This is a genomic window from Streptococcus oralis (genome assembly GCF_001578705.1).
GTDB classification, from domain to species: domain Bacteria; phylum Bacillota; class Bacilli; order Lactobacillales; family Streptococcaceae; genus Streptococcus; species Streptococcus oralis_J.
Genome location: NZ_KQ969038.1, coordinates 361361 through 454074 on the forward strand (window position 1 = coordinate 361361; position 92714 = coordinate 454074).

The following is a 92714-nucleotide window of genomic DNA, read 5'->3' on the forward strand; positions in this document are numbered from 1 at the left end:
AGAAAAAGACTTTACTCGCGCAGAGTTAGAATACCTTATCGGTCTTTCAGCTCACTTGAAGGATTTGAAAAAACGCAATATCCAACACCACTACCTTGCTGGTAAAAATATCGCTCTCCTGTTTGAAAAAACTTCTACTCGTACACGTGCAGCCTTTACAACTGCAGCTATTGACCTTGGTGCTCATCCAGAATACCTCGGAGCAAATGACATTCAGTTAGGTAAAAAAGAATCTACTGAAGATACTGCAAAAGTTTTGGGTCGTATGTTTGACGGGATTGAATTCCGTGGTTTCAGCCAACGTATGGTTGAAGAATTGGCAGAATTCTCCGGTGTTCCAGTATGGAATGGTCTGACTGACGAATGGCACCCAACTCAAATGCTCGCTGACTATTTGACAGTTCAAGAAAACTTTGGTCGTTTGGAAGGCTTGACATTGGTTTACTGTGGTGATGGACGTAACAACGTTGCCAATAGCTTGCTGGTAACAGGTGCTATCCTTGGTGTTAACGTTCACATCTTCTCACCAAAAGAACTCTTCCCAGAAAAAGAAATCGTTGAATTGGCTGAAGGCTTTGCTAAAGAAAGTGGCGCACATGTTCTCATCACCGAAGATGCTGACGAAGCAGTTAAAGGCGCAGACGTTCTTTACACAGACGTTTGGGTATCTATGGGTGAAGAGGACAAATTCGCAGAACGCGTTGCACTTTTGAAACCTTACCAAGTCAATATGGACTTAGTGAAAAAAGCAAACAATGAAAACTTGATCTTCCTCCACTGTTTACCAGCATTCCACGACACTCACACTGTTTATGGTAAAGATGTTGCTGAAAAATTTGGCGTAGAAGAAATGGAAGTAACAGACGAAGTCTTCCGCAGCAAGTATGCTCGTCACTTTGACCAAGCAGAAAACCGTATGCACACTATCAAAGCTGTTATGGCTGCTACTCTTGGAAATCTCTACATTCCTAAAGTATAAAACTTACTCGTATACACAACACAGGGGTTGAGACGAAAGCTATGATAGCTTATCAGTTCTAGCGAAAGAAAGCAAGGATTCCGTTTGACAGATTTGCCACCTTACTCTTGTCATCTTCCTGCTTCCTAGTCTCATTCTGATAAACGTCGGCTGTGCGTTCAACCCCTTTTATTAGTAGTAATGACTAATTTGTCTTTTAAAAAGACGCTACCTCCACTTCATATTTTATCATCATACCTGCCTGTAGCTCTTGGAGTTCTGTCAGGTTTACCATATTAAAGGAAGGAGAGCTCATGTCTCATAGAAAAATCGTCGTTGCTTTAGGCGGAAATGCCATCCTCTCCACTGATCCATCTGCCCAAGCTCAACAAGCTGCTCTGGTAGAAACAGCTCGTCATCTGGTCAAGTTGATTCAAAACGGAGATGAACTGATCATCACTCACGGAAATGGTCCTCAGGTGGGTAATCTCTTGCTTCAACACTTGATGGCAGATTCGGAAAAAAACCCTGCCTTCCCCCTTGATTCTTTGGTTGCCATGACCGAGGGTAGTATTGGTTTTTGGCTACAATGTGCTCTTGATAACGCATTGCTTGATGTAGGACTTGATAAAAATGTCGCTTCTGTTGTTACCCAAGTTATAGTAGACAAAGCGGACCCTGCCTTTATCAATCCTACCAAACCAATCGGTCCATTCTACTCAGAAGAAGATGCCAAAGCTGAGAGCGAAAAAACAGGAGCAACCTTCAAAGAAGATGCCGGTCGTGGCTGGCGTAAAGTGGTGGCTTCACCAAAACCAATCGACATCAAAGAAATCAACAGCATCCGCACCTTGCTTGATAATGGTCAAGTTGTCATCGCAGCAGGTGGAGGAGGTATCCCTGTTGTCAAAAATGAAAACGGTTACTTAAGTGGAGTCGAAGCCGTTATTGATAAAGACTTTGCTTCTCAACGACTAGCAGAACTCGTCGAAGCTGATCTCTTCATCGTCCTTACTGGCGTAGACTATGTCTATGTAAACTACAATAAACCAGACCAAGAAAAACTTGAACACGTTACTGTCAGTCAACTAAAAGAATACATCAAGCAAGGACAATTCGCGCCAGGTAGCATGCTACCAAAAGTCGAAGCTGCTATCGATTTTGTAACCAACCGCCCAGAAGGCAAGGCTGTTATCACTTCCCTCAGCAATCTAGGCGCCTTGATCGAGTCCGAAAGCGGAACAATTATTGTTAAAGACTAGCCATTTTAACCCAAGTACAAGCTCTAATCAGGAATACTTAGGTAAACCAACATCATTCGTTTTTATACTTTGTGGCATAGTTTAGGAGGAAAAACAAATGAGTGAAAAAACAAAAAAAAGGTTCCAAATGCCCTCATCTTACACTGTTTTGATCATTATTATTGCCATCATGGCAATCTTGACTTGGATCATTCCAGCAGGTAAGTATGACACGAACGAAGCAGGTGGCCTCATTGCAGGCACCTATCAAACCGTTGAATCTAATCCCCAAGGGATTTACGATATTCTAATGGCTCCGATTCGGGCGATGCTCGGTCACGAACCAACTAAAGCCGCTATTGACGTAGCCTTCTTCATCCTCATGGTTGGGGGATTTCTAGGTGTCGTCAATGCGACAGGCACATTAGATGTTGGTATTGCCTCTATTGTTAAGAAATACAAAGGACGCGAAAAAATGCTGATCCTCATCCTCATGCCCCTCTTTGCACTTGGAGGAACAACTTATGGTATGGGTGAAGAAACCATGGCATTTTACCCACTCCTTGTCCCTGTTATGATGGCTGTTGGTTTTGATAGCATTACTGCCGTTGCCATCATCCTACTCGGTTCACAAGTCGGCTGTCTTGCCTCTACTCTCAATCCTTTTGCTACTGTTATCGCTTCTGATACCGCAGGTGTGTCATCTATGGACGGAGTTATCCTTCGTATCATCTTCTGGTTTGTTATGACAGGTATTAGTACTTACTTTGTCTACCGCTATGCAGAAAAGATTCAAAAGGATCCTACAAAATCACTTGTCTACTCTCAACGTGAAGAAGACCTTAAACACTTCAATGTCACTGATAACGAAAATGCTCCATCTGTCTTGAACAAGAAACAAAAACATGTTCTTGCCTTGTTCATCTTGACTTTCATCATCATGATTGCCAGCTTTATCCCTTGGGTAGACTTGCACATCACTCTATTTGAAGACTTCAAGAATTGGTTGATTGGTCTCCCTGTTATTGGTGGAGCTATCGGTTCATCTGCCTTACCTTTCGGTAGCTGGTACTTCCCAGAAGGTGCGATGCTCTTTGCTGTGATGGGTATTCTTATTGGTGTTGTTTACGGTCTTAAGGAAAGCAAGATTATCTCTACCTTTATGGCTGGTGCAGCAGATCTTCTCACCGTAGCCTTGATTTGTGCAGTAGCTCGTGGTATCCAAGTTATCATGAACGACGGTATGATTACTGCAACTATTCTACACTGGGGTGAAGTCGGACTTCAAGGTCTCTCTTCTCAGGTCTTCATCGTTTTGACCTACCTCTTCTACCTTCCTATGTCATTCCTTATCCCATCTTCATCTGGACTTGCTAGTGCTACAATGGGAATCATGGCACCACTTGGTGAGTTCGTTAATGTAAAACCTAGTCTCATCATCACTGCCTATCAATCTGCATCTGGTGTACTCAACCTTGTCGCTCCAACTTCTGGTATCGTTATGGGGGCTCTCGCGCTCGGCCGTATCAGTCTAGGAACTTGGTGGAAATTTGTTACTAAACTCATTGTCGTTATTGTCATTGTGAGCATACTTCTTCTTATCCTAGGTACCTTCCTGCCATTCCTTTAGAACAAAGTATGAGGTAAAACGGATGAATTCATATATCACCGACTCCATTAAACAGAGCTTTTTACAGAGTTTAAAGACTCTTATCTCCTACCCATCTGTTCTCAAAGAAGGAGAAAATGGCACACCTTTTGGACAAGCTATTCAAGACGTTCTAGAAAAGACGCTGGAAATCTGCCGTGAACTTGGTTTTAAAACTTATATTGATCCCAAGGGCTATTATGGTTATGCAGAGGTTGGTGAGGGAGAACTCCTTGCCATCCTCTGCCACTTGGATGTTGTGCCTGCAGGAGATTTGTCAGATTGGCAATCTCCTCCATTTGAAGCAACTATCAGAGAAGGCAAACTCTTTGGACGAGGGGCACAAGACGACAAAGGGCCTTCACTGGCAGCTCTCTACGCAGTGAAAAGCTTGCTGGACCAAGGCATCCAATTTAAGAAGCGCGTGCGTTTTATCTTTGGTACGGATGAAGAAACTCTTTGGAGATGTATGGCACGCTACAACGCCCTCGAAGAACAAGCCAGCATGGGATTTGCACCAGATTCGTCATTTCCTTTGACATACGCTGAAAAGGGGCTCCTTCAAGTCAAGCTTCATGGCCCCGGTTCTGATCATCTCAAGCTCGATGTCGGAGGTGCCTTTAATGTCGTACCAGATAAGGCAAGTTACCAAGGTCCTCTTTATGAAGCGGTTTGTAGGGGGTTGAAGGAAGCAAATTTTGATCACCAAACCACAGACCAAACCGTGACCGTACTCGGGGTACCTAAACACGCCAAAGATGCTAGTCAAGGTGTCAATGCAGTCATTCGACTTGCTAGTGTACTCGCACCTCTCCAACCCCACTCTGCCCTCCATTTTCTAACCGACAAAGCAGGGCAAGATGGTAGAGGGCTTGGAATCTTTGGAGAGGTTACTGATGAACCGTCTGGTTCCCTTTCCTTTAATGTTGCAGGGTTGACCATCAATCCCGATCGTTCCGAGATTCGGATCGATATACGCATACCTGTGCTAGCAGATAAGGAGAAACTGGTGGCACAGCTCACCCAGTGCGCCAAAGACTACCAACTTGACTACCAAGAATTTGACTATCTAGCACCCCTCTATGTCGCAAGAGATAGCCAACTTGTTACTGCCCTTATGCAAGTCTACCAAGAAAAAACCGGAGATAAAACTCCTCCTCTCTCATCAGGTGGTGCTACCTTTGCCCGCACCATGCCAAACTGTGTAGCCTTTGGCGCTCTTTTCCCAGGAGCACAACAAACTGAGCATCAGGCAAATGAAGCAGCTGTCCTAGACGATCTATATCGCGCTATGGACATCTACGCAGAGGCGGTTTACCGTCTCGCAACCTAACTGGATGATCGTTTCTACCAAAAAAATCCCGCAGATTTGCGGGATTTTCTCTTACATCAATGCGCCAACATTTCTTGGGCGATTTCTTGTCCAGATAGCTTATCTGGGTAGTAGGTTGGCCAGTTATCCATCTCTTCAAAGAGAGCTTCTTGGCTGGTGCCTCCAAAGAAGATATGGAAATGTTCTGCCTTGACTGGGGCGATATTGTGGTCACTAAACTGAACATACTTGAACTGTCCAGCGTCCGCATCTGTCGCTTCAAAGAGGAAGCGCACGCCACGATTGCCTTTCTTATAAGTCAAGATTTTCTTGCCGACATACTTATAGGTGAATTTCTTGCTTCGGCCACCTTGAACAAATTCCATAGTGTTGTCCGTGATGTTAATCTTGGTCACATCTGTCTGATAACCTTTTCTATAGTAGGCCTTGTACTCATCCTTGGTCATCTTACCAGTCAACTTAGCCTTGTAGTCAAAGACTTGATCAAAGGTCCCATCTTCAAGGAAAGGATAGACCGACTGCCAGTTACCAGCATAGTCACTCAAGGTGCGGTCCTTGACGTCTGCATCCTCAAAGTAACCATTTTGAACTGTCTTGGTATTTTCTTCCTTCTCTGGCTCGATTTCCGGTCCTTCTTGGTCCGTTGTCTGTTTCAAAGCCTTGAGGTTTTTCTCCATCACGGAGATATAGTCCTCACCAGCCTTGGTTGCTTCTTCTGTCAGACTTTCTAGCGGATTGAGCACGTCTAATTTGACACCTGTTTCTTTTGAGAGTGTATTGGCGAGGGCTTGTGAGGCATTTTCTTCAAAGTAGATATAGGAAATCTTGTTTTTCTTGATATACTCTGTCAATTCTGCCAAACGTGCTGCCGATGGCTCTGCATCTGGTGAGAGACCTGAGATGGATACTTGCTTGAGACCGTAGTCCAAGGCAAGATAGTTAAAGGCTGCGTGTTGCGTTACGAAGCTCTTTTGTTTAGCTTGAGACAAGCCTTCTGTGTAGGCCTTGTCCAAGGCCTGCAATTTTTCAATATAGGCAGCTGCATTCTTCTCAAAAGTCTCTTTTTTATCAGGATAATCTGCTGACAAGCTGTCACGGATATGCTCTACCAGTTTGATGGCGCGTGCTGGTGAAAGCCAAACGTGGGGATCGTAGTCGTGATGGTGACCCTCACCGCCATGATCATGCCCTTCCTCTTCTTCCTCACCACCTGGCAAGAGGAGCATATCACCTGTCGCCTTGATGGTTTTCACTTTTTTCTTATCTAAGGATTCTAGCAATTTAGGAACCCAAGTTTCCATATTTTCATTTTCATAGACAAAGGTATCTGCATCTTGGATTTTGGCAACTGCCTTGGCAGACGGTTCGTATTCGTGGGGTTCTGTACCAGCACCGATGAGGAGTTCTACATTAGCAGTATCTCCTGCGACTTGCTTGGTAAATTCGTAGACAGGGTAAAAGGTTGTCACGATATTTAGCTTCCCATCTGCCTGTTTTTGATTGGAACAAGCCACTAAAAACAAGGCACATAGACTAGCTAGCAGTAAGCTAATTTTTTTCATTTCATTCTCCTATTTGATAAAACGTTTCAGTAGACTGACTAACAAAAAGACGGCTACAAAGATAATGGTGATACTAGCGCTAGCAGGGGTTTCCGCATAGTAGGAAATATAGAGCCCTGCCACCATTCCTAAAAAGCCAATAGCGCTAGCTAGTAACATAACGGATTTAAAGTTTTTCCCCAGACGCAGGGCAATACTAGCTGGCAATACCATAATGGTTGACACCAGAAGAGCTCCTGCAGCTGGAATCATAAGAGCAATAGCCACCCCTGTCACCATGTTAAAAAGAATAGACATGGTACGAACTGGCAAGCCATCCACAAAGGCCGTATCCTCATCAAAAGTCAGGATATACATTGGGCGCAAGAACAAGAAAGTCAAGAGTAAAACGACCGCAGCAATGGCAAAGAGGAATATCACCTGCTCCTGGCTAATAGTCACAATCGAACCAAAGAGATATTGGTCCAAACTCATGGAGCTCGAACTTTTGCCCTTACTCATCACGATAAGAGACACTGCAAGTCCTGTTGACATGAGGATGGCAGTTCCAATTTCCATAAAGTTCTTATAGACTGTCCGGAGATATTCTAGAAAGACCGCAGCGATTAAGACAATAGCAATGGTTGAAATGGTTGGAGAAATTCCCAAAACCAGACCAAAGGCTACCCCTGATAGAGAAACGTGACTGAGGGTATCGCTCATCAAACTCTGACGACGTAAGATAAGGAAAGTCCCAAGAACCGGAGAAAAGAGACTCATGGCAATGACCGCCAAGAAGGCACGCTGCATGAAGTCATAAGATAACAAACTAAGCATGTTCCACCTCCTGGTCGCTTTCGTGAACGTTAAAACAACGCCATGGCGAGTCTTGATTGCGAACTAGATGGATATTGCGATCCGCATAGTCCTTGACCTCCTCAGGATCATGGGTAATCATCAAAACAGCCTTGCCATGATGGTGGGCACTATGGTGCATGAGTTCGTAAAATTCATTTTTGCTTCCAGCATCCATCCCTGTCGTCGGCTCATCCAAGACAAAAATATCTGGGTCAGAAGCAAACATCCGAGCAATAACTGCTCGTTGCTTTTGTCCTCCCGAGAGGGAACCAATTCGTTTGTCACGGTGTTCCCACATACCAACCGAGTCTAGACTGGCCTTGATATGTTCCTCATCATGAGCATTCAAGCGACGAAACCAGCCCTTTCGAGGATAGCGACCCGACTTGACAAATTCATAAACTGTACTTGGAAAACCAGCATTAAAACTGGCTATCTGCTGGGGAAGATAAGCTATCCTAAGCTTTTTCCCATGAGTATTTGTCTTTGAGATGGTTACCTTGCCAAATCTTGGCTGCAAGATGCCTAGACTCGCCTTGATGAGCGTTGTCTTGGCAGCCCCATTTTCACCAGTCAGGGTAACAAACTCCCCACTATCAACACTGTAGTTGATATGCTCGAGGACAGGTTCTTTGTCATAATAGAAAGATAAGTCCTCTACTGTAATATACCGCATTATTTGATTTCTCCTACTAAAGCAGTTAAAAACCGCTGGATAACCTCTTGTTCATTTGGAGTAAACTGACTTGCCACTTGTTCATAGGCTAAGAGCGTGTGTTCATGATGATGGTGGTGTTCCTCTGCCACCGGTCGAGCCAAATCAGTCAACTGATAAAAAATCACGCGCGCATCCTTTGGATCTCTGGATGTCTCTAACATACCCTCTTTGACCAAAGACTTGATAGCCTTGGTCACTGCCGCCTGACTGACATTGAGGCGACGGGCCAACTCCGAGTTGGTTAAGGATTCTTCTGACAAGAGCATGAGGATGTGTTCCTGAGTATTGGTCAAGGCAACGTCACTCGTGCAATGCCCAATCAGAATTTCATGCTGGTTCTCAGATCTCAAGATCACCTCGTTTAAAAAGTTATCGATTTCCTGTGCAAGCTGTCTCATGTGTTACTCCTTCCCTAGCTATCTTTTCGTAAAAAACATAGATAGCCACCGATTCTTTACTGGTTAATTATATCATAAACCAAAAAAGAGTCAAGGGAAAAAGGCGTAAAAACGTTTCCCTAGACTCTTCTAGATGTAAAATTTAACCTATTTTTGCTTTGGTTTTCGGCTCGATAAGATACCTGCCAGACCAGCTACCATTCCCATCAAGAGCAAGAAGATGGATTGTTCACTTCCTGTATTTGGGAGAGCTTTTTCTGAGACAACCGCCTTCTTGCTAAATTGACCTGCCACCTCATAAGTAAGTGGTACATTTGTAGTCGCATCGCTAGCAGCTGCATTCGTTTGAGGCGTTTCTACTGGTAGACTAAAGTTTTTAGAATCCACAGAAATCGTCCGTGAGTTCGGATTAATCTTTTCATACTGGGTCAAATCAGCGGTTTTCAGATACTCTTCAAAGGCTGCATCCATAGACGGACCTTCTTCACGCGCGCCACCTAACATAGTGTAGCCATCACCACCCGCAGCTAAGAAATCATTGGTTGCAAGATAGTAGGTTTTTGCGAGGTCTAGAAGATCATAACGACCAGTTGCACGGTTTTTAACCTGGATGGCCAAGACACGTTTGCCTGATGGTAGGTTGGTATCATAGTAGACCTTCACACCTGAAACTTGCAAGAAACCACCACTTGGCTCTAACAATGGTTGCCCGTTCTCATCCAATACCTTCTTGCCATCCTTATCAACCTGCAAGATAGATCCGAGTGACTTTTCAAACATATCCAAAACTTGTTGCCCAGTCACTTGGATTTGTGAGATGGTATTTCCAAACGGAAGAACGGCAATGACATTTCCTTTAGTGATTGGTTTGCCTTTTGCAATGGTTTCACGCAAGCCACCACCATTTGTCACAGCGATGTCTGTCGGATGACTAAATCCTGTTTGACCATACTGATAGAGGGAGTCCGCTACGACGTTTCCGAGGTTGGTTTCACGAACCCGAACATTTTCACGATCGCCGTTGAGTTCTACAGGGCTGTTTGAAACGACTTCAACCGCATTTTCAGCATCGTATTTTTGTTTAATGTCTTTGACTAGTTTTTCAACTGTTGGATTGGCTGGTAATTTTTTAGCATCCGCAGCCGGAATCTGAGTTGGATTGCCCAAAAGCTGACGTGATTTGTAGGTGATTTTCCCTACATTATGAAGGTAGCTTCCTGTCTGGTTATAGGTAACATTGTCTCCATAGGTTGTTGATTCTACTGTATGAGAGTGACCATCGATTACTGTTACGCGTTTCCCTTTCAAACGAGGATTTTTAGACAAGGCTTCTGCCAAGGTTGAACCACGCCACTCGACTGGAGTTGTGGTATCTACACCCAAGTGAGCGAGCACAACATAGTGTTTGTAGTCTTTACCCTCTGCACGCGCCTTGGCTTGAACTTCTTCGATGACCTTATTGACTTCAGAGATTGGATCTGTAAAAGTTACCCCTTTAATGTTTTTAGGGTGGGTTTTTGTAGCAGTTTCAGGTGTTGTCACACCGATTACAACAAATTCATCACCTTCCACAGTCTTATCTTTATCAACAATTGTAGAAGCTTCAAAGAGACGAGCTCCATTGACGTAGGTATTTGAGCTAAGTAATGGGAATTTCAAGATTTCCTTGTATTTTTTAGCTTCGTCTAAACCAAAGTCAAACTCATGGTTTCCTACTGCCATGGCATCATACTGCATCTGATTGAGAATTTCGGCGCGTGCTTCACCCTTTGTAGAGTTGGAAATCGGTAAACCTTGGAAGGCGTCTCCAGCATCTACGACGAGAGTCGTTTGATTTGATTTCGCGCGTTCCTGCTCGATGACAGTCGCTAGCTTAGCATCTCCAATAACTCCCTTTTCCTCTACGATACGACCATGGACATCATTGGTGTGTAAAATAACGGTATCCTTTTCTTCGTTTTTAGTAGATTCAACAGGAGCTACCGGAGCTTCTGCAGGCACAACTACTTCAGAAGTAGCCAAAGTTTCCGGTACCGCAGGGCTCTCCACAGGAGCTGGAGTCGCCGACGTAGCTGGATTTGCTACAACTGCTGGACTTTCTGCAGGGGCAGCTGCTTCTTCAGCATAGACCTGTCCAGCCAAAAAAGCTGGGGCCAGTAGGGCTGTCGACAAGACAGGTAATAAGAAACGTTTATTCATTTTGAAATCCTTTTCTTTTTCTTTTTTCCTTTATATTATACGCTATTTATGAAAAAAATGAAACTTTTGACTTTTTTCCATCTATAATATTCGCCATTTAACCAAAAAACCTGAACCAAAAAGTTCAAGTTTTTTTAATCAATTTATTGGAAATCTTTGATATTTCCATCATAGGTCGCCCAGTCCTTACTAAAGAAACGGTCATTCATCTTGTAGTCTGGGGCTGGTTTTGGATCCGTCAAGAAGGGATTCACAACCTTATCAAAAGCCAACCAGCCCAACCAACCTAAGTGGATAGTATCCTTGATAAAGTAAGGTTCTCCTCCGTTTTTTGAAAAGTCAGCAATATTGGTAAAGCCTTGACTTTCTAACTGGTAACGAATTTTCTCCACTGCGTGTTGATACATTTCTTCACTGAGCTCTGTGTATTCCATCCATTTCTTGTTGACGGGCTGGATAACAAAGAGCACATTGACTTTTGATTTGGCAAATTGATTGAGAACCAGCTGCAAATCATTGTATTCAGACGACTTTAGGAAATTATAATTTTTTTGATACCCTTCCCATTTTTTTAAGTCTTTTTTGACCTCATACGTGTAGAAATGATTCTCCATCCCCATATCGTTATTGGTCGTATTTGCCTCTGCATCCTTACGGGCAATTTCTTCTAAAGCGTCATAAGAAAACTGATCAGGAAGATCTTTTAAATAGTTTTCTACATGTTCTTTGTACTTGAGTTTCCCCCGAATGGAAAATTGACCAAAAAGAGAGGACTGCTTTTCATTGAATCGTGCAAAGAGGTTGATGATAAGTCGATCAGCATCTGACAAGTCCTCTCCTTTTGAAAGCTTTTGAAGGATGCCTTTCAATGCCACACTCGGATTCTGCTTTAACAAACGCGTCGCAGCATGCTTAGCCGAAATGTCCCCAGATTGATTTTCCAAAAAAGCTGTCAACTGGTCGCTATTAAAGAATCTCTGAAACGCCGCTGGCTCGTAATCCGTCTCTGTAAACCACTGAGGAGAGATGACAAACACCGCCTGCTTTTCCTCGATTTCTGGCAGAATCTGCTGCAAACCGAAATATTGATTAAGCGAGGCCGCTCCTGCCTGACCCATAAAGTAAGGGCGATAGGGACGATTGTATTTTTCTGCTAAAACAGCTGGGTGGACACTATCAAATCGAATCCATTCACTGGACCCTAGAAAAGGGACAAAACGCATATTGGGATCCGTTAGCGCCCTCACTTTTTGACTTCTCTCTTTAAAACTTTCTCTACTGATGGAAGCTGCAGAGTACTTCTCCTCCGTCAGATTATGGCTTGTTGTACTTGGATAAAAAAAGATGAGTAGAAGAACCAAAAATCCAGCGATGAAGATAGGCCCGAAGATCAGCCACAAGCGTTTAAGCATTCTTTAACTCCGCAATACCTTCTACAATTTTATTAGCTGTATTCCAGTCATCACGACCGAACTCTGTCACTGGAACACGAATATCAAAACGGTTTTCAATCTCAACAATCAATTCAACCGTTCCCATACTATCCAAGACACCGGCATCAAAAAGATCTTCATCCATCATGTCAGAAACATCTTCCATAAACAACTCATCAATAATTTCAATAACTTCTGATTTGATATCCATTTTTATATCCTTTTATTTTTTAAACCATAAATCATTCAAAAATCCAGAAAAGATTAAGAATGAAACCATCACGACATGGAAGGTGACAACCATGCCAAGCAACTGAATCCAGCGATTCTCAGGTAAGGAACCCTTCCCAGCTTTTTTTCGTTCTTTATTGAGTGCTTTTTTCTTACGAACCCAAGCGTCATTGATGACCAGCCCAATCCCATGAAAAAGTCCATAGGCGATGTAGTACCAGGTCACTCCATGCCAGAATCCCATAATCAGCATATTGAGAATATAGGCTACACTTGAGGTCACATTACGATTTTTAAAGACCTTCTTTCTGGTCAACACCATGACCATCCTCATAAAGACAAAGTCACGGAACCAGAAAGACAGACTCATGTGCCAGCGATTCCAAAACTCTTTTAAATCCCTTGATAAAAAGGGCTTATTAAAGTTGATAGGACTATGAATCCCCATCAAATTGGAGATGGCTAAGGCAAACATAGAGTAGCCCGCAAAGTCAAAGAACAATTCTAGACCAAAGGTATACATGACCGCCAGAGCATAATGATTAAAGAAACCGCCTGTCTGCAAGGCCAAATTTTTCAGCGGAGGCAATAATGTCTCTCCTAAAATATGCGCCAAGATAAACTTGTAGAGGAAGCCAAGCATGATATACTTGACAGCCTCTTCTAGCATATCCATCAGCTCATCCCGCTCAGGAATGGTCTCGTAATTTTCATTGAAGCGTTTAAAACGATCAATGGGACCACTCGAGAAAGTCGGCATAAAGAGAAGAAAACGTAAGAATTGCCAGACGGTTAAATCCTTGATGACACCGTCTCTCAACTCAACGATAACCCCAACTGCACGAAAGGTCAAGTAAGAAATCCCTAAAAAGCCAAACAAAGATTGAGGTCCATGAATAGCAGGAGATACTTTCACAAAGACGATAGGCAATAGGGATAAAAAGCTAACTAGATAAAATATCCATTTACTATCCCGTCGTTTCCTGTACCTTTTGTAGAAAAATACAAGCAGTACTTGCCAGATAACATAAAGGATAAGAGCGCTTATCTGATTCGTCTTTCCACCGACCAACATGGTGACAATAAAGAAGAGACTAACCAGCACCTCATACCAAGCAAAACGTTTCTTGAAAAAGAGCCCGATAAATATCGGTAGGGTCGCAGTAATCACATATAAAAAATAATAGAGATTGCCATAAGGTTCCAAATGAGGTAGCTGTTTGTAAAGCTCCATCATCTATTGTTTACCTCGTTGATCAAGCCCTTGATATCAATTTTACCATTAGGCGTTAGTGGCAAACTGTCTCGATAGAGAAATTTCGATGGCATCATATAAGACATCATGATATCTGCTAGGTCTTCCTTGATAGCCTTGGTAATATCGATATCACGTTCAAACTGCTCGCGGACACCGTCCTTTAGGATGACATAAGCCAGTAGATTTTGCACCTTGTGGTCCTTGTTATAACGTGGGACAGCAACAGCCGACTCGATATAGCGAGATTTGTTGAGGTTTTGAGAGACATCTTCAAGCTCAATGCGATAACCATTGAACTTAATCTGGAAATCCATACGTCCACCGTAGAGAAGCAAGCCCTCATCTGTCATAGTTCCTACATCCCCTGTGTGGTAGGCTGGAAGACCTTCGAACTCAAAGAAAGCTTCTGCCGTTTTTTCAGGATTATTCATATAGCCTTTTGAAACAGCTGGCCCAGAAACAATGATTTCTCCCTGTTCACCATTTGGAACTTTCTTACCTTCCTCATCAATGATAAAGGTCGGAGAATCCGCCTTAGTATAGCCGATTGGCAGGCGTTTGAGAGTCACCAACATCTCGTCTGTCACAGCAACTGCTGACAGAGCCACTGTTGCTTCTGTTGGACCGTAGGCATTGATAATACGGGCATTTGGGAATCGCTCACGCAGTTTTTGAGCTGTTTTGACCGTCAATTCTTCACCATCAAAGTAGAAATGCGTGATTCCAGGCATTTTCTCACTGTTAAAGTCTTCTGACAACATGGCCATATCCGCAAAGGAAGGCGTTGAGGTCCAGATAGCGATTGGCAATGAAAAGATGGTCGCAAATAGTTGCTTAAAGTCCTGAGTAATGGCAGATGGAAGAGCGAAAAGCGTACCACCCAGTGCTAAGGTTGGCGCCCAGTACATGACAGACAGGTCAAAAGAATAAGGGGGCTGAGCCAGCATTTGCGGACGACTTGGCGTCGCAAATTCCTCATCTGTAATCATCCAGTTGGTAAAACTGAGGAGATTGTCATGGGAAATCTGCACTCCCTTAGGCTTGCCAGTCGTACCAGAAGTAAAGATGATGTAGTAGTTGTCATCCCCCTTGACTGGATGGGTCATCTCGTAGCTAGAAGCTTGAGCAAAAGCTTCATGGACTTGCTCCAAATTCAGCATCGGTGTGCTAGTTTGCTCTAATGGAAAATCCGAGATGGCAATAATCAAACTTGGCTCTGCAACTTCTACGATAGCAGAAACTCGTTCCAAGGCCGAATGGCTGTCAATTGGAATATAGGCATGCCCCGACTTAGTCAGCGCCACAAAGGTAGCCAACATCTCATACTCCTGACCACCAAAAACGACGACTGGAGATTTCTCAGGCAAGCCAAGTCGATCAATAGCTGCTGCTAAACTATCTGAATCAGCCTTCAGATCACCATAAGTGTGCTCTTGGCCTAAAACATTGTAGACAGGATATGTTGGCTGTGTTTGAGCAAAGTGCTCAATCGTTTCAATCATATCTTTTATCGGTTTATTAGACACGGTTTTTCTTCTCCTTCAAACTAGAACTCATTATAAATAAAGGTTCCTTGACTCTGACCAAGGTAACTAAAAAAATAAAGCAAACCAAGTAAGATTACAAAATATAGGACGGTCTGTCCCAAAAACATATACAATTTTCTGTGTTTTCCCATAGTTAGTGTGTTCAATTTTCTATGATTTTTCAAAAAAGCTATGCAACTATGCATTTACTGTCTTATCTTCCTAACATTTTACCATTTTATCAACCTTTTTTTCAACTGTTTACCATAATTCAAAAGTTTGTTTTAGCTTATTTTAAGATAAGTTAAGATATCAATCTTTTTGTTATAAATAAAGACAAAAAAGAGCCTGAGATTTCCATCTCAAACTCTGTTGCCAATAACTCTTTTACCTTAGAAAAGTGAAAATACGAGAACTGCTAGGGACGCTCCGAGGATAGGCCCCACAACAGGAATCCAAGCATAAGACCAGTCCCCATCTCCCTTGTTTGGAATTGGCAAGATGCTGTGCATGATACGAGGGCCAAGATCACGAGCTGGGTTCAAGGCATAACCCGTTGTCCCGCCTAGTGAAAGCCCGATACCGACAATCAACGTTCCCACTGCAAAGGTCCCTAAACCGGCTTGAAGGTCATAGAGTCCCAAGGCAAAGATTGTCAAGAGCAAAACAAAGGTTCCAAGGATTTCGCTAACCAAATTCGATACTGTGTTCTTGATTGCTGGTCCAGTACTAAAAGTCGCTAGGATATTACCTGCATTTTCTTCCGCTTCATAGTGTGGTTTGAATTGCAACCAAACCAAAATCTGAGCCACCATCGCTCCTGCGAATTGGGCTAGGATATAAGGGAAAACAGAACCCCAAGAGAGCGTCCCTTTTAAGGCCATCGCAAACGTCACAGCTGGATTTAGGTGGGCTGGGCTAAGCGTGCCAGATACAAAGGCCGCAACGGCTACAGCAATTCCCCATCCCATAGTAATCACAATCCATCCTGAATTGTTGCTCTTGGTTTTGGGAAGAACCACACCTGCAACAACACCATTTCCTAGGAGGATGAGGATTAAGGTCCCCAAAAATTCTCCAAATAATTCTTTCATCATATCTTTGTCTCCATTTAAAAGAAGGAGAGAGAAGGCAAGGAAGGCTTGTCTCCCTCTCTTCTAGTTTTTCTTAATTTTTCAATGCCGCTAGATCGTTGTTAGCAAGGGCTGCTTCAACATCCGCACGGTAGGCTACTTTTTCTTCTTCGGTCCAATCATAAAATCGTCCCATTTCATCCAGAACTGGCTCAACGATGCTATCTAAACTATCACGCATAAAGAGCATGTGGTTAGTACGACGAAGGAGGAAGTCAACTGGGCTAAGAGCCAACTCATTGCGCATTGCATAGTGAAGGGACAAGGTATCTGCCAAGCTGAGTCCCGGAGCTTGTTCCAAGCTGTGAGCAAGGGCAAAGACCTTCGGTGCATTTGAACCGTAAAGATTTGCTAGATAGTGAGCTTCCTTGCTATCCAAGCCACGTGAAACTCCAAGTTGCGCAAAGGCTTCGATTTCTGAGTCCACATTTGCTGGGTTCAATTCTCCACCTGAAACAGGATAAGTCTTCGAGTTGATGAGTTTAAAACTACGGTCAAATTCTGCTTTGAGGATGTCAACCACGCGCTCCATAGCTCCTTCAGCCATCTTACGGTAGTCTGTGATTTTACCACCAGCAAGAGTCAAGAGGCCATTGTCATCACGATCCAAGCTCGAACCACGAGAAACTGCAGATGGATCCAAATGTTTCTCAGATGTGCTACTTTCAAGCTTGCTGACAGCAGATTCAACATCTTCACGCGTTTTTTCTTTCGATAGATAAGCTTCGACAGTCGCAATCAAGCTATTGAAGCTTTCATCGCTAATGGTTCCGTTATTTCCTCCATTGTAGTCAGAAGCACTATTGCCTGCAATCAATGGACGAAGACCAGCCCAGCTGCTTTCGATATCATCAATGGTGATGTTTGCTTCTGGAAAGCGGTTGTTGACAATACCAAGCAGATAATTTACATCTTCCTGCGTCACTTTTGGATGTTCCAAATCGCCTGTGTAGTCAGTATCCGTTGTACCAAAGTAAGTCTTGTTTTCACGTGGTAGAACAAAGACCATACGCCCATCTCCCAAACCTGTGTCAAAGTAAACTGGCTGTGAAACCTTGATCTTGCTTGAGTCCACTACCAAGTGCACTCCCTTAGTTGGACGCATTTGTGAGAATTGTGTTCCCTTATTAGACAAATTACGTACCTTGTCGCTCCAAGGACCTGTCGTATTGATAACCAGACGCGCCTTGATTTCAAAGACTTGGTCTGTCAACAAATCACGAGCTACAACACCTGTAATCTTGCCACTTTCATCAAAGAGGAAGCCTTCTGCCTTAACGTGGTTGGCAATAAGGGCACCGTCTTGGTTGGCACGTTTGATATTTTCAATCACGAGACGCGCATCGTTGTTACGGAAGTCAAGGTAAACCCCACCTCCTACCAAACCTTCTTTCTTCAAGTTTGGCTGGCGTTCCAAGACTTCTTCCTTGCTCAAGACCTTGTTAGCAGCTGGCGTATTGTTAACCCCTGCCAAAAGGTCGTACAAGTCCATGGCTACTTTGAGACGGAAGAGGCTAAAGGTCGCTCCATCTTCATCGTAAACTGGCAAGAGCATTGGATCTGGTTTTGGAATATGTGGAGCGATTTGTTGAACTACTGCACGTTCAGAAACTGTATCTGACACCACTTCCACGTCAAATTGTTTGAGGTAACGCAGACCTCCGTGAACCAATTTTGTTGAACGGCTAGATGTTCCTTCTGCGAAGTCTTGCATTTCAATCAGACCTGTGTCAAGACCACTAGCTGCCGCTTGCAAGGCTACACCAGCTCCTGTAATCCCCCCACCGATAATCAAAAGGTCCAGGGTGCGTTCCTGCATTTTTTTAATTGATAATTCACGTGTTTTCTTTGAAAATTCCATATTTACACACTTTCTAACTGAGTCGTTTCATTCTTAAGCTGATCATTGCATCAAGAAACAGTATTAGTCGTCGATTTCCGCAAAGACTTGCGTTGCTTTCACAGCCTTCTTCCAGCCCTTGTAGAGTTGTTCCTTGCGCGATTCGTTCATGGATGGCTCAAAGAGTTCTCCTGTCTCGTTCAAGAGCTTCAACTCGTCCAAATCCTTCCAGTAACCCACTGCCAAACCAGCTAGGAAGGCTGCACCTAGGGCAGTTGTTTCCAAGTTTTTAGCACGGGCAATATCGATTCCCAAAATGTCAGCCTGGAACTGCATGAGGAAGTTATTCATGGCTGCACCACCATCTACCTTCAAGACTTGGATAGCTGTCTGAGCATCCACTTGCATCGTGTCTATGATGTCACGTACTTGATAAGCGATAGATTGCAAAGTTGCCTTGATAAAGTCTTCTTTAGTTGTTCCACGAGTCAAACCAAAGACAGAGCCACGAGCGTTTTGGTTCCAGTATGGTGCCCCTAGACCTGTAAAGGCAGGTACGACATAGACTTCGTCATTGTTGTGAGAATTGAGAGCATATTTTTCAGACTCTGGTGAATTCTCAACCATGCGAAGTCCATCACGAAGCCACTGAATGGCACTTCCAGCAATAAAGATAGAACCTTCCAAAGCATAATAAACCTTGCCGTTGATTCCGTAACCAATCGTTGTCAAAAGGTTGTTTTCAGATAGCTGCATCTCTTCACCAGTGTTCATGATGATGAAAGAACCTGTTCCATAAGTATTCTTAACCATACCAGGTTCAAAGGCCAACTGTCCAAAGAGGGCTGCCTGTTGGTCCCCAGCCATACCTGAGATTGGCACTTCCCCACCGTAGAAATGGAATGGAGCAGTCTTACCATAGATTTCAGAGTTAGAACGAACTTCTGGAAGCATAGCCTTAGGAATGTTGAGGATTTCCAAAATCTCATCATCCCATTTGAGTTCTTTAATATTATAAAGCATGGTACGAGCCGCATTGGAGTAGTCCGTTACGTGAGCCGCACCGTCAGTCAATTTCCAAACTAACCAAGTATCGATAGTACCAAAGAGCAATTCTCCTTTTTCTGCTCGCTCTTGAGCGCCTTCTACATGGTCCAATATCCAACGAACCTTGGTAGCAGAGAAGTAAGCGTCAATGATCAAACCAGTCTTTTCGTGGAATTTTTCCACATAACCTTGGCTTTTTAGTTGTTCAGCCAGAGGAGCTGTCTGGCGTGATTGCCAAACGATAGCATTGTAGATAGGGAGACCTGTTTTCTTATCCCAGACGACAGTTGTTTCACGCTGGTTGGTAATCCCGATTGCCTCGATTTGACTTGGTTTTACACCACTTTCGATGAAAGCTCCAGCAATAACAGACTGGACGGAATTCCAAATTTCATTGGCATTGTGCTCAACCCAACCTGCTTGAGGGAAAATCTGAGTAAACTCTTTTTGACTAGAGCTGACCTTTTCTCCTTTTTTGTTAAAAATGATGGCACGAGAACTGGTCGTTCCTTGGTCAATAGCCATGATGTATTTTTCTTGTGACATGTGCTGTCCTCCTGATAAAATCTTGAGGGGGTTCCTCTTTACAGTAACTAGTATACAAAATAAAGCGCTTTCTTGTTCATCAATTTTTTTAAAATTTTAAAAAAATGTGAGGAGATTGTGCGAATTTCACAAAAAAGACCTGAAAATTCAGGCCTTTTAGGCAAAGAGCATCTGACGAATTGCTACCAAATCTTCCATATCCAAATCATTTTTCAAGTAGTAGATAGGTGTTTGTTCTTTCTTGGAAATTGGATTGTTTGTAATCAACAAATCATAATGACTAGAAGAGTCAAATGCTTCAATAGTAATGAAGCGATTGTACTCCAAATATCGTTTTAAAAGGGCCGACATTCTCGAAAAAACAAGGAAGCCTGCTGTTAGATCTAACCCTATTCTCAGATGTTGGCCACCATTTTCTGCCATATACTCGATCAACTGGAGCCATTCCCAGAGGATTTTTTTATCCAAATCGGTCCCCTGCTGAAAGGCTGGCAAGGATGTAAAAATCACCTGAGCAAGATCTCGAAAGTCATGCTCCATCAGCAAATAAGGGTGCCGATGCTCTATCTGATACTTGTATCGATCTTGCAAAATATAGCCCTTATATAGATAAACTTGACCACAAAGCTGACTAAGTTCATAGGTGACATGGTCCTCTGTGTAGTCCCCCAGCAGCTCCTCCTTCTTCATTTCCTGGATCATTTGTGTCAGTAAAGCCACAAGTTCTCCCCCAAATCCAAGAATGTACTCCATGGTATGAAGGGGCAAAATGCGATGAGACAAGAGGAAAGAGAAGAAAATCATCATCTCCCCATCCTCAGTTCCTAGAGGAATGTGCTGCCCACCAAAAAAAGAAGAAGCCTTGCCAAGTAGACGAAGGTAGAAAATATTGTCAAAATAGCCCCGCATTTTTTCTTCTATAACCTGAAATTGACAAGCGTTAGCTCGAAGGCGTTGTTGACTGATGTGAGTCCAGAGAACCAAGTCTAATTTCTGACCCGAAGACAACCTGGCACCGCAGATTTCTTCTAGGGTAGCAATATCCTGCTTTCTCTCAGCTTTCTGCATATGACTTTCCCACTTCTGACTGGACCAGACCTTGCGGAAAAGGCAGAAATAAAAGTAACGAATCTGATGCTCTGGACCTCGCCAACGACCATTTTGGATGGATAAGTCAAACTCTGACAAAATCTGATTTAGACTAGCTAAGTGACGACCAAGCGTGGCCTCGCTAATCATCAATTCTTGAGCCAACTGATGAGCTAGAAACTGTTGGTGATAAAGAAGGTAAACCAAAATTTGGTACTTAATGGCATTGTCTAGAAACAAGCTCCGAATCTCTCTCCCCTTGGTAGCTGTACCAATCGACAAACGCAGATTTTCATCTTCCAAGTGGATGGTCAGCTCCAACCCTCTTTCCAAGGCATTTTCGTTAATCAGAGAGATGTACTTGGTTAGAGTCGCCTTTGAAAAACCTGTTTCTTCCATGGTTTCCTTGACTGTTGTCTGCGAATCTTGTAATAGAAAGGAAAGGACTAAAAATTGACCAGATTCGGCTTTTTCCATCAAATCACCTAAATACATTTGTTACCCCTTTCATTTTCTCCTTCAAGCATAGCATAAATCTTAGAAATGCGGAAATAATCTGTTTCTCATTTTATTTTAAAGCCGATTTCCTCGTCATTATTCCACAGAAACAGCAAACACACGGCTCCCCCTTTGAGCATTTTTATGCTAAAATAGTAGCTATGGATAAAATTATTAAAACAATATCAGAAAGCGGAGCCTTTCGTGCTTTTGTCCTTGATAGCACTGAAACCGTCCGCACTGCTCAAGAAAAACATCAAACCCAAGCCAGTTCAACTGTTGCACTTGGCCGTACCCTTATCGCTAGCCAAATTCTCGCAGTCAATGAAAAAGGAAATACCAAGCTAACAGTTAAAGTTCTTGGAACGAGCTCTCTCGGTGCCATCATCACTGTCGCAGATACCAAGGGAAATGTCAAAGGCTACGTTCAAAACCCCGGTGTAGATATCAAAAAAACTGCAACGGGTGAAGTCCTAGTCGGACCTTTTGTTGGAAACGGTCAATTTCTCGTTATCACAGACTACGGTACTGGAAATCCTTACAACTCCATGACTCCTCTCATCTCTGGGGAGATCGGTGAAGACTTGGCCTATTACCTGACAGAAAGCCAACAAACTCCTTCAGCAGTCGGCCTCAATGTCCTTTTAGACAAAGACGACAAGGTCGAAGTTGCCGGTGGTTTTCTTCTCCAAGTTTTGCCAGGAGCCAAGGAAGAAGAGATTGCTCGCTTTGAGAAACGCATCCAAGAAATGCCAGCTATCTCAACACTTCTGGAAAGCGAAGACCATATCGAATCTCTCCTCAAGGCTATCTACGGTGACGAATCCTACAAACGCCTATCTGAAGAAGAAATTCGTTTCCAATGCGACTGCAGCAAAGACCGTTTTATGAACGCTCTTGCCAGCCTTCCAAGCTCAGACCTTGAGGAAATGAAAGAGGAAGACCACGGGGCAGAAATCACTTGTCAATTCTGCCAAACAACTTATAACTTTGATGAAAACGACCTGGAGGAACTCATTCGTGACAAATCTTAATACACCTTTTATGATTGGCAATGTTGAGATTCCCAATCGTACTGTTTTAGCGCCCATGGCTGGCGTGACCAACTCAGCCTTTCGTACCATCGCAAAAGAGCTCGGAGCTGGACTCGTTGTCATGGAAATGGTCTCTGACAAGGGAATCCAATACAACAATGAAAAAACCTTGCATATGCTTCACATCGATGAAGGCGAAAATCCCGTTTCTATCCAACTCTTTGGTAGCGATGAAGACAGCCTAGCACGCGCAGCAGAATTCATCCAAGAAAACACCAAGACCGATATCGTCGATATCAACATGGGCTGCCCAGTTAACAAAATCGTGAAGAACGAAGCTGGCGCTATGTGGCTCAAGGACCCAGACAAGATCTACTCTATTATCAACAAGGTCCAATCTGTCCTTGATATCCCCCTAACTGTCAAAATGCGCACAGGCTGGTCTGACCCTTCCCTAGCCGTGGAGAATGCTCTCGCCGCTGAGGCTGCTGGTGTCTCTGCCCTTGCTATGCACGGCCGTACCCGCGAACAAATGTACACAGGCCACGCAGACCTCGAGACCTTGCACGATGTAGCCCAAGCACTGACTAAGATTCCATTTATCGCCAACGGTGACATCCGTACGGTTCAAGACGCTAAACAGCGTATCGAAGAAGTTGGTGCTGACGCAGTTATGATTGGCCGAGCAGCCATGGGAAATCCCTACCTCTTCAACCAGATCAACCACTACTTTGAAACAGGAGAAATTCTCCCTGACTTGACTTTTGAAGACAAGATGAAAATCGCCTACGAACATTTGAAACGCTTGATTAACCTCAAAGGAGAAAACATAGCCGTTCGTGAATTCCGCGGCCTCGCTCCTCACTACCTCCGGGGAACATCTGGCGCTGCCAAACTTCGTGGAGCCATTTCACAAGCTAGCACCCTAGCAGAGATTGAAGCCCTCTTGCAATTAGGCAAAGCATAGTCTCACATCTACAACTCACAAAAACGGCAAAGCTCGAAAATGAGTCTTGCCGTTTTTATATATTTTCATCTTGTAAATCTAATTGCTTCACTCTAGCTATATAATAGGACATAATTAAAAACAAATTGAGACTGATAATCCAAACAGACCATTCATGAAGAAAATGCATCAATACAGCCAAGCTGATTGCCCCCACTATGAAACTTCCCACAACAATCCCATAATTTAAGGCTTGACGACGGTATTCTTGGATATTTCCTTCTCTTCTAGCAATGCGATACAAAGCGGTCAACATCTTTCGGTAATTTCCAGACGTCATAAAAATGACATAGGGATGATCTTCAATCAAGCTACCCGTAAATGTTAGCATCATCATTCCTGTTCCAAAAGCAATGAAAGGAACTTCTAATAGAGGAAATCGTGAAAAGAAAGGCAAGATAAGGGTCCCGATAAATAAGGGGAGCAACATCTTAACCCGCCAGTAGGCCGTTTTGCGGTATTCTTTCATGTGCAATGCAAACAGAAATCCTAGAGAAAAGAAAATAATTGAGCAGAATCGCAACATCGTATTGATGACATTTGAGTCGTGCCAATCAGATATAAGTAGGAGAATATTCCCTGTCTGTGTCGCTACCAAACTATGGTATTGAATATGGCAAAACACATCCAAAGAACCACCTACAAACCCAAGAAATACTCCCATCAATCGTGTGTTTTGAGGTAAGATTAATTTATCCGCCATGTACTATCACTCGTTTTCCTTTGGTTTTTTTATTATACCACTTTCTCTTGGAGAAACTAAGTGAAAAACAGTTGGCTCACTCTTTTACAGCACGATTTCTAGTAAGAGTCAAAACACAAAATTTTATTATTGAATCAAGGCAACGCTTGAAACTTTACCATCCGCACCTGTTGTAATTTGGATGATTTTTCCACCTCCGATTTTGGCATTATACTTGCCATCATCAAGAGTGTAAGAGTAGCCTCTGATAGAATAGTTTTCTTTCTTTCCATCTGCAGTTTCTACTGTGAATTGCCCCCCTGATGAAACCGTAATGGTTTCGCCATTCGCTCCCTTCCAGTTGCCTGCAGCTGCTGAGAAATCACCATCGACCATGGTTAAAACACCCTTGTAGCGTTTGTTGTGTTCTGCTTGCTTGTCTTGAAGTTTGCGATCAGTTGTTGGATCATAGCTTGACTGGTTAGACTGGGCTTGAGAACCTTGCTGAGTTGACGGAGCCTGAGAAGGGGCTGGTTGACTAGGAGCTGCTTGTTCTTGTCTTGATTCAGGTGCTGGTTTCGCTTGTGACTGATCTGCTGTTGTAGAAGACTGATCAGAAGATGCTTGAGCTTTTTCAGATGAAGCTGAGCTTGAAGATTTTTGAGTCTTGCTTTCTTTGTTAGAAGAAGCTGCTTTAGAACTTGATGATTGGCTTGTCTTTGCAGAACTGCTGGTTTGAGTGGTTTCGTTTTTATTTCCACAAGCTCCCAGTAGCAAGGTAGAAGCCAATACAGTCGCTGCCATCAATTTGATATAGGTTTTCTTTTTCATTTTCCTACTCCTTTGTAACGTTTTTGAAATGTTAAGAAATCTTTTTGTAATATAATTGTAACATTGGACTTTAAATCTGTCAACTATTTAGAGAAACTATTTTAAAAATTATTCCCTCCACTATTTCAATTCGTAATCGAAACGAAAAAATAGAAAAATTTCCTAGATTAGAGTCATTTTTTACCCCTACTTTTATAATCGCTTGCATTGTTCTAAAATAAAAACAGTCGCAACAGCAAAGTAACTTAATAAGGGCAAATAAAGAGGCCGGGACAAAGTTCCCGACCTCACTTTTTATTTCAATCGATAGGTTTTTCTTGGTTTCTTTTTGGGTACTCGTTTGAGTCCAACTTCTTCTACATATTCGCCGTATTTTACGAGAAAGTTATTGCTGACGATTGGGCGTCCTGGGTTGATGAGATTGACCAGTTCAGTTCCCTCGTAGACAGTAAACTCTTCCTCTAGCAGATAGAGGAAGGTTGGATTCCAGTCGAGACGGCCTTGGATTCGTTTGATGGATTCTTGGATAATGGCATAATGGTCAAAGGCGAAGGCTCTCTCGTCCAGCTCGACTCCCTCTAGGAAGCATTTGCCTGTCTGAAAGTCGACATCTACAAAAACGACATCCTTGGCATCGTCACCTGCCTGAACAAGGTCTAAGGCGCGACTAGGTAAGTACACTAAGTGGGCAATAGTCACTGTCCAGCCCCGTGGATCACGCCCGGGAGTCGATACGGTCATCAATTGCTCGATTTTTTCTAAAGGTAGATCGAGATTGACTTCTTCTCTCACCTCGCGTTGACAGGCATGTGCAGCATCTTCTCCTTTGTCCATAAATCCTCCAACCAAGGCCAAACAGTTTTGATAAGGGTGAGCCTTGCGACGAATCAGCAGGAGTTTGATTTTTCCTTCGACAAAGCAGTAGGCCACCATATCCACTGTCACACTTGGTTTTTCATATTGAGGGAGTTCCTGCTTGTAGTACCAGTCTAAAAACTCCTCCTGACTGGCATGAATTTCAAAATATTCTTTTTCCGTCATCCCTGCTGGAATCATCGTATCGGCCATCTTATGCCTCCTTTCGAACTGCCTTTGTCCATTGGTACCAACCCACTAGACTATTGAGTGTGTAAACCCAGTACATCCCTTGAATGTGGATATTTTCACCCCACCAGAGATAGATACTAAAGAGATTGGTTGCAATCCAGAAAATCCATTGCTCACGGTAGAGACGTGTCATCAAGAGCTGACCAACACCATTGGTCGCATCGGTAACACTATCACGGAAAGGGCGAGCGCTATTGATACTTTGGTAAGCCAAGCCCATACCAATCCAGATAATGGCAGTCAAGGCCAAGTACTTGAGCCAGTCAATAACAGATAATTTCTTAGCTTCAAAGTGGGATTCTTCTGGTTTTCCTTGGTCATTGATACGATTGGACAACCAAGCATAGAGACCAATCGGTTGCATGACAAAGAAGTAAACGGTCGTCAAAACTTCACCATAAAAAGTCGCATTCATGGCCAAAATCAAATAGATAGCCGAGTTAATAGCCCCAAAGAGATAATTGCTCGCACGCCCTTCTGCTACCAAGATAACACAGACAATCCCAGTCCAAGATGCAAACAAGCTCAGCCAGTCATGACTTTCCGTATTTTGAGTGAATTCCAAGATTAAAGGAACACTTGACAAGGCGATAAGATACAACCACTGGAAAAGGCTACGGCCGACAAAGAGATCTTTCCAGATCAGGCGCATGATCCCTGCAAAACCAATCTTACGGGCTTCGGCATGGACATTTTTAAAGTTTTCGATAAATTGTGTGATTTTTTCAGTTAGTTTTTTCATATTTTTCTCCTAATCTGCTTGGTAAATGGCATCAATAGCCACTTTTGCTGCTTCATAATTGCCTAGATAATCCTCTGCTAGATAAACTAAAGGAATGTTGGTTAAGTATTGCTCTCTCATCTGATCCAAATGCTGGGAAAAACTGTAGCGAATATGGTCTTCCGCCATGGTCATATCTCTAAATCCGTCATTGACATAGGAGCCGACAGGTTGCACAAAGAGAATCAAATCCCATTTTTCCTTGGCCAAGATAGAGGCAAAGAGATTGTCAAATGTTTCTCCTGATAAGTCCCCTTGGTCCTCAGTCTTCATGTAATAGTCATAGTAACCCTTGGTTACCAAGGAGTTGGTATCGGCTATCACTAGACCTCGATTGGCATTGCTATCGATTAGTTTTGAGGTCTGATCATACTGTCCCAACAGGAGATAGTAGTAATCCTTTGGAGTCAATTCATCGTCGCGGACATTGTTTTTGATCTGGTACTCACGCGCATACTCCAGACTGACGGGCGCATCGTAATACCTTGCCAAATCCTTGGCTAGAGTGGTCTTCCCATTGCTAGCACTTCCCATAATCAACACTTTTTTGGTAAACTGACGACGGAAGGGTTGAGCGATATATTTCCAATATTTGCTTGGATTTTCTCGAATCATAGTCGCTGAGATATCAAACTTTCTTTCTTGTAAGACGGTTCCAAATCCACGTTTAGATAGCTCTTGCTGGTATTCTTCTTCTCCCACAAAGAAAGTCAAATCTTGCTGGGTTTCATCATAGGAAATCTCCGCTAACATCTGGTTCAACCACTCCTGCCAGCCCATAGGGTAACGGGGAAGGTTGGTCTCATCCAGCTTGCAGACAGAGGTCAACTCGTCATCACGAAAAGCCTCTCGGATATAGCGAAATCGTTTTTGAAGACTTAAGCCTACCTGCTCCCCTCGGTCTCCCTCGTAGCCTGAAACGACTACCCAGACCTGGTCACACTGACGCTTCGCTCGCTGGATTAGATCGATATGCCCTTGATGGAGAGGGGCAAAGGTCCCAAATACCACTGCTGTTTTCTTTTTCATACTCGTTTGCCTTTTTATAATTTTTGATATTTTTATTTTCTATGTTTTTATTATATACTATATTTTTGTTTTGTCAATAGTTTTTTATCATTTTTTATAAAAAAGTAGCAAAAAAAGAATCAGGACTACTCCTGATTCTCCATTTTTAAGCAATATCAAATTTTAATTGACCAGCTTTGACACCAATCTTGAGGGTCTTGCCTGCTACCAGTTCTCCCTTAAGAAGGAATTCTGCCAACTTGTCTTCCACTTCTGTTTGCAGGGTTCTGCGAAGTGGGCGAGCTCCCATTTCTGGATTGTAACCGTGACTAGCTAGTAGCTTCAATGCCGAAGCTTGTAGTTTCAAGTCGATGCCCTTCTCTGCCAGGCTAGCAATCAATGGTTTAACCATGATCTTGACAATTTCCTGCATGTGGTCGCTATCCAAACTGTGGAAGACCACCTTTTCATCAATACGGTTGATAAACTCTGGTCGATAAGCTTTTTTCAACTCTTCAAAGATTCGTTTTTCCATATTTTCCTGGTCAAAACGAATGTCCTTGGCCCCAAAGCCGACTGTCTTGTCATCACGAAGAGCCGTCGCACCAAGGTTTGACGTCATGATAATGATGGTATTTGAAAAATCAACCTTGCGACCCTTGCTGTCTGTTAGAACCCCATCATCCAAGACTTGCAAGAGGACATTAAAGATATCTGGGTGGGCTTTTTCAACCTCGTCAAAGAGAAGCACTGAGTAAGGTTTATTGCGGACCTTCTCTGTCAATTCCCCACCTTCTTCGTAGCCCACATAGCCCGGAGGAGCTCCGTTGAGACGGCTGGCTGCGAATTTCTCCATATACTCACTCATATCAAAACGGATAAGGGCTGATTCGTCGTCAAAGAGGACTTCTGCCAGAGCCTTGGCCAATTCGGTCTTTCCGACACCCGTCGGCCCTAGGAACATAAAGGAACCAATCGGACGCTTGTGGCTGCGAATACCTGACTGATTGCGGCGAATGGCACGGCTAATACTTGAAACAGCTTGATCTTGTCCGATGACGCGTTTATGCAGTTCTGCTTCGAGGTTAAGGTACTTCTTAGCATCTGTTTGCGTCAGCTTTTGGACTGGAATACCTGACAAGCGGCTCAAGGTGGTTAAAATATCAGACTCTGTCACCAAGTCTTTATAGACAGGCACTTCCTGCTCTTTTGCGATTAGCTGGCCTGCTTGTTTCCACTTGCCATCCATCAAGGCCTTGTCAGCTGGACTCAAGTCGGATTCGTCCATTCTCACATGCTTGGATTTGTTTTGCACTGTTGCTGCCGCCTCATCCAAGAGGTCGATAGCAGAGTCTGGCAAGTGACGACTGGTCAAGTAGCGATGCGCCATCTTAACAGCTGTTTCGACAGCTTCATCTGTGATTTTCACACGGTGGTGTTTCTCATAGGTAGCCTTCAAACCTTGCAAAATGGTCATGCTGTCAGCTAAACTTGGTTCTTCAATCGTCACTTTGGCAAAACGACGAGAAAGAGCTGCATCTTTTTCGATGTGTTTTTGGTATTCTTCCTGAGTGGTTGCACCAACCGTTCTCAACGTTCCACGTGCCAAGGCTGGCTTCAAGATATTGGCCGCATCCAGAGTCGAGTCAATACCACTACCAGAACCCATGATGGTGTGGAGTTCATCGATAAAGAGGATTACTTTGCCATCTTCCTCGATATCCTTGATGATATTGTTCATGCGCTCTTCAAAATCTCCACGGAAACGTGTTCCTGCAACAACATTCATCAAATCAAGCTCCAAAACGCGCATCTTAGCCATTTCCGCAGGTACATCCCCACTAGCAATACGCTGGGCAAGTCCAAGGGCCAAAGCTGTTTTCCCGACACCAGCATCTCCAACCAAGACAGGATTGTTCTTGGTCTTCCGACTCAAAATCTGAATCATACGTGAGATTTCCTTGTCACGACCGATAACTGGCTCTAACTTGCCAGAGCGCGCTTGATCTGTCAGGTCATGCGTATAATCCTCTAGACCACCACTTGGATTCTGAGGCATGCCCATCATATTGGCCATGGAATTTTGCTTGTCTGCTACCGTGCGATGGCGCTGACGCAAAGCCTTAAGGTCTTCTCTTGTCCAACCAGCACGTTCCTCTAGATTGCGACGAAGAGCAGCAATTCTGACCTGATCTTTCTGGTCTTCATAAGAAAAGCCTGCTCTCTCCAAGATGCGAGTTGCCAAGGCATTGCCATCATGCAAAATCGCATAGAGGACATGCTCTGTCCCTAGCACCTTTGCGTGGACCACTGAAGCTACATACTCTGCTTCTGCAAAGAGAACCTCCAAACGATGGGAAAAGGGCAATTCCGTAAAGGTTTCATCTTGGCTATAGTCCGTTTCAGTCAGTTCCAACGCAACCTCTTCTAAACGATCCATTTCATAAGGATAATCATTTAGAGTCGCACCTGCCACACTGTAACTGTGATTGGACATGGCAATCAATAAATGCCAAGACTCTAGATATCGAGCTCCAAAATGGCCCGCAACCATGTAGGCACTTTCGATACATTCATTCAATGCTTTTGAATAGTTCATCTTACTTCTCTTTTCTATCTACCTCTTGTAATAGCTGTCGGAGCATATTGGCACGGACTACTAAGGATTCTTCCCCTAGGACACGATCTGTTGCTACTGAAGTCAGCAAGGTCATCTCCTGCTTGGTCATCAAGTCCTGCTCCACCAAAAGTTGCAGGATATCCTCATAGATTTCCTGACTAACTCGCTCACCAATCGAGTAAAGCAAATCGCGGAGCATCTCATGATGATTGGAAAACTCAATCCGTCCGATGCGAATGTAGCCTCCACCACCACGCTTGCTCTCAACCAAGTAACCTCTGCTTTCAGTAAAACGTGTCTTGATGACATAGTTGATCTGACTAGGCACAACCTGAAAGGTATCCGCCAACTGGCTCCGCTGCAATTCCACGATACCAGATTGGTCTAAAATTGCCTTGATATAGGCTTCGATATGATCTGATGTATTTTTAAATCTCATAGTAAATCAAACTCCTTCTTTGAACCTTGACTATCTTTGACTATACTATCATTTAACACTCTATAAGTCAAATTTTTAGAGCTCAGCCCTTGAAAATACTGACTTTCTTTAAAAACATTTAGGCATTAAATCGCCTTAGTTTTTCTTGAAAGTTCCTAAAAAAGTCCACAAAAAGAGCCCTAAAAAGGGCGTAATATTGACGAGTTCAGCAGGCAAGAACTAGCACGGTCAAACGTACTTTTTACTATGTCTCCATTTTCCTTAGTAAAGGAAACCTATTCCACCAACAACTCTAATTTTCTCTTAACTTTTAAAATTGTCTCCCAACTCATTCTGTTTTTCTTTTAGTATTTTCTGTTCCTCTTTAATTTCTTCTCGATATTTATCTACAGATTTTTCAAAAATTAAATAACCTATAAATAATAATGTCGGAGTTAAAACTGTTCCCACTACGTTTTCAAATCTTTTTTCATCTAATCCTAATGACTTTGCAATATCAGGACTAAAGTAAATTATAAATCCTGATACTATAGCAATTGCAATAAATGCAAAGGAGACAACTGATGTTCCATTTTCTCTCCGTAATTTCTTCAGTCTGCTTAACATGTCATACACTCTTTCTATTGCTTTACAAAAAGGACGCTGATAAAGAATAAACTTCACCAACTCTCTATTTTTCTAAGTATTTAATCCCAATTCCGCCAAGATTTGACGCTTATAGGCAATCTTTTGGACTTCCTTGTCCTCACCTTCAGACCAATCTAGTTTAATTTCTGAAACAATCTGCCCGGGGCGGTTTTTCAAGATATAGATGCGATCGCTGAGATTGAGGGCCTCCTCGATACTATGTGTGATAATCAAGGTCGTCAGCTGTAGCTGTTTGTGAATCTCCAGATACCAAGCGTGGAGTTCCATCTTGGTCATCTCATCCAAGGCACTAAAGGCCTCATCCAAGAGAAAGAGCTTGTGTCCAAAAAGATAGGTCCGGAGCAAGGCTACACGCTGGCGCATCCCACCACTGAGTTCATGGGGATACTTATCTCGTATAGCTGTCAGCTGGAAGGTCGCAAGGATTTCATCCGCTCGGGCAATAGCCTCTGACTTATCCACCTTTTGAATCAAGAGAGGCAGGATGATATTGCCAAGCACCGTCTTGTGCTCCAAGAGGAGATCCTTTTGCAACATATAACTCACGCGCCCCTTAGGATTTTCCTCGCCATCAAGGATAATTCGCCCAGACTGGACTTCTAAAATCCCAGCGATTAGGTTAAAGAGGGTGGTCTTTCCAACACCACTTGGACCTAGGATAGAAACCACTTCACCCGAAGTCACCTGCAGGTTGATATCTTCTAAAATCTTTTCATCGCCATAGGCATAGCTTACGTGTTCTAGTCTAATTTCTGTCATTATTTTACAAATTCGTTAGTGAAGCCCTTGTCAGTCAAATCTTCTTTAAGGATACCATGTTCTTTATCCCATTTGTAGAAGGCATTCCAGCGGTCAGCGTCAAATTGTCCCCATTTTTCCTTGTCGCTTGCATATTCTTTTGACAAGTATTTTTGAGATTCGATGACAAAGTCACGTTTTTCTTTGAGCTCAGGTGCATTCTTGATGAGAATATCGGCTGCTTCCTCTGGATGCTCCATAGCATATTGATAGCCTTTTTTGATGGCTTGGATGATTTTACGAGCTTCTTCTTTATTGTCTTTCAAATAGTCGTTGTTTGCGATGATAACGGGTGAGTAGTAGTCAAACTCCTTGACATAGTCTTTTAAGTACATGAAGTTAGCATCTACGCCTTGAGATTTGGCAAGGATACCATCCCAACCGTAGTAGATCCAAGCAGTGTCAAAGACGCCATTGGCAATCGGTGTGATGGAGTTTGAGTCGTTGTTTGGTACTTTTTCAACCTTTTCAAAATCTCCACCTTGTGATTCTACCAATGTTTTCAACATAGCAAGCTCAGTGGGGTCATTCCAAGTACCGTATTTCTTGCCAACCAAGTCTTTTGGACTGGTGACATTGTCAGATTTACGTGAGATGATCCCTGATGTATTGTGCTCTACGATAGCGGCAACGGCAGTGATTCCTGCCCCTTTTTCCAATTTCTTAGCCATGTAGTCTTGGAAATACACTGCAAATGGTGCCTTACCATTGATTACCAAGTCAGATGAGCTTTCTTCTGGTGGCAATTTCAAGTCAACATCCACTCCAGCTTCTTTGAAATAACCTTTTTCCTTGGCAACATACAGCCCTGTGTGGTTAGTATTTGGTGTCCAGTCTAGGATAAAGTCAATCTTCTTAACTTCTGCTTCTTTGTTGTCCTTAGAAGCAGTCCCTTGGCCACAAGCCACAAGTACGACAGCTACAAAAGCCGTTACAAGCGTTAAAAACACTTTCCATGTTTTTTTCATTTTGATTTCCTCTTTTCTTTTTCTCAAACGTTCTTGTCCTATGAACGTTTCCATTTAATCACATATTTTTCGCTGACATCGACCAACTTCATACCCAGAAGGCTAATAATCGACACCAGAATAATAATGGCAAACATAGTATCATACTGAAACAGTTTCTTGGACTGAATCATGTAGACACCTAGTCCTTCAAAGCCTCCCAACCACTCAGATACCACTGTTGTGATAAAGGCGTAGGAGACACTGACCCTCAGACCTGCATAAAAGTAGGGCAGACTAACCGGGATTTTAAAATGCCAAAGAATTTGCCAAGGATTTGCACGCATCAGACTAAACAGGGTCAGCATATCCTTGTCACAATGCCTAAATCCATCCAAAATACTAACGATGATAGGAAAGGTTGTTGTCAGGATTATCAAGACAATCTTGGGCAAAATTCCATAGCCTAGCCACAAGACCAAGATAGGAGCTATAGCAATGGTAGGAATGGTCTGAACAACCACCATCATAGGGTAAATCAAGTCATTGAGCCAAGCCAGACTGTCCATAAGCACCGCCATGAGACAGGCAATCAAGACTCCTAAGACTAGTCCCAGTAAAGCCACTCTCAAGGTCGCCCAGCTATGGTGCCAGAGAAATTCTCTGTCACGAACAAAGGCCTGGAGAATTTCAAAGGGAGTTGGTAGGATAAACTTGGGTAAAAGTTTGAATATTCCCGCTAACTGCCAGACCGACAAGACTCCTATAAAGCCCAAAAGACTAATGTGTCGTCTCATCATACTTTTCAAGTTTCTCATCGATGCTTAAAATCTCTCCTACATTTATTTTGACATTGGCAAAGACATTATCTGCCTCCTGCCCTGCCACTTCTAGCGCTTCTTTGAGAATGCGCATGAGCTCATCAAACTCTCCTTCCAAGACCGTTTCAAAGGGTGTCACCACCATGGTCACGGACTGAGCTTGCAGATAAGCAATAACCTGATCGATAATAGCAATCCGGTCAATCCCCTGTGATAGGGGCAAGACTTGCAAGGCAATGCTTGCTTTCATAAAAACCTCCTCTTCTCAGGCTTCCTTTTGACAAAAAGAAAACCCCTTCCATATACGGAAAAGGTGCAGAATTCGGCTAAGTATCCTTCCCTACGCTGGCATTACCCAGATCAGGTGCGGTCGAAGTTTAACACTTCCTCTCAGACTGTACACAGACTCCCGTATATTATATGGGTATATGATAGCCTAAAAAAAGAAAGAAGTCAAGGAAACTGCTTACAGAAAACCATGAAAAAGAGTTTGAAGGCAAATGCTTCAAACTCTTTCATAACTTTCTTATTTAGCCTCGTACCAGGTTGCTCCTTCATTCTCATCAGCAATGAGTGGGACACTGAGCTGGATAGCTTCTTCCATGGTTTGTTTCACCAACTTTTTCATCTCTGCCAGTTCAGATTTAGGAACTTCAAGGACGATTTCATCATGCACTTGCAAGAGCATCTTGGTCTGATAGCCACCTTCAACTAGAGCCTTGTCTAGCTGAATCATAGCAATCTTAAGAATATCTGCTGCCGATCCCTGGATAGGAGAGTTAATGGCTGTCCGCTCCGCAAAACCACGAATGTTAAAGTTGCGCGAATTGATATCTGGTAGCTCTCGACGACGCTTGAAAAGGGTCTCTACATAGCCCTTATCACGCGCCTCACGTACCACTTCTTCCATATAGTTTTTGATTCCAGGAAAACGTTCAAAATAGGTATCAATGTAGGCTTTGGCCTTCTTGCGACTAATACCAAGATTGTTTGCCAAGCCAAAATCTGAAATCCCGTAAACCACTCCAAAGTTGACAGCCTTGGCATTGCGACGGTCGTTTGGCGTCACATCCTCAGGTCGTTCAATTCCAAAGACACGCATGGCTGTCGAGGTATGGATATCAGCTCCCTCTTGGAAAGCCTTAATCAAGTGCTCATCTTTAGAGATATGCGCTAAGACACGCAACTCAATCTGTGAATAGTCCGAGCTAAGCAGGACACTATCCTCCCACTCTGGCACAAAAGCCTTACGAATGAGGCGGCCTTGTTCCAAACGCACAGGAATATTTTGGAGGTTTGGATCCACACTAGACAGACGACCTGTCTGGGTCAAATCCTGCACATAGCGCGTGTGAATCTTGCCATCATATAAAATCCAATCCTGCAAGCCAAGCACGTAAGTCGATTGAATCTTAGCAATCTGACGGTAGTCTAGAATTTTCTTAACGATTGGCGCAATAGGAGCCAGACGCTCTAGCACATCCACGGCTGTTGAGTAACCTGTCTTGGTTTTCTTGGTGTATTCTAGAGGAAGGCCGAGCTTTTCAAAGAGAAGCGCGCCCAACTGTTTAGGCGAGTTGATATTAAACTCCTCACCAGCCAGCTCATAAATCTCCTGAGTTAGCTTCTCAATGACAAGTTCATTTTCAGCCTGCATTTCAAGCAAGGTCTCTTTCTTAACCGTAATTCCAGCGATTTCCATCTTGGCAAGGACAAAGGCCAGAGGCTGCTCCATGTCATAGAGAAGATCTAACTGTCCATGTTCACTGAGTTTTTCAAGTAAAACAGGTTCGGTCTCAACCAATACAGCAACCTTGCGAGCCAAATGCTCCAAGAAATTCTCTCTCTCAGGGATGGCCTTCTTGACCCCCTTGCCGTAGAAGGTCTCATCATCGACCATGTAAGTTTGACCATAAAGATTCGCAATGGTTGAAATTTCATTGTTCTCGACAGTAGAGAGAAGGTATTTGGCCAAGCGACTGTCAAAAGCTGGAGCCTGTAAATTCAAACCAAAACGATTTAAGAGGACTTTGGCTTTCTTAAAATCATACACTTTCAGAGGCGTATTTTCTAGAAAATCCTTGAAAATCGGTTCCTGCAAGAGCGCAAGTTTATCTGTAGCATAAAGTTTATCACCACAAGACCATGCAAAACCAACCAAGTCATCTGTATGGTAGTTCTCCCCAAAGAGTTCAAAATGGAAGATGGAGTCGGAACTCAGCATATCTTCCTTCACTTGGTCAACGATAGCGAAGTCCAACCTCTCAGCCACATCCGTCGACGAAACATTTAAAGCTTGCTTGAGTTGTTTGAAGCCCATCTCATCGTAGAATTTTCCGAGATTTTCCACATCTGGGCCATTATAGACCAAATCATCTAGTCCAATCTCAATTGGTGCCTGAGTCTCAATGGTCGCCAAGGTTTTAGACAAAAAGGCTTGTTCCTTGTCATGGATGAGATTTTCCTTCATCTTAGAAGCCTTCATCCCATCGATATTTTCATAAATACCCTCTAACGAACCGTGTTCTAGCAAGAGCTTGATACCCGTCTTTTCACCGATCTTAGTGACGCCAGGGATATTATCAGACTTATCCCCCATCAGGGCCTTGAGGTCTATAAACTGAGCTGGTGTGAGTCCCATCTTTTCCATAAGGTAAGCTGGTGTAAAGGCCTCAAACTCAGCCACACCTTTCTTGGAAATCTCGACCACCGTACGCTCATCCGTCAACTGGATCAAGTCCTTGTCTCCGCTAACGATTGTTACATCAAAAGATTCATTTTCAGCCAAGCGACCAAGAGTCCCGATGATATCATCCGCTTCATACTGCGGCAACTCATAATGGCGAATTCCAAGGTGATCTAGCAACTCGCGAATGAAGGGAAATTGCTCACGAAACTCATCTGGAGTTTTCGCGCGACCACCCTTGTAGTCTGCATACATCTCTGTTCGAAAAGTCGTCTTACCAGCATCAAAGGCTACCAAAACATGACTAGGTTCAACCCGCTCTAAGACATGATTCAACATGAGTTGAAAGCCATAGATTGCATTGGTATGAAGTCCATTAGCATTCTTAAATCGATCCAGTTGCTGATAGAGCGCGAAAAAAGCTCGAAAGGCAACAGAAGATCCATCAATCAATAATAATTTTTTCTTGTCCATACACCCATTATAAAGGAAAGCGAGGAAAAATACCATCGGAAAGAATAGGCAAATGGTCGTGAAGTCCTCTTTTTTATATTCTTTCTAGATTCTAGCTCCGTTACTATCTACTCGATAGCCATCCACAGTGGTATTCACTGCTAAAGCCCCTGAAGCATTGACGTAGTAATACTTTCCTCCTACTTGGAACCACTGACTAGACTTCATAGCCCCTGAACTCTCCAAATAATACCATGTCCCGTCTTCCTTGAGCCATCCTGTCTGCATCTCCCCCGATGCCTTTAGGTAGTACCAATGCGAATTATCCTTTACCCAACCTGTTGACATGGTCCCATTGTCTTTAAAGTAATACCAACTGCCATTTATTTTCTTCCAACCAGTTGCGAGTTTCCCGTTCTCAAGGTAATTCCAAATACCGTTTTGCTTCTTCCAACCATTCTCCAGCGATTCTGTTTCCGTATGCTGGACGTATCTTCTCGTTCCACTATAGGATAGGTAGCTGAGCCATTTATAACCGTCCTTTTCTACGATTTGGTCATAGCTAACATTTTCACCAGGATAGTAGTAGTCAATAACTTGTGCTGTACTTGACGGCTGGTTTCGAATGGCAGACTTTTGAGTAAACGTATGAGTCCCACTAGACGCCAACCCTGATCCTATAGGACTTCCAGTTCTACCATCATTCCCTACCAAGTCCTTAAAATGGATAAAGCCTGTCATAGAGCTAGCTTTTACGCTTCGACGATTATATTTCTCCCTAACACCATAATTATACTCTTCGATCTCAATCGTATCCCCTGATACATTTGATACCCAGGCCACATGCCCGTAGTAACCTTCTGTAGACCAAGCAATAGATCCAACTTCTGGCTTGCTATCAACACGGTATCCTTCTCGCCTTGCCCGATGCCCCCATTCATTTGCATTTCCATAAGCAGGCGGAATCTCAAAGCCATTTACACTACTCAAACGAAAGGCCGCGAAAGACGTACACTGGCGAGAATACATTCGCCAGTGGTCGATTTCCACACTGCCATTTTTGTAGTGAAGCGGATAGTCATCACCACGTGCTACACTATCAGCCTGAACCGATTCCCCACCAAACAAAAAAGTGCTTGTAACAAACAATGTAACCAGCCCCACACCCAACTGAGTATATCTACTCTTCTTAACTCCTAATTTTAAAAACGTCATTCATTCTCCTTAATAATATAAATTTCCGAGGTTACCCTCGTTTATACTATTCGAAAGAAAAAGAAAAAAGTGAGCAAAGCTCACTTCATTTTAGGATTCTTAGTCTAGATAGCGAATCAAATTCTTTTCTGTTAAGATATCTGAGTAGGTGAAGGATTCAACATAGACATTGGCTTGTTTGTCTCCCTCAACATCCCCAAATTCAACGATAAATAAAGATGGATAAACCTCAATTAACTTACCCAGTCTGTTTTTTTGGCGCTTACGGCCATTTTCCAAAGTCATTTCAACGACTTGTCCCTCATGCGCCTTAATCTCTTCTTTGATTTTTTTCATCTTGGCTACATCTGTAAATGCATCTGACATCTTATGCCTCCCTCTTTGAGATACTTGAAAATTTATTGTATTCTTTTTGGAAAATCAATTCCACCGTTCCACGAGCCCCACTACGGTTTTTCTCGATGATAACCTCTACCTTGTTATTTGGAATTTCTTCCTCTTCTTCACCCGCACGATCGTAGTAGTCGTCACGGTATAGAAAGGCTACGATATCCGCATCCTGCTCGATAGAACCCGATTCACGAATATCAGACAAGACTGGTCTCTTATCCTGACGCTGTTCCACTCCACGAGATAACTGACTAAGAGCAATGACTGGAACTTTCAATTCCTTAGCAAGAATTTTCAACTGACGAGAAATTTCAGAAACTTCTTGTTGGCGGTTCTCACGACCAGTCCCTGTGATAAGCTGTAGGTAGTCGATCAAAATCAAGCCTAGATTGCCTGTTTCTTGAGCCAGTTTGCGTGAGCGCGAACGAATTTCCGTGATTCGAATTCCTGGTGTGTCATCGATATAAATGCTCGCATTGGCTAGATTCCCTTGAGCAATGGTATACTTTTGCCATTCTTCATCGGTCAATTGACCCGTACGGATAGAATGGGACTCCACCAAGCCTTCGGCCGCCAACATACGGTCTACTAGACTTTCCGCACCCATTTCCAGTGAAAAGATAGCTACCGTCTTGTCCAACTTAGTCCCAATGTTCTGAGCAATGTTCAAGGCAAAGGCTGTTTTACCGACCGCAGGACGAGCTGCGATAATAATCAGTTCCTCCTCATGGAGACCTGTCGTCATATGATCCAAATCACGGTAGCCCGTTGCAATACCAGTGATATCCGTTGTTTGTTGTGACCGAACTTCTAGGTTCCCAAAGTTGATATTTAAAATATCACGGATATTCTTGAAACCACTACGATTGGCGTTTTCACTAACATCAATGAGCCCCTTTTCAGCTTGAGCGATGATTTCATCTACAGGCTTAGAAGCTTCATAGGCTTGGTTGACAGAGTCTGTCAACTTGGAAATCAAGCGACGTAGCATAGCCTTTTCAGCTACGATTTTAGCATAATACTCCGCGTTGGCTGAAGTTGGTACAGAGTTAACAATTTCGACAAGGTAAGACAAGCCACCAATATTTTGGAGATCCCCTTGGCTATCCAAAATTGTCCGAACCGTCGTCGCATCAATCGCTTCTCCACGATCCGACAAATCTACCATCGCTTTGAAAATCAACCGATGAGCATACTTAAAGAAGTCTCGAGAATCAATGTATTCTCGGACAAAAACGAGCTTGCTCTCATCTATAAAAATAGCCCCCAAAACAGATTGTTCGGCCAAAATATCCTGAGGTTGAACTCGCAGTTCCTCTACTTCTGCCATCCGACTTTCCTTCCTTTTACAATCTTGTCAAGAAGTTGTAAACTTACCCTTCTTTTACACGAAGATTGATGACACTTGTAACATCTTGGTAGATTTTCACTGGTACATCAATCAAACCTACTGCTCGAATTGGTGCCTTTACTTGAATATGACGCTTGTCAATATTAATTCCAAATTGCTTTTGCAGTTCTTCTGCAATCTTCTTATTGGTGATTGAGCCAAAGGTACGGCCATCTGGTCCAACCTTTTCAACAAACTCTACAACAGTTTCTTCTGCTTCAAGCTTGGCTTTGATTGCTCTTGCCTCTGCTAACATCTCTGCATGAGCCTTTTCTTCTGATTTTTGTTTTCCACGCAATTCACCGATTGCCTGAGCAGTCGCTTCCTTAGCCAAATTCTTTTTAATCAGGAAGTTTTGAGCGTAGCCAGTTGGCACTTCCTTGATTTCGCCTTTTTTCCCTTTTCCTTTGACATCTGCTAAAAAGATTACTTTCATTCTTCTTTCTCCTTTTCCTTTAGTTCATCTAAGACAAGTTGAGTCAATTTGTCTCCAACTTCTGACAGACCCATATTCTCGATTTGTGCAGCAGCTAGATTAAAGTGACCACCACCGCCCAGTTCTTCCATAATCCGTTGCACATTGATTTTACTACGGCTTCGAGCCGAGATTGAGATAAATCCTTGTGTATTTTTTGCTAGAACGAAACTAGCCTCAATACCGGACATAGCCAGCATAGCATCGGCAGCCTTACTGATAACAACGGTGTCATAAGTGGTTGAGTCCTTAGCTTGAGCAATTAAGACATCTGAACCCAACTTACGACCTTGTAAAATGAGTTCATTTACCTCACGGTACTCTTCAAAATCTGTCGCAGCAATCTCCTGGATGGCAATACTATCGCTTCCACGTGTTCTGAGGTAGCTAGCTACATCAAAGGTTCGACTCGTTACTCGAGATGTGAAATTCTTGGTATCCAGCATCATACCAGCCATCAAAACACTAGCCTGCATACGACTCAAACGATTCTTCTTAGAATTTTGGAACTGAATCAACTCTGTGACCAACTCACTCGCACTACTTGCTCCACTTTCGATATAGGTGATGACTGCATTCTCAGGGAAATCCTGATCACGTCTATGATGGTCAATAACAATAGTTTGAGTGAACAAATCATAAAAATCTTTTGACAAGGTTAAAGCCGTCTTGGAATGATCCACCAGAATCAATAGTGAACGGTTTGTAACTAGCCTCATCGCTTCTGTAAGAGATAAGAGTTTCGTGACATCTTCTTTCTTTAAGAACTGGATAGCACGTTCGATATCTGCTGACATCTGGTCTGCATCATAGACAGCATAACTGTTCTCAATAATATTATTTGCAAACAACTGCATGCCAACCGCAGACCCCAAGGCATCCATATCCAGATTCTTATGACCAACTACAAATACCTGATCCACACTGCGAATCTTATCTGAAATAGCTGTCATCATGGCTCTGGTACGTGTTCTTGTTCTCTTAACAGAGGCTGCGGAACCACCACCAAAGTAGACTGGGTTCTTGGTTTCATCATTTTCCTTGACAACTACTTGGTCCCCACCACGAACCTCAGCTAGGTTTAAGTTCCTTAGAGCAACTTTCCCTATCTCATCATGATTTCCATCACCATAAGAAAAGCCCATGCTCAAGGTCAATGGCAGCTGTCTCTGTTTTGCCTCCTCACGAAAGGCATCAATCACAGAGAATTTATCATTCATCAAGCCCTCTAGAACTGTGTAATCAGTAAATAAATAAAAGCGGTCCATCCCCACACGCCGAGAAAACATAGCATACTTACTAGCAAATTCTGAAACAAAATTTGCCACAAAACTATTGATATGACTAATATCGGAGTCAGAGGTTGCATCTTCTAGATCATCGTAGTTGTCTACCGAGACAACCCCAATCACTGGTCGACTGGTTACCAATTCGACAGTTGCTTCGTATTCCCCTGAAACGTCAAAAAAATACAGGACACCCGAAACCTTGTCCAGATGAACGGCATAGCGTGTTTCCCCTAAGGTAGCATACGAACCAGGATTCCCAACAGAAGCTTTGATAATGGTTTGAATCAAGTCAACATCAATTTCGCCTTCTTCAGTCGTCAAAATCAACTCAGCATAAGGATTAAACCATTCGACTTCGCCACTAGATAAGTCTAATTTCAGAACACCAACTGGCATTTGATCGAGCAACGTGTTCAAGCTATCTTCCGCTTGATGGTTTACGTATTGGATTTGTTCAATTTCGCTTTTTTCATACTGTTTTTTTTGCCAGATGAATAAAAGCAGATAAAGAAGTACAAATAAAAACAAGGCACTGATTGTTACAACATTATTTTGTGAAAAAATAATCAGCATTGTTAAGGTTCCGAAAGTTGCAATCCCTAGTAGAACCGCAGAAATCGGGGTTAAATTATTTTTTTTCATTCTAAACCTCTTGCGCATTATTATATCACAAATGCCCTTAAAAAGCGACCTTTAAAAAGTGGTAAGCCTCCTTTTCCTTATTGATTTTTTTATGGTTTTAATGCAAAAAGGAGAATAAGCTCATTATCCTCCTGCACTAAGATTACTACCATCTAACGTTCAACGATGAGAGCTGTTCCCATCCCTCCCCCGATACAGAGAGTTGCTAAACCAGTTTTGGCATCACGTTTCATCATCTCATGTACCAGAGTCACTAGGATACGGCAGCCTGAAGCTCCAATTGGGTGACCAAGAGCAATCGCACCACCATTGACATTGACAATATCTGTGTTAAATCCAAGTGTTTTCCCAACCGCACAAGCCTGAGCAGCAAAGGCTTCATTTGACTCGATCAAGTCAAGATCATCAACTGTCAAATTGCCTTTTTCAAGAGCTTTGCGAGTCGCATAAATCGGTCCACATCCCATCATCCTAGGATCCAAACCTACACTTGCATACGAACGAATGCGAGCAATCACTGGAAGTCCTAATTCTTCAGCTTTTTCAGCACTCATGACCAAGACAGCTGCTGCCCCGTCATTGATACCTGAAGCATTTCCCGCTGTGACAGAACCGTCTTTTTTGAAAACAGGACCTAGCTTAGATAAACTCTCCAAGCTAGCATCTTTCCTAGGAAATTCATCTGTATCAAAGACGATAGGATAACCTTTGCGTTGAGGAATGACCACCGAAACAATCTCTTCCTTAAAGCGTCCAGATTCTATAGCCGCTACTGCTCGTTTTTGTGATTCCAAAGCAAGAGCATCTTGTTCATCCCGGCTAATACCATATTCTTCAGCCACATTCTCAGCTGTAATCCCCATATGGTATTCGTTAAAAGCATCAGACAAACCGTCCTTAATCATGGTGTCTACCACTTTCGAATCGCCCATACGGCCACCCCAACGGAAGCTTGGCAAAACATATGGTGCCTGACTCATGTTTTCTGCGCCACCAGCTACGATAATATCTGCATCGCCACACTGAATCGCTTGAGCAGCCAACTGCACTGCCTTCAACCCAGAACCACAAACCTTATTAATAGTAAAGGCTGGTGTAAATTCAGGAAGTCCCGCATGAATACTCATTTGACGAGCTACGTTTTGCCCTAAACCTGCGCCTAGGACATTCCCCATAATCACTTCGTCTACCTGCTCTGGTTTAATATTCGCTTTTTCCAAAGCACTCTTAATGACCAAAGATCCCAAATCAACAGCAGAAACATTCTTCAAACTTCCTCCAAAGGAGCCTATTGGAGTTCGCACTGCTGAAACAATCACTACGTCTTTCATAACTACCTCCATTTATACCTTGTATAATGATGCAATACAAAAGTGGTTTACAATTGTGTAAACCACTTTTACATAGTCGTCAAGATTTTATGATTCCTTAACTTCTAGCAAACCAACTTCACCATCTTCGCGGCGATACAAAACATTTGTTGTTTGATCTTCGACATCAACATAGATAAAGAAATCATGCCCCAACAAGTCCATTTGAAGAAGAGCTTCTTCCAAATCCATTGGTTTTAAATCAATTTGTTTTGAACGAACCACTTTTGGCTGCACAACATTTGCATCTTCAACTAGAGCATCTGTAAAGAGTTGGCTTGTTGCAACCTTATTTTTATTCTTGCGTTCGATTTTTGTTTTATTTTTTCGAATCTGGCGTTCAATTTTATCTGTTACAAGATCGATAGAACCATACATATCTTGAGAAATATCTTCTGCACGAAGGGTAATTGATCCAAGTGGAATCGTCACTTCAACTTTTGCTGTTTTTTCACGGTAAACTTTCAAGTTGACACGTGCATCCAACTCTTGTTCAGGTTGAAAATATTTTTCGATCTTTTCGAGTTTAGAAACTACATAATTGCGAATTGCTTCTGTTACTTCTAGGTTTTCACCACGGATACTATATTTAATCATATAAGTACCTTCTTTCTAAACATTTTTATTTTTCTAACTATATTATAACGCTTTCATTTTCATTTTGCAAATTTTTCCTCATCTTACAAGGGAAAAAGTTTTGACTTCCAAAACACCTGCTTCTTCAAACAGTCGCTTCACACGATTGATAGTCGCCCCTGTCGTATAGATGTCATCAATAACCAAAATCTTCTTAGGAAGAGGGGCTTCCGTTTTAATATAAAAGGGAATTTCAGTAGCTAATCGTTCTGAGCGATTCTTAGAAGAACTAGCCTTCTCTTCACTTTTCCCTAGTAAGTCTTGAAAAGAAAATCCGGCTGCCTCAACCAAACCTTCAACCTGATTAAATCCCCTCTCAAGTAATCTTTCAGGACTTAGGGGAATCAACACAAATTGATAACCTCTATACTTTTTCAACTCCTCAGCAAGAACGGAAGCAAAAACTTTTCTAAGCAGAAAATCCCCATCAAACTTATATCGACTAAAGAAGTCTTTCATAGCTTGATTATAGGTGAAGATTGCTTTATGATCAACTTGAATCCCATCTTCACACCAAAGTTTACAATCTTGACACGTTGTTGACAACCCTCTTTTCATGCAGTTTGGACAATGGTCTTCACCAATCTTCTCAAAAGTAGAATCACAAGCTGAGCAAAGATAGTTTTGCTCATTCTTAAACAGTAAGAGGTGACTAAATGTCAAGTCACTCTTTGTTGACTGGCCACATAATAAACAATTCATAATCCCGCCTCCTTGTTCATCTGCTTGATTTCCTTGATTGCCTTTTTGATGGAAGTATTTAATCCATCATGAAAGAAGAGCAACTCACCAGTTGGTCTGTCCATACTACGCCCAACTCGCCCACCAATCTGAATCAAGCTAGACTTGGTAAAGAGACGATGATTAGCTTCTACTACGAAAACATCCACACAAGGGAAGGTAACTCCACGCTCTAAAATTGTCGTACTGATCAGTATCGTCAACTCTCCATCTCGAAAAGCTTGCACCTGCTCTAATCGATTTTCTGTGACAGAGGAAACAAAGCCGATATTTTCATTTGGAAACTGTTCCTGCAATATTTCTTTTAGTTTCTCGCCTTTTTTAATTTCTGATGCAAAGATTAACAAGGGATAACCTGTTCTTCTCTGCTTCTCAATGGAGCTCTTTAACTTAGGTGACAACTGACTCTTATCTAAATAACGATTAAAATCCGATAACCAAACTGGCTTTGGAATAATCAATGGATTTCCATGAAATCGTCTTGGCAAGCTCAATCGTTTTAATTCTCCTGTGCGAACCTTCTTATCTAACTCATCTGTAGAAGTCGCTGTAAGGAATATCTTTAACCCCTCCTCCTTTACACATTGGTTTACAGCGTAGTAAAGTATAGGGTTGTCAACATAAGGAAAGGCATCTACTTCATCTACTATCAGCAAATCAAAGGCATGATAGAATTTTAATAACTGATGAGTTGTTGCAACAACTAGTGGAGTTCGAAAATAGGGCTCTGATTCGCCATGAAGTAGTGCTATCTCACAAGCAAAGTCATTCTGCAGTCGCTTATACAATTCCAAACATACATCGATTCGAGGACTAGCCAAACACACCGAACCACCATCGTCAATCACTTTGGCTACAACTTGATAAATCATCTCTGTCTTTCCAGCTCCTGTGACAGCATGAACTAAGGTCGGTTCTTTCTTTTCGACTGCTCGAATCAATCCCTCCGATACCTTCTCTTGAAAAGGAGTCAATTGGCCACGCCATTTAAGAACATCTTGTTTCGGAAAATCCTCCTGTGGAAAATAGTATAAAGCTTGATCGCTCCTTACTCGTTTCATCAGCAAGCACGCTCTGCAATAGTAAGCACCAATAGGCAAATACCATTCTTCCAAAATAAGACTGTCACAACGTTGACAAAACAGCTTTCCCTTCTCTTTTCTCATTGCTGGCAGTCTCACTGCTTCCTGTCGTTCTTCTTCAGTTAATTCCTTCTCAGTAAACAAGCGACCGAGGTAATTTGGATCTACTTTCATACTTCTTTATTCGTAAAAATCTAGCACTTTGAAGCTTTTTTTAGTACAATAAAATCATGGAATTTAGAACAATTAAAGAGGACGGGCAGGTCCAAGAAGAAATTAAAAAGTCACGCTTTATCTGTCATGTAAAGCGTGTCTATAGTGAAGAAGAGGCTCGTGATTTCATCACGACCATCAAAAAAGAACACTACAAAGCTACCCATAACTGCTCAGCTTTTATTGTAGGGGAACGAAGTGAAATCAAGCGTACGAGTGATGATGGTGAGCCTAGTGGTACTGCTGGAGTCCCTATGCTCGGTGTCTTAGAAAATCATAATCTTACTAATGTCTGCGTAGTGGTTACTCGCTACTTTGGGGGAATTAAGTTAGGCGCTGGCGGTTTGATTCGCGCTTATGCAGGTAGTGTGGCCTTGGCTGTCAAAGAAATTGGCATTATTGAAATCAAAGAGCAAGCTGGCATAGCCATTCAGATGTCCTACGCTCAATACCAAGAGTACAGTAACTTCCTTAAAGAACATCATCTCATGGAGCTGGATACAAACTTTACAGATCAAGTTGATACAATGATTTATGTTGATAAGGAAGAGAAAGAAAATATCAAGGCTGCTCTTGTTGAGTTTTTTAATGGAAAGGTTACTTTAACAGATCAAGGTTTACGTGAAGTTGAGGTTCCTGTAAACTTAGTGTAAACAAAGGAGAAATTATGGCTTTTGGGAAATTTATTCAAGGACTTGCTGGAAACTTTAGCGAGCAAAACAAAGAGACTCTTATCAAAGAATATGGCCAATACCTACTAGAGAATGAAGAAATTCAAAGTGGATATAAACTTATTCGTGATTCAATCATCTTTACAAATATCCGTATCATTTTTACAGATAAGCAAGGTGCTACTGGTCGTAAGATGTCTGTTAAGTCAATCTTTTTGATGAACATTGTAAACATTGAAATGGAAACAGCTGGAGCAGGTATAGATGATAGTGAGATTACAATCACTTATTTAGAAAATGTATTTCTAAAAGCACATAATGAACACCTTAGTTTCCATAAATTTGAATTTCCTAAAAAAACAGACATCCTCCCTCTTTACACCTATTTATTAGAATTGGCTTATCACAATCGATTAAAAATTAATGGCTTAGACCTTTGATATAAAAAAATCCTATCACTTTGATAGGATTTCTATATTTTACAAATAGTCTGGAGCGCGTTATACTAGTATCATCTTATACAAAGAGGTATATCTATGGCTATTTATAACAATATCACTGAACTAATCGGACAAACACCGATTGTTAAACTTAACAACATTGTTCCAGAGGGGGCTGCAGATGTTTATGTAAAACTTGAAGCTTTTAACCCTGGATCGTCAGTAAAAGACCGTATTGCCCTTAGCATGATTGAAAAAGCGGAACAAGATGGTATTCTAAAACCGGGTGCTACCATTGTTGAGGCAACGAGTGGAAATACTGGTATCGGACTTTCTTGGGTAGGTGCTGCTAAGGGATATAAAGTTGTTATCGTCATGCCCGAAACGATGAGTGTGGAACGACGTAAGATTATCCAAGCCTATGGTGCTGAACTCGTCCTTACTCCTGGTAGCGAAGGAATGAAAGGAGCTATTGCCAAAGCTCAGGAAATCGCAGCTGAACGTGACGGCTTCCTTCCACTCCAATTTAATAACCCAGCTAATCCAGAAGTGCACGAAAGAACAACAGGAGCTGAAATACTAGCTGCTTTCGGTTCTGATGGACTAGATGCCTTTGTGGGTGGTGTCGGTACTGGTGGAACGATCTCAGGTGTTTCTCATGCACTAAAAGCTGTCAATCCAAACATTCAAGTTTTTGCGGTTGAAGCTGATGAGTCTGCTATCTTATCTGGTGAAAAACCTGGACCTCACAAAATTCAAGGCATCTCAGCTGGATTTATTCCTGATACACTTGATACAAAAGCCTATGACGGTATCGTCCGTGTAACATCAGATGATGCACTTACGCTTGGCCGTGAGATTGGTGGAAAAGAAGGCTTCCTTGTTGGGATTTCCTCAGCTGCAGCCATTTATGGAGCAATCGAAGTTGCCAAAAAATTAGGCACAGGTAAGAAAGTCCTTGCTTTAGCACCAGATAACGGCGAACGTTATCTGTCTACAGCACTCTATGAATTTGAAGTGTAGTCTCCTAAATGCACTTAGCCCTTATTATAGGGCTTTTTCTTTGTTCAATTTAAAGAAAAATCTAAGTTCCCTACAGCAAAAGAAAAAGGAAGCAAATTGCTTCCTCTTTTATCATTAGTTATTCAAGGCTGCTGCCATTGTAGCTGCAACTTCTGCTTCGAAGTCGTTCGCAGCTTTCTCAATTCCTTCACCAACTTCAAAGCGAGCGAACTCAACTACTGAAGCGTTAACTGAATCAAGGTATGCTTCAACTGTCTTGCTATCGTCCATGATGTAGACTTGGGCAAGAAGTGTGTAAGCTTGGTCAACTTTAGTGTTGTCAAGCATGAAGCGATCCATTTTACCTGGGATGATTTTGTCCCAGATTTTTTCTGGTTTGCCTTCTGCAGCCAACTCAGCTTTGATGTCAGCTTCAGCTTGAGCAATTACTTCTTCAGTCAATTGTGCTTTCGATCCATATTTTAAGTGTGGAAGGGCTGGTTTGTTAACCATTGCACGGCTTTCGTTATCTTGGTCGATTACGTGGTTCAATTGTGCCAACTCATCTTTAACGAATTGAGCGTCCAATTCTTTGTATGAAAGAACTGTTGGTTTCATCGCTGCGATGTGCATTGACAATTGTTTAGCAAGAGCTTCGTCTCCACCTTCGATAACTGAGATAACACCGATACGACCACCATTGTGTTGGTAAGCTCCAAAGTGTTGTGCATCTGTTTTTTCGATCAAAGCAAAACGACGGAATGAGATTTTTTCCCCGATAGTTGCAGTTGCAGACACATAAGCTGCTTCAAGAGTTTCACCTGAAGGCATTGTCAAAGCAAGTGCTTCTTCGTTGTTAGCTGGTTTTCCTTCAGCAATTACTTTAGCTGTAGCATTAACCAAGTCAACGAATTGAGCGTTTTTCGCAACGAAGTCAGTTTCAGCATTTACTTCAACTACTGCTGCAACGTTACCGTTAACAAATACACCAGTCAAACCTTCAGCTGCAACACGGTCAGCTTTCTTAGCTGCCTTAGCCATACCTTTTTCGCGAAGCAATTCGATCGCTTTTTCGATATCACCTTCAACTTCAACCAATGCTTTCTTAGCGTCCATAACACCAGCACCAGATTTTTCACGCAACTCTTTAACAAGTTTAGCTGTAATTTCTGCCATTTTGATTCTCCTATATTTTTTAAAATAGGAGAGCCGGGCTAAGCCCCGCCCTCCTAGGTAATGATTACTTATTTGAATTAAGCGTTGTCGCCTTCTACAACTTCAACGATTTCTTCGATTGAGTCTGCTTGAGCTTCTGAAGCTGCAAATTCTGCTTCAACTGCTACCGCATCTTCACCTTGACGTCCTTCGATGATAGCGTCAGCCAATTTAGCTGTAATCAATTTAACCGCGCGGATAGCGTCATCGTTAGCTGGGATGATTACATCAATATCGTCTGGATCAGTGTTTGTGTCAACCATCGCTACAACTGGGATACCCAATTTTTTAGCTTCTTTAACAGCGATTTGCTCTTTATGTGGGTCAACTACGTACATTACATCTGGGATACGAGGCATGTCTTCGATACCACCCAAGAATTTTTCAAGACGTGCACGTTGTTTGTTAAGAAGTGCAACTTCTTTCTTAGGAAGAACGTCGAAGATCCCTTCCTCTTCCATACGTTTGATTTCTTTCAAACGAGCAATACGTTTTTGGATAGTTCCCCAGTTAGTAAGAGTTCCACCCAACCAACGGTGGTTGATGTAGTATTGACCTGAACGTACAGCTTCTTCAGCAACAGCGTCAGCAGCTTGTTTCTTAGTACCAACAAACAATACAACTGCATCGTTAGCTGCTGCATCACGCATAAAGTCATATGCTTGATCAGCGTATTTTACAGTTTGTTGCAAGTCGATAACGTGGATTCCGTTACGCTCAGTGAAGATGTACTTAGCCATCTTAGGGTTCCAGCGACGAGTTTGGTGACCAAAGTGTACACCAGCCTCAAGAAGTTGTTTCATTGAAATTACTGCCATGAGTATTTCTCCTTTTTGTTTTTTCCTCTTCTAGATTTCAGCTTGCAAAACGACCCAAGGGCAACAGTTTCACAATTCATCAAGAATGAGTATTATCGTTTACACGACAAGTTTTATTCTATCATATTTCAACAGTATTTTCAAGCTATTTAGTAGGACTTTCGGATAAAAACATTAAAAGAGACTCGATTGAGTCTCTTCGTTTTATACATTAGTTTGGATAGATGTATGTTACGTAACCTTCAGAAGTTGTAGTTGGGTTGAACCATCCACGTTTGTTTCCGATTGTACGATCTCCACCGTAGTTTGATTCTGATACTTGAATACGAGTTGATGATGAAACTGCTGTAACAACCGCTACGTGTCCATAACCACCATCATTCCAGCATGCAATCGCACCAACTTGTGGAGTTGAACCTGTACGGAATCCTGCTGCGGCTGCACTTGTTGCCCACTGAGCTCCATTTCCCCAGTAATCTCCAGCCCAAGGTGCCAATGTTTTAGCTCCCCAAGTACATTCACCAGTTGGATAACTTGAAGCATTTGAGCTGTAAGTTGGACGTTGTCTAGCAGGCGCTGGCGCAGGTGCTGGAGTGTAGCTTGAATCCTCATCGTCAGTTGTTGATGTTGCCTGTACTTGAGCTGAGAAACTTGTGTTTCCAGAAGCAACAACTGACTGCTGTTGACTTGTTTGACGTGCTCTGTAAGTTGCTTCTGCCTCTGCTGCAGCACGTGCTTCTGCCTCTGCTGCTGCTTTCTTCTCTAGCAAACTAGCTTTTTCACCTTCTGCAGTAGCTTTTTCAGCAGCAAGATTCAACTCTGCAACCTTCAACTCAGCTTGCTTAGTTGTCAATGCCTGCGCATCATCAGCCAGTTTTTGTTGGTTAGCAATAACTGTATTGATTGCTTCATTATTGGCTACTTGTTTATCAGAAATTGCTTTTTTATCAGCCTTTTGTTGCTCCAACATTTTGTTGTTAGCCGATACAATCTCGCTCATTGCAGCAACACGCGAAATGGCTTCTGTGATTGATTTTGAGTTTACAATTGTATTAATGTAGCTAGTCGCAGCTCCATTTGTCTGTGCGCTACGTGCTTGTTTTTCTAAAGAAGCATTACGAGCCACGATATTTTTAGAAAGCTCTGTAATTTCTCCTTCAAGTTTTTTAGATTCAGCTTGTAATTTTTCGTTTTCAGCTTGCAAGCTTGCTTGCTCTACTTGAATTGTTGAAACTTGACCTTGGATTTGATCCACTTGCTTTTGAGCTTCTTGTTGTTGCTCTGTTAAACTGCTAATTTTATTATCTTGAGCAGCAATTTTTTCATCAGTTGTTTCTGCACGAACAGTTGTCAATACTGCCGTTTGTGAGACCAATACTGTACTTAACAAAAGTGACGCTAAGATTTTTTTCTTCATATTCTGTCGATACTCCTTCTATTTGAGACATTACTAGTATACCAAAAAAAGACATAATAAATATTACGCCTTTGTTACATTTATATTTCTTTCTTATAGATAAATTTTTTCAAAAATAAATTGAAAAATGACAATCCATAAGAAGTTCAGAATCATTGATGGGACAAGGCTATAGACGATGAATATCGGCATGTAATCTACAGTCAGTCCCACGGCAAGAGCCAAAAGATAGCTCCCCATATCAAACAGAAAACTGATCACAATAATGGTCAACATCCTTGTCCAACGATTTGTCAAAATCACGCTGTTAAACTTGTGGAGCGAAGCACCTATCAAGATAAACAAAAGCGTGGCAATTCCAATCAAGTGGAAAAAATAGATATCGTAAACCAAACCCACTATAAAACAATAGGCTAGGTAGAGATATTCCGATACTTCGATTGTCTCAAATAAGAGAAACAAAAATAGAAAATGACTGGCTAAATGAAAGTGGGGGAAAAAGGATCCCACCAGTTGTCCAATATGAGCATCAATTAGCACAACAAAAGGGAGTAAAAAGAAAATACCAATTTGTTTTAACAATCTCATTGCTAATTCCCCACTAACTCTACCACATGAAGATCTTTGATATCAGCACTTAACTTTACAGTTACCTCTCGTGTTAGATAGTCACTGCTGTGCGTTGTACCAACAATCTCTCCAACAGGAATATCTTTGACATTAAAGTTTCCTAGCCCACCTGTAGTCACCTTGTCTCCAGCACTGATGTCACTATTACTATTTAATTGACTGATTTTAAGCAGTTCAGATTCCTTGTCATAACCAACGATAATTCCGTAAATTTCAGTAGAACCATGTTGGATTTTAACAGAGATCTTATCCGTGTTTTCAGCGTTGGTTAAAAGATTGACAGTTGTTGAATGATCCTCCACCTTTGAAACACTACCAACCAAGCCACCGTTTGCAATGACTAACATATTTTCAGAAGCTCCTTTTGCACTTCCTACATCAATTGTTAACTCTTGCTTCCAAGATACTGGAGCACGCATAATCACATCTGCTGCTAGGGTTTTTGTAGCTTGTAATTTTGATTTCATCTCTAGCAACTGACGTAGTTGTTCATTTTCTGTTTTTAAACGTTCTGATTGATTAGACTCCACCTCTAATTGATAGAGTTGTTTTTTTAGACTCTCGTTTTCATTGTAAGTCTGCGTCAAATGGCCCAAATCCGATTTGAAAGCATCAAACCACTGAAAAGGTTTTTGAACAATTCTATCTACTAAGGAAATGCCATCTCCTAGTTTTGTCACAATAGCACTTGAATAGGTTGTCACTAATAGTACAGAAACTGCCAAAACTGTGACAAAAACGATGATTAGATATTTTGATTTTTTAAAACGGTTCATATTCCTACCTTTATACTAAAAACCTGCTACTGTGAGCTTCTTATCAATCCTACAAACCTACTAAGATTTTAAGAAAAATAAGAAACATCCCAGTACCAAAATCACAAGAATTGCCAGTGTATCCTTTTGACTCCATCTCAATTGTCTATACTGACTTCTACCCTTTCCTCCCTGATAACCACGCGCTTCCATGGCTATTGCCAATGAATCTGCACGCTTTAAGCTCGTCGCAAAAAGAGGAATTAAAATTGGAATCATAGCCTTTACTTTTTGAACGATGCTTCCCTCACCAAAATCAACTCCACGAGCTTTTTGAGCATTCATAATTCGCGTTGTGTCATCCATCAAGGTTGGAACAAAACGCAAACTCATTGATAACATCAGACCAATTTCATGAACGGGAACTTTCACGCGTTTCAGCGGTGCTAAAAGAGCTTCAACTGCAGCTGCCAGACTCAAAGGCATGGTCGTTAATGTCAGCAAGGTTGAAAAGAAAATAATCAACACAAAACGACAGAAAATGATTCCCGCTTGTTGCAACGCATAATCCGTTATTCTTATAAAAGAAAACTCAAATAGAACATTTCCACTTGAAATGAAAAAGAGCTGAAAAAGAGTTGTAAAAGCAATCAGGAAGAACATGGATTTTAATCCCTGAATGAAAAATGAGAGGGAGACGCCCGACAAAGCGATAAATATACCTGTCGCTACAAACAGAATGAGATTAGCGAGGGGATTATTGGCCCAAAATACAATCAAAATCAACAGGATCATAGCGAGCAATTTACTACGGGGATCCAAGCGATGAATAATGGAATCTCCTGGTATATAACGCCCTAAAATCATACTATCCATTTAGCGACTCCTTAAACTCCTCTATCTTGATTGGCAGTTTTTTAAAAGCTACACCCCTATCTGCCAAACGTTTACAAAAAGCTGTGATTTTAGGCACACCTAACTGCACATTTTCCATAAAGGCTACATCTTGGAAAACTTCGCTCGGTTTACCACTTTTGACTAAGCTCCCCTTTTCCATAACATAGACCTGATCAGCATACTCAGCTACATCATCCATCAAATGCGTTACCAGAACGATTGTCATTCCAGAAAGGTGAAGTTTTTTAAACAGGGTCATCAATTCTTTTCTGCCCAGAGGATCTAGCCCTGCTGTTGGCTCATCCAAAACCAAGACAGTTGGCTCCATGGCTAGCATACCTGCTATAGCCACACGTCTCATCTGACCACCTGAAAGTTCAAAAGGACTGCGCTCAAAAAGTGACTCATTGATGCCTACCAAGGCTAACTTTTCACGCGCAATTTTCTTGGCCTCTTCCTCAGAAACTCCAAAATTTTGCGGTCCAAACGCCACATCTTTCAAAACAGTCTCTTCAAAAATCTGATTTTCAGCAAATTGAAACACTAGACCAACCTGCTTTCGAATCTGGCGAATTTCTTTATTGGTTGATGTAGGGGTAATGACGGTATCGAAAACTCGAATAGAACCTTTACTTGGTACTAATAGGCCATTTAAAAGCTGTAAAATCGTTGATTTCCCACTACCCGTGTGTCCTACTAAAGCTGTATAGGAGCCATCCTCAATCGTCAAGGAAACATCAGTCAAAGCTGATGAAGATAGGGGAGTCCCCTCTTGATAGGTAAAGCTCACATTTTCTAGAGTAATTCCCATAACTTGTCCTCTAGCTCTCCTTCTGTCAAATATCCATCCGGCAACTGATAACCAGTCTCTCTCAAAGATTCTCTCAATTGATTAGTAAAAGGCTCATCTAACCCTATCTGGTCAAGGTCATCCCGAGAAAAAAGTTCTCTTGGACTGCTGGTTGACTCCACTTGGCCTTTTTTCATGACCAAGACACGATCACTCATCGCAACTTCTTCCAAATCGTGCGTAATGGAGACGACTGTCATCTGGTGGTATTTTCGAATCTCTTGAACTGTCTGAATCAGTTCTCTGCGCCCCTCAGGATCCAACATACTTGTAGCCTCGTCCAGAATCAAAATAGCTGGTCTCAAGGCAACAACTCCTGCAATAGCCACCCGTTGTTTTTGTCCACCAGACAAACGAGCTGGTTCTCTCTTCTTAAAGTCCAGCATACCTACCAACTCCAAAGATTCAGCCACTCTCTTTTTCATTTCTTCACGAGGAAGTCCCTGATTTTCTAGGCCAAAGGCAACATCATCTTCAACAGTCGCCCCCACAAATTGGTTATCTGGATTTTGAAAAACCATACCAATTTGACGACGCAAGTCCCAAACGTTCTCAGAGGACAGCAGTTGACCATCTATCCAGATTTCTCCAGACTCTGCTTCAAGCAAGCCATCAATCAAACGGATAGTTGTTGATTTTCCACTCCCATTATGGCCTACAATCGAAAGCCATTCTCCACGTTTCACGTGAAACGAGACATTATTAACGTCATAATGTTCCTGGTCTTCCTTATAACGAAAAGACAGATCTTTTACTTCAATAATCGATTTCATTTCGAACCAAATGTCCCTTTGAATACATAAGCGCTACCCTTGAAATAATCATAACCAGAGTAGATAGTGAAAAACAAAGCTATATAAAGCAACAGTTGCCCAATTAAATTCCAATGTAAGAGCAAAAAGATAATGGCAAACATTTGACTAAAGGTCTTAATTTTCCCTGGCATCGCTGCTGCTAGAACTGTCCCTCCCGTCTCAACAAGCAACAAACGCAAGCCTGTCACCGCAAGTTCACGACAGATGATAATAGCAACAACCCAAGCTGGAGCCATACCTAACTCAATCAACATGATAAAAGCTGACATAACCAGCAACTTATCCGCCATCGGATCTGCAAACTTTCCAAAGTTGCTGACTACATTCCATTTACGAGCAAGATAGCCATCGAGATAATCCGTTATACTAGCAACTGCAAAGATGATTGCTGCCAGCAAGTGACTGCCTTGTGAATGGCCCAAAGTCAAAATAAGAATAAAGAGAGGTATAAAGAGAATTCTACCAATTGTTAATACATTAGGGATTTGTTCTTTTTTCATTGTTTCTTCCTTAGTCTGTAGTGAATGTAAGTGTTACAGTTCCAGTCTGAGTCGTCAACTTGGAAGTATCAACTGTTTGATTATCTACAGTCACAGTAACTCCCTTCACTACACCTAAGGTGATAGTAACGGGATTCTTAGTTGAAACTGTTGTTTTTGCATTTTTATTGTCTGCGGATAGTGTCACACCACCCTCTAGCTCGCTTCCTGAAACACTAACCCAGCTAGTTACATCCGAAACTGCCAGCTGAACCGTAGCTGTTTCCTTACTCGTTTTATACCGAGCTTCAATGCGGTTTCCTTCGCCTGACACTGTAATAGTTGATTCCGTAGTAGAAGATGGGCTAGACGTCTGACTACTAGAAGATGAACTAGTTGAGGTTGTGGAACTAGTTGAGCTCACAACACTATAATTAGGCGAAGAAGGACGCGTTGGTTGAGTCTGGATATAATTCCAAACATAATAAGTCACAAAAATTAAAATCGACAAAGCAAATAGAACGAAATAAAACAAGGGGAGATAAGACGTTTTTTTCTTATTTGATCGTCTACGACCAGACAAGTCTTCTTCATCAACATCTACCTCTTCGTAGGTAATCATGCTTCCCGAATCATAGGCATCCAAAATGATTCGCTCGTCCAATTCAACCGCCCAGGCATATTTTCTCAAAAAAGAACGAGCATAAAATGGACTAGGAAGTTGATCAAAATCATCAGCCTCCATAGCCTCTAATAAATTCATCTGAATATCCGTTTTTGCCTGCAGTTCTTCTATACTCAATCCCTGGTTAATTCTGGCTAGACGCAGAACCTCACCAATTGTTTTTTTTCTCATACGTACCATTCCTTCTTTCTAGTATTAGTCATCTTTTAAGCTGGAAAGATTGTGAAATCAACTAGATCACCATTATCAATCAAACGATGTCCAGCTTCTAGAACATCCTCCAAAGTAATTTCCTGTAAAATTTTTGGAAAATCAAAAATTGTTTCTCCGCGATCCATCGGATCGTATTGAGTTGCAATAAATTCCAAAGAGTTCATGCTACTGAAAAACTCACCAAATATCTCACTCTTAACAAGATCTAAATGCTCCTCGGTAATATCCGCATCACTACTAAACTGACGAATCGCTTTACGAAATTGATGCGACAGAGAAACAGGCTCTTTCGTGTCCATTGTCAATATCACAAAATGAAAGCGACTGTTGACTTCAACCTCAAGTGACAATGACGCATCTAACTTCCCATTCTCATATAACTTTTGAAATCGCTCAGAAGTCCAACCAAACATCATCGTAAACAATAATTTTAGCAAAATATTATAACGGTAGCAATCTTCTGCTGCCACCTCACCTGCTCCCCTAATTCCAACAGCAAGTTTTGGTGAAGAGACTTCCATCCGAAGGTTATCTGTTTCTTTGACAGCTTGTAAAGTAAGCTTCTCCTTCCTTACTACCATTTCTTCCAAGTTTCTAAGTTTCTTTTGCAAAAAATAGTTCTCAACTGTATCTACATCAAAATTCCCAACTAAAAACAAAGACATATTTACAGGTTTGTAAAAGGCTGTAAAGTTATTTTTTAAGTCATTTAGCTGGATATTGTTAATTGACTTTTCACTTCCAACAATATCTGCTGCCAGAGGAGTATTGGGATAAAGATTTGCTAATGTTGCAAAAAACAGACGCGAATCTGGATCATCTTGGTACATCTCACGTTCCTGTTGGATAATTTCCCTCTCCATCTCAACTGAATCTTCTGTAAAATGAGCAACTGTTACCAATTCTTCAAGCAAATCCAAATTTTCTGATAAATGATCTATTGTCGAAAACAAATAACTCGTCTTTGTAAAACTTGTAAAAGCATTGCTATCAGCTCCCAAGCGTGTAAAAGACTCCATAATATCTTCAGCATTTTCTCTCTCAAACAGTTTGTGTTCAAGAAAATGTGCAATTCCAGCTGGATAACACTGTAAACCTTTTTCAGATAGTGTAAAGTTTGTGTCTACTGATCCAAATCGAACTGTTACAACTCCGTAAACTTCATTAAATTGTTTCTTAGGAAGGAGAGAAACTATCAATCCATTTGATAGACGAGTCTGATAAACCGTCTCCTTTACAGCAGGATAGTATTTTTCTTCAAAGGTAACTGGTGTCATTCTATTCCTTCCATAAAGTATATCGCTTGTAACCGGACACTATTTGCTGCTTTGCAGATAGCTTCTTTATCAACTTGATTTAATTTTTCAATCCAATTGTCAAAATCTGATGTAGATTTCCCTAACAAACTTTTCAAGTAAACTCGCTCGATTAGTGAGCTTTGACTATCTTGCGCAAGCAACAAGGTTCTGCTAATCATCTCCTTAGTCTGTTCAATCTCCAAATCTGTAAAATTACCTTTTTTTAGTTCAAGTAATTGATGATTCATCAATTTTCTGGCTTGATTGCGCTTTTCTCGGTCAATGCCAGCATACATCCTCAATTGACCACTAAATAAATCCAATTGACTGGAGATAGTGTAGGCTAGACCAGCATTTTCCCGAACATTTGTAAAAAGCTTAGAGTGAGCAAAACCACCTAACAGACCATTCATTACTACCATGGCTAAATGATGCTTGTCTCCATAGCTCGTAGAACAATGGTAAGCCAATTCCAAAACAGATTGGCCCACATTCTTACGAACCATTCCTTCCCGAAGGACATTTGAATATGGTTGTTTGTACTGAGGCTTGACATCGATTTGACGCCCAGTAAAGGAGAATGACCTCAACCACTCCTTCACTTCTACTTCATTAAAATCACCCAAGAAAAAGAAATCAATTCGATCATTTTTCAGAGCATCTTGAAAGCAAGTGTAGCTACTTTCCGGAGACTCATTTGAAATGCGATTTCGTAAATCACTGTATCTCAATTGAAGACGCTCATCACGGAAGAACAAGCTATCCAACTCCTTATGAGCAAAATAAAATGAATCATCCATATCAGTAGCCAAACTAGCCAATAACTGTTTTCTTTCAATTTCAAATAAGGCTGGCTCAAAAGCACCATCTTGAGCTAAGGGGGCAAATAAAGTCTGGCTCACCAGTTCAAAAATTTGAGAAGTCAAGACATTCTTTTTACTTAAAAAATCATCCCTCACATAGGTAAATGTTAGGTCAAGAATATGTACCTGTCCCCTACGATAAGCACTCGTAGAAATATCTGTTCCATACAAACTTGCTAAATATCTGCGAAAAGCTTGAGATGTTGGGTAAGCTTTATTGGCAGTTTCCAACATACTTGCACTTAACATGCGTCCCGCTATTGTCTCAAGAGATAAGGGAGCAGTAAAACGAATAGTGATTTTATTTGTTTTAAACTTTTTGGATTGAACAAAATGTGCTGAAATTCCAGGCACCAACTCCATACCTTACCTCCTTACATATAGAGTTCTATTATACCACGAAAATCAAAATTTTTCTTGTTCTCTTTATAGCTTTCAAAAGTAAAATCGTTTTCATTTTGACTGACTTTCCTTCAGTTATTTCAGGGAAAATATGGTATAATACCTTAGATTGAGGTGAATTATGGAATACAAATTATTTGAAGAATTTATTACGCTCCAAGCCCTCCTAAAAGAGCTTGGAATTATACACAGCGGCGGTGCTATCAAATCCTTTCTAATAGAGCATCAAGTTTACTTTAATGGTGAATTAGAAAGTAGACGTGGGAAAAAAATCCGTATTGGAGATACGATTGACATCCCTGATTTAAAAATTGACATCACCTTGACACAACCAAGTTTAAAAGAGCAAGAAGAATACCAAGCAGATAAGATTGAAAAAGAGCGGATTGCTAAACTTGTCAAAGAGATGAACAAGGGTGTAAAGAAAGAAAAACAAAAAACTACTTCATCACCTAAAGCCAAACAAGCTCCACGTTTTCCAGGAAGATAACTATGTGGCTTCAACATTTAACAATTAAGACCTTTCGAAATTACAAAGAGGCAAAAATTGATTTTAATCCAAAATTAAACGTCTTTTTAGGCCAAAATGCGCAAGGAAAGACCAATATTCTAGAAGCAATCTATTTCTTAGCTTTGACACGTAGTCATCGTACTCGGACAGATAAAAATCTCATTCATTTTGATGAAGAGCAACTTCATCTTTCTGGCTTAATACAGAAAAAAACAAGCTCTATACCTCTAGAAATTGATTTAACACCAAAAGGGCGTGTGACTAAAGTCAATCACTTAAAACAAGCTCGCCTCTCAGACTACATTGGACATATGAATGTGGTCCTCTTTGCACCTGAAGATCTCCAGCTAATTAAAGGAGCACCTTCCATTCGTCGAAAGTTTATAGACATCGAACTGGGACAAATTAAACCAATTTACTTGTCAGACCTGTCAAACTACAACCATATACTCAAGCAAAGAAATACTTACCTAAAATCCAGTCAAAAGATTGACGAAACATTTCTGTCAGTCTTAGATGATCAGTTGGTAGAATACGGTTGTCGCGTCATAAAGCATCGGATAAAATTCATTAAAGATTTAGAAAAATTTGGTCAAAAAAAACACTTAGAAATTTCAAATCAATTAGAAGAGTTGTCAATATCTTATCAATCATCTGTCAACTTTACTAATGAAGAACTGTTAATGGATTCTTTTAAAACGGCTTTAGAAAAAAGTAGATCAAGAGATTTATATAAAAAGAATACTGGTGTCGGCCCTCATCGAGATGACATTACTTTCTATATCAATGGTATAGATGCTAGTTTTGGAAGTCAAGGTCAACATCGTAGTCTTGTACTCTCTATAAAATTAGCAGAAATAGAGTTAATGGAAAGTATTACCAACGAGTCTCCGATACTACTACTTGACGATGTTATGAGCGAACTTGACAACACTAGACAACTAAAATTATTAGAAACGATTTCACAATCTATCCAAACCTTTATCACAACAACAAGTTTAGACCACTTGCAAAATTTGCCAGAAAATCTTAGTATCTTCAATATCCAAAGTGGTAAAGTATCTGTAAACCCAAATTGACAACTTTGTAAACAAAAAGAACTCCTGAAATTCAGGAGTTCTTTTTTACTTCTTACATAGAGTAGTTTGGCGCCTCATTAGTGATTTGTACATCATGAGGATGGCTTTCTTTCAGGCCAGCCCCAGACATTTCAATAAATTGAGCGTTGTCATGCAATTCTTTAAGGTTAGCTGCACCACAGTAACCCATACCAGAGCGAATACCACCAATCATTTGGAAAACAATATCAGCTGCTGCGCCTTTATAGGCTACGCGACCTTCAATTCCTTCTGGAACAAGTTTGTTCGCTTCATTGACAGAACCTTGGAAGTAACGGTCACTTGAACCTTTCTTCATTGCAGCGATTGACCCCATACCACGGTAAGTCTTGAATTTACGTCCTTGGAAGATTTCCGTTTCACCTGGTGCTTCGTCTGTTCCAGCAAACATTGATCCAAGCATAACTGCATTTCCACCTGCGGCAAGGGCTTTTACAATATCTCCAGAATACTTGATTCCACCATCAGCAATAATTGTTTTTCCATATTCGCGCGCAACGGCTGCCGCATCATAGATTGCTGTCACTTGTGGGACACCCACACCTGCAATCACACGAGTAGTACAGATAGAACCTGGTCCGATACCGACTTTGACAACATCTACACCTGCATCATAAAGAGCACGCGCACCTTCTGCAGTTGCAATATTACCAGCAATCAAAGTGCGATCTGGGAAATGAGCACGAATCTCAGCAATTTTACGCAAGACACCTGCAGAATGACCATGCGCAGTATCAATAACAATTGCATCAGCACCTGCTTCAAAAAGGGCTTCGGCACGTTCAAATGTATCTGAAGTGACACCTACCGCACCAGCAACTAGAAGACGGCCAAATTCATCCTTTGCTGCATTTGGAAATTCAATCACTTTTTCAATATCTTTAATAGTAATCAAGCCAGAAAGACGACCTTCTTCGTCTACCAAAGGAAGTTTTTCAATACGGTGTTCTTGAAGAATGCTTTCAGCTGTTGCAAGATCTGTACCAACAGGAGCAGTAACAAGATTTTCGCTGGTCATGTGGTTTGAGATTGGCTGATTGTAATCTGAAATAAAGCGAAGATCTCGGTTTGTCAAAATACCAACCAATTTACGATTTTCAAGTGTTTCCACAACTGGAACACCACTGATACGGTAGCGTCCCATCAGTTCGTCCGCTTCAGCAATAGTGTGTTCTGGAGTCAAGAAGAATGGATCAATAATAACACCATTTTCAGAACGTTTTACCTTGCGAACTTCATCTGCCTGTTGCGCAATAGACATATTTTTATGGATTACTCCAAGACCACCTGCACGAGCAATAGCAATGGCCATTTGACTTTCTGTGACTGTATCCATCGCGGCTGTTATAATTGGGATATTTAAAGTCAGATTATCTGCCAATTTTGTTGTTAAATCTGCATCATTAGGCAACACATGACTTTCTGCTGGAATGAGCAATACATCATCAAAGGTAAAACCTTTTTTTAAAAATTTAGTATCCCAATTAGACATTGAAGTTTCCTCTTTTCTTTCTTTTTGAGCTTGACTCTTTTTGTATTGTATCTATCATACCATTCTATGAAAATTTGTCAATTATATTTATAACAGAAAACATAAAAAAACTATCCCTGTGATTCTATGGAAGAGATAGTTTTACGATTCATATTTTATCTATTATTTAAAATAATTTAGTCCCATTGCTCCCTTAACTTCAGATAGAGTTTGCCCTGCAACCTCACGAGCTTTTTCACTACCTTTTTGAAGCATATTGTACACTTCACCCATATCCTTAGCAAATTCGATACGGCGCTCACGAATAGGACCAAGTTCACGTTCGAGTATTTCAAGTAGATAACGCTTCGTCTTCACATCGCCAAGACCACCACGTTGATAGTGTTCTTTCATCTCTGCAATGTCTTGAGCATCTTCAGGACGACCAAAAACATCTAGATAATGGAAAACCATATTTCCTTCAATCTTACCTGGATCCTCGACTCGAATATGGTCTGGATCAGTATACATGCTCATGACTTTTTTACGCAAGGTATCCGCATCATCAGCTAGATAAATACCATTATTAAGGGATTTAGACATCTTGGCATTTCCATCTAAACCAGGCAAACGCCCTGCTCTCTCATTTTCTGGATAAATACCTTCCGGTTCCACCAAGACATCACAGTTATATGCGTTATTAAAGGAACGAACAATCTCGCGAGTTTGCTCAATCATTGGTTTTTGGTCTGTTCCTACAGGAACATAATTGGCCTTGAAAGCTGTGATATCAGCTGCTTGCGCAATTGGATAAACCAAAAATCCTGTCGGAATACTTTCTCCAAACCCTTTCTGAGCAATCTCTGTTTTCACTGTAGGATTGCGTTCCAAACGAGCTAGTGAAACCAAATTCATATAGTACATAGACAGCTCAGCCAACTCTGGAATTTGACTTTGAATAAAGATAGTCGATTTACTAGGATCCAATCCAACTGCTAGATAATCTAAGGCAACATTCCCAATCGATTCTACAATCGTTTGAGGGTCTTTGGCATGATCTGTCAACGCTTGTTGGTCCGCCAAAAAAACAAACATGTCATACTTGTCTTCTTCCTGCAGTAATACTCTATTTTTAAGACTCCCAACATAATGTCCAATATGCAATTTTCCTGTTGGGCGATCTCCTGTTAAAATAATGGGTTTCGTCATTTTTTTCTCCTTCGAAATGGTCTCTTCAATTATAGCATTTTTTTGTTAAAATAACAGAAAATTATTTAAATCAAACGACTAACTCATTGTAAATAAAACTGTAAACTTAATTGACACAAAATTGACAGATAAAAATTTGAATATTTCTCTCTTTTCTAGTAGAATAAATGTATTACATATTATAGGAGAAAAATATTGCTTACAGTATCTGATGTTTCACTACGTTTTAGTGATCGCAAACTTTTTGATGATGTCAACATCAAATTTACAGAAGGAAATACATACGGATTAATTGGTGCTAATGGTGCTGGGAAGTCTACATTCTTAAAAATTCTGGCTGGTGATATCGAACCTACAACTGGTCACATCTCTCTTGGCCCAGATGAACGTCTCTCTGTCCTCCGTCAAAATCACTTTGACTATGAAGATGAACGTGCAATTGATGTCGTTATCATGGGAAATGAAAAACTATATAGCATCATGAAAGAAAAAGATGCTATTTACATGAAGGAAGATTTCTCAGACGAGGACGGTGTTCGTGCAGCTGAACTTGAAGGTGAATTTGCCGAACTTGGAGGTTGGGAAGCAGAAAGTGAAGCATCTCAATTACTTCAAAACCTAAATATTCCAGAAGAATTGCACTACCAAAACATGAGCGAATTGGCCAATGGTGAAAAAGTGAAGGTTCTCCTTGCTAAAGCCTTATTTGGTAAACCTGATGTTCTTCTTTTGGACGAGCCGACCAACGGTCTTGATATCCAGTCTATTACTTGGTTAGAAGATTTCTTGATTGACTTTGATAACACCGTTATCGTTGTATCCCACGACCGTCACTTCCTCAACAAAGTGTGTACTCATATGGCCGACCTTGACTTTGGAAAAATCAAACTCTATGTCGGAAACTACGACTTCTGGAAGGAATCTTCTGAGCTTGCTGCTAAATTGCTAGCAGACCGTAATGCCAAGGCAGAAGAAAAAATTAAGCAATTGCAAGAATTCGTTGCTCGCTTCTCTGCCAACGCTTCTAAGTCAAGACAAGCAACGTCTCGTAAAAAAATGCTTGACAAGATTGAATTAGAAGAGATTGTGCCATCTAGTCGTAAATATCCATTTATCAACTTTAAAGCAGAACGTGAGATTGGTAATGATCTCTTGACAGTAGAAAATCTAACTGTAAAGATTGATGGTGAAACTATCCTAGACAATATTAATTTCATCTTGCGTCCAGGTGATAAGACAGCTCTTATTGGACAAAATGACATCCAAACGACTGCATTAATTCGTGCAATCATGGGTGACATCGACTATGAAGGAACTGTCAAGTGGGGAGTTACTACTAACCGTTCTTACTTGCCAAAAGATAACTCGGCTGATTTTGCAGGGGGAGAGTCAATCCTTGACTGGTTGCGTCAATTTGCAAGTAAAGAAGAAGATGACAATACCTTCCTACGTGGTTTCCTTGGTCGTATGCTCTTCTCTGGAGATGAGGTTAACAAACCTGTAAACGTCTTGTCAGGGGGAGAAAAAGTGCGTGTTATGCTTTCAAAACTTATGCTCTTGAAATCAAACGTCCTTGTACTTGATGATCCAACAAATCACTTGGATTTGGAATCTATCTCAAGCTTGAACGATGGATTGAAAAACTTTAAAGAATCAATCATCTTTGCTAGTCATGACCACGAGTTCATTCAAACTTTGGCAAACCATATTATTGTTTTGTCTAAGAATGGCGTCATCGATCGTATCGATGAAACCTACGATGAATTCCTAGAAAATGCAGAAGTACAAGCAAAAGTCAAAGAACTTTGGAAAGACTAAATAAGACTTCAAAACTCAGTTGGGGTAGCCAACTGAGTTTTCTATCATTCTACGAGGTAACATGAAATCATTTTTTAAAACATATTGGACCTATTTTGTTTCTTTCATCATTCCTTTAGTAATTATGACCGGAGTATACCTAACTCAAGGTATCTACTGGAATAGCGATACATCTCCACTATTAGGAGATGGTTTCCATCAATACGTTATTTTTGATGTGACTTTACGGAATATTCTACATGGAAATGGTAGTTTGTTTTACACCTTTACAAGTGGCCTCGGACTAAATTTCTATGCTCTATCTAGTTATTACTTGGGTAGTTTTCTCTCGCCTCTGGTTTACTTTTTTAATCTGTCGAATATGCCAGATGCTGTTTATCTGACAACTCTTTTAAAATTTGGATTGATTGGTCTGTCAACCTACTTTAGTTTAAATAAATTATTTCAATCTATCCCTCAGCCTTTAAAACTGGCCTTATCAACTTCCTATGCTTTAATGAGCTTCACTGTCAGTCAGTTAGAGATAAAAACCTGGTTAGATGTTTTCATCTTGATTCCTTTAATTATAACTGGCTTACACATGCTTATAACAGAAAAGAAGCGCCTACTATACTTTACAAGTCTGTCAATCTTGTTTATTCAAAACTATTATTTTGGATATATGACAGCATTGTTTCTTATTTTTTGGTATCTCTGTCAAATTTCTTGGGACTTTAAAACTCGAAAATCATCTTTTCTTGATTTTGTTATTACCTCCTTTTTAGCAGGAATGGCTAGTTTGATCATGACTCTTCCTACATTGTTTGATTTACAAACTCATGGGGAGAAGTTAACTGCCATCACAAAATTAAAGACAGACAGTAGCTGGTATCTGGATATTTTCGCAAAACAATTCATTGGATCTTTTGATACAACTAAGTATGGAGCTATACCAATGATTTTTGTTGGATTGCTTCCTTTTATTTTAACCATTCTATTTTTCACAATAAAATCCATAAGGTTTCACGTGAAACTTACCTATGTAATTTTCTTTATTTTTTTAATATCAAGCTTTTACATAGAGGCACTTGATTTGTTTTGGCAAGGGATGCATACCCCAAATATGTTTTTGCATCGCTATGCTTGGATTTTTTCCACTCTGTTAATTTATACTGCAGCAGAAGTCTTAAATCGTCTGAAAGAACTGAAGCTCTGGAATCTATTTGTCTCACTTTTTCTTGTACTGACAGGGTTTTTGGCTACTGTATACTTTAAATCACATTATTCTTTTTTAACAGATTTGAATATCCTACTCACCCTTGAATTTCTCCTGGTTTATGCTCTTTTACTTCTTGCAGTCATTAGAAAATTTATCTCTGTAAATCTATTTGCAATTCTTTTGTCTTTATTTATAACAGCTGAGATAAGCTTAAATGCTTCATCTCAAATGGAAGGAATAGCTAAAGAATGGGCCTTTGCTTCTCGTAGCGCCTATAATAGAGATATCACTGCTATGGAATCCATTCTAAACCAAATTGACAATCCATTTACACGTACTGAAAAACTGCAAATTCAGACTGGGAATGACAGTATGAAATTTAACTACAATGGAATCTCTCAATTCTCATCTGTACGAAATCGTTCAGCTAGCACTAGTTTGGACAAACTTGGATTCAAATCTTCTGGAACCAACCTCAATCTCCGTTATGCAAATAATAGTCTTTTAGCAGATAGTTTATTTGGAATCCAGTACAATATTTCTGAAACTTCGCTTGATAAGTATGGCTTTCAAGAGATTTATCAAAAGGATCATTTAACCTTATATAAAAATCAACTCTCTTTACCCATTGCCTTTGCCACTCAATCTATTTACACAGATGTAAACTTTAACAATCACACTCTAGATAATCAGGCTTTATTTATAAACCAGCTTGCTAATCTCAACTTGGATTACTTCTCCCAAATAGCATATGATAAAACAGATACTTCAGATGGTTTAACCAGCATCACAGGTTCTGCGAATGAAGATGCAAAGATTGATTATCAAATTGAGGTTCCTCAAAATAGTCAAGTCTATCTCTCTTTTTCAAATCTTCATTTTACAAACGATAAGCAAAAGAAAGTTGACATCATTGTCAATGGAGAAAAAAAGACTTTTACAACTGACAATGCATTTAATTTCTTTAATTTGGGTTATACTGAAGAACAAAAAACTTTCGATATCAGTGTTAGTTTTCCTGGAAATTCTCAAGTATCATTTGAATCACCGACCTTCTATCGTTTAGATACTCAGGCTCTTACTGAAGCAATCCAAAAAATTAAAGAACAACCTGTAGAAGTATCCACCTCTAAAAATAAAGTCTTTGCTACATACGAAGTTAAACAAGATACCTCTATTTTCTTCACTATTCCTTATGACAAAGGTTGGTCTGCATACCAAGATGGGAAAAAACTTGAAATCAAGCAGGCTCAGACTGGTTTTATGAAAGTTGATGTTCCAAAAGGAAAAGGCACCATTACACTTTCCTTTATCCCCAATGGTTTTGTTATTGGAGCAGCCTGCTCACTAACTGCCCTTCTTCTTTTTGGGATCTATAATCACAGACGAAATTTATCTAAGACAGAAAAAGATTGACCAATTCCTTGGCCAATCTTTTTAATCTTCTTCCATTTTCTTAGGTTGATAAGCTAGCATACCTAAAGCAGTAAAGAAAGCTAGAGTTATAATAAGGAAAATCACTTGATGATGAATATTTCCTGTCATAGAGATTGTTTGTCGTAAGCCTGATACAGAATAACTCATTGGTAACCAAGGATTGACACCTTTGAAGAAATCATTTGTCAAAGCAAGGGGATAGGTCCCTGCACTTGATGCTAACTGTAATAAAAGTAAAATAAGAGAGAAGAAAGCTCCAATACGGCTATTCCAAGTTGTTAAAGCTGTCACCATAGACATGAAAGCTAAACTTGTGATTATAATTAGAATCAAAGTCCTCATCTCATGGTTCGCAGTCAATCCAATAAGATGGACACCTCCATAAACTAAAACACCTGCTAAGACAGCTATAATACCATTTATTTCAGAGCGAGACTTCAACCAAGCCCAACGACTCTCTGGATGACGTCCAGAAGGCAACTTAGCAAAAATCATATTGGTAGATATAGCAGCAACAAAAAGAGCAACTGATATCATATAAGGAGCCATAGCAATCCCATTTACAGGAACTTGGTCATTATCTGTTTTTGAGAGAAGTAGAGGTTCAGATAATGTTTCTGCATTTTTAGATTCTGTTGAAGCTGATTTGAGTTGATTATTAGCATTGCCTAATCCTTGTCCTAATGAATCAACTCCCGTCTGTAAATCTTCAAGACTAGAGGTTAAGGTTGTTCCACCTTCTGCTAATTTTCCAGCACCATCTGCCAATTTATTAGCTCCATTCTCTAATTGAGAAGCACCTGAAAGTAACTGACTGGATTTGTCTGCTAATTGCCCAGATCCGGATTGTAATTTATCAACTCCTGCTATCAATTCTTGACTCTTTTGATTCAATTGATTGGAGCCAGTTGATAATTTTTCAATGCCAGATACTAATTCTGGAGTTTTTTCAACTAATTGACCAACTCCTGCTGTCAAGCTAGACGATTTTTGTGTCAAGGTATTTGAGCCTGAAACTAGTTGATCCAAACTACCTGTCAAGGTGGAGTTTTTTTCACTTAGTTGACTTGCGCCCTGAGAAACTTTATCAACACCTGCAGTATATGCATTTACACCTGATGTAATCGACTGACTAGCAGGAACTAATTTACTCGTCACTGCTCCCTGTATTTCTGTTAATCCACTTGACAATCCTGTCAAAGAAGTAGAAGCAATAGGTAATACTTGATTGGCTTGATTTTTTAATGTCGAAAGATTTGAAGATTGATTTTGTAAGTTTTCTAAACTTCCCTGTAAACCTTGTACTAAAGCTATAATTGACTGAGCCGATTGAATACTATCAGTCGAATTTTGAGATACAGAAGCGCTTATCTCAGCTTGTTGCTCACTTGTCAATGATTGATAAGCTGCTGTCGATTGAATATTTGCTAATGTAGCTGCTTTTTCAGACTGAGCACTTACTAGCATTTGATTAGAAAGAGATACTATACTTGATAAAACAGAATCTAATTGTTTTGTATCTCCAACATCAATATTTTGAATAGCTTGATTTAACTGATTCAGACCAGAAGATAATTGAGCAATTTGATCTTTTTGCTCAGACGAAGCATCTAACTTGCTAGAAAGTTGTTGAATCCCTTCACTTAATTGCTCCACACCCATTCGAAGTGTAGCTGATTGACTAGATAACTGATTCGCACCTGTTGCAAGATTTCCCACTCCATTTGTATAGGCACTAACACCAGATGAAAATTGATTAAGACCAGTATTGAGCTGAGAAACACCGCCAGTATAGGCCTCTACACCAGTATATAACTGATTGATTCCTCCTACTAATTCAGGACTTTTAGAAGCTAATTGACCTAATCCGCTATCTAATTTACTTACTGCACCAGTATATGTAACTAAACCACTATTAAAAGTCCCTAAGCCAAGATGAAGTTGTTCAACACCAGAAACATAAGCAGATAATCCTTTGGTAAACTGCTCCGTTCCATTTGAAAATGTTAAACTTGAATCTGCTAAAGAGTGTAGGTTAGTAGTCAATGTTTGACTTCCTGTCACTAACTGATTCGCTCCATCAGTTAATTTTTCACTACCAGAAGCTGCTTGACTCATACCATCCTTTAATTCGACCATCTTGTTAAATAAAGCTTTAGTATAGGTCTCAGTTACATTTGTAGAAACATTCTGCTTCAATTGTGTCATCGCAGAATCGCTCATCTTGCTAGCAATAAAACTATGACCACTTGAAGTCTGATAATCGATTTGCATTTGCTCTGGATGATTCGTTAAAATAGAAGCTGCTTTTTCAGATAAATCACTTGGTAAAGTCACTACCATATAGTAATTGCCATCTTCCAATCCCTTCTTTCCTTCATCTTCATCTACGAAATGAAAATCTAAGCTTTTATTTTCTTTTAAATTGGACACCATGTCTTCACCTATTGTCATTGTCTGTCCATTATAAGAAGCTTCCTTATCTTTATTGACAACTGCCACAGGTAGCTCTGATAATTTCCCATACGGATCCCACATAGATGATAAAAATATGATGTTGTATAGAGCTGGGATGAGAGAAATCCCTATCATTACAATGATAAAGGTCGGTTTTTTAAATATTGCTTTCCATTCTTTAAACATATTTTCTCCTTTTTTAAACATATTGTCTAAAATTTTGATATAATAGATTATACATCAAAAAATCAAAATTACAAGGTGGAAAATCATTTTTTTAGACATATCGTCTATTTTTGTATACAAGGAGGAATTATGAAAGAAAGTAATAAACGTTTAAAAACAAAGCGAATTATCGAAAATGCCATGGTTCAATTATTGATGGACCACCCCTTTGATCAAATTTCTACTGTCAAGCTAGCAGAAAAAGCCGAAATCAGTCGTTCCAGCTTTTACACTCACTACAAGGATAAGTATGATATGATTGAACATTACCAAAGTAAGCTCTTTCATACCTTTGAGTATATTTTCCAAAAACATGCCCATCATAAAAGAGATGCTATTTTAGAAGTATTTGAATATTTAGAGTCTGAACCACTCTTGGCTGCACTCTTATCTGAAAATGGGACAAAAGAAATTCAAAATTTCTTGAGAAATAAACTGCATATTATGCTTAGCACTGATCTTCAGAAACGTTTTATGCAACTACAACTAAATCCAATTGAACTCGAATATAGTAGCATTTATCTAACAAATGCCCTATTTGGTGTTTGCCAGACTTGGATTGCCCATGGAAAAAAAGAAAGTCCGCAAGAAATGACAGACTTCCTTATGAAAATGTTAGGTGATGTCAACTAAAAAAGAACACCGGGTAGTGTTCTTTTTATCTGACTCCGCCAGTAGGACTCGAACCTACGACATCATGATTAACAGTCATGCGCTACTACCAACTGAGCTATGGCGGATAAAATAGTCCGTACGGGATTCGAACCCGTGTTACCGCCGTGAAAAGGCGGTGTCTTAACCCCTTGACCAACGGACCATCTATCTGTAGCAGATATAACCATTATATCAATTTCTTACTGATTGTCAATCACTTTTTAGATTTTTTCTCTAGAATATCTTTTAGTTTACGAACTTTCAAACGAGTGATGGGACAGCGATGATCTTCATAAAAGACAACTTCTAGATTCTTTCGATCAATTTCTCTAACATTTCCAATATTGATTAGGAAAGATTTATGAGGAGAATAAAATCGCTGGGTATGTTTGTCCTTTTCCTGAATATCTGTCATGGTTCCATAGAACTCTTTGGCAAAATTCTTACCAATAATCCGCAACTTATGAGAAACACCTGTTGTTTCGATATACAAAATATCATGGTAAGGGATTTTCAAATCATTTCCCTTATAGTTGTAATCAAAATAGTCTACAACATCTTCGTTTTCAAGCAGCATACTCTTAGTGTAAAAAATACTCTGCTCGATACGTTTTTTGAACAATTCATCATTGATGTCTTTGTCTACAAAATCTAGAGCTGATACCTGGTATTTGTACGTTAAGGTAGCAAATTCAGATCGACTGGTAATAAAAACAATAATAGCATAAGGATTGTGATGACGGATAAACTGAGCCACTTCAAATCCCTTTTTCTCAATCCCGTGAATATCGATATCTAGGAAATAAAGCTGATTTACTTCATCATTTTCGATATATTCCTTAAACTCACGAACTTTTCCTGTTGTCTTGTAAGAAATAGGAATATTTGATTCCTCAGAGATTTCATTCAATATTCTCTCAAGTCTCACTTGATGCTCAATAACATCTTCTAAAATTAGTACTTTCATTCAAATTCCCTCTTAAATCTAATAATTTGTCTAAATGTGTTGTCTTCCATCTCTGTTTCCAAAATAATGTTGTCATACTTATCTAAAATCTCTTTGACATTATTAAGCCCTAGACCTCTATTTCTTCCCTTGGTAGAGAAACCTAAGGCAAATAAGTCCTCTGAAGGTGTCATAGTGATTTTACATGAATTCTGGATGACTATAACTGTCTCAAAATCCATTTTAATGACTGCAACTTCCATTTGTTTCAAATAACTATCCGCAGCACCTTCAACAGCATTATTTAATAGAATACTCATGATGCGAACAAGATCAAGTAAATCCATTGACAATCTAGTAATAACATCTTTTACTTCCAATGTAAACTCTACATCATTATTTCGTGCATATACAATTGATTGAGCAATCACACTTCGTAAAGCTGAGTCCTCTATACTGTTTAAATCAAAGTAAGTATACTTTTCTGACCTCAATTTTTGATTTGCTTTTACTAAGACTTCATTGTAAACCCTGTTAATTTCTTGTAAATCTCCACTGTCAATCGCCATTTGCATGCTGACAAGCATTCCTGCATAGTCATGACGAAAACCTCGAATTTCATTATACAAGCCCACAATTTCATCTGTATAATTCTGTAAATATTTTTGTTCAAATTTCTTTTGTTTTAGAGCAATCTCTTTTTCAACTTGAACTTTATGAGAGTTCATTGCAAAGAAGCACAATAACATACATATAAAAATAATTGCTGCTAAAATACTCCCAAAGCTATTTAAATGAGGAAAAGTACTAACAATATCTGAAATAAACAGTACAATATGTAAAGTGAAGAAAGCAACTATAACTTTTTTTAAAAAAGGATAGAGATAATCTTTGTCAAAATATTTAAGTTCTAGATTAAAATAGGTAATAATTTTGTCTATTACAAGATAGGTAATTAAATTAATTATGAAAAAGAATAATCTTTCATGTTGTTCTACAAGTAAGTCACCTGTAATAGATGATATAGTAACGGAAAAAAAAGTATGAGCACTTTGATACAATAGTGAAAATATTAAACTTAAAAATATATTTTTTGAGGAATCATACTTTTTAATAAATTTAAAATAGCAATAGAATAGAATTGGATAAAAATTCTTTAAAGTATAATGTAAAATCAGTATTAATTTATCAGAATCTATAAAAGAGAATATAAAAGCATAAATTAATTGAAATATAAAGAATATAAAACCAAAAATATATCTTTCTTTTTTAGAAATTTCACAAATTCGACTATAAATTTTACTGATTATAACACAAGTTAAGAATGCATCTAATATTCCTACCATAATATCCATTTTCTACTCCTTTATTTTCTCCTAAAAATAGGAATTTGCTTGAAAAGATCCATTAATCCTCTTTTATCTCCACCCCGAATCTCCTGCAATTCTGCCTCTGTTACTTCTTTAAATTGTTCCAATTTAACTGTGTTTTTCATAATAAAATCTCCTGTATTGTTTTTCTTGTAAATTAACTTACAAACCTATTATACAAAATGAAAATTATTTAAGAAAAATTTCTTCTCAACTGCACTGTTTTGTACCTGAAATGCACTTTTTTAAGAAAAAAGCTGGGAGTAATCCCAGCTTTTTCTCTAATGTACTGATCCCAGCAGGATTCGAACCTGCGACCGTTCGCTTAGAAGGCGAATGCTCTATCCAGCTGAGCTATGAGACCTAACATGACCATTCTATCAAAAAATAAGAGGTAAGTCAATCTTCTATTTATGATAAGGGGATCCCTGCTGAATGGTAAAAGCACGATAAATTTGTTCAACAAGAACTAATCTCATTAACTGATGTGGCAAGGTCAAACGTCCAAAGCTAACAGAGAGATTAGCACGATGCTTCACAGCAGGGAATAGTCCCAGACTCCCACCAATAATAAATGTAAGGGTAGAAAATCCCTTTATGGGAGCTTGTTCTAACTGCTTACTGAATTCCTCTGAAGAGAGAGTTTTTCCTTCAATTGCTAACACAACGACAAAATCTCTTTCTCCAACTTTAGAAAGAATTCGATTTCCCTCTATTTCTAATATTTTGTAATTTTCTGACTCACTTGCCTTATCTGGAGTTTTTTCATCAGCTAACTCAATGATTTCTACAGTGGCAAAACGAGATATACGTTTACTATATTCAGCAATGCCATCTTTAAGATATTTTTCCTTCAGTTTTCCAACTGTTACAATTTTTATTTTCATTCTTCTATTCTAACATATTCACACTTTATTTCACATCTTATTCACAAAGAATTATCTAGTAAAACTAGCAAATTCACAGAAAAAAGCGAGTTATCCACAACTTGTGTAAAACTTCTACCTTTAAGCTTGAATTAAGTTAATAGATTTATACTTTAATCAAATAAAAAACAAACGGAGGCGTTTATGAAACACTTACAAAAATTTTACAAAAAAGGAGTTACCTTTCTTATCATCATTCTGATAGGATTTTTGAGTGGTGCCCTAGGAAGTTTTGTGACACTGCAACTTTATCAAAAACAAGTAAGTCAAGCCACAAATAACACTACAAACACTGTTACTCAGACTTCCTACAAAAATGAAAATGCAACAACTCAGGCCGTTAATAAGGTAAAAGATGCCGTTGTGTCGGTCATCACTTATTCATCAAATCGACAAAATAGTGTTTTTGGAAATGACGAGACAGATACGGATACCGACTCTCAACAGGTAGCAAGTGAAGGTTCTGGTGTTATTTACAAAAAGAATGGGAAAGATGCCTACCTTGTGACAAATACCCACGTTATTAAAGGAGCTTCAAAAGTTGATATCCGTTTAGCAGACGGTACAAAAGTTCCTGGTGAAATTGTCGGTTCTGATACGTTCTCTGATATTGCTGTCGTAAAAATTTCTTCAGAAAAAGTCACAACCGTAGCAGAATTTGGAGATTCTAGCAAGCTTAATGTCGGAGAAACTGCAATCGCAATTGGTAGTCCTCTGGGCTCAGAATATGCCAATACAGTTACCCAAGGAATCATTTCAAGTCTCAATCGAAATGTCTCTCTAAAATCTCAAGATGGTCAAGCGATTTCTACAAAAGCTATTCAGACAGATACTGCTATTAACCCTGGTAACTCTGGTGGTCCACTTGTAAACATTCAGGGCCAAGTTATCGGGATTACATCAAGTAAAATTGCAAGTAATGGTGGAACCTCTGTCGAAGGTCTTGGTTTTGCAATCCCATCAAATGATGCTCAAAATATTATTAAACAGCTTGAAAGTGACGGTAAAGTGACTCGCCCTGCTCTTGGAATTCAAATGGTTAATTTAGCTAATATTGGAGCTAGTGATCTTAGAAAACTCAATATTCCAAGTAGCGTAACTTCTGGTGTAGTGGTAAAATCTGTTCAAAGTAATATGCCTGCATCTGGTCACCTTGAAAAATACGACGTTATTACCAAAGTTGACGACAAGGAGATTTCTTCGTCAACAGATTTACAGAGTGCTCTTTACAACCATTCTATCGGAGACACCATTAAAATCACCTACTATCGGAATGGGAAAGAGGAGACTACAACTGTTAAACTAGATAAAAGTACAAGTGATTTAGAATCTTAATTGACATCAGTGTAAAGAAAACTTTACATATAATAAAAGATATGTTAGTGTAGAATCATGGAAAAATTTGAAATGATTTCTATCTCGGAAATACAAAAAAATCCCTATCAACCTCGAAAAGAATTTAATGCAGATAAACTAAGGGAATTGGCTGAGTCAATCAAAGAAAATGGGGTCATCCAACCCATCATCGTTCGTCAATCTCCTGTAATTGGTTATGAAATCCTTGCAGGAGAGAGACGATATCGGGCTTCTCTCTTGGCTGGTCTGACTTCTATTCCAGCCGTTGTGAAACACCTCTCAGATCAGGAAATGATGATTCAGTCTATCATTGAGAATTTACAGAGAGAAAACTTGAATCCGGTTGAAGAGGCACGCGCCTACGAATCTTTGGTAGAAAAAGGATTTACTCACACTGAGATAGCGGATAAAATGGGAAAATCTCGTCCTTATATCACTAATTTTATTCGTTTGCTTTCCCTACCAGAGCATATCTTATCTGAAGTAGAAAATGGAAAAATTTCTCAAGCTCATGCACGTTCACTAGTTGGTTTGGATAAAGAGCGACAGGAATATTTCTTTCAACTAATCAAAAATGAAGATATCTCTGTGAGAAAGTTAGAAGCACTTCTTACAGAGAAAAAACAAAAGAAGCAGAAAAAAATTGATTCTTTCATTAAAGATGAGGAAGATAAATTAAAAAAACAACTTGGATTGAATGTAGAAATTAAACTTTCTACAAAAGATACTGGAAAGATTGTTATTTCTTTTTCAAGTCAAGAAGAATATGACAGAATTATCAACAGCCTGCAATAAGGCTGTTCTTTTATTTTCTTAATCAACAATTTTATCCACTAATTTTTTTAGCAAAAGACTTACTAAATCAAGGTTTTTGCTATTTATCCCCAATCTGTGGATAAAAAATATAAACATTGTGGATTCTTTTCCACAGATTGTGGAAAAATGGTAGCATCTATGGTAAAATAAGTCTAACAGTAAACCTTTTTACATCAAATATAGCAAAGGAGGGGATAATCGGTGAAAGAAAAACAATTTTGGAATCAAATCTTGGAATTAGCTCAAGAAAGATTGACACGTTCTATGTACGATTTCTACGCCACACCTGCTGAACTCATAAAAGTGGAGGGAAATGTAGCTACTATCTTTTTACCTAGACCTGAAATGGAAATGGTTTGGAAAAAACAACTCAAAGATATCATTGTAGCTGCTGGTTTTGAAGTTTATGATACTGAAATAAAAACTCAATTTGTCTTAACAAAGCCTGAGGAAGAATCTTCAACCTATGTCATGGATTCTGAAAATAGCAATCATTATGTTGCTTCACAGACCAATCTTGCTATTCCATATTCTGAAACAGGATTGAAGGAAAAATATACCTTTGATAACTTTATTCAAGGAGATGGGAATATCTGGGCTAAGTCTGCTGCTCTGGCTGTTTCCGAAGACCTCGCCTTGACTTATAATCCCCTTTTCATTTATGGTGGTCCTGGACTAGGGAAAACCCACTTACTGAATGCTATCGGAAATGAAATTCTAAAAAATATTCCTGAAGCTCGGGTTAAGTATATTCCTGCTGAAAGTTTTATCAATGATTTTCTTGAACACCTGAGACTTGGGGAAATGGAAAAATTTAAAAAAACTTACCGAAGCCTTGATCTCTTACTAATTGATGATATCCAATCTCTCAGTGGTAAAAAGGTTGCAACTCAAGAAGAATTTTTCAATACCTTCAATGCTCTTCATAGCAATCAAAAACAAATCGTTCTGACTAGTGACCGAAGTCCTAAACATTTAGAGGGCCTTGAGGAAAGACTTGTCACGCGCTTTAGCTGGGGCTTGACTCAAAATATCACACCACCTGACTTTGAGACACGTATCGCCATTCTTCAAAGTAAAACGGAACATTTGGACTATAATTTTCAAAGCGATACACTAGAATACCTAGCTGGTCAATTCGATTCAAATGTTCGAGAACTTGAAGGAGCAATCAACGATATCACTTTAATTGCCAGAGTAAAGAAGATTAAAGACATCACTATTGATATCGCTGCTGAAGCTATCAGAGCTCGCAAACAAGATGTTAGCCAACTGCTAGTCATTCCAATTGACAAAATCCAAACTGAAGTTGGTAATTTTTATGGAGTGAGTGTCAAAGAAATGAAGGGGACGAGACGAGTTCAAAACATAGTTTTGGCGCGTCAAGTTGCTATGTATCTAGCTAGAGAACTGACAGATAATAGTCTTCCAAAAATCGGAAAAGAATTCGGAGGAAAGGATCACACCACCGTTATTCATGCCCATGCTAAAATTAAATCCTTGATTGACGAAGACGATAATTTACGTTTAGAAATAGAAGCAATCAAAAAGAAAATTAAGTAGCTTGTGGATAACTTTTCCTTTCTTATCTTTTTTATCCACATTTTTTAAACAAGCTAAAAAGCTTGAAGTCATTAAATAGAAATCAGTTTTCCACAGAATTCACACACCCTATTATTTCTATTATCCTTCTAATACTAAAAATAAATAAAGGAGAATCCATGATTCATTTTTCAATTAATAAAAATTTATTTCTACAAGCCTTAAATACCACAAAACGAGCAATTAGCTCCAAAAATGCTATTCCAATTTTATCAACCATCAAAATTGATGTTACCAATGAAGGAATTACTTTAATTGGATCAAATGGTCAAATTTCCATTGAAAATTTCATTTCTCAAAAGAATGAAGATGCAGGTCTTTTGATTACTTCCTTAGGTTCGATTCTTCTTGAAGCTTCTTTCTTTATCAATGTTGTATCTAGTCTTCCAGATATAACGCTAGATTTCAAAGAAATTGAACAAAAACAAATTGTCTTAACAAGTGGAAAATCAGAAATCACCCTAAAAGGAAAAGATAGCGAACAATATCCACGAATCCAAGAAATTTCAGCAAGCACTCCTTTGGTTCTTGAAACCAAACTACTCAAGAAAATTATCAATGAAACAGCTTTTGCTGCAAGTACGCAAGAAAGTCGTCCAATTTTAACAGGTGTTCACTTCGTATTGAGCCAACACAAGGAACTAAAAACAGTTGCAACAGACTCTCATCGCCTTAGCCAGAAAAAATTGACTCTTGAAAAAAATGGCGATGATTTCGATGTGGTGATTCCTAGTCGCTCTCTACGCGAATTTTCAGCTGTATTCACGGATGATATTGAAACTGTGGAGATTTTCTTTGCCAATAATCAAATCCTCTTTAGAAGCGAAAATATTAGCTTCTACACTCGTCTCCTAGAAGGAAACTATCCTGATACGGATCGTTTGATTCCAACAGACTTTAACACAACAATTACTTTTGATGTGGTAAACTTGCGTCAGTCAATGGAGCGTGCTCGTCTTTTATCAAGTGCGACTCAAAATGGTACTGTGAAGCTTGAAATTAAAGGTGGAGTTGTTAGTGCCCATGTTCACTCTCCAGAAGTTGGTAAAGTAAACGAAGAAATCGATACGGAGCAGGTGACTGGGGATGATTTGACCATTAGTTTCAACCCGACTTACTTGATTGATTCTCTCAAGGCTTTAAATAGCGAAAAGGTGACTATTAGCTTTATCTCAGCTGTTCGTCCATTTACTCTTGTACCAGCAGATACTGACGAAGATTTCATGCAGCTTATCACACCAGTTCGAACAAATTAAGTGAAAGAGGTTGAGCCTAGCTCGCCTCTTTTATGATATAATCGAAAAAGAAAAGGAGAGTAGTATGTATCAAGTTGGAAATTTTGTTGAGATGAAAAAACCACATGCTTGTACAATTAAGTCAACAGGTAAAAAAGCCAATCGTTGGGAAATTACACGTGTAGGGGCAGATATCAAAATCAAATGTAGTAATTGTGACCACCTTGTCATGATGAGTCGCCATGATTTTGAACGAAAAATGAATAAGATTATTGACTAAGAACCCTTAGTTAGAGAGTTAGCAAGTTTTCCCTTTTTGTGTTATAATGTTAGGGATTGAAATGAGAACGGAGAATGAGAAACTATGGCTTTAACAGCAGGTATCGTTGGTTTGCCAAACGTTGGTAAATCAACCCTTTTTAATGCAATTACAAAAGCAGGAGCAGAGGCAGCAAACTACCCATTTGCGACTATTGATCCAAATGTTGGGATGGTAGAAGTTCCAGATGAACGCCTACAAAAACTAACGGAAATGATTACTCCTAAAAAGACAGTTCCAACAACTTTTGAATTTACAGATATTGCAGGGATTGTAAAAGGCGCATCAAAAGGAGAAGGTTTAGGAAATAAATTCTTGGCCAATATCCGTGAAGTGGACGCGATTGTTCACGTAGTTCGTGCTTTTGATGATGAAAATGTTATGCGCGAGCAAGGACGTGAAGACGCCTTTGTGGATCCACTTGCAGATATTGATACCATTAACCTGGAGTTGATTCTTGCTGACTTAGAATCAGTTAATAAACGCTATGCGCGTGTAGAAAAGATGGCACGCACGCAAAAAGATAAGGAATCTGTGGCAGAATTCAACGTCCTTCAAAAGATTAAGCCTGTTCTTGAAGATGGAAAATCAGCTCGTACCATTGAGTTCACAGATGAGGAACAAAAGGTTGTTAAAGGCCTCTTCCTTTTAACCACTAAACCAGTTCTTTATGTTGCCAATGTGGATGAGGATGTGGTTTCAGATCCAGACTCTATCGACTATGTCAAACAAATTCGTGAATTTGCAGCGACAGAAAATGCAGAGGTAGTTGTTATTTCCGCGCGTGCTGAGGAAGAAATTTCTGAGTTAGACGATGAAGATAAGCAAGAGTTTCTTGAAGCACTTGGCTTGACAGAATCAGGCGTTGACAAGTTGACTCGTGCAGCTTACCACTTACTTGGACTGGGAACTTACTTCACAGCTGGTGAAAAAGAAGTTCGCGCTTGGACCTTTAAGCGTGGCATGAAAGCTCCTCAAGCAGCTGGTATTATCCACTCAGACTTTGAAAAAGGCTTTATTCGTGCAGTAACCATGTCATATGAGGATCTAGTGAAATACGGATCTGAAAAAGCTGTAAAGGAAGCTGGACGCTTGCGTGAAGAAGGAAAAGAATATATCGTTCAAGATGGCGATATCATGGAATTCCGCTTTAATGTCTAATAACATTTAACAAATAGTGTCAATTAGGTTGGAAAAAAATTCCAACCCTTTTGGCTTTTGAAAGGAAAAATAAATGACCAAATTACTTGTAGGATTGGGAAATCCAGGGGATAAATATTTTGAAACCAAACACAATGTTGGCTTTATGTTGATTGACCAACTAGCTAAAAAACAAAATGTCACCTTTACACACGACAAGATATTTCAAGCTGACCTAGCATCTTTTTTCCTTAATGGCGAAAAAATTTATCTTGTCAAACCAACGACGTTTATGAATGAAAGCGGGAAAGCTGTTCATGCTTTATTGACTTACTATGGTTTGGATATTGAAGATTTACTCGTCATTTACGATGATCTTGACATGGAAGTTGGGAAAATTCGTTTAAGATCAAAGGGCTCAGCAGGTGGCCATAATGGTATCAAGTCTATTATTCAACATATAGGTACTCAGGTCTTCAACCGTGTTAAAATAGGTATTGGAAGACCTAAAAAAGGTATGTCAGTTGTTCACCATGTTTTAAGTAAGTTTGATCAGGATGACTATGTAGGTATTTTACAGTCAATTGACAAGGTTGACGATGCTGTAAATTACTATTTACAAGAGAAAAACTTTGAGAAAACAATGCAGAGGTATAATGGCTAAATGGTGACTTTATTAGATTTATTCTCAGAAAATAATCAGATAAAAAAATGGCATCAAAATCTTACAGATAAGAAAAGACAACTAATACTAGGTCTGTCAACTTCTACCAAGGCTCTTGCAATTGCAAGTAGTCTAAAAAAAGAAAATAAGATTGTGTTATTGACATCGACTTATGGAGAAGCGGAACGAATTATCAGTGATCTTCTTTCTATCTTAGGAGAGGAATTAGTCTATCCATTTTTGGTAGATGACTCTCCTATGGTAGAGTTTTTGATGTCTTCACAAGAAAAAATCATCTCACGGGTTGAAGCTTTGCGTTTTTTTAGTGATCCGTCTAAGAAAGGGATTTTAGTTTGTAATATCGCAGCGAGTCGATTGATTTTACCTTCTCCGACTAGATTTAAAGAAAGTATTATAAAAATTGCAGTTGGTGAAGAATCTGACCAACATGACCTTATTCACAAATTAAAGGAAATCGGTTATCGAAAAGTTACTCAAGTACAGACTCAAGGGGAGTTTAGTATTCGAGGAGATATTTTAGATATTTTTGAGATGTCTCAGTTAGAACCTTTCCGAATTGAGTTTTTTGGTGATGAAGTAGATGGTATTCGTACTTTTGAAGTCGAGACACAATTATCGAAGGAAAATCAAACAGAACTTGCCATCTTTCCAGCTAGTGATATGCTTTTGAGAGAAAAGGATTATCAACGAGGTCAGTCAGCTTTAGAAAAGCAAATTTCGAAGACTCAATCGCCGATTTTGAAATCCTATTTAGAAGAAATTTTGTCAAGTTTTCATCAAAAACAAGTACATTCAGATAGTCGAAAGTTTTTGTCCTTATGTTATGATAAAACATGGACTGTATTTGATTATATTGAAAAAGATACACCAGTATTCTTTGATGACTATCAAAAATTGATGAATCAGTATGAAGCCCTTGAAAGAGAATTAGCGCAATACTTTACAGAAGATTTACAGAATGGTAAATCATTTTCTGAGATGCAGTATTTTGCAGATACAGAGCAAACCTATAAAAAACGAAGTCCAGTGACCTTTTTTTCTAATCTTCAAAAGGGTTTAGGGAATCTCAAGTTTGATCACATTTATCAATTTAATCAATACCCTATGCAAGAATTTTTCAATCAGTTCTCTTTTCTTAAAGAAGAAATTGAGCGATACAAAAAAATGGACTACACCATTGTTTTGCAGTCTAGCAATTCAATGGGAAGTAAAACATTGGAGGATGTTTTAGAGGAATACCAGATCAAATTGGATTCTAGAGATAAGTCAAGTATCTGTAAAGAATCTGTAAACTTGATTGAGGGTAATCTAAGACATGGTTTTCATTTTGTAGATGAAAAAATTCTCTTGATTACTGAACATGAGATTTTTCAAAAGAAATTAAAACGTCGTTTTCGAAGACAACATACGTCAAATGCAGAGCGATTAAAAGATTATAATGAACTTGAAAAAGGGGACTACGTTGTTCACCATATCCATGGAATTGGTCAATATCTAGGGATTGAAACAATTGAAATCAAAGGGATCCACCGTGATTATGTCAGTGTTCAATACCAAAATGGGGATCAAATCTCCATCCCAGTAGAACAGATTCATCTATTGTCTAAATACGTTTCAAGTGATGGTAAAGCGCCAAAACTTAATAAATTAAATGATGGTCATTTCAAAAAGGTCAAGCAAAAAGTTAAGAACCAGGTAGAGGATATAGCTGACGATTTAATTAAACTCTATTCTGAGCGTAGTCAGTTGAAGGGTTTTGCTTTCTCAGCTGATGATGATGATCAACATGCTTTTGATGATGCCTTCCCTTATGTTGAAACGGATGATCAACTTCGTAGTATTGAGGAAATTAAGAGAGATATGCAGGATTCTCATCCCATGGATCGACTTTTAGTTGGGGATGTTGGTTTTGGGAAGACTGAGGTTGCAATGCGTGCAGCATTTAAGGCTGTCAATGATCACAAACAGGTGGTCGTTCTAGTTCCGACGACGGTTTTAGCTCAACAGCACTATACCAATTTTAAGGAACGATTCCAAAATTTTGCAGTTAATATTGATGTGTTGAGTCGCTTTAGAAGTAAAAAAGAGCAGGCAGAGACACTTGAAAAATTAAAAAATGGTCAAGTCGATATTTTGATTGGAACGCATCGTGTTTTATCAAAAGATGTTGTGTTTTCAGATTTGGGATTGATGATTATTGATGAGGAACAACGATTTGGTGTCAAGCATAAGGAAACTTTGAAAGAACTGAAAAAACAAGTAGATGTTCTAACCTTGACAGCAACGCCAATTCCTCGTACTCTCCACATGTCTATGCTGGGCATCCGAGATTTGTCTGTTATTGAAACTCCTCCAACCAATCGCTATCCAGTGCAAACTTATGTTTTAGAAAAGAATGATAGTGTGGTTCGTGATGCTGTCTTGCGTGAAATGGAGCGTGGAGGTCAAGTTTACTATCTTTACAATAAAGTTGACACGATTGACCAGAAGGTTTCAGAGTTACAGGAGTTGATTCCAGAGGCTTCGATTGGGTATGTTCATGGACAAATGAGTGAAATTCAGTTGGAAAACACTTTATTGGACTTTATTGAAGGACAATATGATATTTTGGTGACAACTACTATTATTGAAACAGGAGTCGACATTCCGAACGCCAATACCTTATTTATTGAAAATGCAGACCATATGGGCTTGTCAACCTTGTATCAATTAAGAGGAAGAGTCGGTCGTAGTAATCGTATTGCTTATGCCTATCTTATGTATCGTCCAGAAAAATCAATCAGTGAAGTATCTGAGAAGAGATTAGAAGCGATTAAGGGATTTACAGAATTAGGGTCAGGATTTAAGATTGCGATGCGAGATCTTTCTATTCGCGGAGCAGGGAATCTCCTAGGAAAGTCCCAGTCTGGTTTCATTGATTCTGTTGGTTTTGAATTGTATTCGCAGTTACTAGAGGAAGCTATTGCTAAACGTAACGCCAATGGGAACAAAAGAACCAAAGGAAATGCTGAGTTGATTTTACAAATTAATGCTTATCTTCCTGACACATATATTTCTGATCAACGACATAAGATTGAAATTTACAAAAAAATTCGTCAAATTGACAATCGTGTCAACTACGAAGAACTACAAGAAGAATTGATGGATCGCTTTGGAGAATACCCAGATGTAGTAGCATATCTTTTAGAGATTGGTTTGGTCAAGTCATATTTTGACAAGGTATTTGTAGAACGTGTGGAAAGAAAGGAAAATAAGATTACAGTTCAATTTGAAAAAGTCACTCAACGACTATTCTTGGCTCAAGATTATTTTAAAGCCTTATCCGCAACGAACTTAAAGGCAGCTATAGCTGAGAATAAGGGATTAATGGAAGTCGTATTCGATGTCCGAAACAAGAAGGATTATGAAATTTTAGAAGGTTTGCTGATTTTTGGAGAAAGTTTATTAGAGATAAAAGAATCAAAGGAAGCAAATCTTATTTGACATTTTTCTTCTATAAAAAGGATAAAAATGGTACAATAATAATTTGAGGTAATAAAAATGAGATTAGACAAGTATTTAAAAGTATCACGAATTATTAAGCGCCGCACAGTCGCAAAAGAAGTAGCAGATAAAGGTAGAATCAAGGTGAATGGAATCTTGGCCAAAAGTTCAACGGATTTGAAAGTTGATGACCAAGTTGAAATTCGCTTTGGAAATAAGTTGTTGCTTGTTAAAGTACTAGAGATGAAAGATAGTACGAAAAAAGAAGATGCAGCAGGCATGTATGAAATTATCAGTGAAACACGGGTAGAAGAAAATGTCTAAAAATATTGTACAGATGAACAATCCTTTTATTCAAAATGAGCACCAACGTCGTCGTTACCTGATGAAGGAAAGACAAAAGAGGAATCGCTTTATGGGTTGGGTTCTTATTTTGATGATTTTGTTGTTTATTTTACCAACTTATAACTTGGCCCAAAGCTATAATCAGTTATTACAACGTCGTCAGCAATTGACAGAGTTGAAAGAGCAGTACAAAACTCTTAGTGATGAAAAGGATAAGGAATCTGCTTTTGCTGCAAAGTTGAAAGATGAAGACTATGTAGCAAAATATGCACGCGCCAAGTACTATTACTCAAAGAAACGAGAAGCAATTTATACAATTCCTGATTTGCTTCCGAGGTAAAGTCATGGAAAATTTATTAGAAGTTGTTGAGCAGTTTTTAAGTTTATCAGATGAAAAATTAGAGGAATTAGCAACTAAAAATCATTTATTACGAGTACAAGAAGAAAGGGAAGGGAAGAATGCGTAAGTTCTTAGTAGTGTTATCACTACTATCTGTTTTTATCATAACTTCAAGAGTAGTTAGCACGGAAAAACAGCTTCCTTACTCTTCACAAGAAATTTATTATCTAACTGAGTCTGATCATGGATTTTACTATAAAGAAGCCCTTGAATCGCCAATGGTTTATGGAGAAACAGCTGTCTATTCTAATGAAGATCTTGTAAAGGAGTCTGGTAAATTGACTCCTGGAACAACCTTTAAAATCGTAGAATGGCGTTTGAATAGACAAGGTATTCCTGTTTTTAAATTAGACAATCACCAGTTTATCCTTGCAGATAAGCGCTTAGTCTATGATCAAAGTCAAGTTCAAACTCAAAATAGACAAGTATGGTTGGACCCGGGTTTTGTCATCTATAACAGTCCTTATGTTGCTAAAGAAATTTCTTCATCCCTCTCTCCCTATCAACGCGTAACAGTGGATAGAACCCTCTTTGCTGAGGGACAAGAATTTCTTCATATTGATCAAGTTGGGTGGGTATCCAAAGAGTTCGTCTCAGAAGAAGACAATCGTATCCAGAAGGTTCAAGAAGTTTTATCAAACAACTATCAGAATGAAAATTATTCTATTTATGTTAAACAGCTGAGTACAGGAAAAGAAGCTGGGGTGAATGAAGACAGCAAACTCTATGCGGCCAGCATCTTGAAGCTAGCCTATCTTTATTACGCTCAAGATAAGATAAATCAAGGGGAATATACGCTGAACAGTAACTTCAAGTATATCCCAGAGGTAAATAGCTTTCCCGGATCCTATAAACCAGAAGGTAGCGGTAGTTTACCTAAAACAGGAGACAACAAAGACTACAGCCTCCAACAATTAATTACTAAGGTAACAAAGGAGTCTGACAATGTTGCTCATAATATTTTGGGTTATTATGTGACCAATCAATCTGACGGGGCTTTTAAAGAAAAAATGTCTACCATTATGGGTGAAGATTGGGATGTGAATGATAAATTGACTTCTTCAAAAATGGCTGGAAAGGTCATGGAAGCTATTTATAATCAGAATGGCTTTGTACTAGAGTCTCTAAGCAAGACGAATTTTGATAACCAACGAATTGCGAAAGGTGTTTCGGTTAAGGTAGCTCATAAAATTGGAGATGCTGACGAGTTCAAACATGATACTGCCATTGTCTTTACAGACTCACCTTTCGTTCTCTCTATTTTCACTAAAAATTCTGATTATGACACCATTGCTAAGATAGCCAAGGATGTCTATGAGGTTCTAAAATGAGGGAGCAGGATTTTTTAAATCATTTTCTCCAAAAAGAGTATTTCAAAAAACATTCTAAGGTCGTATTAGCTCTGTCTGGTGGATTGGATTCGATGTTTTTATTCCATCTATTGTCTACTTATCAAAATGAGTTGGAAATTGAGCTGATTGTAGCACATGTCAATCACAAGCAGAGAAGTGAGTCTGACTGGGAGGAAAATGAACTAAGGAAGTTAGCTGATGCAGCTGAACTTCCTATTTATATCACAAGTTTTTCAGGAGACTTTTCAGAAGCGCGTGCTCGAGAGTTTCGCTATGATTTTTTTAGAAAAATCATGAAAGAGGTTGGAGCGACTGCCTTGGTCACTGCCCACCATGCAGATGATCAGGTTGAAACGATTTTGATGCGGTTCATTCGCGGAAGTAGGCTACGTCATTTGACAGGAATAAAAGAAAGTCAAGTAGTTGATGATATTGAAATCCTCCGTCCCTTGTTGCATTTTCATAAAAAGGATTTTCCACCAATTGTTCATTTCGAAGATCAAACAAATCAGGAAAATACCTATTTTCGCAATCGCATTCGGAATAGGTATTTACCAGAACTTGAAAAAGAAAATCCTCGTCTTAAATCCGCCCTTTTAGATTTAGGAAGGGAGATTTCAGATTACCAAGTAGCCATAACGGAGCTTTCTAAACAGATTGATGTGGAAGATTTGAATGAGCTCTTTTCATTCTCACAACAAACTCAAGGAGTCTTGCTCCAGAACTATCTTAATCAATTTCCAGACTTAAATCTGACGAAGGCTCAGTTTGCTGAAGTTCGACAGATTTTAGCAACGAAAAGTCAGTATCGTCATTCTCTTAAAAATGGCTATGAATTGATAAAAGAGTATCAATATTTTCGAGTTTGCAAAATCAGTCCACAGGCTGATGAAAAGGAAGATGAACTTGTGTTACACTATCAAAATCAAGTTCGATATATGGGTCATTTATTTTCCTTTGGCATTCCTATTGAAGGGGACGCTGTTCAAAAAATAATAGTTTCACGGGAAACACCTGTATATATTAGATGTCGAAAATCTGGCGATGTTCTTATTCTGAATGGGCATCGAAAGAAACTGAGACGTTTATTTATAGATTTGAAAATCCCTATTGAAAAACGAAAAACAACCCCTATTATTGAGCAATTTGGAGAAATTGTCTCAATTTTAGGAATTGCTATCAGTGATTTGAGTAAAAACACGAAAAATGATATAATGAACACTGTACTTTATATAGAAAAAATAGATAGGTAAAAAGATGTTAGAACACGATATTAAAAAAATCCTCGTTTCACATGATGAAATTACAGAAGCAGCTAAAAAGCTAGGTGCGCAACTAACAAAAGAATATGAGGGGAAAAATCCAATTCTTGTTGGAATTTTGAAAGGATCGATTCCTTTTATGGCTGAATTGGTCAAACATATTGATACGCATATTGAGATGGACTTCATGATGGTATCTAGCTACCATGGTGGAACAGCAAGTAGTGGTGTGATCAATATCAAGCAAGACGTGACTCAAGATATCAAGGGAAGACATATTCTATTTGTAGAAGATATCATCGATACAGGTCAAACTTTGAAGAATTTGAAAGATATGTTTATTGCAAGAGAGGCAGCTTCGGTTAAAATTGCGACTTTGTTGGACAAACCAGAGGGACGTGTTGTTGAAATTGAAGCGGATTATACTTGCTTTACTATTCCAAATGAGTTTGTTGTAGGATATGGTTTGGACTACAAAGAAAATTATCGTAATCTTCCTTATGTTGGAGTGTTGAAAGAGGAAGTTTATTCAAATTAGAAAGAGCATTCTTTAATGAAAAAACAAAATAATGGTTTAGTTAGAAATCCATTTCTATACTTGTTAATTATCTTCTTCCTTGTGACAGGGTTCCAGTATTTTTACTCTGGAAATACTGCTGGACGAAGCGAAAAAATTAACTATACAGAATTGGTAAAAGAAATTACAGCAGACAATGTAAAAGAATTGACCTATCAGCCAAATGGTAGCATCATTGAGGTGTCTGGTGTTTATAAAAATCCTAAGACTAGTAAAGAAGAAACAGGGATTCAATTTTTCACTCCTACTGCTACAAAAGTAGAAAGATTCTCAAGTACCATTCTTCCGTCGGATTCAACAGTTTCAGAATTGCAAAAACTTGCTTCTGAACATCAGGCTGAGGTAACGGTTAAACATGAGAGTTCAAGTGGTATGTGGATCAATATCCTTGTCTCTGTTGTGCCATTTGCTATTCTCTTCTTCTTCCTATTTTCTATGATGGGAAATATGGGAGGAAATAATAGTCGAAATCCAATGAGTTTTGGACGTAGCAAGGCCAAAGCTGCTAACAAAGAAGATATCAAGGTACGATTCTCAGATGTTGCAGGTGCCGAGGAAGAAAAACAAGAATTAGTCGAAGTTGTTGAATTCCTAAAAGATCCAAAACGATTTACAAAGCTTGGTGCGCGTATTCCTGCGGGTGTTCTTTTGGAGGGACCTCCCGGGACAGGTAAGACTTTACTTGCTAAGGCAGTTGCTGGGGAAGCAGGAGTTCCATTCTTTAGCATCTCAGGTTCTGACTTTGTAGAAATGTTTGTCGGAGTTGGTGCAAGTCGTGTTCGTTCCCTTTTTGAGGATGCAAAAAAAGCAGCGCCAGCTATCATCTTTATCGATGAAATTGATGCTGTTGGTCGCCAACGTGGTGTCGGCCTCGGTGGAGGAAATGATGAACGTGAACAAACCTTGAACCAACTCTTGATTGAAATGGATGGTTTTGAGGGCAATGAAGGAATTATCGTTATCGCTGCGACAAACCGTTCAGATGTTCTAGATCCAGCTCTTCTCCGTCCAGGACGTTTCGATAGAAAAGTCTTGGTTGGTCGCCCTGATGTTAAAGGTCGTGAGGCAATTTTGAAAGTTCACGCTAAAAACAAACCTCTAGCAGATGATGTTGATTTGAAATTAGTGGCTCAACAAACCCCAGGTTTTGTTGGTGCTGACTTGGAAAATGTTCTAAACGAGGCCGCCTTGGTTGCAGCCCGTCGCAACAAGTCAGTCATTGATGCTTCAGATATTGATGAGGCAGAGGACAGAGTGATTGCTGGTCCATCTAAGAAAGATAAAACAGTATCACAAAGAGAACGTGAATTGGTTGCCTACCACGAGGCTGGACATACAATTGTTGGTTTAGTCTTGTCAAATGCTCGTGTTGTTCATAAAGTGACCATCGTGCCACGTGGACGTGCAGGCGGATACATGATTGCACTTCCTAAAGAAGATCAAATGCTTCTTTCTAAAGAAGATATGAAAGAGCAATTGGCAGGTTTGATGGGTGGTCGTGTAGCTGAAGAGATTATCTTTAATGTCCAAACTACAGGAGCTTCAAATGACTTTGAACAAGCTACTCAGATGGCGCGTGCAATGGTCACTGAATATGGTATGAGTGAAAAACTTGGCCCAGTTCAATACGAAGGAAATCATGCTATGTTTGGTGCACAAAGTCCTCAAAAATCAATTTCAGAGCAAACAGCCTATGAGATTGATGAGGAAGTGCGTTCATTATTAAATGAAGCACGAAACAAAGCAGCTGAAATTATTCAATCAAATCGTGAAACCCACAAGTTGATTGCAGAAGCCTTGTTGAAATACGAAACATTGGATAGTACACAGATTAAATCTCTTTACGAAACAGGAAAAATGCCTGAGACTGTAGAAGAGGAATCTCATGCACTATCTTATGATGAAGTAAAATCAAAAATGAGTGAAGAAAAATAACCCCAGAGAGGCCATGCCTCTCTTTTTGTGTGCAGTTGAGAGTGGAAAGGGAACAGAAGAGGAGAAGAAGATCAAAGGCTGGATGCTTTCTGCTAGACTAAAGGTAGAAAGGAGAGGTCTATGAATCTGAAAGAGTTGTATGAAGAAAGTAAAGGGATTGTAAACAAGTGCCGCAAAGAATACCATTTACATCTGTGGGAGAAAGAGGACTGGGACCAGGAGGGAATGATGTGCCTGTATGAGCTAGTGGATCACCATCCAGAGTTACTAGAGGGTGAGCGCCATCGACTATATGTCTGCTTTAAAACCAAATTCCGAAATCGTATCTTGGACTACATCCGCAAACAGGAAAGTCATAAGCGCCGTTTCGATAAAGAGCCCTATGAAGAGGTAAGTGAAATCAGTCATCGTCTAGGAGAAAAAGGTCTTAGGCTGGATGATTATTATCTCTTTCATGAGCTTCTAAAGAATTACAGAGCAAGTCAGGTTAAAGAAAAACAAGAACAACTTGATCGTCTGATGGGAGGAGAATGCTTCAAAGGTAGAAAGAACCTTCTGAGAGAATTAAGCATCGTGTTCAGTGATTTTAGGTAAAACTGAAAATAGTCAAAAAATCCC

At 39.9% G+C, this 92714-nt stretch carries 85 protein-coding genes, 3 tRNA genes and 1 riboswitch (1 of these 89 cut by a window edge); of the genes, 30 read left to right on the top strand and 58 right to left on the bottom strand.

What is annotated here, in order from left to right:
• The 4 genes from argF to SORDD05_RS07695 all read left to right on the top strand — a co-directional run.
• On the top strand, positions 1-979 hold the 3' portion of the coding sequence (gene argF, locus SORDD05_RS07680) for an ornithine carbamoyltransferase (RefSeq protein ID WP_061418624.1). 38 nt of this gene lie to the left of the window's left edge; the window shows 979 of its 1017 coding nt (coding positions 39-1017); the start codon falls outside the window, past its left edge; its stop codon occupies positions 977-979.
• A gap of 293 nt (positions 980-1272) precedes the next feature.
• A complete protein-coding gene (gene arcC / locus SORDD05_RS07685; protein ID WP_061418627.1) occupies positions 1273-2220 on the top strand; it encodes a carbamate kinase in 948 nt (315 codons plus the stop codon).
• A 97-nt stretch (positions 2221-2317) separates the two neighbouring features.
• Entirely contained in the window at positions 2318-3829 is a 1512-nt protein-coding gene (locus tag SORDD05_RS07690) for a YfcC family protein (protein ID WP_001291840.1), read from the top strand.
• Between the two features lie 22 nt (positions 3830-3851).
• Positions 3852-5180: a dipeptidase gene (locus SORDD05_RS07695; protein WP_061418629.1), complete on the top strand. Its 1329-nt coding sequence runs from the start codon at positions 3852-3854 to the stop codon at positions 5178-5180.
• 56 nt (positions 5181-5236) lie between these two features.
• Here SORDD05_RS07695 and adcA read toward each other — a convergent pair whose 3' ends face one another.
• The 14 genes from adcA to SORDD05_RS07765 form a co-directional block, all read right to left on the bottom strand.
• Positions 5237-6742 (bottom strand): zinc ABC transporter substrate-binding lipoprotein AdcA, encoded by a 1506-nt coding sequence (gene adcA, locus SORDD05_RS07700; protein WP_061418632.1) that lies wholly within the window; start codon positions 6740-6742, stop codon positions 5237-5239.
• A gap of 9 nt (positions 6743-6751) precedes the next feature.
• Positions 6752-7558, bottom strand: coding sequence for a metal ABC transporter permease (locus SORDD05_RS07705; RefSeq protein ID WP_000950023.1), 807 nt, complete (start codon positions 7556-7558; stop codon positions 6752-6754).
• The gene (locus SORDD05_RS07710) at positions 7551-8255 is read right to left on the bottom strand and encodes a metal ABC transporter ATP-binding protein (RefSeq protein ID WP_001269483.1); all 705 of its coding nucleotides are present in this window, start codon (positions 8253-8255) and stop codon (positions 7551-7553) included. Before SORDD05_RS07710 ends, SORDD05_RS07705 begins: the two co-directional genes overlap by 8 nt.
• Positions 8255-8695 (bottom strand): zinc-dependent transcriptional regulator AdcR, encoded by a 441-nt coding sequence (gene adcR, locus SORDD05_RS07715; protein ID WP_061418636.1) that lies wholly within the window; start codon positions 8693-8695, stop codon positions 8255-8257. Before adcR ends, SORDD05_RS07710 begins: the two co-directional genes overlap by 1 nt.
• Positions 8696-8842: 147 nt before the next feature.
• Positions 8843-10894 (bottom strand): cell surface ecto-5'-nucleotidase Nt5e, encoded by a 2052-nt coding sequence (gene nt5e, locus SORDD05_RS07720; protein WP_061418639.1) that lies wholly within the window; start codon positions 10892-10894, stop codon positions 8843-8845.
• A 143-nt stretch (positions 10895-11037) separates the two neighbouring features.
• Complete coding sequence (dltD, locus tag SORDD05_RS07725; protein ID WP_061418642.1) at positions 11038-12306, bottom strand: D-alanyl-lipoteichoic acid biosynthesis protein DltD; 1269 nt, start codon at positions 12304-12306, stop codon at positions 11038-11040.
• A complete protein-coding gene (gene dltC, locus SORDD05_RS07730; protein WP_000351970.1) occupies positions 12299-12538 on the bottom strand; it encodes a D-alanine--poly(phosphoribitol) ligase subunit DltC in 240 nt (79 codons plus the stop codon). The genes dltD and dltC overlap by 8 nt, the downstream gene beginning before the upstream one ends.
• Positions 12539-12550: 12 nt before the next feature.
• Positions 12551-13795 carry a D-alanyl-lipoteichoic acid biosynthesis protein DltB gene (gene dltB / locus SORDD05_RS07735; RefSeq protein ID WP_061418645.1) on the bottom strand — a complete coding sequence of 415 codons (1245 nt, stop codon included), beginning with the start codon at positions 13793-13795 and terminating at the stop codon, positions 12551-12553.
• Entirely contained in the window at positions 13792-15342 is a 1551-nt protein-coding gene (gene dltA, locus SORDD05_RS07740; protein ID WP_061418648.1) for a D-alanine--poly(phosphoribitol) ligase subunit DltA, read from the bottom strand. Before dltA ends, dltB begins: the two co-directional genes overlap by 4 nt.
• 20 nt (positions 15343-15362) lie before the next feature.
• Complete coding sequence (locus tag SORDD05_RS07745) at positions 15363-15494, bottom strand: teichoic acid D-Ala incorporation-associated protein DltX (protein ID WP_025168981.1); 132 nt, start codon at positions 15492-15494, stop codon at positions 15363-15365.
• A gap of 240 nt (positions 15495-15734) precedes the next feature.
• Positions 15735-16439, bottom strand: a complete 705-nt coding sequence (locus SORDD05_RS07750; RefSeq protein WP_000975174.1) for an MIP/aquaporin family protein — start codon at positions 16437-16439, stop codon at positions 15735-15737.
• Between the two features lie 70 nt (positions 16440-16509).
• Positions 16510-18336 carry a type 1 glycerol-3-phosphate oxidase gene (gene glpO, locus SORDD05_RS07755; RefSeq protein ID WP_061418651.1) on the bottom strand — a complete coding sequence of 609 codons (1827 nt, stop codon included), beginning with the start codon at positions 18334-18336 and terminating at the stop codon, positions 16510-16512.
• Positions 18337-18399: 63 nt separating this feature from the next.
• Positions 18400-19908, bottom strand: a complete 1509-nt coding sequence (glpK, locus tag SORDD05_RS07760; RefSeq protein ID WP_061418654.1) for a glycerol kinase GlpK — start codon at positions 19906-19908, stop codon at positions 18400-18402.
• Between the two features lie 156 nt (positions 19909-20064).
• Entirely contained in the window at positions 20065-21492 is a 1428-nt protein-coding gene (locus tag SORDD05_RS07765) for an AcpB/EbpR/MafR family transcriptional regulator (RefSeq protein WP_061418657.1), read from the bottom strand.
• A gap of 164 nt (positions 21493-21656) precedes the next feature.
• On the opposite strand from SORDD05_RS07765, the gene hslO reads away from it, so the two are divergent.
• Positions 21657-22529 (top strand): Hsp33 family molecular chaperone HslO, encoded by an 873-nt coding sequence (gene hslO, locus SORDD05_RS07770; RefSeq protein WP_061418660.1) that lies wholly within the window; start codon positions 21657-21659, stop codon positions 22527-22529.
• A complete protein-coding gene (gene dusB, locus SORDD05_RS07775; protein WP_061418663.1) occupies positions 22516-23496 on the top strand; it encodes a tRNA dihydrouridine synthase DusB in 981 nt (326 codons plus the stop codon). The genes hslO and dusB overlap by 14 nt, the downstream gene beginning before the upstream one ends.
• A 55-nt stretch (positions 23497-23551) precedes the next feature.
• Here the strand turns inward: dusB and SORDD05_RS07780 are convergent, their stop codons facing one another.
• The 22 genes from SORDD05_RS07780 to SORDD05_RS07885 all read right to left on the bottom strand — a co-directional run bounded on the left by SORDD05_RS07780 (position 23552) and on the right by SORDD05_RS07885 (position 46760).
• Entirely contained in the window at positions 23552-24238 is a 687-nt protein-coding gene (locus tag SORDD05_RS07780) for a YoaK family protein (RefSeq protein WP_061418666.1), read from the bottom strand.
• 126 nt (positions 24239-24364) lie between these two features.
• Entirely contained in the window at positions 24365-25048 is a 684-nt protein-coding gene (locus SORDD05_RS07785; RefSeq protein WP_061418669.1) for a hypothetical protein, read from the bottom strand.
• Between the two features lie 294 nt (positions 25049-25342).
• A complete protein-coding gene (locus tag SORDD05_RS07790) occupies positions 25343-26116 on the bottom strand; it encodes an NUDIX domain-containing protein (RefSeq protein WP_061418672.1) in 774 nt (257 codons plus the stop codon).
• Position 26117: 1 nt separating this feature from the next.
• The gene (gene pnuC, locus SORDD05_RS07795; RefSeq protein ID WP_061418675.1) at positions 26118-26897 is read right to left on the bottom strand and encodes a nicotinamide riboside transporter PnuC; all 780 of its coding nucleotides are present in this window, start codon (positions 26895-26897) and stop codon (positions 26118-26120) included.
• 9 nt (positions 26898-26906) lie between these two features.
• Positions 26907-27965 (bottom strand): AAA family ATPase, encoded by a 1059-nt coding sequence (locus SORDD05_RS07800; protein WP_061418678.1) that lies wholly within the window; start codon positions 27963-27965, stop codon positions 26907-26909.
• A 145-nt stretch (positions 27966-28110) separates the two neighbouring features.
• A complete protein-coding gene (locus SORDD05_RS07805; protein ID WP_061418681.1) occupies positions 28111-30543 on the bottom strand; it encodes an ATP-dependent Clp protease ATP-binding subunit in 2433 nt (810 codons plus the stop codon).
• A 1-nt stretch (position 30544) separates the two neighbouring features.
• Positions 30545-31003 carry a CtsR family transcriptional regulator gene (locus SORDD05_RS07810; RefSeq protein ID WP_061418684.1) on the bottom strand — a complete coding sequence of 153 codons (459 nt, stop codon included), beginning with the start codon at positions 31001-31003 and terminating at the stop codon, positions 30545-30547.
• 303 nt (positions 31004-31306) lie between these two features.
• Positions 31307-31666 carry a hypothetical protein gene (locus SORDD05_RS07815; protein ID WP_223327255.1) on the bottom strand — a complete coding sequence of 120 codons (360 nt, stop codon included), beginning with the start codon at positions 31664-31666 and terminating at the stop codon, positions 31307-31309.
• A 15-nt stretch (positions 31667-31681) separates the two neighbouring features.
• Complete coding sequence (locus SORDD05_RS07820) at positions 31682-32410, bottom strand: ABC transporter ATP-binding protein (RefSeq protein WP_061418690.1); 729 nt, start codon at positions 32408-32410, stop codon at positions 31682-31684.
• Entirely contained in the window at positions 32410-33417 is a 1008-nt protein-coding gene (locus SORDD05_RS07825; RefSeq protein ID WP_061418692.1) for an ABC transporter substrate-binding protein, read from the bottom strand. The genes SORDD05_RS07820 and SORDD05_RS07825 overlap by 1 nt, the downstream gene beginning before the upstream one ends.
• A gap of 38 nt (positions 33418-33455) precedes the next feature.
• On the bottom strand, positions 33456-34214 hold the full coding sequence (locus SORDD05_RS07830; RefSeq protein ID WP_081102473.1) for an ABC transporter permease: 759 nt from the start codon (positions 34212-34214) through the stop codon (positions 33456-33458).
• On the bottom strand, positions 34177-34467 hold the full coding sequence (locus SORDD05_RS07835; RefSeq protein ID WP_000647674.1) for a thiamine-binding protein: 291 nt from the start codon (positions 34465-34467) through the stop codon (positions 34177-34179). Before SORDD05_RS07835 ends, SORDD05_RS07830 begins: the two co-directional genes overlap by 38 nt.
• A 70-nt stretch (positions 34468-34537) precedes the next feature.
• Positions 34538-34640, bottom strand: a riboswitch (TPP riboswitch).
• Positions 34641-34743: 103 nt separating this feature from the next.
• Positions 34744-37377, bottom strand: a complete 2634-nt coding sequence (gene polA, locus SORDD05_RS07840; RefSeq protein ID WP_061418847.1) for a DNA polymerase I — start codon at positions 37375-37377, stop codon at positions 34744-34746.
• 84 nt (positions 37378-37461) lie between these two features.
• A complete protein-coding gene (locus SORDD05_RS07845) occupies positions 37462-38571 on the bottom strand; it encodes an SH3 domain-containing protein (protein WP_061418695.1) in 1110 nt (369 codons plus the stop codon).
• Positions 38572-38670: 99 nt separating this feature from the next.
• Positions 38671-38937, bottom strand: coding sequence for a Veg family protein (locus SORDD05_RS07850; RefSeq protein ID WP_001278165.1), 267 nt, complete (start codon positions 38935-38937; stop codon positions 38671-38673).
• A gap of 1 nt (position 38938) precedes the next feature.
• A complete protein-coding gene (dnaB, locus tag SORDD05_RS07855; protein ID WP_061418698.1) occupies positions 38939-40291 on the bottom strand; it encodes a replicative DNA helicase in 1353 nt (450 codons plus the stop codon).
• Between the two features lie 43 nt (positions 40292-40334).
• Positions 40335-40787 (bottom strand): 50S ribosomal protein L9, encoded by a 453-nt coding sequence (gene rplI / locus SORDD05_RS07860; RefSeq protein WP_000864206.1) that lies wholly within the window; start codon positions 40785-40787, stop codon positions 40335-40337.
• Positions 40784-42757, bottom strand: coding sequence for a DHH family phosphoesterase (locus tag SORDD05_RS07865; protein WP_061418701.1), 1974 nt, complete (start codon positions 42755-42757; stop codon positions 40784-40786). The genes rplI and SORDD05_RS07865 overlap by 4 nt, the downstream gene beginning before the upstream one ends.
• Before the next feature lie 152 nt (positions 42758-42909).
• Positions 42910-44088, bottom strand: a complete 1179-nt coding sequence (locus SORDD05_RS07870; protein WP_061418704.1) for an acetyl-CoA C-acetyltransferase — start codon at positions 44086-44088, stop codon at positions 42910-42912.
• A gap of 87 nt (positions 44089-44175) precedes the next feature.
• Positions 44176-44724: a ribosome hibernation-promoting factor, HPF/YfiA family gene (hpf, locus tag SORDD05_RS07875; RefSeq protein WP_000599119.1), complete on the bottom strand. Its 549-nt coding sequence runs from the start codon at positions 44722-44724 to the stop codon at positions 44176-44178.
• Between the two features lie 78 nt (positions 44725-44802).
• Positions 44803-45465, bottom strand: a complete 663-nt coding sequence (locus tag SORDD05_RS07880; RefSeq protein ID WP_061418707.1) for a ComF family protein — start codon at positions 45463-45465, stop codon at positions 44803-44805.
• Positions 45462-46760, bottom strand: coding sequence for an ATP-dependent helicase ComFA (locus SORDD05_RS07885; protein ID WP_061418710.1), 1299 nt, complete (start codon positions 46758-46760; stop codon positions 45462-45464). Before SORDD05_RS07885 ends, SORDD05_RS07880 begins: the two co-directional genes overlap by 4 nt.
• Before the next feature lie 56 nt (positions 46761-46816).
• Between SORDD05_RS07885 and SORDD05_RS07890 the strand changes: the two genes are divergently transcribed.
• From SORDD05_RS07890 to cysK, 3 genes are all read left to right on the top strand, one after another.
• Entirely contained in the window at positions 46817-47452 is a 636-nt protein-coding gene (locus tag SORDD05_RS07890; RefSeq protein WP_061418713.1) for a YigZ family protein, read from the top strand.
• A gap of 14 nt (positions 47453-47466) precedes the next feature.
• Positions 47467-47910: a PH domain-containing protein gene (locus SORDD05_RS07895; protein WP_061418716.1), complete on the top strand. Its 444-nt coding sequence runs from the start codon at positions 47467-47469 to the stop codon at positions 47908-47910.
• A gap of 96 nt (positions 47911-48006) precedes the next feature.
• The gene (gene cysK, locus SORDD05_RS07900; protein WP_061418719.1) at positions 48007-48933 is read left to right on the top strand and encodes a cysteine synthase A; all 927 of its coding nucleotides are present in this window, start codon (positions 48007-48009) and stop codon (positions 48931-48933) included.
• 114 nt (positions 48934-49047) lie between these two features.
• Here cysK and tsf read toward each other — a convergent pair whose 3' ends face one another.
• The 12 genes from tsf to yfmF all read right to left on the bottom strand — a co-directional run bounded on the left by tsf (position 49048) and on the right by yfmF (position 60210).
• Positions 49048-50088, bottom strand: coding sequence for a translation elongation factor Ts (tsf, locus tag SORDD05_RS07905; RefSeq protein ID WP_061418722.1), 1041 nt, complete (start codon positions 50086-50088; stop codon positions 49048-49050).
• Positions 50089-50165: 77 nt separating this feature from the next.
• Positions 50166-50945, bottom strand: a complete 780-nt coding sequence (gene rpsB / locus SORDD05_RS07910; protein ID WP_009729575.1) for a 30S ribosomal protein S2 — start codon at positions 50943-50945, stop codon at positions 50166-50168.
• A 211-nt stretch (positions 50946-51156) separates the two neighbouring features.
• Positions 51157-52362, bottom strand: a complete 1206-nt coding sequence (gene pcsB / locus SORDD05_RS07915; protein WP_061418725.1) for a peptidoglycan hydrolase PcsB — start codon at positions 52360-52362, stop codon at positions 51157-51159.
• Positions 52363-52455: 93 nt separating this feature from the next.
• Positions 52456-52950: a rod shape-determining protein MreD gene (mreD, locus tag SORDD05_RS07920; protein WP_061418728.1), complete on the bottom strand. Its 495-nt coding sequence runs from the start codon at positions 52948-52950 to the stop codon at positions 52456-52458.
• Positions 52951-52952: 2 nt separating this feature from the next.
• Entirely contained in the window at positions 52953-53768 is an 816-nt protein-coding gene (mreC, locus tag SORDD05_RS07925) for a rod shape-determining protein MreC (protein WP_061418731.1), read from the bottom strand.
• 60 nt (positions 53769-53828) lie between these two features.
• Positions 53829-54623 carry an energy-coupling factor transporter transmembrane component T family protein gene (locus tag SORDD05_RS07930; protein ID WP_061418734.1) on the bottom strand — a complete coding sequence of 265 codons (795 nt, stop codon included), beginning with the start codon at positions 54621-54623 and terminating at the stop codon, positions 53829-53831.
• Positions 54616-55455: an energy-coupling factor transporter ATPase gene (locus SORDD05_RS07935; protein ID WP_061418737.1), complete on the bottom strand. Its 840-nt coding sequence runs from the start codon at positions 55453-55455 to the stop codon at positions 54616-54618. The genes SORDD05_RS07930 and SORDD05_RS07935 overlap by 8 nt, the downstream gene beginning before the upstream one ends.
• Positions 55440-56267: an energy-coupling factor ABC transporter ATP-binding protein gene (locus tag SORDD05_RS07940; protein ID WP_061418740.1), complete on the bottom strand. Its 828-nt coding sequence runs from the start codon at positions 56265-56267 to the stop codon at positions 55440-55442. Before SORDD05_RS07940 ends, SORDD05_RS07935 begins: the two co-directional genes overlap by 16 nt.
• Positions 56264-56809, bottom strand: a complete 546-nt coding sequence (gene pgsA / locus SORDD05_RS07945) for a CDP-diacylglycerol--glycerol-3-phosphate 3-phosphatidyltransferase (protein WP_061418743.1) — start codon at positions 56807-56809, stop codon at positions 56264-56266. The genes SORDD05_RS07940 and pgsA overlap by 4 nt, the downstream gene beginning before the upstream one ends.
• Positions 56810-56819: 10 nt before the next feature.
• The gene (gene rodZ / locus SORDD05_RS07950; RefSeq protein ID WP_061418746.1) at positions 56820-57644 is read right to left on the bottom strand and encodes a cytoskeleton protein RodZ; all 825 of its coding nucleotides are present in this window, start codon (positions 57642-57644) and stop codon (positions 56820-56822) included.
• 35 nt (positions 57645-57679) lie between these two features.
• Positions 57680-58963 carry an EF-P 5-aminopentanol modification-associated protein YfmH gene (gene yfmH, locus SORDD05_RS07955; protein ID WP_061418749.1) on the bottom strand — a complete coding sequence of 428 codons (1284 nt, stop codon included), beginning with the start codon at positions 58961-58963 and terminating at the stop codon, positions 57680-57682.
• Entirely contained in the window at positions 58960-60210 is a 1251-nt protein-coding gene (yfmF, locus tag SORDD05_RS07960) for an EF-P 5-aminopentanol modification-associated protein YfmF (protein ID WP_000424565.1), read from the bottom strand. Before yfmF ends, yfmH begins: the two co-directional genes overlap by 4 nt.
• Positions 60211-60370: 160 nt before the next feature.
• Here yfmF and yaaA point away from each other — a divergent pair, with 160 nt between their 5' ends.
• The gene (gene yaaA, locus SORDD05_RS07965) at positions 60371-60739 is read left to right on the top strand and encodes a S4 domain-containing protein YaaA (RefSeq protein ID WP_061418752.1); all 369 of its coding nucleotides are present in this window, start codon (positions 60371-60373) and stop codon (positions 60737-60739) included.
• A gap of 2 nt (positions 60740-60741) precedes the next feature.
• Positions 60742-61839 carry a DNA replication/repair protein RecF gene (gene recF / locus SORDD05_RS07970; protein WP_061418755.1) on the top strand — a complete coding sequence of 366 codons (1098 nt, stop codon included), beginning with the start codon at positions 60742-60744 and terminating at the stop codon, positions 61837-61839.
• Between the two features lie 52 nt (positions 61840-61891).
• Here the strand turns inward: recF and guaB are convergent, their stop codons facing one another.
• On the bottom strand, positions 61892-63370 hold the full coding sequence (guaB, locus tag SORDD05_RS07975; RefSeq protein ID WP_000073416.1) for an IMP dehydrogenase: 1479 nt from the start codon (positions 63368-63370) through the stop codon (positions 61892-61894).
• Positions 63371-63532: 162 nt separating this feature from the next.
• A complete protein-coding gene (gene trpS / locus SORDD05_RS07980) occupies positions 63533-64558 on the bottom strand; it encodes a tryptophan--tRNA ligase (RefSeq protein ID WP_061418758.1) in 1026 nt (341 codons plus the stop codon).
• 195 nt (positions 64559-64753) lie between these two features.
• On the opposite strand from trpS, the gene SORDD05_RS07985 reads away from it, so the two are divergent.
• Positions 64754-66376 (top strand): ATP-binding cassette domain-containing protein, encoded by a 1623-nt coding sequence (locus SORDD05_RS07985; protein WP_061418761.1) that lies wholly within the window; start codon positions 64754-64756, stop codon positions 66374-66376.
• Positions 66377-66437: 61 nt separating this feature from the next.
• Positions 66438-68990, top strand: coding sequence for a YfhO family protein (locus SORDD05_RS07990; RefSeq protein ID WP_061418764.1), 2553 nt, complete (start codon positions 66438-66440; stop codon positions 68988-68990).
• 21 nt (positions 68991-69011) lie between these two features.
• Here the strand turns inward: SORDD05_RS07990 and SORDD05_RS07995 are convergent, their stop codons facing one another.
• A complete protein-coding gene (locus tag SORDD05_RS07995) occupies positions 69012-71654 on the bottom strand; it encodes a YhgE/Pip domain-containing protein (protein ID WP_061418767.1) in 2643 nt (880 codons plus the stop codon).
• A 129-nt stretch (positions 71655-71783) separates the two neighbouring features.
• On the opposite strand from SORDD05_RS07995, the gene SORDD05_RS08000 reads away from it, so the two are divergent.
• Positions 71784-72326, top strand: coding sequence for a TetR/AcrR family transcriptional regulator (locus tag SORDD05_RS08000; RefSeq protein ID WP_061418770.1), 543 nt, complete (start codon positions 71784-71786; stop codon positions 72324-72326).
• Positions 72327-72359: 33 nt separating this feature from the next.
• On the opposite strand, the gene SORDD05_RS08005 is transcribed toward SORDD05_RS08000, so the two are convergent.
• The 7 genes from SORDD05_RS08005 to rlmH form a co-directional block, all read right to left on the bottom strand.
• Positions 72360-72433: transfer RNA gene (locus SORDD05_RS08005), tRNA-Asn, on the bottom strand.
• Positions 72434-72438: 5 nt separating this feature from the next.
• A tRNA-Glu gene (locus SORDD05_RS08010) sits at positions 72439-72510 on the bottom strand.
• Between the two features lie 51 nt (positions 72511-72561).
• Positions 72562-73314 (bottom strand): competence system response regulator transcription factor ComE, encoded by a 753-nt coding sequence (gene comE / locus SORDD05_RS08015; RefSeq protein WP_000866080.1) that lies wholly within the window; start codon positions 73312-73314, stop codon positions 72562-72564.
• Positions 73311-74648, bottom strand: coding sequence for a competence system sensor histidine kinase ComD (gene comD / locus SORDD05_RS08020; protein ID WP_061418773.1), 1338 nt, complete (start codon positions 74646-74648; stop codon positions 73311-73313). The genes comE and comD overlap by 4 nt, the downstream gene beginning before the upstream one ends.
• 11 nt (positions 74649-74659) lie before the next feature.
• Entirely contained in the window at positions 74660-74788 is a 129-nt protein-coding gene (gene comC, locus SORDD05_RS09920; RefSeq protein WP_081102474.1) for a competence-stimulating peptide ComC, read from the bottom strand.
• Positions 74789-74953: 165 nt separating this feature from the next.
• A tRNA-Arg gene (locus SORDD05_RS08025) sits at positions 74954-75027 on the bottom strand.
• 43 nt (positions 75028-75070) lie between these two features.
• On the bottom strand, positions 75071-75550 hold the full coding sequence (rlmH, locus tag SORDD05_RS08030) for a 23S rRNA (pseudouridine(1915)-N(3))-methyltransferase RlmH (protein ID WP_061418777.1): 480 nt from the start codon (positions 75548-75550) through the stop codon (positions 75071-75073).
• 183 nt (positions 75551-75733) lie between these two features.
• On the opposite strand from rlmH, the gene SORDD05_RS08035 reads away from it, so the two are divergent.
• The 16 genes from SORDD05_RS08035 to SORDD05_RS08110 all read left to right on the top strand — a co-directional run bounded on the left by SORDD05_RS08035 (position 75734) and on the right by SORDD05_RS08110 (position 92690).
• Positions 75734-76924, top strand: coding sequence for a serine protease HtrA (locus SORDD05_RS08035; RefSeq protein ID WP_061418780.1), 1191 nt, complete (start codon positions 75734-75736; stop codon positions 76922-76924).
• A gap of 57 nt (positions 76925-76981) precedes the next feature.
• Positions 76982-77740 carry a ParB/RepB/Spo0J family partition protein gene (locus SORDD05_RS08040; protein WP_061418784.1) on the top strand — a complete coding sequence of 253 codons (759 nt, stop codon included), beginning with the start codon at positions 76982-76984 and terminating at the stop codon, positions 77738-77740.
• Positions 77741-77962: 222 nt separating this feature from the next.
• Positions 77963-79324: a chromosomal replication initiator protein DnaA gene (gene dnaA, locus SORDD05_RS08045; RefSeq protein ID WP_061418787.1), complete on the top strand. Its 1362-nt coding sequence runs from the start codon at positions 77963-77965 to the stop codon at positions 79322-79324.
• A gap of 158 nt (positions 79325-79482) precedes the next feature.
• Entirely contained in the window at positions 79483-80619 is a 1137-nt protein-coding gene (gene dnaN, locus SORDD05_RS08050; protein ID WP_061418789.1) for a DNA polymerase III subunit beta, read from the top strand.
• A gap of 64 nt (positions 80620-80683) precedes the next feature.
• A complete protein-coding gene (locus SORDD05_RS08055; RefSeq protein ID WP_000285183.1) occupies positions 80684-80878 on the top strand; it encodes a DUF951 domain-containing protein in 195 nt (64 codons plus the stop codon).
• An 84-nt stretch (positions 80879-80962) separates the two neighbouring features.
• Positions 80963-82078 carry a redox-regulated ATPase YchF gene (ychF, locus tag SORDD05_RS08060; RefSeq protein ID WP_001218700.1) on the top strand — a complete coding sequence of 372 codons (1116 nt, stop codon included), beginning with the start codon at positions 80963-80965 and terminating at the stop codon, positions 82076-82078.
• A 73-nt stretch (positions 82079-82151) separates the two neighbouring features.
• On the top strand, positions 82152-82721 hold the full coding sequence (pth, locus tag SORDD05_RS08065) for an aminoacyl-tRNA hydrolase (protein ID WP_061418792.1): 570 nt from the start codon (positions 82152-82154) through the stop codon (positions 82719-82721).
• Positions 82722-86225, top strand: a complete 3504-nt coding sequence (gene mfd / locus SORDD05_RS08070) for a transcription-repair coupling factor (RefSeq protein WP_061418795.1) — start codon at positions 82722-82724, stop codon at positions 86223-86225.
• A gap of 57 nt (positions 86226-86282) precedes the next feature.
• Positions 86283-86549, top strand: coding sequence for an RNA-binding S4 domain-containing protein (locus SORDD05_RS08075; protein ID WP_001234973.1), 267 nt, complete (start codon positions 86283-86285; stop codon positions 86547-86549).
• A complete protein-coding gene (locus SORDD05_RS08080; RefSeq protein ID WP_061418799.1) occupies positions 86542-86910 on the top strand; it encodes a septum formation initiator family protein in 369 nt (122 codons plus the stop codon). The genes SORDD05_RS08075 and SORDD05_RS08080 overlap by 8 nt, the downstream gene beginning before the upstream one ends.
• A 4-nt stretch (positions 86911-86914) precedes the next feature.
• Complete coding sequence (locus SORDD05_RS10350) at positions 86915-87037, top strand: SP_0009 family protein (protein WP_061418802.1); 123 nt, start codon at positions 86915-86917, stop codon at positions 87035-87037.
• Positions 87030-88301: a serine hydrolase gene (locus SORDD05_RS08090; RefSeq protein WP_061418805.1), complete on the top strand. Its 1272-nt coding sequence runs from the start codon at positions 87030-87032 to the stop codon at positions 88299-88301. The genes SORDD05_RS10350 and SORDD05_RS08090 overlap by 8 nt, the downstream gene beginning before the upstream one ends.
• Positions 88298-89575 carry a tRNA lysidine(34) synthetase TilS gene (tilS, locus tag SORDD05_RS08095; protein WP_061418807.1) on the top strand — a complete coding sequence of 426 codons (1278 nt, stop codon included), beginning with the start codon at positions 88298-88300 and terminating at the stop codon, positions 89573-89575. Before SORDD05_RS08090 ends, tilS begins: the two co-directional genes overlap by 4 nt.
• 4 nt (positions 89576-89579) lie before the next feature.
• Positions 89580-90122 (top strand): hypoxanthine phosphoribosyltransferase, encoded by a 543-nt coding sequence (hpt, locus tag SORDD05_RS08100; protein WP_061418811.1) that lies wholly within the window; start codon positions 89580-89582, stop codon positions 90120-90122.
• 15 nt (positions 90123-90137) lie between these two features.
• Entirely contained in the window at positions 90138-92096 is a 1959-nt protein-coding gene (ftsH, locus tag SORDD05_RS08105) for an ATP-dependent zinc metalloprotease FtsH (protein WP_061418814.1), read from the top strand.
• A 120-nt stretch (positions 92097-92216) separates the two neighbouring features.
• On the top strand, positions 92217-92690 hold the full coding sequence (locus SORDD05_RS08110; protein ID WP_061418817.1) for a hypothetical protein: 474 nt from the start codon (positions 92217-92219) through the stop codon (positions 92688-92690).
• Positions 92691-92714 lie beyond the last annotated feature (24 nt).

Coding starts and splice junctions, on each gene's coding strand:
- rplI (WP_000864206.1), bottom strand. CDS start 40,787: ATGAAAGTAATCTTTTTAGCAGATGTCAAAGGAAAAGGGAAAAAAGGC.
- adcA (WP_061418632.1), bottom strand. CDS start 6,742: ATGAAAAAAATTAGCTTACTGCTAGCTAGTCTATGTGCCTTGTTTTTA.
- SORDD05_RS08110 (WP_061418817.1), top strand. CDS start 92,217: ATGAATCTGAAAGAGTTGTATGAAGAAAGTAAAGGGATTGTAAACAAG.
- yfmH (WP_061418749.1), bottom strand. CDS start 58,963: ATGACACCAGTTACCTTTGAAGAAAAATACTATCCTGCTGTAAAGGAG.
- glpO (WP_061418651.1), bottom strand. CDS start 18,336: ATGGAATTTTCAAAGAAAACACGTGAATTATCAATTAAAAAAATGCAG.
- hslO (WP_061418660.1), top strand. CDS start 21,657: ATGGATAAAATTATTAAAACAATATCAGAAAGCGGAGCCTTTCGTGCT.
- mfd (WP_061418795.1), top strand. CDS start 82,722: ATGGTGACTTTATTAGATTTATTCTCAGAAAATAATCAGATAAAAAAA.
- SORDD05_RS07865 (WP_061418701.1), bottom strand. CDS start 42,757: ATGAAAAAAAATAATTTAACCCCGATTTCTGCGGTTCTACTAGGGATT.
- dltC (WP_000351970.1), bottom strand. CDS start 12,538: ATGGATATCAAATCAGAAGTTATTGAAATTATTGATGAGTTGTTTATG.
- SORDD05_RS07895 (WP_061418716.1), top strand. CDS start 47,467: ATGGCTTTTGGGAAATTTATTCAAGGACTTGCTGGAAACTTTAGCGAG.
- ychF (WP_001218700.1), top strand. CDS start 80,963: ATGGCTTTAACAGCAGGTATCGTTGGTTTGCCAAACGTTGGTAAATCA.
- arcC (WP_061418627.1), top strand. CDS start 1,273: ATGTCTCATAGAAAAATCGTCGTTGCTTTAGGCGGAAATGCCATCCTC.
- SORDD05_RS07940 (WP_061418740.1), bottom strand. CDS start 56,267: ATGAAATCGATTATTGAAGTAAAAGATCTGTCTTTTCGTTATAAGGAA.
- SORDD05_RS07705 (WP_000950023.1), bottom strand. CDS start 7,558: ATGCTTAGTTTGTTATCTTATGACTTCATGCAGCGTGCCTTCTTGGCG.
- SORDD05_RS10350 (WP_061418802.1), top strand. CDS start 86,915: ATGGAAAATTTATTAGAAGTTGTTGAGCAGTTTTTAAGTTTATCAGAT.
- adcR (WP_061418636.1), bottom strand. CDS start 8,695: ATGAGACAGCTTGCACAGGAAATCGATAACTTTTTAAACGAGGTGATC.
- pgsA (WP_061418743.1), bottom strand. CDS start 56,809: ATGAAAAAAGAACAAATCCCTAATGTATTAACAATTGGTAGAATTCTC.
- SORDD05_RS07790 (WP_061418672.1), bottom strand. CDS start 26,116: ATGGCCGATACGATGATTCCAGCAGGGATGACGGAAAAAGAATATTTT.
- SORDD05_RS07805 (WP_061418681.1), bottom strand. CDS start 30,543: ATGAACTATTCAAAAGCATTGAATGAATGTATCGAAAGTGCCTACATG.
- SORDD05_RS07780 (WP_061418666.1), bottom strand. CDS start 24,238: ATGGCGGATAAATTAATCTTACCTCAAAACACACGATTGATGGGAGTA.
- SORDD05_RS07845 (WP_061418695.1), bottom strand. CDS start 38,571: ATGACGTTTTTAAAATTAGGAGTTAAGAAGAGTAGATATACTCAGTTG.
- ftsH (WP_061418814.1), top strand. CDS start 90,138: ATGAAAAAACAAAATAATGGTTTAGTTAGAAATCCATTTCTATACTTG.
- rlmH (WP_061418777.1), bottom strand. CDS start 75,550: ATGAAAATAAAAATTGTAACAGTTGGAAAACTGAAGGAAAAATATCTT.
- SORDD05_RS08090 (WP_061418805.1), top strand. CDS start 87,030: ATGCGTAAGTTCTTAGTAGTGTTATCACTACTATCTGTTTTTATCATA.
- mreC (WP_061418731.1), bottom strand. CDS start 53,768: ATGAACCGTTTTAAAAAATCAAAATATCTAATCATCGTTTTTGTCACA.
- SORDD05_RS07835 (WP_000647674.1), bottom strand. CDS start 34,467: ATGAAAGCAAGCATTGCCTTGCAAGTCTTGCCCCTATCACAGGGGATT.
- SORDD05_RS07880 (WP_061418707.1), bottom strand. CDS start 45,465: ATGAATTGTTTATTATGTGGCCAGTCAACAAAGAGTGACTTGACATTT.
- SORDD05_RS07995 (WP_061418767.1), bottom strand. CDS start 71,654: ATGTTTAAAGAATGGAAAGCAATATTTAAAAAACCGACCTTTATCATT.
- comE (WP_000866080.1), bottom strand. CDS start 73,314: ATGAAAGTACTAATTTTAGAAGATGTTATTGAGCATCAAGTGAGACTT.
- SORDD05_RS08055 (WP_000285183.1), top strand. CDS start 80,684: ATGTATCAAGTTGGAAATTTTGTTGAGATGAAAAAACCACATGCTTGT.
- SORDD05_RS07870 (WP_061418704.1), bottom strand. CDS start 44,088: ATGAAAGACGTAGTGATTGTTTCAGCAGTGCGAACTCCAATAGGCTCC.
- tsf (WP_061418722.1), bottom strand. CDS start 50,088: ATGGCAGAAATTACAGCTAAACTTGTTAAAGAGTTGCGTGAAAAATCT.
- SORDD05_RS07850 (WP_001278165.1), bottom strand. CDS start 38,937: ATGTCAGATGCATTTACAGATGTAGCCAAGATGAAAAAAATCAAAGAA.
- dnaB (WP_061418698.1), bottom strand. CDS start 40,291: ATGGCAGAAGTAGAGGAACTGCGAGTTCAACCTCAGGATATTTTGGCC.
- glpK (WP_061418654.1), bottom strand. CDS start 19,908: ATGTCACAAGAAAAATACATCATGGCTATTGACCAAGGAACGACCAGT.
- comD (WP_061418773.1), bottom strand. CDS start 74,648: ATGGATATTATGGTAGGAATATTAGATGCATTCTTAACTTGTGTTATA.
- SORDD05_RS07820 (WP_061418690.1), bottom strand. CDS start 32,410: ATGACAGAAATTAGACTAGAACACGTAAGCTATGCCTATGGCGATGAA.
- tilS (WP_061418807.1), top strand. CDS start 88,298: ATGAGGGAGCAGGATTTTTTAAATCATTTTCTCCAAAAAGAGTATTTC.
- recF (WP_061418755.1), top strand. CDS start 60,742: ATGTGGCTTCAACATTTAACAATTAAGACCTTTCGAAATTACAAAGAG.
- polA (WP_061418847.1), bottom strand. CDS start 37,377: ATGGACAAGAAAAAATTATTATTGATTGATGGATCTTCTGTTGCCTTT.
- comC (WP_081102474.1), bottom strand. CDS start 74,788: ATGAAAAACACAGTTAAATTGGAACAATTTAAAGAAGTAACAGAGGCA.
- hpt (WP_061418811.1), top strand. CDS start 89,580: ATGTTAGAACACGATATTAAAAAAATCCTCGTTTCACATGATGAAATT.
- SORDD05_RS07890 (WP_061418713.1), top strand. CDS start 46,817: ATGGAATTTAGAACAATTAAAGAGGACGGGCAGGTCCAAGAAGAAATT.
- yfmF (WP_000424565.1), bottom strand. CDS start 60,210: ATGGAGTTGGTGCCTGGAATTTCAGCACATTTTGTTCAATCCAAAAAG.
- SORDD05_RS07990 (WP_061418764.1), top strand. CDS start 66,438: ATGAAATCATTTTTTAAAACATATTGGACCTATTTTGTTTCTTTCATC.
- SORDD05_RS07885 (WP_061418710.1), bottom strand. CDS start 46,760: ATGAAAGTAGATCCAAATTACCTCGGTCGCTTGTTTACTGAGAAGGAA.
- dltB (WP_061418645.1), bottom strand. CDS start 13,795: ATGATGGAGCTTTACAAACAGCTACCTCATTTGGAACCTTATGGCAAT.
- pth (WP_061418792.1), top strand. CDS start 82,152: ATGACCAAATTACTTGTAGGATTGGGAAATCCAGGGGATAAATATTTT.
- SORDD05_RS08000 (WP_061418770.1), top strand. CDS start 71,784: ATGAAAGAAAGTAATAAACGTTTAAAAACAAAGCGAATTATCGAAAAT.
- guaB (WP_000073416.1), bottom strand. CDS start 63,370: ATGTCTAATTGGGATACTAAATTTTTAAAAAAAGGTTTTACCTTTGAT.
- SORDD05_RS07785 (WP_061418669.1), bottom strand. CDS start 25,048: ATGAAAAAGAAAACCTATATCAAATTGATGGCAGCGACTGTATTGGCT.
- SORDD05_RS07710 (WP_001269483.1), bottom strand. CDS start 8,255: ATGCGGTATATTACAGTAGAGGACTTATCTTTCTATTATGACAAAGAA.
- dltD (WP_061418642.1), bottom strand. CDS start 12,306: ATGCTTAAACGCTTGTGGCTGATCTTCGGGCCTATCTTCATCGCTGGA.
- SORDD05_RS07695 (WP_061418629.1), top strand. CDS start 3,852: ATGAATTCATATATCACCGACTCCATTAAACAGAGCTTTTTACAGAGT.
- SORDD05_RS08075 (WP_001234973.1), top strand. CDS start 86,283: ATGAGATTAGACAAGTATTTAAAAGTATCACGAATTATTAAGCGCCGC.
- nt5e (WP_061418639.1), bottom strand. CDS start 10,894: ATGAATAAACGTTTCTTATTACCTGTCTTGTCGACAGCCCTACTGGCC.
- dnaN (WP_061418789.1), top strand. CDS start 79,483: ATGATTCATTTTTCAATTAATAAAAATTTATTTCTACAAGCCTTAAAT.
- SORDD05_RS07930 (WP_061418734.1), bottom strand. CDS start 54,623: ATGGATAGTATGATTTTAGGGCGTTATATACCAGGAGATTCCATTATT.
- SORDD05_RS07830 (WP_081102473.1), bottom strand. CDS start 34,214: ATGAGAAACTTGAAAAGTATGATGAGACGACACATTAGTCTTTTGGGC.
- mreD (WP_061418728.1), bottom strand. CDS start 52,950: ATGAGATTGTTAAAACAAATTGGTATTTTCTTTTTACTCCCTTTTGTT.
- SORDD05_RS08035 (WP_061418780.1), top strand. CDS start 75,734: ATGAAACACTTACAAAAATTTTACAAAAAAGGAGTTACCTTTCTTATC.
- hpf (WP_000599119.1), bottom strand. CDS start 44,724: ATGATTAAATATAGTATCCGTGGTGAAAACCTAGAAGTAACAGAAGCA.
- SORDD05_RS08040 (WP_061418784.1), top strand. CDS start 76,982: ATGGAAAAATTTGAAATGATTTCTATCTCGGAAATACAAAAAAATCCC.
- SORDD05_RS07765 (WP_061418657.1), bottom strand. CDS start 21,492: ATGTATTTAGGTGATTTGATGGAAAAAGCCGAATCTGGTCAATTTTTA.
- SORDD05_RS08080 (WP_061418799.1), top strand. CDS start 86,542: ATGTCTAAAAATATTGTACAGATGAACAATCCTTTTATTCAAAATGAG.
- SORDD05_RS07800 (WP_061418678.1), bottom strand. CDS start 27,965: ATGAAAAAGAAAACAGCAGTGGTATTTGGGACCTTTGCCCCTCTCCAT.
- trpS (WP_061418758.1), bottom strand. CDS start 64,558: ATGACGAAACCCATTATTTTAACAGGAGATCGCCCAACAGGAAAATTG.
- cysK (WP_061418719.1), top strand. CDS start 48,007: ATGGCTATTTATAACAATATCACTGAACTAATCGGACAAACACCGATT.
- rpsB (WP_009729575.1), bottom strand. CDS start 50,945: ATGGCAGTAATTTCAATGAAACAACTTCTTGAGGCTGGTGTACACTTT.
- SORDD05_RS07745 (WP_025168981.1), bottom strand. CDS start 15,494: ATGGGAAAACACAGAAAATTGTATATGTTTTTGGGACAGACCGTCCTA.
- pnuC (WP_061418675.1), bottom strand. CDS start 26,897: ATGAAAAAACTAACTGAAAAAATCACACAATTTATCGAAAACTTTAAA.
- yaaA (WP_061418752.1), top strand. CDS start 60,371: ATGGAATACAAATTATTTGAAGAATTTATTACGCTCCAAGCCCTCCTA.
- rodZ (WP_061418746.1), bottom strand. CDS start 57,644: ATGAGAAAAAAAACAATTGGTGAGGTTCTGCGTCTAGCCAGAATTAAC.
- SORDD05_RS07750 (WP_000975174.1), bottom strand. CDS start 16,439: ATGATGAAAGAATTATTTGGAGAATTTTTGGGGACCTTAATCCTCATC.
- pcsB (WP_061418725.1), bottom strand. CDS start 52,362: ATGAAGAAAAAAATCTTAGCGTCACTTTTGTTAAGTACAGTATTGGTC.
- SORDD05_RS07825 (WP_061418692.1), bottom strand. CDS start 33,417: ATGAAAAAAACATGGAAAGTGTTTTTAACGCTTGTAACGGCTTTTGTA.
- SORDD05_RS07810 (WP_061418684.1), bottom strand. CDS start 31,003: ATGAGATTTAAAAATACATCAGATCATATCGAAGCCTATATCAAGGCA.
- SORDD05_RS07935 (WP_061418737.1), bottom strand. CDS start 55,455: ATGGGAATTACTCTAGAAAATGTGAGCTTTACCTATCAAGAGGGGACT.
- SORDD05_RS07690 (WP_001291840.1), top strand. CDS start 2,318: ATGAGTGAAAAAACAAAAAAAAGGTTCCAAATGCCCTCATCTTACACT.